We start from the raw sequence: 115343 nt of genomic DNA, 5'->3' as shown, positions 1-115343 counted from the left end.
ATCAGGCTCGACCTGGTGGAGATGCTCCGCGAGGAGGGCTACGAGGTCGTTGGGGAGGTCGGTGACGGGCAGGAAGCCGTCCGATTGGCCGACGAGCTGCGCCCGGACCTGGTGATCCTGGACGTCAAGATGCCGAAGATGGACGGTATCGAGGCCGCCTCGAACATCGCCGGTGAGCGGATCGCGCCGGTCGTCATCCTCACCGCGTTCAGCCAGCGCGACCTCGTCGAGCGGGCCCGGGACGCCGGGGCGATGGCCTACCTGGTCAAGCCGTTCGCCAAGCGCGACCTGGTGCCGGCGATCGAGCTGGCGGTGTCCCGGTTCACCGAGGTGCAGGCGCTGGAGGCCGAGGTCGCCGACCTGAACGAGCGGCTGGAAGCGCGCAAGACCATCGAGCGGGCCAAGGGCCTGCTGATGAACAACCACAACCTCTCCGAGCCGGAGTCGTTCCGCTGGTTGCAGCGCACCGCGATGGACCGGCGCACGACCATGAAGGCCGTCGCGCAGGCCGTGCTGGACAACCTGTCCTGAGCACGGGCCGCGCCCGCCGTCAGCTCGCCGGCGGCTGGTCGCGCAGGGCGCAGGACAGCCGCGCCGAGCAGGTCCGCTCGCCGTGCTCGTCGGTGATGGTGATGTCGTAGGTGGCGGTCCGCCGCCCGCGGTGCAGCGGGACCGCGACACCGGTCACCGAGCCCGAGGTCGCCGCCCGGTGGTGCGTGCAGGACAGGTCCACGCCCACCGCGACCCGCCCGTCGCCCGCGTGCAGCGCGGCGGCCACCGAGCCGACGGTCTCGGCCAGCACCGCGTTCGCGCCGCCGTGCAGCAGCCCGTAGGGCTGGCGGTTGCCGGCCACGGGCATCGTGCCGACCACACGATCGGGGTCCCATTCGGTGATCTCGATGCCCATCCGGTCGGCGAGCTGCTCCCCGGCAGCGCGCAGCACCGGGTTGGTCTGCTCGTCCTCGCTGGGCACGGTCTCGTCGCCGGTTGTGGTAGCCACCTGCTCGGTCTCCTTCGCCTCCGGTCACGCTCTGTCCGCCCCGCAGCCTAGACTCGCCGCCGTGATGGATTCCGCGGACCGACGCCTGCTGTTGATCGACGGCCACTCGATGGCCTATCGCGCGTTTTACGCCCTGCCGAAGGAGAACTTCCAGACCGGCACCGGGCAACACACCAACGCGGTCTACGGCTTCATCTCGATGCTGATCAACCTGCTCCGCGACGAGCAGCCCACGCATCTGGCGGTGGCGTTCGACGTCTCGCGCAAGACGTTCCGCAGCGAGGCGTTCAGCGACTACAAGGCCAATCGCGGCAGCACTCCGGACGAGTTCCGCGGCCAGGTCAGCCTCATCCAGGAGGTGCTGGCCGCGTTGAACATCCCGGTGCTGAGCAAGGACAACTACGAGGCCGACGACATCATCGCGACGCTGACCACCTCGGCCACCGGTGAGGGGTACCGGGTCTCGATCTGCACCGGCGACCGGGATGCGCTGCAGCTGGTCACCGACGCGGTCACCGTGCTGTATCCGACGAAGGGGGTGTCCGAGCTCACCAGGTTCACCCCGCAGGCGGTGGAGGACAAGTACGGCCTCGGCCCGGAGCAGTACCCGGATTTCGCCGCGCTGCGCGGTGACCCGTCGGACAACTTGCCCAAGATCCCCGGGGTGGGCGAGAAGACGGTCACCAAGTGGATCCAGCAGTTCGGTTCGCTGGCCGAGCTGGTGGACCGGGTGGACGAGGTGAAGGGCAAGGCGGGAGACAACCTGCGCGAGCACCTGTCCTCGGTGCTGCTGAACCGGCAGCTCACCGAGCTGGTGCGCGACGTTCCGCTGGAGACCGAGCCGGATCAGCTCGAAGTCGGTTCCTGGGACCGCGATGCGGTGCACCGGGTGTTCGACGAGTTGGAGTTCCGGGTGCTGCGCGATCGGTTGTTCAGCACGTTGGGTACCGCGGAACCGGAGGTCGACGAGGGTTTCGACATCTCCGGCGGCGTGCTCGAACCGGGCGGGTTGCGCGCCTGGCTGGCGCAGCACGCGTCCGGCGGCCGGCGGTTGGGCATGGCGTTCACCGGGCAGTGGGCTCGGGGCAGCGGTGATCTGCAGGCGCTGGCGCTGGCGACCGCGGAGGGCGCGGGCCTGTACCTGGAGACCGCCGAGCTGGCCGCCGATGACGAGCAGGCGCTGGCCGAGTGGCTGGCCGATCCGCAGCGGCCCAAGGCCGCGCACGACGTGAAGGGCCCGTTGCACGCGGTGCGCGGGAGGGGGTGGGTGCTGGCCGGGCTGACGAGCGACACCGCGCTGGCCGCGTACTTGGTGCGGCCGGGGCAGCGTTCGTTCGACCTGCCCGACCTGGTGGTGCGCTACCTGCAGCGGGAGCTGCGCGCCGAGGACGACGCCGGCGACGGCCAGCTGTCGCTGCTGGAGGACGAGTCGCAGGCGCGGGAGAAGGCGGCGGCCACTGAGCTGGTGCGGGCGCGCGCGGTGGCCGAGCTGGCCGATGCGTTGGACGCCGAGTTGGATGGGATCGACAGCCGGTCGCTGCTCACCGAGCTGGAGCTGCCGCTGCTGCTGGTGCTGGCCGAGCTGGAGTCGGCGGGGATCGCTGTCGACGCCGAGCAGCTGGCCGACCTGCGCAAACGCTTCGGTGAGCGGGTCGTGGACGCCGAGCGCGCCGCGCACGCGGTCATCGACAAGGAGATCAACCTCGGTTCGCCCAAGCAGCTGCAGGCGGTGCTGTTCGAGGAGCTGGGCATGCCGAAGACCAAGCGCACCAAGACCGGCTACACCACCGATGCCGAGGCGCTGCAGACGCTGTGGGAGAAGACCGAGCACCCGTTCCTGCAGCACGTGCTGGAGCACCGGGACGCGACGCGATTGAAGACCACTGTGGAGGGACTGGAGAAGTCCATTTCGGACGACGGCCGGATCCGCACCACGTTCAACCAGACGATCGCGGCCACCGGTCGGTTGTCCTCGACGGAGCCGAACCTGCAGAACATCCCGATCCGCACCGACGAGGGGCGTCGGATCCGCGAGGTGTTCGTCGTGGGCGACGGCTATTCGGAGCTGATGACGGCCGACTACAGCCAGATCGAGATGCGGATCATGGCGCACCTCTCCGGCGACGAGGGTCTCATCGAGGCGTTCCGCACAGGTGAGGACTTGCACAACTACGTCGCTTCGCGGGCGTTCTCGGTGCCGCTGGACGAGGTGGATCCGGAGCTGCGCCGCCGGGTCAAGGCGATGTCCTACGGGCTGGCCTACGGGCTGTCGGCCTACGGGCTGGCGCAGCAGCTGCGGATCTCGGCCGAGGAGGCCAAGGAGCAGATGGACGCGTATTTCTCCCGGTTCGGCGGGGTGCGCGACTACCTGCGCGAGATCGTCGACCGGGCGCGCAAGGACGGCTACACCTCGACGATCCTGGGGCGGCGGCGCTACCTGCCGGACCTGGCCAGCGACAACCGGCAGCGCCGGGAGATGGCCGAGCGGATGGCGCTCAACGCGCCGATCCAGGGCAGCGCGGCCGACATCATCAAGGTGGCGATGCTGGGCGTGCACCGGGCGCTGGCCTCCAGCGGGTTGCGGTCGCGGATGCTGCTGCAGGTGCACGACGAGTTGATCGTCGAGGTCGCCGACGGCGAGCGGGACGCGGTGGAGGAACTGGTGCGCGCGCAGATGGCGTCGGCGTACGAATTGGACGTTCCGCTGGAGGTGTCGGTCGGCTTCGGCCGGTCCTGGGACGCGGCCGCGCACTGAGGCCGGTCCGGGGCGGGACGTTTCACCGGTGTGGCGGAGTGTTTCGGCTCGGTCACGATGTGTGCGTTCGCCGCCGGTGCTGCGGGTGGCCGGTTTGGATGGTGCCGTACGTCGGCGGGCCCACCGACCGGACCGCGGCCCGGTGCGGATAACCTGCCGTACGCGCTACCGGCCGCGGAGGAGGAGCATGATCAACATCGACAGGGTGGACCACTTGGTGCTCACAGTCGCCGATGTCGATCGGGCAGCGGATTTCTACGAGAACGTCCTCGGTATGTCGCAGGTGTCCTTCCCCGGGGACCGGCGGGCGGTGAGCTTCGGTGCGCAGACCATCAAGCTGCACGCGGCCAGCGAACTCGTGGAGCCCACCGCGACGCATCCGGTGCCCGGTTCGGCGAACCTGTGCTTCATCACGCCCAATCCGATCAGCGAGGTGCAGGAGCACCTGCGCGCCAGCGATGTGCGGATCGAGGAGGGCCCGGTCAGCAGGACCGGGGCCGAGGGCCCGATCACCTCGCTGTACGTGCGGGATCCGGACGGCAACCTGATCGAGATCGGCCGCTACGACGAGCCCGAGCAGGAGCCCGCGCCCGCGGACTGACGCAGGTGCGGCCCCGCCGGGACGGATCTGGCCCGGCGGGGCGCGCGGGCCGGGTGCGGTGCGGTCCGCACCCGGCGCCGCCTACAGCGACAGCTCGGGCTTGAGCTTGCCCGGGGTCCACACCCGCTGGCGCCAGGCCGCGACGGTGCTCAGCAGCAACCCTGCGGCCAGGTAGCACAGCAGTACGGCGATAGCGCTGGTCAGCGCGCTGGAGTCCACGCCGCCGTAGAGCAGGTAGCGCAATCCGTCGACCACGTAGGTCAGCGGCAGCACCTGGTGCAGGGGATGCAGCGGCTCGGGGATCGTCTGCCACGGGAACGTTCCGCCGGCGGTGACCAGCTGCAGCACCAGCACGATCAGCGCGATGAACTTGCCGCGCGGGCCGAACGCCGCGTTGAGCGCGTGCACCACGGCCGTGAACGCGAACGAGGTCAGCGCCAAGAATCCGAGCGTGCCCCACGGGTGCGCGGGGTTCAGGCCGATGCCGTAGGCGACGACGAGGTGCAGCAGCACCGCCTGCGCGAGCCCCACGACCGCGGCGGGCAGCCAGCCGCCCAGCGCGACCCGCCACGGCGCCACGCCGGCGGCCAACGCGCGGGTGGACAGCGGGCGCATCAGCAGGAACAGCACGAATCCGCCAATCCACAGCGCCAGCCCCATGAAGAACGGGGCGAGTCCCGCGCCGTACGAGTCGGCCTCGACCTGGGCTTGGGTGTCCACGGCGACCGGATCGCCGATGGCTTCGGCGGTCGCCTCCCGGGTCTGCTCGTCGGGGTTGGGGATGTCGCCGGCACCGTCGCCGAGCTCGGTTGCCAGCGTGGTCGAGCCGTCGGCGAGCTGCCCGGATCCGTCGGCGAGTTGGCGCGTCCCGCCGGCCAGTTCGTCGGCGCCGTCGGTGAGCTGCTGGGTCCCGTCGACGGCTTCGCCGGTGCCGGACCGCAGCTGCTGCGCCCCGTCGTCGAGCTGCTGCGCACCCCCGGACAGCGCGCCTGCGCCGTCGGTGAGCCGACCGATGGCGGTGGTCATGGCCGGGGTGGCGTCGGCGAGCGTGCGGTTGCCGTCGGCGACCTGCTGCGCGCCGTCGGCGAGGGTGCGCAGCTGGCCCACTTGGCCCTGGACCGTGTCGTTGGCGTCGGTGAGCGGCGAGTTGAGCTCGTCGAGACCGTTCGCGATGCGCTGCACGGTTTCCTCGTCGGTGCCGGCGGCGCGCAGCTGGCCGATGATGTCCTGCTTGGTGCTGTCCAGGTTGTCGGCGATGTCCTGCGAGACGCCGCCGAGGTTTTCCGCGCGGGTGGCGAGTTCCTCGTTGCCCGCGGCGACCTGTTCGGCGCCGTCGGCGAGTTGCTCGGTCTGCTCGGGCAGTTGCGCCGTGGAGTCCTGCAGTTGCCGGAGTCCGCCGTGCAGCTGGTCGGCGCCGCCGGTGAGTTCGCCGGTGCCGTCGGCGAGCTGGGACGCGCCGTCGGCGAGCCGGTGCTGGCCGTCGAGCAGTTCGTGCGAACCGGCGGAGAGCTGTTCGGTGCCGTCGCGGGCCTGGCCGATGCCGTCGTCGAGCTGCCCGGCCCCGTCGGCGAGTTCGCCTGCGCCGCGGGCGGCTTCGACGGTCTTGTCGTGCACGGTGCTGAAGCCGAGCAGGAATTCGCCTGCGGCTTCGCTGCCGGAGTTCGCGGCCACGCCGTCGCGGACTTCGGCGGCGACCTGGTCGGCGATGGTGCCGGTCAGGTAGTTGTTGGCGTCGTTGGTGATCAGCTGCAGCTGAGCTTGCCGCGGGTCGAACTCGCCGGGGGAGAGCAGCGCTGCGGAGAAGTCCTCCGGTACCACGAGGGCGAAGTTGTATTCGCCGGAGGCCACGCCCTGCCGCGCCTGCTGCTCGTCGGTGCGGTTCCAGTCGAAGCTGCCGGAGTCGACGAGTTCCTGCTCGACGTCGGCGCCGGCCTGCAGCCTGCTGCCGTCGTCGCGCGGGGCTCCGGTGTCGTCGACGACGACCGCGGCGGGCACGGCGTCCAGCCGTTCGTAGGGGTCCCAGTTGGCGTAGATGTAGAGCGCGCCGTAGAGCAGCGGCACGAGGGTGATCGCCAGCAGCGCCAGTTTGGGCAGCTTGCCCGAGGTGAGCCTGCGCAGTTCGGTGGCGGCTAATCGGAAGCTGGTCATGCAGCACCTTCCGGGGAATCCGGTGTGGATCGCGGGATGTTGTCGGCGCCGATGCGCGCGACGGGGATGTCCAGCCGCTCGGCGGAGTGCGGGGCGCACAGCACGATGACGGCCAGTCCGCGCTGGGCCTGTTCGGCCGCGGCGGGGTGCCAGGCGGTGGGGTCGGTGCCGTGCCGGTCGGGGCTGTCCAGCACGAGCGCGCCGGTGGTGCGGGGCAGGCGCGCGAGGTCCACGAGCACCCGGGTGCGTTCGGGGTGCGGCAGGTGCTCGAAGCGGTCTTTGGCCCGGTCGGCGATTCCCCGCTCGTGCAGCCAGGTCCGCACGGATCGGCGTCCGGATCGGCGGCCGGCCAGGCTGAGTCCTTCGGCGATGACGTCGTGCAGCGGTACGGCGCCGTCGGGTTCGGTGACCCCGGGGGCGTCGACGACGGACACCGCGCGGCGCAGCGCCGCGGGGGACCGGTCGTCGTCGAGGTGGACGGTGCCTTCGCCGGGTCGCATCCGTCCGGACAGCACGAGGGCCAGCGCGGTGTGCCCGTCGTGCGGATCTCCGGCCACCACCAGGAGTTCGCCGCTGCGCACCTCCAGCGAGGTGGGGGCGAGCATGCGGCCGGCGGCCCTGGTGACGGCGACGTTCGAAGCGACGATGTGCACGCCGACTCCTCTGCTCTGGCCCTGCGGGTGCGGGGCCGGCCGGGGTCAGCGCAGCGCCGTGGCCGGGCGCACCTCCCATGTGGTCCACAGTGGACGGTATCCCTGCCGGGGCCAGAACACGGAGGACAGCGGGTTGGGCGGGTTGTAGTACAGGAAGCAGCCGGTGACCCCGGCGCGCGCGAACTCCGCGTGCGCCTCGGCCATCAGCCGTTGCCCCACCCCGGCCCCGCGGGCGTTCTCGCGCACCGACACGCAGTTGACGTACCCCCACGTGCCGGGGCGCAGCCGGTTGCCGCCGGTGGACAGCGGGCCGTCCACCCAGCCGCATTCGGCGACCCCGATCGCCTCGCCGCCCCGCTCCGCCAGCCAGACGGGGTCGCCGGCGTGCAGGCGCACGGTCGCGGCGGCCCGTTTGAGCCGGGCAGCGTCGGGTCGGTTCGTCGATCCGCCGACGAGGGCGGCGTAGTCGAGCTCGACGAGGCCGAGGTCGACGACGGCGTCCACGTCGGCCGGTCCGGCGCGACGCACGTTTACGGTACCAGACAGTTCCGTATCTTCGGGTGGGCTGGGCGCGCGCACCGCCAGGCAGGACAGCGGGACGAAACCGTGCTCCAGCAGCGCCCGGGTGGCCTGCACGTCCCGGCTGGGCCACACGACCGCGCAGGAGGAATCCGCCTCCGGGATGCCGCGGGCGCTGATCCATTGCCGGCACGCCGCCAGCACCGCGTCCATGCCGCGCCGCGGTTGCTCGCCCACCAGCGGGAACAGCTCCACCGCGGTGGCGGCCTGCCACAACCGCCGCACCGAACCCGGCGGGTTGTCCGAGCACAGCACGAGCCCGGCCACCGGCTCACCGGTGTCCAGCCGGGCCATCAGCGGTTCCCCGGTGGGCAGCGGGAACTCGGGCGGCAGCTCGGGATCCAGTGCCGCCAGCCGCGCGCTCTGCGCGGCGAGCAGGTCCTGCGCGGTGGTCACCATCGCCTCCCGGTGCGCTCGCGCCGCCTCACCCCTCCGGCAGCGTGCAGACGAAGATCGCCGTGCCGGGGAACAGCCGCCCGCGCAGCGGGCTCCACTGGCCCCACACCTGGGTGTGCCCCGGCGGCCACTCCGGCTCGATCAGATCGACCAGGCGCATGCCCGCCGCGTCGATCTGCCGCACGAAGTCGCCCAGCGTGCGGTGGTGCTCGACGTAGGTGGCCCGGCCGGTCCCGTCGGTCTCCACGTAGGGCGTGCGGTCGAAGTAGGACTGCGTCGCGGTGAGCCCGGCAGGTCCGGGATCGTCCGGGAAGATCCAGCGCATCGGGTGCGTCACCGCGAACACCCAGCGCCCGCCCGGACGCAGCACCCGGGCGGTCTCGCGCAGCGCCGCACCGGCATCGGCCACGAACGGGATCCCGCCGAAGGCCGAGCACGCCAGGTCGAAGGAGTCGGCGGCGAACGGCAGGCAGTCGGCGCTGGCCTGCACCAGCGGCACCGGCGTCCCGCTGCGCCGCGCCCCGTCCGCGGCGTGCCGCAGCATCCCGGCGGAGATGTCCAGGGCCACCGGGTGCGCGCCCTGGTCGGCCAGCCAGCGCGAGCAGGCGGCCGCACCGCAGCCCACCTCCAGCACCCGCGCGCCCCGCACGTCGCCGAGCAGCCGGGCGTCGCGCTCGTGCAGGCCTTCCGGGCACCACACGAACTCGTCGAGCCCGAGGAACCCGCCGTGCTCGGCCTGGTAGTCGTCGGCGTCGGCGTCCCACCAGAGCCTGCTCGCCGAGCGGGATTCGGCGGCGCCCGCCGTGCGCTTGGTCACGCGGCCGGGGCCGAGGGCCTCGGACCCGGATCCGGGTCGGGCGTCGTCGCCGGAGGCGGTCAAGGGGTTTCCTCCGCGGATGGTGGGTAACACTGGAACGTGCAGCATCGTCGCGGTCCGGAGCGGGTCCGGGTCCGGCGGGGACCCGGGTTTGCCCGGCGATCGAGAAAGCGCGTACTATACCGGCCGCGCCGTGGGTCTTTCGTCGTCCGCGCATCCGCCCTGGGGAAACCTCGGAACGGATCTCCGCGAGAAGGTCGTCCGGGTCTTCCGGACCGGCTCCGCATCGGACAGGGGAATCTCCGCCGAGCCGGCCGCGGGCCGGTGGAAAGTGCGGATGCCCGGGGCGCGACAATGCACATCCAGCGACCAAACTATCCGTACCGGAGCAACCCACCTGATGTCCACCGACACCACCACCGTCCCGACTGCAGCCGCCACCAAGCCGCAGGTCGCAGTGAACGACGTCGGGACGGAGGAGGACTTCCTCGCCGCCGTCGACCAGACCATCAAGTACTTCAACGATGGGGACATCGTTGAGGGCACCATCGTCAAGGTCGATCGCGACGAGGTGCTGCTTGACATCGGCTACAAGACCGAGGGCGTCATCCCGTCCCGCGAGCTGTCGATCAAGCACGACGTCGACCCGGCCGAGGTCGTCGAGGTCGGCGACTTCGTCGAGGCCCTCGTTCTCCAGAAGGAGGACAAGGAAGGCCGCCTGATCCTGTCCAAGAAGCGCGCCCAGTACGAGCGCGCCTGGGGCACCATCGAGGACCTCAAGGAGAAGGACGAGCCGGTCCGCGGCACCGTCATCGAGGTCGTCAAGGGCGGTCTCATCCTCGACATCGGCCTGCGCGGCTTCCTGCCCGCCTCGCTCGTCGAGATGCGGCGGGTCCGCGACCTGCAGCCCTACGTCGGGCGCGAGCTCGAAGCCAAGATCATCGAGCTGGACAAGAACCGCAACAACGTGGTCCTGTCCCGCCGCGCCTGGCTGGAGCAGACCCAGTCCGAGGTCCGCAGCGAGTTCCTCAACCAGCTGCAGAAGGGCCAGGTCCGCAAGGGCGTCGTGTCCTCCATCGTCAACTTCGGTGCGTTCGTGGACCTCGGTGGAGTCGACGGTCTGGTGCACGTCTCGGAGCTGTCCTGGAAGCACATCGACCACCCGAGCGAGGTCGTCGAGGTCGGCCAGGAAGTCACCGTCGAGGTGCTCGACGTGGACATGGACCGCGAGCGCGTCTCGCTGTCGCTGAAGGCCACCCAGGAAGACCCGTGGCGTCAGTTCGCCCGCACCCACGCGATCGGCCAGATCGTGCCGGGCAAGGTCACCAAGCTGGTTCCGTTCGGTGCGTTCGTCCGCGTCGACGAGGGCATCGAGGGCCTGGTGCACATCTCCGAGCTGGCCGAGCGCCACGTGGAGATCCCGGAGCAGGTCGTGCAGGTCGGCGACGAGGTCATGATCAAGGTCATCGACATCGACCTGGAGCGCCGCCGCATCTCGCTGTCGCTGAAGCAGGCCAACGAGGGCTTCACGCCGGAGTCCGAGTTCGACCCGACCCAGTACGGCATGGCGGCCGAGTACGACAACGAGGGCAACTACATCTACCCCGAGGGCTTCGACCCGGAGACCGCGGAGTGGCAGGAAGGCTACGAGACCCAGCGCGAGGAGTGGGAGCGGCAGTACTCCGAGGCCCACACCCGCTACGAGAAGCACATGGCCCAGATCGCCAAGGCCCGCCAGGCCGACGCGGAGGCCGCTGCTCAGGCCGCCACCGGAGGCGGATCCACCGCCTCCACCAGCTCCGAGGAGCAGGAGACCGGCGGCGGGAACTACTCGTCGGGCTCGTCGAGCAGCAGCAGCAGTGGCAGCGAGGAGGAGGACTCCGGCTCGCTGGCCAGCGACGCGCAGCTGGCCGCGCTGCGGGAGAAGCTCTCCGGCGGGGCGTGACCCCGCAGGGCTGACCCTGTCGACGGCCCCCGCACCGATCGTGGTGCGGGGCCGTCGTGCGTGTGCACCCGGATGCCGCTCCCGGGCCGTTTCGGGGCGCGGGTGCCGGGTGGCAGGATGTTCGTCGTGTTGCGGGTGGGACTCAGCGGAGGAATCGGCTCCGGCAAGTCGACGGTCGCCGAACGGCTCGTCGCCGGCGGAGCGGTCCTGGTGGACGCGGACAGGTTGGCGCGCGAGATCGTCGAGCCGGGCACGTCCGGCCTCGCCGAGCTCGTCGATCGGTTCGGCGAGCGGATCCTGGACGGCGGCGCGCTGGACCGCGCTGCGCTCGCCGAGCTCGTGTTCGGCGATGAGCAGGCACGCGCCGACCTCAACGCGATCACCCACCCGCGGATCCGGGAGCTCACCGAGCAGCGGATGGCCGACGCGCCCGGCGACGCGGTCGTGGTGCACGACATCCCGCTGCTCGTGGAAGCCGGGTACGGCGCCGACTACGACCTGGTCGTCATCGTCGACGCCCCCGAGGAGCTGCGCGTGCAGCGGCTGATCGAACGCGGGCTCACCGAATCCGACGCCCGGGCGCGCATCCGGGCTCAGGCCACGCCCGAGCAGCGACGCGAGGCCGCCGACGTGTGGATCGACAACTCCGGGTCCGTCGAGGAGGTGCGCGCCACCGTCGACGAGCTCTGGCACGAGCGGCTGGTGCCGTTCGAGGAGAACCTCCGGCTCGGCCGCCGCGCCCGGTCGGCGCGACCGCGGATCGTGCCGTCCGATCCGGACTGGCCCGCCCAGGCGCGCCGGCTCATCGGCCGGGTCGAACGTGCGGCGGGGGCCGCGGCGGTGCGCGTCGACCACATCGGATCCACCGCGGTGCCCGGACTCCCGGCCAAGGACGTCATCGACCTGCAGCTGACCGTCCGCTCCATCGCCGATGCCGACGATCTCGGTCCGGCGCTGGCGGCGGCGGGTTTCCCGGAGTACGCGGCTGCGCGCAGCGACACCCCGCACGGCTCCGCGCCGGACGCGGCCGAGTGGATCAAGCGGCTGCACCAGTCCGCCGACCCCGGACGGCCGGCCAACCTGCACGTGCGGGTGCAAGGCACCGCCGCGCAGCGGATCGCGCTGCTGTTCCCCGCCTGGTTGCGCGCCGACGAGGCGGCCCGCGCGCAGTACGCCCAGCTCAAGCAGGACGTGGCCGAGCAACACACCGACGTCGAGGACTACGCGGCGGCCAAGGAACCGTGGTTCGCCGAGGCCGTGCCCGCGGCCGAGCGCTGGGCCGCCGAGACGAACTTCCAGCCGTAGGCGTGCGCGCTGCGGTGGCGGTAGCCGCTTCGGTGGCCACTTCCCGCACGTCCCCGCCGAACGTGGTCGTCAGCGGTTGCGCCTCGCGTGCACTGCGGCGCGAGCGTCCTCGGCGACGAGATCGGCGTTGATCCCCGCGGCGGCGGTATTCCCGGACGCGGCCGCAGCACCGACCATCGCGGACAGGTCCGCGGCGTTGCCCGCGACCGACACACCGGCGATCTCGGTGCGCCCCAGGGCACCGGTTTCGACGAACTCCCCGGTGGGGTGCTCCACCCGGCTCCCGCCGAGCTGCTCGTACAGGTCGGTGCGGCCGACGAACCGCGGCGCGACCGCGACCGCGTCCACCGCGACCTCCTGCTCGTCGAGCACGACCGCGCGCAGCGCGCCGTCCGCCGCGCGCAGTCGCCGGACGGTGCCGTCGATGATCGGCACGTCCAGCGCGTCGAGCTGCTCGCGCACCTCCTCGCCGGGATCGGGCATCCGGTGCGCGAAGAGCACCACGTGTTCGCTGAGCTGCCGGAACAGCAGCGCCTGGTGCGCGCTCATCGGGCCGGTGCCCAGCACCCCGATGCGCCGGCCGCGCACTTCCCAGCCGTGGCAGTAGGGGCAGTGCAGCACATCGGATCCCCAGTGCTCGCGCACACCGGGGATGTCCGGCAGCTCGTCGGCCAGCCCGGTGGCCAGCAGCAGCCGGCGGGCGAGCAGGGTGCCGCCGCCCGCCAGGTCCACCTCGATGCGATCGCCGGCGCGTCGTGCGGCCACCGCGCGATCGCGGCGGAGCTCGGCGCCGACCTGCTCGGCTTCGCGACGACCCGCGGTGAGCAGGTCCTGCGGTGCGATGCCCTCCCGGGCCAGCAGGTTGTGCACACCGGCGGCGGGGGCGTTGCGCGGCTCGCCGGAGTCGACGACCACGACGGAACGCAGCGAGCGGCCCAGGGTGACCGCGGCGGCCAGTCCGGCCGCACCACCGCCGACCACGGCGACGTCGCAGGTGATCGGGTTCGTCATGCGGGTATCCCTCCGGAAAGCGGGCTCGTCGTGTCCTGCCTCCACGCTACGCAGGCTCTGCGCATCGGGCATACTGTCTTGCCGATGACGCAAGAATCCGCGCATGATGACGTGATCGGCCGGCGCATCCGCGGCCTGCGCTTGGCTCGCGGGTGGTCGCTGGACGCGCTGGCCGCCCGCTGCCACCTCAGCCCCTCGACGCTCAGCCGCATCGAGACGGGGCGGCGCCGGATCGCGCTCGACCAGCTCGTGCGGATCGGCCGTGCGCTGGGCACTGCGCTCGACCAGCTCGTCGAGCCCACCGAGGACGACGACGTGGTGATCCGGCCCGAGCCCGAGCACCGGCCGGGCGTGACCACGTGGCTGCTGTCCCGCGAGCGCTCCTTGCACGGGGTGACCGTGGCCAAGATGCGCATCGAGCCGGGCGCGGCGCCGGGGCCTGATCAGGCGCGGGTGCACCCGGGGCGCGAGTGGTTCACCGTGCTGTCCGGGACGGTACGGCTGCAGCTGGGGGAGCGGACCGTGCTGGTGCACCCGGGCGAGGCGGCCGAGTTCTCCACCATGACCCCGCACGTCCTGGCCGCCGACGGCACCGCGGCCGCCGAGGTGCTCACGATCTTCGACCAGGACGGCGAGCGGGCGCACCTGCGCGGTCCGGACCGTTGAGCCGCGGGCGCGTCACCAGGGGTCGAAGATCCCGCGGTGCGCGAGCCATTGCCGGACGTCGCGGTGCGCGGTGATCTCGCCGAGCGTGCGGTGGATCGTCTGCAGCGCGAAGTCCGCCTCGCGCTGCAGCAGCGCCCCGGACTCCACGGCGGCGGCGAACTGCTCGGCGCGGGCGATGCGCGCCGGGCCGTCGTCACCGATCTCCAGGCCCAGCAGCAGATCCGTGGCCGTCCACGAATGGGCGTCGGATTCGATGCGCGCGGCGGTGAACACGGTGGGCCCCGGCCGGGAATGCCTGCGCCGGGGTCGGTGGCGCAGCAGGCGCAGTCCGAGGTCCGGCAGCAGCCAGATGACCTCGGTTTCCTGCTCCGGCGCCTCGGGGGACGGGCGTTCCATCGCCAGGCCCCAGCTCTGCACCCGGCACAGGTCCAGGCGCGATACGGCACCGGAGGGCTGCCTGCACTGCGAACCGATGATGTCGACGATTTCGATCGATCGAGTTGACGTGGCAGCAATCACAGCTTCAGACAGTAGTCGCCAGCGGAGGCGATGTGATCACCACGGCGGGATTTCCCGGTAACTTTTCCGGCCACTCCCGGTATCGATCCGGCAGCCGCCGCCGACATCACCGGGATGGCGGTGGGTTCCGCTGCTCCGGCAGACGATGCTCGGTCGGTTGGTCGCGCCACGACACCTCGATGCCGTGCTCCCGCAGCCATGCCGCGGAGTCATAACCGTTGCGCGCCAAGCCGTCGGCGGCGACGTGTGCGGTGCGCAGCGCCCGCTGCGCGGCCGGTCCGTCCAGCAGCCCGGCCGCCACCGCCGCGGTGTACTCGTCGACGTCCACCAACTCCGCCGCACGCCCGCGGTGCAGTTCGATGTCCAAGTACAGGTCCCGAGTGCGCCAGACATCGCCGTCCTGCTCGATATCGGCCACATCGAGGTATTCGTCCTGGTTGGGTCGCAGGCCCGGGTGCAGCCGCCAGCGCGTGAGGCGCAGGCCGACCGCGGGCAGCAGCCAGGTTTCCAGCGCAGCGAACCGGTGGTGGTCGACCACCTCGCGCGCCACGTACAAACCGGCCGACGTCAGCCGGAACTCGTCCACGGTGCGTTCATGGCCCTTGGGGTCGGTGTTGGTCCCGGCGCGCAGGTCGAACACTTCCACCTTCGGCGGGTGCACCGGAAGGCCCATCCGCCGCGCGATCTCGTGCTGGGAGGTCACATCCGCACTCTAGCGGCGCCGACGGGATCCGTGGGGCGCGCGCCCGAGTCCTGCGGTGGACGGTGGTCGATGAGCGGTCCGCCCATGCGGAGCGGTGCCCCGTTAAAGAGCGGTGCCCCATTAAAGAGCGGGCGCAGCGTTCCCGGAGGAGCGCCGCGCCCGCGATCTAGTCAGCACTGGCGTCGCTCACCTCCGTTCTCGTCGGGATCAGGTGTTGCGGCTGCGCGATGTCATGGCCGAGCCCATCAGGCCTGCTCCGGCCAGGACCAGGACTGCTCCGCCGATGACATTGCTCAGCACGGTGGTGGCCGTGAGGGCGGTTCCGCTCATCACGAACACGGACACCACGGTCCAGGCTCCCAGCACCGGGCACGTCCAGGCGATGCCGTGCGTGTGCTGGTACGCGGCCGCGAAGGACAACGCGAGTACCGCCGCGGCCAAGCCGATGACCAGGTTGTTCAACGCCAACGACGGGGTCGCGGCGCTGAATCCGGTGATCCACGGCGACAAGGCCACGAACAACCCGGCCAGCATCGTCATCCCCACTGCTACCTGCGCGGTCGGCGTCTCCGCTGCCGCTTCGTAGCGCTGGCGGATTTCGGTGAGGTCGGGGTGCCCGGCGATCGGAGTCCTCGTTGACATGGCTACCACCTCCAGCGCGGGGTGAGACCTCCATTGTGCGACTGGGTCGCCGCGCGAGCACCCCGTACGGGCTAGTCGATATTCCCTCGTCCGGGGACATCCGGCGCCGGGAGCACGATGTCGGCGGTTGCTCGTAGGCTGGTGTCGTGGCATTCGCGACTGAGTACGAGCCCGACGAGCACGGGACCCCGGCGGGTGTGCTGGCCCACTCCGAGTTCCGGCCGGTCGGTGACATCCCGCGCTCGGCGGGCCGGTTCGAGGTGGTCAGCGACTACCAGCCCGCCGGTGACCAGCCCCAGGCCATCGAGGATCTGGAAGGGCGCATCAACCGCGGCGAGACGAACGTGGTGCTGCTCGGGGCCACCGGTACCGGCAAGTCGGCCACCACGGCCTGGCTGGTGGAGCGGGTGCAGCGGCCGACGCTCGTGCTGGAGCCGAACAAGACGCTGGCCGCGCAGATGGCCAACGAGCTGCGCGGGTTCTTCCCGAACAACGCGGTCGAGTACTTCGTCAGCTACTACGACTACTACCAGCCCGAGGCCTACGTCCCGCAGACCGATACCTACATCGAGAAGGACTCCTCGATCAACGAGGACGTGGAGCGGCTGCGCCACTCGGCCACGTCGAACCTGCTCAGCCGGCGGGACTGCGTGGTCGTGTCCTCGGTGTCCTGCATCTACGGTCTGGGTACGCCGCAGTCGTACCTGGACCGCTCCATCGAGCTGGCGGTCGGCGGCGAGATCGATCGCGACGTGTTCCTGCGCGCGCTGGTCGACGTGCAGTACACCCGCAACGACATCTCCTTCGCCCGCGGGACGTTCCGGGTGCGCGGCGACACCGTGGAGATCATCCCCGCCTACGAGGAGCTGGCGGTGCGCGCCGAGTTCTTCGGCGACGAGATCGACCGGTTGTACTACCTGCACCCGCTGACCGGGGAGATCGTCCGCGAAGTGGAGTCGTTGCGGATCTTCCCCGCCACGCACTACGTGGCCGGTCCGGAGCGCATGGAAAAGGCCATCGCCGATATCGAGGCGGAGCTCGGCGAGCAGCTGGAACACCTGGAGCAGCAGAACAAGCTGCTGGAGGCGCAGCGGCTGCGCATGCGCACCCAGTACGACGTGGAGATGATGCGCCAGGTCGGGTTCACCTCGGGCATCGAGAACTACTCGCGGCACATCGACCAGCGCGCCCCGGGATCGGCCCCGGCGACGCTGCTGGACTACTTCCCGGACGACTTCCTGCTCATCATCGATGAGTCGCACGTGACCGTTCCGCAGATCGGCGGCATGTTCGAAGGCGACGCCTCGCGCAAGCGCACCCTGGTCGAGCACGGTTTCCGGCTGCCGAGCGCCCTGGACAACCGCCCGCTGACCTGGGAGGAGTTCAGCGACCGGATCGGTCAGGCCGTGTACCTGTCCGCTACGCCCGGCCCGTACGAGATGGGTCGGGCCGGCGGCGAGTTCGTGGAGCAGGTGATCCGGCCGACCGGTCTGGTCGACCCGGAGGTGGTGGTCAAGCCCACCGAGGGCCAGATCGACGACCTGGTGCACGAGGTGCGCACGCGGGCCGACCGCGACGAGCGGGTGTTGGTCACCACGCTGACCAAGAAGATGGCCGAGGACCTCACCGACTACCTGCTCGAACTCGGCATCCGGGTGCGGTACCTGCATTCCGAAGTGGACACCCTGCGCCGGGTGGAACTGCTGCGACAGCTGCGGCTCGGCGATTACGACGTGCTGATCGGCATCAACCTGCTGCGCGAGGGGCTGGACCTGCCGGAGGTATCGCTGGTGTCCATCCTGGACGCCGACAAGGAGGGGTTCCTGCGTTCCGGGACCAGCCTCGTGCAGACGATCGGCCGCGCGGCGCGCAACGTCTCCGGCCAGGTGCACATGTACGCGGACACGGTCACCGACTCGATGCAGCATGCGATCGACGAGACGAACCGCCGGCGTGCCAAGCAGATCGCCTACAACGAGGAACGCGGCATCGATCCGCAGCCGCTGCGCAAGGAGATCGCCGACATCCTCGACCGGGTCTACACCGAGTCCGAGGACACCGAGGAGTCGGTGGAGGTCGGCGGTTCGGGCCGCAACACCTCCCGCGGCAAGAAGCCGACCGGGGAGGGCGTGGCCAGCGCGGGTGTGCTGGAGGACCGGGACATCAAGTCGATGCCGCGCGCCGAGCTGGCCGATCTGGTGCAGCAGCTCAACGACCAGATGGTCAACGCGGCCCGCGAGCTGCAGTTCGAGCTCGCGGCCCGGCTGCGCGACGAGATCCAGGACCTGAAGAAGGAACTCCGCGGCATGGACGCAGCCGGTATCGAGTAGGGATCACCGGGACCCTGGTCTCCCGGTGGCCTTCGCGGCGAATCGGTGCCGCTGCGGGCGTTCTGGTGCTCGCGCCGGCGCAGGATCCGCGCGAGTGAGAGCACGGAGGCTACTGCCGGAGACCGTCGAGCACGGCTCGGGCCACCGGGGTCGGCTGCTCGGCCCGCAGATCGAGCAGCCCTTCCTGGTGCAGCGGCGGTTGCGCCAGGAAGCGGGGCTCGCGCCCGCGGTGCGGCTGCGCGGCGTGCACCAGGAACGGGTGGCACAAGTAGACGTCGCCGAGGGTGCCGGTGGCCGACGTGACCGGGCGGTGCTCGGAAGCCGCGTCGGCCTCCTGGCACAGCGGCAGCCACTCGCGGCCCTCGTCCCCGCCGGGTTCCAGGAGCGGGGGCACGTCCAGATGCGAGCCGACCCGGATCCGCGTCGGGGCGTCGTCCGGGCCGATGTCGGAGAACAGGAACAGCATGAGCAGGGCGCGTTCGCGGGAGCGGAGGTTGAGCCTGCCCTCCCCCTGCGGGCCCGCGAAGCTCGCCTCGACGTGCCATCCGTCGTCGCCGGGTTCCGCGGTGCTGGGAAAGCGGACGGGGAACGTGCCCAGGCCGTCGCGGGGCACCCACCGTCCCGTGCCGACGAGCTGGTCGAACGCCTCGTGCAGCGTTGTGGTCGTGGCGGCTTCCTGGAACGGGGGAGTCGCGAACCCGCCCAGCCGCACGACGGGCTCGGTCCAGGTCGAGGGATCGTCCCGCGCGCACCCGGTCGCCGCCCACAGCTCGTCGGTGCAGCGCCGTCCGGCCTCGGTGGGGAACGCCCGCTCGATCTTGACGAAGCCGTCGGTGACGAACTGCTCGACCTGCTCGGCCGTGAGTGACATGCGTACCTCCCCTTCGCGGCCATCCTCGGGGAGGGCGGGCGGAAGGTGCAACGCGTTTTCGGCGCGAGTCCACATCGGACCCCATCCACGTCGGCTCCGGTCCTCTCCGCGCCGCGGCCGTCGCCGGACGGGCGGTGCTCGGGTTCGCCTGGTACGCCGGGCGCTTCCGGCGACGGCAGCGCGGAGATTCATCCGTAGCGGACGGGAAGTTCCTTGATCCCGTTCAGCCACCCGGAGCGGAGCCGCTTGGCTTCGCCGGCACGGCGAACCCCCGGGGCCATGTCGGCGACGGCGTCGAAGATCTGGCGGATCTCCATCCGGGCCAGGTTGGCGCCGATGCAGTAGTGCACTCCCTGCCCGCCGAAGGCGAGGTGCGGGTTCGGGTCGCGGGTGATGTCGAACGTGAACGGATCGGTGAAGACCTCCTCGTCGTGGTTGGCGCTGGCGTAGAACAGGCCGACCCGCTGGCCCTTCTCGATCATGCTGCCGTTGAGCTCGATGTCGTCGAGCGCGGTGCGCTGGAAGGAGATGACCGGGGTCGCCCAGCGGGTGACCTCGTCCATCATGGTGGTCGGCCGCTCGCTCTTCCACAGTTCCCACTGCTCGGGGTTGTCGAAGAAGGCGTTCATGCCGTGGGCGGTGGCGTTGCGGGTGGTCTCGTTGCCGGCTACGGCCAGGGCGATGACGAAGAAGCCGAACTCGTCGTCGGTGAGGCCTCGCCCGTCGACGTCGGCGTTGACGAGCTTGGTGACGATGTCGTCGCGCGGGTTTTCGCGCCGGTCCGCGGCCAGGCCCATCGAGTAGGTGAGCACTTCGGTCGCGGCTGCTTCGGCGTCGTTGTCCGCGCGCGCCAGGTCGGGGTCCTCGGATCCGGTCATCTGGTTGGTCCAGTCGAAGATCTTCCGCCGATCCTCGGCCGGGACGCCGAGCATGTCGCCGATCACTTCGAGCGGTAATTGCGCGGCGATCTGGTCGACGAAGTTGCCCTCGCCGTTCTCGACGGCTTCGCCGACGATCCGGCGGGCGCGCTCCCGCAGCGCACCCTCCAGAGTCTTGAGGACGCGAGGGGTGAAGCCGCGGCTGATGATCTTGCGCAGCTGGGTGTGCGCAGGGGGATCTTGGTTGATGATCACCACCTTGGTCATCTCGATGGATTCCCGGGTGGAGGTCTCCGGGTTGCGGATGATCGCCGCGTTCGCCCGGTTGCTGAACACGGCGCTGTTCTTGGAGACGGCCAGGATGTCGGCGTGCTTGGTCACGGCCCAGTAGCCGGTGCCGGACTCCTCGGACATGCCGGCGCATGCCGAGGGTTCCTGCTCGACCCAGTGGACCGGGGCGCTGCGGCGCAGGGCGGCGAACTGCTCGTGGGGTATCCCCGCGAGGTTGAGGTCGGGGTCGGTGAAGTCGAAGCCGGAGGGCAGCGAGCTAGCCATAGCCTGACCATACACAAGACGGAAAGTGTATGGAATGCCATGCTGACGTCATGCGAGCGCATGGATGGGCCGGTAGTCCGCCGGTGGACGCCACCGAAGCCCGCGCGCGGATCCTGGACGCGACCCGGCAGCGGCTGGCCGAGTTCGGCACCACCAGCACCGCCGAGATCGCCGAGCGGCTCGGGGTGACCCGGCAAACGGTGTACCGCTACTTCCCGGCGACCGAGGACCTGCTCAACGCCGCCGCGACCCAGGCCGTCGCCGAGCTCGCGGGAGACCTGGTCGAGCACGTCCGGGCACACCTCGCCGCGACCGACGGGGATGCCGGGGACGCGGCGGTCGAGGTCGTCGCCTACGTCTTCGAGAACCTCCGCGACAACCCGGCGTTGAACCGCCTGCTCGCCCCCGGTCGGATGAGTGGCACCGTCGCCAACCTGACCGCGACCTCCTCGATCGACATCGGCCGGAACCTGATCGCCGGGTTCGGCATCGATTGGGAAGCGCTGGGTTGGGACGAAGGCAGGCAGCGCGAACTGGTGGAGCACCTGCTGCGCACGCTGCAGTCGCTGGTCCTGGATCCCGGTGAGCCGCCCCGGTCGGGTGCCGAGCTGCGTGCCTACCTGCAACGCTGGCTCGCGCCCGCGTTGCGCTAGGTGTGGTGCGCCGGTGAAGATCGCGTCGAAGACCGCGGGGTCTGACCCGCGCCGTGCGATGCGAGGCTGCGCCCGCGACGCGTCGGGACCACGTGCTGCGTCATCCCACCGCGCTGCTTGAGGGTCGGCGCGCCTCGGGGCCATCACCGCGGCGGCCGGACCCAGCACCGCGTGTGCTGCCAGGCGTGGTGTTGCGCACCCGGGGTGGGTGGCTCGTTTGCCGTCGAGTACGGCGGGACGCACTGTGGCGCGGATGAGCACGGAGCTGACCGGGACGAGCCCGCCGCGGCTCCACCGTCCGTCCGGGGGGTGTACGGGTGGAAGATGATCGAACGGTGGCGATCACCACGGTGGCCGTCCTGGGTGGAGCCCTGGTGGCCATTGCGGTGGCGACCGTGGTGGTGTGGTCCAAGCAGCCGGATCACCGCCCGATCCGCCAGGCGTGGGCGGAGGCACCGCATTCGCAGCGGTGGGACTGGTCGACGCGATTGCTCTACTGCTTCTCCCTCTTCTTCGTGAGCATCCCGCTGTGGCCGCCCCTTGTCCGGGCCATCGGAGCCGGCGCGCTGGCCACCGTGCTGATCGTGGGTGGTGCGGGGTATGCGCGGGCGCGGAGCAGGGAAGGCAATCCGGTCGATGTCACCGGGCCCTGGCGGCGGGCACGCACTCATGTGCGGGCGGTGTTTCGCCGCAGTTGACGATCGCGTCGCAGGGAAGTCGGTCCTACGACGGGAGGCGGTCGCGACTACGGCGAGCCCAGCGTCGATGCGCGTGCAGGGGCCGAGACCGCGCGCCGGCGATGAGGACGCGGTCGTCATCGTCGGCCACGATCGTTCTCCGCACCGCGGATTGCCCGGAGGAGGACGGTGAGCACATCGCCGTCCACCGTGGACGGAGAGCGGACCGCTGCCGGTCCGGTGCGCCTGGTCCGACCGCCACCGGAGTCCGGTTCCGCTGATTTTTCCGCCATTTGAAAGACGCGCCGGGACGGGCAGCGGGACGTGGCCGGTCAGCCGCCCGGAGGCCGCGCCGGGACGGGGCGAGCGGTGCGCGGTGGGTGTTGTGCGGGCGCGGCAACGGGCAAGATCGGCGGTACCCGCAACTGCGGCGGGTGGGCGCCGGCCCCGGGGTATCGACCCCTGCTCTCGGGGCCGGTCCCGGGGCCCGCGGTGGCACGTGCCGCGGGCCCTGCGGGGCAGCGCTCAGCTGGTGATGTCCTTGCGGTGGAACCGCAAGCCGGCCAGCACCGTGAACGCCGTCGCGTAGGCCAGTGCGCTGAACGCACCACGCGTCATGTCCGTCCAGTCGATGTCCGGGTTGAGCAGATCCGCGTAGGCGCGGGAGAAGTGCGTCGGCAGGTAACCGCGCAGCTGTCCGAGCACCTCGATCTGGTCCAGGATCTGCGACACGATCGACACCGCCACCGTCCCGCCGACCGCGCCCAACGGCGCATCGGTGCTCACCGACAGCAGTAGCGCCAGACCGGCCACCCAGCTCAGCTGCACGGCCACGTAGCCGCAGGCCAGCGCCACCCGGATCAGCCCGGCCACGAAGTCGACCGTCTCGCCGGTGCCGGTGAGCAGGTCACCCGTGCCGTACCAGAACAGCCCGGCGCCCAGCGCCACCGACATGAGCAGCCCCATGCCGAGCAGCCCCAGCAGCGCCGCCACGGCGGCCTTCTGCCGCAGCAGGCGCAGCCGCGGTACGGGTGCGGCCAGCAGGTAGCGCAACGATCCCCAGGAGGCTTCGGACGAGACCGCGTCGCCGAACAGCAGCGCCACCGCCACCACGAGCAGGAAACCGGTGGAGGCCGTCAGCACGAACGCGGTGAAGCCCAGTCCGCTCGATGTCGCCGCATCCGCCGTGCTGCCGCCGGAACCGTCGTCGCCGACCTCGAAGGCCAGCAGCAACAGCAGCGGCAGGACCGCCAGCGCACCCAGGATCAGCCGGGTGCGACGCCGGCGCAGCTGGCGGGCCAGCTCCACCCGCAGCCGCAGCGTCCGCCCGATCCGGTAGCCCTCGACGCTGCCGTCCCGCTGGACGCGCAGGTTCCCCGCCCTGCGCGCCAGGGCCCGCTCGTCGCTCCCGGCCTGTTCGGCGGGGGTGTCCTCGGTCACGCCTGATCCTCCCCGACCAGTTGCAGGAACGCGTCCTCCAGCCGCCGACGCGGTTCGACCCGGTGCACGGCGATCCCGGCTTCGACCAGCGTGTTCACCGCGACCGGAACCGGGTGCCTGCCCAGGTCGGCGTGCACCCGGCCGGCTTCGGCCCGCACGTCGCCGACGCCTTCCAGGCTGCGCAGCGATTCGACAGCCAGCTGCGCCTCGTCGACCTGGAAGGACACCGCGCCTTCGGCGGAGACCAGCTCGGCGACCGTGCCGGAGGCGGCCGCGCGCCCGCGGTGCAGCACCACCGCGTGCGTGCAGGTCTGCTCCACTTCGGACAGCAGGTGACTGGACACGAGCACGGCGCGGCCGGATTCGGCGTAGCGGTGCAGGATCTCGCGCATCCGGTGCAGTTGCGGCGGGTCCAGCCCGTTGGCCGGTTCGTCCAGGACGAGCAGATCGGGCAGTCCCAGCATGGCCTGTGCCAGCACCAGCCGCTGCTGCATGCCCCGGCTGTAGGTGCGCACCTTGCGGCCGGCTTCCTCGTCCAGCCCGGCGATGCGCAGCACCTCGTCCAGCCCGGCTTGCGCGGGCGGGCGGCCGGTCACCGCCCAGTGCTGGCGGAGGTTGTCCACTCCGGACAGGTGCGGCAGGAATCCGGGTCCCTCCACCAGCGAACCCACCCGGGACAGCACCGGCGCGCCGGGCCGGACCCGGTGGCCGAACACCCGGATGCGACCGGTTTTGGGTCGGACCAACCCGAGCACCATGCGCAGCGCCGTCGTCTTGCCCGCGCCGTTGGGACCGAGCAGACCGACCACCTGACCGCGCTCCACCCGCAGCGAGAGGTCCTGTACGGCGGCGGTCCCGCGACCCGGGCTCGTGCCGAGTCCGGTCACGTCGAGCGGGACCTCCTCCAGCTCCGGATCGGCGCGCCCGCGCGCCCGGCGCGCGACCAGCGAGCACAACCACACCAGCAGCCAGAAGCCGCCGATCCCGGCCAGTCCCGCCAGCGCGACCACCGGCAGCACCGCCCCGCTGCCCGAACCCGGCACCGACGGGACGGTCAGTGCCGCGCCCGGTGCCGCGCCGATCCGGTGCACCGCGGGCTCTTCCGGCAGCGCGTGCGCCTGGTCGGTGCTGCTGACCGCCAGCTCGATCCGGTGGCCTGCCTCGACCGGGTGCACCACGCCCGGCAGCAGCACATCGGTCTGCACCGGGGTGCCGTCCGGCGGGAGGTCGGGGACGCGCAGCGGAGCCACCGCATCGCCGAGCAGCGTGCGCTGCCCTTCCGGGGACACGTCGTAGAGCTTGGCGAACAGCACCGCGTCGCGGGAGGCGGGCTGCCCGGGCACCGCCGCCACCGAGATGCGGGTCCGCGGTGTGCCGGCGACCACGACCTGCTCGTCCAGCGGGGCGGTGGCGAACGAGGCGACCTGGCCGGGTAGGTCGGTGGCGGTGTCCTCGGTACCGCGGCCGTCCCGCTGCACACCCGGCAGCGAGCTGGTGGCGGCCGGAACACCGCCGGGCGGGTTGATCACGCGGGTCGGTGGACCCAGCAGCGGGAAGCGCTGCGGTTCGGCCGTCGTGCCGTGCAGGCCGGGGTAGGTGGGGACGGCGACCTGGCGCGCGGGCGCGTCGTCGTCGCGGTGCGCCTGCCCGGCCACGGTGTACTCGAACCCGGTGCCCGGGTCCGGAACCGGGCCCGCGTCCAGGTGGAACGCCAGGAAGTCGGCGATCTTCCCGCGCAGCTCGGCGTCCGGCGGATCCCCGTCGTGCCCGCCGTTCCACCAGATGGTCTTGACCAGTCCGCCGGCCGCGGTGATCTGCCGCGCGTTGGCATCGGCCTGGTCGAGCCCGAACAGCGTGTCCCGCTGGCCCTGCACGAGCAGGGTCGGGGCGTCGATGTCGCCGGTGACCCGCTTCGGGGAGATGTCGTGCAGCAGGCGTTGCGTGTCCGGCCCGGCCCGACCGGTGCGGGCGAGCTCGGCATAGGCCCGGCAGACCCGGGAGGTGAAGTTGCCGCAGCTCTGCGGTGGCGGAGTCGTCGGACCGGCGTCGGCAGCGGTGCGCTCGGTGGCGTTCGGCGGTACGGACGGGCGCGAGTGGTTGCCCGCGGCGAACAGCAGGCCCGCCCACGCCTGCTTGAACACGCCGGGCTCGGCGGTGTCCGGCTGGGCGGCGTTGGGCAGCAGCGCCCGGTTCAGGTCGTTGTAGGTCATCACGGGCGCGATGGCGTCCACCCGCGGGTCGCTACCGGCCAGCAGCAGGCTCAGCGCGCCCCCGTAGGAGTCGCCGGTGACGCCGACCCGCGGGTCGCCGTCGGCATCGCGCAGCACCTCGGGCTGGCGGGCCATCCAGTCCAGCAGCTGACGGGCGTCGGCGACCTCGTACTCGGGGGAGTTCAGCGCGATGCGCCCGGTGCTGTCGCCGAACCCGCGCGCGGAGTAGGTGAGCACGGTGAAACCGCGGGCCACCAGGGAGCGGGCCTGCTCGGCCACGTCGTGCTTGTCCCCGCCGAACCCGTGCGCGAGCAGCACCGCGGGAGCCGGCGTTTCGGCCGGGGCGTGCAGCGTGACGTCGATCTGCACCCGCTCGGACCCGTCCGGCCCGTCCAGCACGTCGAGCATGGCCTCCCGGGGTGGGGCAGGGGCGGCGTGCGGCTCGTCGTCGCCGGGCCAGGCCGTCGCGGCGAGCGCGATGGCGGCGACGCACAGCAGGACGACCAGGGCGAGGCCGGTGCGGCGGCGCGGGGAGGTGGACACTCCTCCGACATTAGGGGACGACGAGGGCACCGGTTTCTTCCAGACGCGAGCGAAGGCAAGACGCTACCGACCGGAGACCAAACAGAAACTCGGCACCCGATGTGTCCGGTTCTCCGGTGCAGCCGCATCCCCGCGTGCGGGTCCGGTCATCGCCGGACCGCGTGATCATACCCACAACACGCCGCGCGGCAACCATCCCGGTTTCGCCGAGTCGGCCCGGTTCCGGCCGGTGCGGCGGTGGTCTCCGCCTCTCCCGGGGCGCCCCGCCTGGTGCGCTGCGTGCGGGATGCGCAAGAATCCGTGTCGAAATCGTGGAGGGGAGTATTCCTTCGCGGCGGTGTCGTCATCACGGAATTGTTTGCGGGACGCAGTGCGTCCGCACGTTTTCCCGGTACCGTCGGCCGGCTGATGCGCCGGTGGGAGAGACCTCCGGTGGTTGGCGCACGCCCGGAAACCGGAGGTTGTGACATTGAGCGCCGATGTGCTGCTGCTCGCACAGGCCGCAAGACCCGACCGGCTCGATGTGCCGTGGTGGGTCTGGCTCGCCACGCTGGGCGGTCTCGTCGTGCTGCTGCTGCTGGACCTGGTGATCGTCGATCGCAAACCGCACGAGGTCACCACCGGTGAAGCCGCTCGCTGGGTCGTGTTCTACGTGGTGTGCGCGATCCTGTTCGGGCTCGGTGTCTGGTTTTTCGGTGATGCGCATTTCGCGGTCGAGTACTTCACCGGTTACATCACCGAGTACTCGCTGAGCGTGGACAACTTGTTCATCTTCATGGTGATCATGTCCAGTTTCGCGGTGCCGTCGATCCACCAGCACCGCGTGCTGCTGATCGGTATCGTTCTCGCGCTGCTCATGCGAGGAGTGTTCATTTTCGCCGGGGCCGCGCTCATCGAGCGGTTCGTCTGGATCTTCTTCATCTTCGGCGGGATCCTGCTGTACACGGCCGTGAGCATGGTCCGCAAGAAGGACGAGGACGAGGAGTACAAGGAGAACGCCGTCGTGCGCTGGGTGCGCAAGGCGTTCCCGGTCACCGACGACTACCACGGCGCCAAGTCCACCGTGCGCATCGACGGCAAGCGCTTCCTCACCCCGATGTTCGTGGTGATCGTGGCCATCGGCAGCGCCGACCTGCTGTTCGCGGTGGACTCGATCCCGGCCATCTTCGGCATCACCCAGGAACCGTTCCTGGTGTTCGCCGCCAACGCCTTCGCGCTGATGGGGCTGCGCCAGCTCTACTTCTTGCTCGGCGGGCTGGTCGACAAGCTCGTCTACCTGTCGGTGGGCCTGGCGGTCATCCTCGGTTTCATCGGCGTCAAGCTGGTGCTGCACGCGCTGCACGAGTACCACCTGGTGCCCGAGTGGCTGGAGATCTCCAACTGGCTCTCGCTGGGCGTCATCGTCGTGGTCCTGGCGGTGACCACCTGGGCCAGCCTGGCCAAGTCCAAACGAGACGCCGCCGAACAGGCCTGACCCGGTCGTACAAGGGCTCGCGGGGCGGTGCCGGTAGCGGAACCGCCCCGCAAGTCCTGCTCCAACGCTCGGCTCAGTCCAGCAGGGTGTAGCTGAGGTCGGTGCACACTCGGCCCAGCGGCACGTCCAGGCCCGGGTGGCTCAGGGGGAGCAGGACGTCCGGGGAGTCGGGCAGCGCGGTGGCTGCGGGCGGATCCCACAGGCACAGCGAGGGTTTGCCGGCGTCCATCGACGATCGGTACCAGAGCCCGTCCAGTTCCGGGTAGGCCGCGCGGATCGCGCGCGACCAGGCCCGGGTGCGTTCCTTGGCTCCGTTGCTGATCGCCTGCGAGGCCCCGACGCGGGTGGGCCACAGCCCGCTGAGGTCCAGCAACCGCAGCGTGCGGCGCGGGCGGAACACGACCAGCTGCGGACTGCGCGTCCGTCGGTCCACTGTGGACGTCGCCTGGAACACCTCGGCCACGCAGGTGCGCACCGACAGCGAGAAGTAGAGCACCCCGTGCTCGCGGGTCACGGTCGGCCCGCCCTGGCTGTCCGGCAGGTGCGGGTCGAACCGGGCGTGCGGCAGCGGCCCGGCGTAGCGGAAGGTGTTCCAGTCCTGCGGGTGGTTGCCGCCGGAGGTGAACACCCGCGCCAGCCGCGTGCCGCACGGCACCGCGATCACGTCTTCGGTGCGGCGCAGCATCGCCTGCAGCACCGCGGGCGCGGGTGGCTGGGGTAGCCGGGCCATGGTGGTCCTGGGTCTCCGATTCGCCGGGCGGGGACCGGCGCGCCGCGGACCGCCGGGCGGGCGGTCGCGGTGCGCGGTGCGGTCCGGGCTCGCCCCTGGTCAGGCCGGGGTGCCGAGGGTCGAGGCGAGCTCGGCCACCGGGTGCGGATCGCCGCCGGAGAGCAGCCATTCGCGCGGGGTGGCGGGCCGGTCGCCCATCTCCAGGTCGGCTTGGGCGGTGGTCATGAAGTTCGCCAGCACCAGCGCGGGCTGGTCCGCGGGCATCGCCGCCAGCACCACGTCCAGACCGGGCAGCACGCCGTCCTCGGTGAACTGCCAGGCCGCCAGTCGCCAGCCGCCGCGATCCTTCCAGCCGAGCAGTCTTCGCTCGCCGATGCGGTGCCGGATCCGGCTCGCGTCCACCCCGATGCGGGCGGCGGCTTGGCCCACCGTCAGCGCCGTGTCCCGCAGCACGGCCTGTTCGGCGACGGCACGCGCCCGCGGGTCGGCTTCCGCTGTTTCCAGGGGGGCGAGATCGAGGCCGCTGTCGGCCAGGGCCAGGCGCTCGCGCTCGGTGAAGTGGGCCGCCGGGTCGACCTGCGGCGAGGTGAGCCGTCGTGCGGCGTCCTCGACCAGCGACAGGAACTCGGTGGCGGTGACCTTTAATCCGGCGCGGGCCAGCACGGTCTCCAGCGCAGCTGACATGGGCCCAGCGTAGCGCGTTCCGGCCGCGAAGTGTGCGCCAGCGTGCGCTTGGCGCAGATTATCACTGTTTGCAGTACGTGAAAAGCGCACCGTAATCAATGATCGGTTCAGTGCCCCGCACGCCCGCGAAGCGCAAGCCCCTGGGCGGGTGTTCGCTGCCTGCGCGCTGTCGTTCGGGCGGAGGGTTGACGTGGGCCGGGGACGCGCCGTTGACTGGGCGTACCGACTGGTCGGTCTTGATGGGAGGTGGCGTGTTGGGCAGCGTGTATGACGAGCGACCGTGGCTCGCGCTGTACGAGGAGCAGATCCCGACGTGGCTCGAACCGCGGTTCGGCAACATGCTGCAACTGTTCGCCGACACGTGCGGGCAGCACCCGGACCGGGTCGCGGTGACCTACTTCGATGCGCAGCTGACCTACCGCGAGCTCGACGAGCTCAGCGACGGCGTCGCCGCGCACCTCGCCGAGCGCGGACTGGCCGGCGGCGACCGGCTCGCGGTGTACCTGCAGAACATCCCGCAGTTCGTGATCGCCCTGCTGGCGGGGTGGAAGTGCGGAGCCATCGTCGTGCCGCTCAACCCGATGTACCGCAGCCACGAGCTGACCCGCATCCTCGGCGACGCGCAGCCCGTGGCCGCGGTCTCCTCCGAGCAGGGCTGGCACGACGTGCTGGCCGAGCTCGCCGGCCCCGCCGGGATCAGCACCGTGCTGACCACCAGCGAACTCGACCTGCAGACCCGCGATGACGAGCGGGTGCTGGGATCATCGTCGCGCAGGCCCGCGCCGGAGTGCGCCGATCTGCTCGACGTCGCCCGCGCCGGGGCCGGTTCTCCCGTGCCGCGCGCCGATCCGGACGCCGACGACATCGCGCTGCTCGTCTACACCTCCGGCACCAGCGGGGTGCCCAAGGGCGCCACGAACACGCACGGCAACCTGGTGTTCAACTCCGAGGGCTTCCGCGCGCGGACCCGGGGGGAGCAGGACGGGTCGGGCGTGTTCGCGCTGGCGCCGCTGTTCCACATCACCGGGATGGTCTGCCAGTTCGGCGCCGCACTGGCGCTGGGCGGACGGCTCGACCTGGTGCACCGGTTCGAACCGGGCGTCGTGCTGGACGCGCTCGCCGAGCACCGCCCGGCTTACATGATCGGCCCGGCGACCGCCTACATGGCGCTGATGAACCACCCGAAGGCCGACCGGGAGCACTTCGCCTCGCTGGACCTCGTCTACTCCGGCGGGGCGCCGCTGCCGTCGGCGGTGGTGGAGAGCTTCCGCGAGCGGTTCGGCCACTACGTGCACAACGGGTACGGGCTCACCGAGACCAGCGCGACCGCCACCTCCGTGCCCGCCCACCTGGAAGCCCCGGTCGACGAGGACTCCGGGACGCTCAGCGTCGGGATCCCCACCTTCAACACCGTGGTGCGCATCGTCGACGACGTCGGTGAGGACCTGCCGCAGGGCGAGGTCGGCGAGATCGTCATCGAAGGACCCCCGGTGGTGCCGGCCTATTGGAACAAGCCGGAGGAGACCGCCGCGGGCATCCGGGACGGGCGGTTGCACACCGGCGACGTCGGGTTCATGGACGCGCAGGGCTGGTTCTACGTCGTCGACCGCAAGAAGGACATGATCAACGCCTCCGGGTTCAAGGTCTGGCCGCGCGAGGTCGAGGACGTGCTCTACACGCATCCGGCCGTGCGCGAGGTCGCGGTCGTCGGCGTGCCCGACCAGTACCGCGGCGAGACCGTCAAGGCGTACGTGAGCCTGCGCGGCGAGCACAGCGCCGAGCCGGAGGAGTTCGTCGACTTCTGCAAGCAGCGGATGGCCGCCTACAAGTACCCGCGCACCGTCGAGGTGCTCGGCGAGCTGCCCAAGACCGCGACGGGCAAGATCCTGCGGCGCGAGCTCCGCGGATATCGGCCTGATCCCGCGGCAGCCGCACCCCAACACGAGGAAGGAAGCCGATGAGCAAGCGTTTTGACGGCCGGGTCGCGATCGTGACCGGAGCCAGCCGGGGTATCGGGCTCGGCATCGCCGAACAGCTCGTCGCCGAGGGCGCCAAGGTGTGCCTGACCGCCCGCAAGCCGGAACCACTGGCCGAGGCCGTGGACGTGCTCGGCGGCTCGGCCAACGCCATCGGGGTGGCGGGCAAGGCCGACGACGAGCAGCACCAGGCCGATGCGATCCAGCAGGTGCTGGACACCTTCGGCCGGGTGGACATGTTGGTCAACAACACCGGCATCAACCCCGCCTACGGTCCGCTCATCGAGCTGGACCACGGCATCGCCCGCAAGACCTTCGAGGTCAACGTGCTGGCTGCGCTGTCCTGGACCCAGCAGGTGCACAAGGCGTGGATGGCCGAGCACGGCGGTTCGGTGCTCAACGTCTCTTCGGTGGCCGGGCTGAAACCCGCACCGGGGATCGGCTACTACGGCGCCACGAAGGCGATGCTCAAGCACATGACCCAGGAACTGGCCGTGGAGCTGGGGCCGGACGTGCGGATCAACGGCATCGCACCGGCCGTGGTCAAGACCCAGTTCGCCAGCGCGCTGTACGAGGACCGCGAGGACGAGGTCGCCGCCCAGTACCCGCTCAAGCGGCTCGGTGTTCCCGGTGACATCAGCGGTGCTGCGGCGTTCCTGCTGTCCGAGGAAGCTTCCTGGATCACCGGGCAGATCCTCGTGCTCGACGGCGGCGTGACGCTGACCGGAGGGGTGTGAGGCATGCGGCCGCGGGGTGAGGTCGTCGTCGTCACCGGTGCCGCCAACGGCATCGGTGCCGCGATGAGCAGGAAGTTCTCCGAACTGGGTGCGCACCTGGTGCTCGCCGACGTCGACGAGCACGCCCTGCGCCGGGTCGCCGCGGAGACCGGTGGCATGGCCGTCGTCGGCGACGTCGCCGGAGAAGAGGGCGCGGCACGACTGGTGCGGGCCGCCCTGGACGAGCACGGGCGCATCGACCTCTTCTGCGCCAACGCCGGGATCGCCGAAGGCGGTGGGCCGGAAGCCGACGAGCTGGCGTGGGCGAAGTCCTGGGAGATCAACGTGATGGCGCACGTGCGGGCCGCCCGCGCGGTGCTGCCGCACTGGCTGGAACGCGGTAGCGGCCACTTCCTGGCCACCGTGTCGGCCGCCGGCCTGCTGACCATGCTCGGCTCGGCGCCCTACTCGGTGAGCAAGCACGCGGCGCTGGGCTTCGCCGAATGGCTGGCCGTCACCTACGCCGACCGGGGTGTGACCGTGCAGGCGCTGTGCCCGCAGGGCGTGCGCACCGACATGCTCGGCAGCAGCGGATCGGCGGGGGAGACGCTGCTCGACGCCGGGGCGCTGGAGCCGGCCCAGGTCGCCGACCTCGTGGCCGAGTCGCTGGACAGTGGGCGGTTCCTCGTCCTGCCGCATCCGGAGGTGGGCGACTACTACGCGTTGCGCGCTACCGATCCCGGGCGCTGGCAGGGCGGGATGCGCAAGCTGCAGCGCAAGATCGGCGGCTGAGCGTCCCGGTAGGACTCGCGGGCCGGACGCCCGCGCTGCGCCGAACCGGTCGGCCGATACTCTGCGTGGGGACCGTACAGGGGAGGTGCACATGGCGCGGGCGGCCAACGACCGCGGGGATGCGCGGGAGGACTCGGCACCGGCCGAGCCCGTACCGCAGCGGTTGCTGGCGATGGCCACCAGGCTGTTCGCCGAGCAGGGCTTCGAGATGACCTCGGTGCAGCAGATCGTGGACGCGGCCGGCGTCACCAAAGGGGCCATGTACCACTACTTCGGCTCCAAGGACGACTTGCTCTACGAGGTGTACGCGCGGTTGCTGCGGGAGCAGACGGCGCGGATGGAGAGTGCCGCGGACAGCCGGGCGCCGGTCCAGGAGCGGTTGCGCTCGGTCGCGGTCGACGTGGTGGCCACGACGGCGGCCAACCTGGACGACACCGTCATCTTCTTCCGTTCCATGCACCTGCTGCACCCGGACAAGCAGGCCGAGGTGCGCGCGGAGCGGCGTCGCTATCACGAGCGGGTGCGCGAGCTGATCGAGGAAGGCCAGCGCGACGGGGTGTTCCGCGCCGACCGGTCCGCCGATCTCGTCGTGGACTTCTTCTTCGGCGCGGTGCACCACTTGGGCACCTGGTTCCGCAAGGACGGTGAGCTCAGCGGTGAGCAGGTCGGCGAGCAGTTCGCCGATCTGCTGCTGGCCTCGCTGCGTCGCTGACCGCCCGAATTCCGCTGCGGACGACCGGTTCCCGGTGGCGGCCCGCGGATTTCCGCGCCGTTTCGGGTTGTGATCATTGTTCTCCCGGGGGTTGCGCCGGAGGCAGCGGAAAAGGTTCGCTGCTGCTTGCATTTTCGTGAGCGATCCACTCGGGAGCCCGCATGGCAAGCCACACCGGAACGGTCCGGACCACCCGGCTGGACCGGGTGCTGAACCTGGTCGAACGCATCGGCAACAAGCTTCCTGAGCCGTTCGTCCTGTTCGCCCTGCTTTTCGCAGTCGTCGCGGTGGTGTCCACGGTGGTCGCCGCGTTCGGCGTCGTCGTGCACATCCCCGGTGACGACGGGGTGACTCCGATCCGTGGCGCGTTCACCGCGGCGGGCCTGGAGTTCTTGTTCACCGAGATGCCCGCCAATTTCATCGGTTTCCCGCCGCTGGAAACGGTGGTCACCATCATGCTGGCGGTCGGACTGGCCGAACAGGCCGGACTGCTGACCGCGATGATCCGCTACGCCTTCGGCGGCGCGCCCCGCTGGGTGCTGCCCTACGCGGTGGGTTTCGTCGGCGTCAGCTCCAGCGTGATGGCCGATTCGGCGATGATCATCATCCCGCCACTGGCGGCGATGGTGTTCAAGGCGGCCGGACGTCATCCGGTGGCGGGGCTGCTCGGCGGGTTCGCCGCGGCCGGCGCCGGGTACTCGACGGCTCCGGTGGTCACCAGCCTGGACGCGTTGTTCTCCGGTGTCAGCAACTCGATCGCGGCCACCCTGCCCGACGCGGGCACGCCGGTGACCCCGGTGTCGAACTACTACTTCAACCTCGTGTCCTCGGTGCTGCTGGCCCTGCTGGTCGGCTTCCTCATCGACAAGATCGTCGAACCGCGGATGAACCGCAGCGGCATCTCGCGCACCGAGCAGGCCGACGCGGAATCCGGCGAGCGGGCGGCGTTCGCGATGAACCCGCAGCTGGAGCCGCTGGAGAAGCGCGGGCTCGCATGGGCCGGTCTGGCGTTCCTGGCCGCACTGGCGGCCGTGCTCGTCCTGGTGTTGTCCCCGGGATCGCCGCTGGCCAACGACGCGGGCGGTTTCCTGCCGGAATCGCCGCTGCTGGACTCGGTGACCACGCTCATCTTCCTCGGCTTCGTCATTCCGGCCATCGCCTACGGCGCCAGCACCGGCAGCGTGTCCCGCGCCGCGGACGTGCCCAAGCTGATGGGCGCCGCGCTGCGCGACCTCGCCGGGTTCATCGTGCTCGCGTTCATGCTCGGGCAGTTCATCGGCCTGTTCACCTGGACGAATCTGGGTGCGTGGCTGGCGGTTTCCGGTGCCGACCTGCTCACCGCCCTCGGCCTGGACGGGTACCCGGCGTTCCTCGGGTTCATGGTGCTGGCCTCGGTGCTGAACCTGTTCATCATCTCCGGGTCCAGCCTGTGGACCCTGATGGCCTCGGTGTTCGTGCCGATGTTCCTCGTGCTCGGCTTCGAACCGGGTTTCGCGCAGGCGGCGTTCCGCGTCGGCGATTCGGCGACCCAGGTGATGACGCCGCTGAACCCGTACATGATCATCATCCTGGGCTACCTGCGCCGCTACGAACCCGGCGCCGGGATGGGCACGCTCGTGGCCCGGATGGTGCCGTTCGTCGTGCCGTTCTGGGTGCTGTGGGCGCTGATCCTGACGGTGTTCTTCTTCGCCGACCTGCCGCTCGGGCCCGGGATGGGCATCCACCTGGACCGCTGAGCCGCGCACGGCAACGGGCCCGCGCCCTCCCGGGGAGAGCGCGGGCCCGTTTCGGCCGGATTCCTCAGAACACCACGCGGGACAGGCTCTCGGCCACGCACGCCGGCTTGTCCGAGCCCTCGATCTCGATCGTGGCGGTGATGGTCAGCTGGATGCCTTCCTTCACGTCGGTGACGTCGTCGAGCCGGGTCACCGCCCGCACCCGCGAACCGACCAGCACCGGGCTGGGGAAGCGCACCTTGTTCAGCCCGTAGTTGATGCCCATCTTCACGCCTTCGAGCTTGTAGGTCTCGGCGTTGAGCTTGGGCAGCAGGCTCAGCGTCAGGTAGCCGTGCGCCACCGGACCGCCGAACGGGCCCTGCTTCGCGCGTTCGATGTCCACGTGGATCCACTGGTGGTCCGACGTGGCGTCGGCGAACTCGTTCACCCGCTGCTGGGTGATCTCCAGCCACTCGCTGGTGCCCAGTTCCTCGCCCTTGGCGGCGACGATCTCCTCGGCGCTGCGGAAAACACGCACGCGATCCTCCTCTGCTCCAGATGATGTGCCGGTCACGCCGGCGGCAGGCCGACGAGCTCGCCGATGCGCTGCCGGTGCTGTCCCGCGGAACCGAACGACAGCTGGGAACTCTTGGCGCGGCCCAGGTACAGGTGCGCCGGGTGCTCCCAGGTCATGCCGATGCCGCCGTGCAGTTGCAGGTGCTCCTCGGCGGCCAGCACTACCAGGTCCGAGCAGTACGCCTGGGCGATCGCGGTGGCCAGTTCCGCCTCCGCGGCGCCGCCGGCGAGCTGGTCGGCGGCGCTGCGCGCGGCCGCCCGCGCGGTGCTCACCCCCGTCCACAGGTCGGCCAACCGGTGCTTGACGGCCTGGAAGGAGCCGATCGCGCGGCCGAACTGCGTGCGCTCCTTGGCGTACTCGACCGTGGTGTCCAGGCAGTGCTGCGCCAGCCCGACCTGCTCGGCGGCGAGCACGCCCGCTGCCGTGGTCACCGCGTGCCGCAGCACCTGCGCCGCACCCGTGCCGCCCGCGACCCGCTCGCCGACCGCACCGTCCAGCAGCAGGGTGCCGAAGCGCCGGGTGAGGTCCAGCGGGGTGGCGGGCTCGCGGGTCACCCCGGCGACCGAGGTGTCCACCAGGTACAGCGCCGGACCGTCCGCGTCCCGCGCCGGGACGAGCACGTAGTCGGCCACGTCCAGGTCCACCACGGCCGATGCGCTGCCGGTGAGCTCGTTGCCCGCCGCCTTGACCGACTCCGGGAACGGTGCGTGCGGTGGTGTCGCCAGCCCGGTGGCCACGGTGCCCAGCTGCGAACCGTCGGCCAACTGGGGCAGGATCTCCCGGATGCGTGCCGAGGCGTCGCAGCCCACCAGCGCCGCGGTGGTGAGCACGTTGCCCAGGAACGGGACCGGGGCGACGCTGCGGCCGAGCTCCTCGGCCACCACGGCGAGCTCCCGGGCGCCGGCGTCGGCGCCGCCCAGTTCCTCGGGCACCAGCAGCGCGGCCAGGCCCAGCTCGTCGGCCAGCGTCCGCCACAGGTCCAGGTCGTAGGGCTGGTCGCTCTCGCACCGGGCGAGGACGTCGGTCCAGTCGCACCGGTCGCGCAGCAGCCTGCGCACGTTGGTGCGCAGGTCCTCCTCGACCTCGCTGTAGAGCAGATCCGCGGAACTCATCGCGGCAACTCCTTCCACGGTGCCTGCTTGTCGGTGCGCTGTTCCTGCGGCAGGCCCAGCACCCGCTCGGCGATCACGTTGCGCAGGATCTCCGAGGTGCCGCCTTCGATCGAGTTGCCCTTGGCGCGCAGGAAGCGGTATCCGGCGTCGCGGGCGGTGAAGTCGGTGTGCTCGGGCCGCCGGAACGTCCAGTCGTCGTAGGACAGGCCCTGCTCGCCGAGCAGTTCCAGTTCGAATCCGGAGATCTCCTGGTTGAGCCGGGCGAAGGAGAGCTTGACGGCCGACCCCTCGGGGCCGGGCGTGCCCGCGGCCAGCTGTTGGCGCAGCCGATCGCCGGTCAGCCGGGTCGCTTCGGCGTCGACCCACAGCTGCAGCAGCCTGTCGTGCGCCGCGGGGGTGCGCAGCTGCGGCTCGGTGCGCCAGGTGTCGGCGACCGGGCCGATCATCCCGCCTTCGCGTTCGGTGTTGCTGCCGCCGATGGCCACCCGCTCGTTCATCAGCGTGCCCATGGCGACCTGCCAGCCCTGGCCGACCTCGCCGAGGCGCCGGCTGTCCGGGATCCGCACCTCGTTCAGGAAGACCTCGTTGAACTCGGCCTCACCGGTGATCTGGCGCAGCGGCCGCACGTCCACGCCGGGCGCGGTCATGTCGCAGATGAAGTAGGTCAGCCCCTTGTGCTTGGGCTGCTCCGGGTCGGAGCGGGCGACCAGGATCGCCCACGAGGCGCGGTGCGCCAGCGAGGTCCACACCTTCTGCCCGTCCAGCACCCACTCGTCGCCGTCGCGCACCGCGCGGGTGGACAGCGCGGCCAGGTCCGAGCCGGCGCCGGGTTCGCTGAACAGCTGGCACCAGATCTCCTCGCCCGTCCACAGTGGACGCAGGAAGCGCCGGCGCTGCTCGTCGTCGCCGAACCCGAGGATCGTCGGCGCCGCCATGCCCAGCCCGATCGTGTTCAGCCGCGGGTTGTTGTCCGGCGCGTCCGCCGCCGCGAACTCCTCCTCGACCACCTGCTGCTGCTCGCGCGGCAGGTCCAGACCGCCGAGCCCGGCGGGGAAGTGCACCCAGGCCAGGCCCGCGTCGAAGCGCGCGCGCAGGAACTCCAACCGCTCGGTGCGTTCCGGGGGATGCTCGGCGAGGAACTGCCGCACCCGGCTGCGCAGTTCCCCGTCATCGCCGGTGCTCATACCTTCGGCCCGCCCGCGACGTAGATGACCTGGCCGGACACGAAGCTGGAGCGCTCGTCGACGAAGAACGAGACGGTGTTGGCGATGTCGTCCGGCTCGCCCGCTCGCGCCACCGGGATGCTGCCGACCGCGGCCTTACTGAACTCCTCGAACGACACGCCGACCCGCTCGGCGGTGGCCTTGGTCATGTCCGTGGCGATGAACCCGGGCGCGATCGCGTTCGCGGTCACCCCGTACTTGCCCAGCTCGATGGACAGCGTCTTGGTCAGGCCCTGCAGCCCGGCCTTGGCGGTGGAGTAGTTGGCCTGCCCGCGGTTGCCCAGCGCCGAGGTGCTGGACAGGTTCACGATGCGGCCGAACTTGGCCTCGACCATGTGCTTCTGCACCGCGCGGCTCATCAGGAACGCGCCGCGCAGGTGCACGTTCATGACCGTGTCCCAGTCGTCCTCGCTCATCTTGAACAGCATGTTGTCCCGCAGGACTCCCGCGTTGTTCACCAGCACCAGCGGGGCGCCCAGCTCGGCGGATACCCGGTCCACAGCGGACTGGACCTGGTCGGGATCGCTGACGTCCGCGCCGATGGCCAGCGCCTTGCCACCGGCGGATTCGATGGCCGAAACCGTGTCCGCGCAGGACTTCTCGTCCAGGTCGATGACGGCGACCGCGTGGCCGTCGGCGGCCAGGCGGCGGGCGGTGGCGGCGCCGATCCCGCGAGCGGCACCGGTGACGATCGCGACGCTATCGGGCATAGGGGGCTCCTTGTCTCGTGTTCGGATTCCTCGGGTGCGGGCCGGGCCCGCGGTTCAGCGGTGCTTCTTGAGCTCGCGGCGGGCCAGTGACCGCAGGTGCACCTCGTCCGGCCCGTCGACGATATGCAGCGTGCGGGCGTGCGCGTACAGGTTCGCCAACGGCGTGTCCTGGCTGACCCCGGCGCCGCCGTGCGCCTGGATCGCCCGGTCGATCACCCAGGTGACCATCTCCGGCACGCCCACCTTGATCGCCTGGATCTCGGTGTGCGCCCCACGGTTGCCGACCGTGTCCATCAGCCAGGCCGTCTTGAGCACCAGCAGCCGGGCCTGCTCGATCTTGACCCGGGACTGGGCGATCCAGTTCTGCACCACGCCCTGCTCGGCCAGCGGTTTGCCGAAGGCGACCCGGTCGTTGGCGCGGCGGCACATGAGTTCCAGTGCTCGCTCGGCCATGCCGATCGCTCGCATGCAGTGGTGGATGCGGCCCGGGCCCAGCCGCGCCTGCGCGATGGCGAATCCCTCGCCCTCACCGGCGATGACGTTGTCCGCGGGCACCCGCACGTCGTCGAACACGACCTCCGCGTGCCCGCCGTGGTCGCCGTCGGTGTAGCCGAACACGTTCATGCTGCGCTTGATCTGCACCCCGGGGGTGTCCCGCGGGACGAGGACCTGGCTCTGCTGGCGGTGCCGCTCGGCGTCCGGGTCCGTCTTGCCCATCACGATGAGGATCTTGCAGCGCGGGCTCATCGCGCCGGAGGAGAACCACTTGCGGCCGTTGATGACGTAGTGGTCGCCGTCGCGGGTGATCCGGGTGCCGATGTTGGTCGCGTCCGAGGAAGCGACATCGGGTTCGGTCATGCAGAACGCGGAGCGGATCTCGCCGTCCAGCAGCGGTTTGAGCCACTCGGCGCGCTGGGCGTCCGAACCGAACAGCGACAGGACCTCCATGTTGCCGGTGTCCGGTGCCGAGCAGTTCGTGGACTCGGAGGCGAGTCGTCCCGCGCGGCCCATCAGCTCGGCCAGCGGTGCGTACTGCAGGTTCGTCAAGCCGGCGCCGTCGGCGGTGGGCAGGAACAGGTTCCACAGCCCGCGCTTGCGCGCCTCGGCCTTGAGCGCGGGCAGCATCGGCGGCTCGGCCCACTCGTCCTCGCGGTTGGCCAGCCACTCCACGAACTGCGGCTCGGCGGGGTAGACGTGCTCGTCGAGGAACGCGGTGAGTTCGCGGCTCAGCCGCTCGGTGGTCTCGTCGTGGGCGAAGTCCATCTATGCCTCCTTGAGCGTGGCCAGCCCCTGCGCGACCAGCGGTTCGACCAGGGCGCCCACGTGCTCGAAGCCCTCGCCGACGGTCTGGCCGTGCAGGTACCGGTAGTGGATGCCTTCCAGGATCACGGCGATCTTGAAGAACCCGAACGCGGTGTACCAGCCCATCGCGGACAGGTCGGTACCGCTGCGCTCGGCGTAGCGCTGCAGCAGCTCGCGGGCCGCCGGGAAGCCGTACTCGGGGCCGATTCCCTTGGCGACGGGGTTCTGCTCGATGCCGCTGAAGCCTTCCCAGTACACGGTGAGCAGCCCGAGATCGGTGAGCGGATCGCCGAGCGTGGCCATCTCCCAGTCCAGCACGGCGTTGATGCGCAGGTCGTCGCCGACCAGCACGTTGTCCAGGCGGTAGTCGCCGTGCACGATGCCGGAGGCCGTGCTGTGCGGGATGCGGGTGTCGAGCTGCTCGGCGAGTTCGTCGATGCCGGCGACGTCGCGGCTGAGTGAAGCGGCCAGCTGCTTGCTCCACCGGCGCACCTGGCGCTGCAGGAAGCCGTCCGGTTTGCCGAAGTCCGCCAGTCCCACCGATTCCGGGTCGATGGTGTGCAGGTCGGCCAGCACGTCGATCAGCTGCCAGGACAGGTCCGCGCGCTGCGCCGCGGTGAGCCGCTCGGTCTGCTCCGGGCTGCGGAACACGGTCCCGGGCACCCGGTCCATGACGTAGAACGGCGCGCCGATGGCCTCCTCGTCCTGGCACAGCAGGAAGGTGCGCGGCACCGGGACCGCGGTGTCGGCCAAGGCGGACATGACGCGGTGCTCGCGGCCCATGTCGTGCGCGGTGGCCAGCACGTGGCCCAGCGGCGGGCGGCGCACGACCCACGCGGAGGTGCCGTCGGTGACCGAGTAGGTCAGGTTGGACCTGCCGCCCTGGATCAGCTCGCCGCGCAGCGGCCCCCGGGTGGGCTCGGGCAGTTCGCGGTCCAGGTGACCGCGCAGCCGGTCGAGGTCCAGCCCGGGCAGGTCGCCGGACGGGGGCTGGTCGTTCATTGCGGCTCCTTGTCGTGCGGTGCGGCGAGCAGGTCGCCGAGCTGGTCGCGGGTGTCGGCCGGATCGGTGTGCAGCACCGTCCGCAGCCCGAGCCGCTGCGCGGCTTCGGTGTTCGGCGCGCCGTCGTCGACGAGCACGACGTCGGGGGCGGCCAGGCCGAGGCGGTCGAGGGTGTGCCGGTAGATGCGTTCGTCCGGTTTGCGCAGGCCGAGCTCGGCGGAGACGACCGCGAACTCGAACAGCCCGGACAGCTCGTCCCACGGGTAGGCGTTGCCCCAGCTGTTCGACAGCATCGCGGTGCGCACCCCGCTGTCCCGGATCCGCCGCACGAGGTCGAGCATGGCAGGTTCCAGGCGCATCTCGGCGAACATCCGCTGGATGAGTCCGTCGGGCGCCACCGGCTGGCCGTCGACGGTGCGCAGCCGGTCGGCGAGCAGCCGGTTGAACTCCTCGGCGCTGAGCTCGCCGGTTTCCAGCCGGTGCACGGGGGTGCCCGCGGGGGCGTCCCGGGAGAGCCACTCCTTCAGCGCCGCGGAGAAGGTGTCCGGGTCGATGCGCTCGCGGGCCGTCCAGGCGCGGATGGCGGAGCCGCCGGAGTTGGTGAGCACGCCGCCGTAGTCGAACACGACGGCTTGAACGGTGCCTGCTGCCGCGCTGCTCGTGCCCATGTGCAGAGACCGTACCGACTAGACGGTATGTAGTCTAGTGCCTGGTGTCCGGCTTGCGCCGCGACGACGTCGGTGCGGCGTCGTACCGTTCCTGCCATGGCGGCTCGTGAGGAAGCGCTCGACCAGCTCGACTTCTACTGGCGCTCGTGGCGCCCGCGCCTGGAGGGGATCACCGACGAGGAGTACTTCTGGGAACCGGTCCCGCAGTGCTGGAACATCCGCCGCGAATCGGACGGGTGGTCGATGGACTTCACGTTCCCGGAACCGGTCCCGCCGCCGTTCACCACGCTGGGCTGGCGGTTGGCGCACATCGCCTGCCACATCTTCGGGATGCGCGCCGATCGGCACCTCGCCGACTCCGGGTTCCGCATCGACGGGCACGACTACCCGGGTGGTGCGTCCGAGGCGCTGCAGCGGCTGGACACCGAGCACGCGCGGTGGCGGGACTGGATCGGCGAGCTCGACGAGGACGGCTGGCAGCAGCCGGTGGGCCCGGCCGAAGGGCCGTTCGCGGATCGCAGCTACCTCGCGCTGGTGCTGCACCTCAACCGCGAGCTGTTCCACCACGGTGGCGAAGTCGCCCTGCTGCGCGACCTCTACCAGGCATCGCGCGGCGGAACCCGCCTCGACAGCTGAGTTTCCGGCGCCCGGTGAACGACGTGGCCACTACGCTGCGCCGATGGAACGCGATACCGAGAACGCCGAAGGCCTCGCCGCACCCGCGGGCCGAGCCCGGGTGAACGACTACGACAGCTTCGCCGAGGCGTACTCGGCGGCGAACGAGAGCAACCTCGTCAACGCGCACTACGAGCGTCCCGCGATGCTGGCCCTCGCCGGAGACGTGGCGGGCCGTCGGATCCTGGACGCCGGGTGCGGCGCAGGAACCCTGTCCGCGGCGTTGCACGACCGCGGTGCGGTCGTCACCGGCATCGATGCCAGCACCGGGATGCTGGCGCTGGCCAGGCAGCGGCTGAGCGAGGACGTGCCCCTGCACGTGGTCGACCTGACCGACCGCCTTCCGTTTACCGCCGGTGCATTCGACGACGTGGTCGCCTCGCTCGTGCTGCACTACCTGGAAGACTGGGGGTCGGTACTGGCCGAAGTGCGGCGAGTGCTCCGGTCCGGCGGCCGACTGATCGCGTCGGTGGACCACCCAGTCGTGGCCTACACGATCCAGGAGCCGCGGCCGGACTACTTCGCGACCAGCAGCTATACGGTCGAGTGGACGATCGACGGGAAGTCCGTTCCGATGAGGTTCTGGCGCCGGTCGTTGCAGGCGATGATCGACGCCTGCACCACCGCCGGCTTCCACCTGTCCGCCCTCAGCGAGCCGCAACCCGATCCGGCCGCCCGGGACCTGTTCCCGGACGGTTTCCACGACCTCGCGACCAAGCCCTGCTTCCTGTTCCTCGTCCTCGAAGCGACGTGACGGCGCCGCACCCGCGGGCCGAGCCCGGGTGAACGACTACATCGTTTCGTCCGCTTTGAGCACGAGCCGGCCGCGCGTCTTCTCGATCGGCACCGCGGCGAGCTCGTCGTCCGGTGCGCCGGCCGATCTCGTCGTGCAGCATGGCGGAGTGAAATCAGTTTTGAAATCCGTTCTTTCGCTTCCAGGAACCACAATCATCGCCACGCGTCCCGGAACGCGACGAGCCCCTCCGGGACGGGGGTCCGGAGGGGCTCGTGGTCGGTGCCGGGGTCAGCCGCCGTTCGCGGGGTGCGGTACCTCGCGTTCGAGGGAGGCGGCCGAACCGGGCGCCGGGATCAGCGGTTGTCCTCCTTGAGCATGTCGGAGCACTTCTCGCCGATGGCCATCGTGGTGATGTTCGGGTTCACCGCGACCAGGAACGGCATCGCCGAACCGTCGGCCACCCGCAGCCCCTGCACGCCCTTGACCCGCAGTCGCGCGTCCAGCGGCTTGCTCGCGTCCTCGGCGGCGCCCATCGGCACCGAGGCCGCCGGATGGTAGACGGTGTTGTGCGTGCGCTTGATGTAGTCGGCGATCTCGTCGTCGGTGCGCACGTCCGGGCCGGGGAACAGCTCGGCGCCGGCCCACTCGGACATCGCGGGCTGGGACACGATCTCACGCGCCAGCTTGATGCCCTCGGTCATCACCCGGACGTCGTGCTCCTGGGTGAAGTACCGCGGGTCGACCTTCGGCTTGTCCCGGAAGTCCCTGCTGCGCAGCCGGACCGTGCCGGTGGAGCGCGCGCGGGTGACGTTCGGGGTCAGGCAGAAGCTGTTCTCCGAGGTCGGGTAGCCCTGCCGCACCGTGTGCATGTCGAACGGCACCGAACCGTAGTGGAACATCAGGTCCGGCCGGTCCAGTCCGGGCTGCGTGGTGGTGAACACGCCGATCTCCCACCACTGGGTGGAATCGGTGACCATCGGCTGCTTGGCGTCCCAGCTGATGACGCCTTCCGGGTGGTCCTGCAGGTTCGACCCGACGCCCGGCGAGTCCACCAGCACCTCGACCCCGGTCTCCCGCAGGTGCTCGGCCGGGCCGATCCCGGACAGCATCAGCAGTTTCGGCGTGTCGATGGCACCCGTCGACAGCACCACCTCGCGCCGGGCGCGCACCGTGCGGGTGTGGATCTGGTCGGCGGACAGGTACTGCACACCGGTGGCCTGCGTGCCGTCGAACTCGACCTTCTTGGCCCACGCGTGCGTGCGGATCTCCAGGTTCGGGCGGTCCATGATCGGGTGCAGGTAGGACACCGAGGACGAGGAGCGGATGCCGTCCTCGCGGGCGTTGATCTGGAACCAGTTCGCGCCGTGCGTGACCGTCGTGCCCGAGTTGAACTCGGTGGTGGGGATGCCGGCCTGCTCGCAGGCCTGCAGCAGGGCCGCACCGGACGGATCCGCCGGCGGGACGCTGCGGATGGTCACCGGGCCGCTACGCCCGTGGTGCTCACCGGGCCCGTCGTTGGTCTCCAGCCGCTGGTACAGCGGGAAGACGTCCTTCGAACCCCAGCCGGTGGCGCCCAGCGCCTCCCACTCGTCCAAGTCCTCGGCCGGCGCCCAGAACGCGATGCACGAGTTGTGCGAGGAGCACCCGCCCAGCACTTTGGCGCGCGCGTGGCGCATGAACGAGTTCCCGCTGTCCTGCGGCTCGATCTGGTAGTCCCAGTCGTAGCCGGACTCCAGCAGCTCCATCCACCTGTTGAGCTGCAGGATGTTGTTGTCGTCCACATCGGACGGACCTGCTTCGAGCAGGCAGACCGTGGTGTCCGGATTCTCGGAGAGCCGGGCCGCCACCGCGGCACCTGCGCTGCCACCGCCGACCACGACGTAGTCGAACTGATCAGACATGGATCGAAACTCCGTTCAGCTCAGGAGACGGTCGTTGCGGATTCGTCCTGTTCGGACTCGTCCGCGGAAGGTTTCGCCGCGTGGTCGGCCAGCACCCCGACCCGGTGGCGCAGCACGAACCAGTAGTACGCGAAACCGCCCAGCGCGGCGATCCCGACGAACAGCAGCGAGCTGTACTGCAGGTACCAGTGGTAGGGCGGCTCGGCGTTGTAGACCTCGCGCCGCGGCCAGGCGAGGTTGATGGTCATCATCAACCCCCATGCCACGGCCAGGATGTTCACCGGCAGACCGAACTTGCCGAGGCTGAACCGGCCGGGCTGCTTGGCCGAGGACCACTTGCCGCGCAGTCGCGCGACCAGCATCGGGATCGTCACCAGTAGGTAGGAGATGTAGATGAGGATGATCGCCAGGCTGGTCACGGTGGTGAAGATCTGCGGCTGGCCGACGTTGACCAGCAGCAGCGCGACGGCCAGCACGCCGATGACGATCGCGGGCACGACCGGGGTCTGGAACCGCGGGCTCACCTTGGCGAGCTTGGAGCCGCCGGGCAGCGCGTTGTCCCGGGCCATCGCGAACGCGATCCGGATCGCCGCGGTGTGCACGGCCAGCACGCACACGGTGATCGCGATGAAGATGGCGACCAGGAACAGCCTGCCCACGACCGGGCCGAGTGCTTCACCGAGCACGAACTGCAGGCCGGCCTCGCCCAGGCGCGGGTCGTCGAGGTCCCGGATGGCCATCAGGGCCAGCAGGATGATCAGCCCGCCGAGCACGGCCGAGGCGATCAGCGCGCGCAGGATCGCCTTCGGGGCGTTGCGGTGCGGGTTGATGGACTCCTCGCCCAGCGAGGCGGCGGTGTCGAACCCGTACATCACGTACGACGAGGCGATACCCGCGACGAGGAACGCGCCGAGGTAGCTGCCGCCGTAGTTGGCTTCGGTCCCCGAGGTTTCGAGCACCACGGTCGGCGGGTTCTGCACCACGAACAGCAGCGCGATGATCAGCAGCACCGCGGCGACCAGCTCCAGGAGGACCCCGGCGCTGTTGATGCGGGCCATCAGCTTCACGCCGAAGGCGTTGACCAGCGTGGTGAACAGGATCAGCACCAGCGCCAGCAGGATCCCGTTGACCGATTGGTCGGTGGTGGAGGAGCCGTCGCCGACGATCTGGAATCCGGCCCAGATCTGCGGGAGCGTGTTCTGGTAGGCCAACGCGGTGGCCGCGATCGAGACGATCGAAGCGACCAGCATCATCCACCCGGCCAGCCAGCCGACGTGCTTGCCGCCGAGCTTCTTGGCCCAGTTGTAGACGGAGCCGGCGATGGGGTAGCGCGATGCGAGCTCGGCGAAACTCAACGCCACGAGCAACTGCCCGAGGAACACGAGCGGCCAGGACCACCAGTAGGCGGGTCCGCCGAGCGAGAGCCCGAAGTAGGACAGTTGGAAAGTGCCGGTGAGCACCGAGATGTAGCTGATGCCCGCGGCGAAGGTGTGGAAACCTCCGAGGGTCCGTTTCAGCTTGTTCTGGTAACCGAACTCGGTGAGCCCGGTGTCCTGATTGGGCATGCTCATGCCCGTGAACTCCTTTCCCGAGGGGCCCGCCGCGTGATCTCCCGGCGGGTGCGCACTCCTCGGTTTCGGCGTGCTGCGCGCCCGGCCGTTCCGGGCGCGGCCTGCGAAACTCCGGATCCGGCAGCGCTTCCGGCGCGCCGTTGCCCGGGTTCGTGGCTGTTGTGCTCGTCGACCTCCGTTCTGCTCCTGGCCGGGTGCGCGGCGCGGGCGGCCGCCCGGTGGCGCGGACACCACGGTGTCCGCAGCCCGCCGCGCACCCGGTTCCGTTCAGCGCGGCGCGGCCCGGGAACCGGCGCTCGGTCCGGGCCGCGTGCGCATCACCGTCCGGAGAACCAGTGCTGCGGACCGGGTCGCAGGTTCTGGTAGACGTGCTTGGGCTCCTGGTATTCGCCGAGCCCCGCCCGGCCGAGCTCGCGCCCGATGCCGGACTGCTTGAATCCGCCCCATTCCGCCTGCGGCAGGTAGGGGTGGAAGTCGTTGATCCAGATCGTGCCGTGCCGCATCCGGTTGGCGACCCGCTGCGCCTTGGCGGGGTCGCCGGTGAACACGCCGCCGGCGAGGCCGTAGTGCGTGTCGTTGGCGATGCGCACCGCGTCGTCCTCGTCGGTGAACCGCTCGACGGTCAGCACCGGGCCGAACGACTCCTCGGTGACCGCGAACGATCCGCGCTGCACCTCGTCCAGCACGGTCGGCAGGAAGAAGTGCCCGCGGGCGTAGCGCTCGCCGTCCGGCCGGCGGCCACCGGTGCGCAGCACGGCGCCTTCGGCCACCGAGCGCTCGACGTAGTCGGTGACCTTGCGCAGGTGTCCGTCCGAGATGAGCGGTCCGGTCTCGGCATCCTCGTCGAAAGGACCGCCGAGGCGGATGGTTTCGGCACGGCGCACGATCTCGTCGACCAGCGCGTCGTGGATCTCGTCCTGCACGATCAGCCGCGCGCCCGCCGAGCAGACCTGGCCGGAGTGCAGGAAGACGGCGGTGAGCGCGTAGTCGACGGCGGTCTCGAAGTCGGCGTCGGCGAACACGATGTTCGGGTTCTTGCCGCCGAGTTCCAGGGCGACCTTCTTGACGGTCGGCGCCGCTGCCGCGGAGATCGTGCGCCCGGTGTGCAGGCCGCCGGTGAACGAGACGAGGTCGATGTCCGGGTGCTCGGCCAGCACCGAGCCGACCTCGGCGCCGGTGCCCAGCACCAGGTTGCCCACCCCGGCGGGCAGGCCCGCTTCGGCCAGCGCCCGCATCAGCAGGATCGCGGTGCTCGGGGTGAGTTCGCTGGGCTTGAGGACGAAGGTGTCACCGGCGGCGATCGCCGGGGCGACCTTCCAGGCCACCTGCAGCAGCGGGAAGTTCCACGGCGTGATCATGCCGCACACGCCGACCGGTTCGTACTGCACGCGGCTGATGGCGTCCGGGGAGCCGGTGTCGACGAGCTTCCCGGCGTCGGTGCCGGCGAGCTTGCCGAAGTAGCGGAAGCACCCGGCGATGTCGTCCATGTCGTAGCCGCTCTCCACCAGGCGCTTGCCGGTGTCCAGCGACTCGGCGCGGGCGAACTCCTCGCGGTCGCGGACGAGGATGTCGCTGACCCGCAGCAGCAGGTCACCGCGCTCCCAGGCCGAGGTGTTCGCCCAACTTCCCTCGTCAAAGGCCCGCCGGGCGGCGGCGATGGCGTGCTCGGTGTCGTCGGAGGTGGCCTCGGCGACGGTGGCCACCGGCGAGCCGTCGGCGGGGGAGGTGATGTCCCGGGTCCCGCCCGCGGTGGCGGGCACCCATGCGCCGTCGATGAACAGCGTCGCTGCGGAATTCGGCACGGCCGATCCGCTCTCAGCTTGCGGCATTGATCGTTTTCCCCGTTGCGTCGTCTGCGTTGTTCCGCGCGTGATTCTTCCGCGCGCTCCGGGCCGCGATTCGCGCCTTTCCGGCGGAATGCGCCGGTGCGGTTCCGGGGAGCGCCGGAATCTGCGGTGCCGCACTTTGCGCAGCACCCGCGCGGGGTGAAATCCGTCGCCCGGATCCATTCGTCCCCGCGTTGCGCGTGCGAGTGCGGCATTCGATTTTCCGGCACTTCGCGGAACCATTCTGGCCCACATCCGGCGAAGACCCTAACACCGATCCTGTACAGATGTACATCATCTGCGGCGGATCGGTCCGATCCCGGTCGGTGAAACGCGCTTTGAGCTGCGTAAACGTGAACCCCGTGAGGTGGGCCGCATCGCCGGCCGCGGGGCGCATGGCAAGGTGTAGCGCGTCGAGCAGGTATCCGAACCACGGTGTGCCGATGCACACGGGAGGAACGTCGAGCGCAGATGTCGTCCACCACGGAGCAGTCGCCCGCCGCCGCGGGGGGCCGGCGCAAGGATCCGGACCGCCGCGAGCGCATCGCCCGCGCAGCGATAACCGTGGTCGCCGAGCGCGGCGTCGAGAAGCTCACGCACCGTGCCGTGGCGGCTGCGGCGGGTGTTCCGCTCGGGTCGACGACCTACTACTTCGCCACGCTCGACGACCTGCTCGCCTCCGCGCTCAAGCAGGCGTCCGACGACGACGTGGCCCAGTTGCGCGCCTGGGAGGCGAAGCTGGCCGGGCGCACCGACATCGACCTCGCGGCCGAGTTCACCGAGCTGGTGCTGCACTACCTGGGGCCGGAGCGCACGCGCACCGAGGTCGAGCACCAGCTCTACATCGCCGCGCTGCACCGCCCCGCCCTGTGCCACGTGAGCCAGGAGTGGGACGCGGCGCTGGCCCAGTTGTTCGCCCAGCACACCGGGCCGGAGACCGGGCGCGTGCTGTCCGCGGTGTTCTGCGGGTTGCTGCTGCAGGGCATCGTCCGCGAATCCGCGCCCAGCCGAGACGAAATCGAAATGATATTCCGGAAGGTGCTGGATCCCGCCGAAAACGGCTGATTCGCGCGCTCCCGCTCGGGTGTCCGGATGGTCAACATCCGATGTCCGTTGCATTGCACCGAATCCGGTGAGTTGATCTGCACCGCGCTGCGGTGGAGAATGCGTGCAGCGATCCGTTGCGCCGTGCGTCCGCGACATGCCGGGTGGCTCGTCAGCCCTCTGGAGCACATCGCCGGTCGATTTTCCGGGGTACAACGGACTTGCCGCGTCGGGGCGCGGCTCGCTCCCAGCACATGATGATCAACCGAGTGGGGTGAGACCGTGGGGCACAACGAGGACCGCGAGCGCGAACTCGTGCCGCTCAAGTCGGATTTCGACACCGTCTGGTACGGATTCCGGCGTTCGCAGGTGAAGTTCTACATCCAGCAGACCGAAGCCGAGATCCAGATGCTCACCGAGGATCGGGACTCGACGTTGAGCCAGGTCCAGGACCTGACCTCGCAGCTCGAACAGGCGCGCGCCGAGGTCGAGTCGCTGCAGCAGCAGCTCGACGCCCAGGCCGCGATGCCGCTGGACGAGACCGGGTTGTCCGACCGCATGCGCCGGATGGTCCGGCTGGCCAAGGACGAGGCCGAGGAGGTGCGGGCTGCGGCGAAGTCGGCCGCCGAGCACGAGTGGGCCCGGTCCGAGCAGGCAGCCGCCGAGCTGCGCGAGCGCTACGAGCGGTTGGTCTCCGAGGCCGACGAGTGGCGCAGGCAGTCCGAGCAGCAGCGCAACGACATGATCGCACGCACCCGCGAGGACATCCAGCAGATGTCCGCCGAGGCCGAGCAGTCCCGCCGCAGGCTGGACACCGAGGCCGAGGAGCGCCGCACGCAGGTCGAGCACGACTTCGAGGTCTCCATGGCCGCCCGCCGCGAGGAGGCCGCCCGCATCCAGGCCGAGCGCGAGCAGACCAGCCGCGCCGAAGCGCAGCGCCGGGTGCGGGAGGCGACATCCGAGGCCGAGCGCCGCATCCGCAGGGCCGATGAGTACGCGGAGACGATGTCGGCGATGCGCCGGGAGGTCGCGGACCAGGTGCGCACCGCGCACCGCATCCTGGGTGCTGCTGAACCGTTCCTGTCCGCCACCGAACAGGCCGTGCCGACCGAGGATTCGGACGCCTACGTGTCCGAAACCGTGCGCGGCGGTGCGGTTCCGCGGGGGCGGGACGAGGACGTCGCGGTGCCGCGGCAGCGCGACGAGGAACCGCGGCCCGAGCCGGAGCAGCCCGAGGACCTCCCCGCCGAGGAGGCCGAGGTCGCCGGGACCGACGCGGCGGCCGGGACGCGCTGAGCGGATCGGGTGGCGGGGCGGGTTCCCGTCACCCGGCATGCCGCGCTCGCACCGGAGTGCGACGAGTGGCGCCCGGGGTGCGCGGTCGGCGGTCGCTGCGCGGGGACGTTGCGCGCGAGGCGGATTCGTCGGGCCGGGGGGAGGCCGTCCTCCTGCCCGGCCCGACGCCGGTCAGGTCTGCTGCGCACCGGCCGCGCGGCGGGCGGCCAACCGGTCGTAGCCGTTCATCAGGAACGTGTGCGTCGGGCGCTCCACGAGGCGGGTCAGCGCCCAGCCGAGCAGGACACCCGTGGTCAGCATGGCCATGACCTGCAAGAACGGTCCGGCGCCGATGTCCTGCAGCGTGCGGGACACGATGTAGCCGATCGTCTGGTGCACGAGGAACACGCCGTAGGAGATGCCGGCGAACCAGGTCACCCAGCGCCCGACGGCGTCCGGGATCACCCGGTTCCAGTCGGGCCCGTAGGCGGTGGCGGCGACCACGAGCATCCCGATGCACACGCCGACGGTGGAGCCCCAGTCAGCGACCAGGCCCTCCGGCGTCTCCTCGTAGTTGTGCAGGCTCTGCCCGAGCATGCAGGTGGCGAGCAGGGCGGCGAAGTGCGCCCAGCCGATGCGCCGGGTGGACCACATCCAGATCGCCACGCCCACGACGAACAGGTGCCAGCGGTGCGCGCCGATGCCGTCGACGATCATCCGGTACGCCTCGGGGGCGCCGCCGACCCGGATCGGCCACTGCAGGATCGGTACGATCACGGCCACCCACAGCACGACGCGGATCGCCGTCCCGTGCCCGAGTTTGGACTTGAACAGCAGTGCGGCCGCGGTGAAGCCCATCAGCTGCAGCGGGACCGTCCAGTGCGAGCCGTCGATGAAGAAGAACTCGTCCGGCTTCCAGTTCCACAGCATGGCCACGTTGGCGAGCAGATCCTGCCACGTCGGCAGGAACCAGCCTTCGATCGCGGCCAGGTGCATGATGCCGAAGATCAGCAGGACGGCGCCGACGAACGGCGGGAACAGGCGTGCCATCCGCCCCCACCAGTAGCGCAGCAAGCCGCCGCGGCCGATCGTGACGCAGGCGAAGTAGGCGGAGATGACCAGCAGCATGCTCGCGCCGACCTGGAACGGGAACCGGATCGAGCGCTCGGCCAGCTCGGGGTGCAGGAACACGCTCAGGAACGTCGAGTGATAGATCATCACCAGAATGACGCATCCGGCGCGGACCACGTCCCAACTGATCTTGCGCTTCGATTTGCCCGATTTGGTCTGCGTAGGAGTGGTGGTCTTCTCGGGCACACGCTCACGATACCAGGGCGTTTTGTCCATTTGCTGCGGCGTTGCAGGCTCGTTGATCAGTGTAAACGCCCCAATCGGCTGATATCCGGGCCGCTGTCGGCTGCGTCACGGGTTGTACTCCCCGACTGCGCGCGGCGGCGTCCAGACGGGTGAGATCGAGGAATACCGTAGCTCGCGCGCGATTTCGCTCGTACGCGTACCGGCCGATTTCGCGCAATCACCCGGCCTGGTCACGTTTTCGCCTGGGCAGGACGGTGAGACGGTCGGCGCTGGGCGCGAAAGAACCGTGCAAATGCGACCTTCCGCGTCATCACAGCGTCCCCGGGGCCGGACCCGCACAGCGGTGCGGCGCGCCGCCGATGCCCGCGCGCTCGCGGAGGCGAACAGGCGTCCGACGGCGTCCGGTTGCCGAGGTCGGTACGGAGGGGACCGCGATCACTAGACTGCGCGGGGTGGCCGAGTACCGGATCGACGAACTCGCCCGCGCGGCGGGGACGACGGCACGCAACGTGCGCGTCTACCAGGACCGCGAGCTGCTCCCGGCACCGCGGCGGTCGGGGCGCACCGCGCTGTACTCCGACGCCCACCTCGTGCGGCTGCGGCTGATCCGCAACATGCTCGAACGCGGGTACGCGTTCGCGCAGATCAAGGAGATGCTCGACGCGTGGCAGGCCGGGCGGGGGCTGGGTGATCTGCTCGGGCTGGAACAGGTGGTCGGCCGGTCCTGGGCGCAGGAAGCGCCGCGGGTCCTGGCCGCTGACGAGCTGCACGCGGCCTTCGGTGGGCAGTTCACCGGCTCCAACGTCGACCGTGCCGCCGAGCTGGGCCTGTTGGAGCGGCACGGCGCGGATTTCCTGGTGCCCAGTCCGCAGCTGCTCACCGCGGGTGCCGAGCTCGTGCGGCTGGGTGTGCCGCTGGGCGAGGTGCTGGAGCTGGCCGGTCAGCTGCAGGGCGACATCGACCACGTGGCCGGGCTGCTGGTGCGGGTGGTGCGCGAGCACGTGCTCGGCACCGCCGACGATCTCGACCGGGACGCGGACGTCGCGCAGCGGCTGCGGCCGCTGGTCACGTCGGCGCTGAACGCCGCCGCGGCCCGCTCTGCCGACCGGGTGATCCCGCAGCTGCTCGGCGACCGCATCGTCGACCTGTTCGACCGGGACGCGGGGCGCGACCCTTCCTGAGCCGAGCATCCGGCCACTGTGGACGCTTTCCCAGTGTTTGGGAACCCCGTTGCTCCGAAGGGTGGTCCGCTAGTCTCGCGCCGTGATCTCCATCAACACGTTCGCCGAAAGGCGCGCTCTCGATCTGATGCGCGTCACGTGTTGCTCGTGTCGCTGAGCTGACGCGCTCGCCTTTCTCGCCGAGCCGACCTGATCGCCGAATCCCACTCCCTTCCGGATCACCGAACCCGCGCCGCGCGGATCCGGATTGATTCGCGCTGCGCAGAAAATGCAGGTAGCTCATGCCCCGCCACCGTGTCGGACGACATCCGGCGCATTCGCGGATGTGCCGGGAAACGCAACGTCACCGAATCGCGCGATCGGTCGCGCTGCCCGTTCTGATCGCGACCACCGCGGGCGAACTGCTCGCCCGACAGCCTGCAATCCCACCTGCACGTCTCGTCGGGCCGGGGCCGCCCTCGTGGTCGGCGTGCCGGCCGGTGTGCCGTTGGCACTGCCGGCCGGGCTGAGCCGCATCGGCGAGGCGCTCATCGACGTGGACGAGGCGATCGCGCCGGCCGACCGGCTAGTCGTGCTCGACGACGGGGGCATCGGCACCGACCGGCGGATCCGGCGGGCGGACGCCCGGGAGCACCGGACGGAACTGCTGGCCGCACCGGGCGTCGATGCGGAACTCGGTGCGCCGGACGAACCCGTGCCCATGGAGAGCACCGCCGCGCGCGACCCGGGCGCGGCCGGCCCCACCCACACCACCACCCGACGAACGGAACTCACCGCCGAGCCAGGAGGCCGAGCCCGATGACCGAACGGACCATGCACCTCAACGCTTTCCTGATGAACGTCGGCCACCACGAGGCGGCCTGGCGGCTCCCGCAGTCCGACCCCGCGGCCAACGAGGACATCCGGCACTACATCGAGCTCGCGCGCATCGCCGAGCGCGGCACGTTCGATTCGGTGTTCCTGGCCGACAGCCCCGCGCTGCGCACGGACGTCGGGCAGCGGCCGGCGACGCAGCTGGAGCCGACCGTGGTGCTGGCTGCCCTGGCGGTGGCCACCGAGCGGATCGGCCTGGTCGCCACCGCGTCCACCAGCTACAACGAGCCGTACAACCTGGCGCGCCGGTTCGCCTCGCTGGACCACATCAGCGGCGGCCGCGCGGGGTGGAACATCGTCACCAACGCCACCGCCGAGGCGGCGCACAATTTCGGTTACGACGAACTCCCCTCGCACAGCGAGAGATACCGGCGCGCCGAGGAGTTCGTCGAGGTCTCGCAGCGGCTTTGGGACAGTTGGGAGGACAGCGCCGAGCTCGGCGAGAAGTCCGGTGCGTGGGCCGACACCGATCGGGTGCACGAGATCGACCACCGCGGGGAGCATTTCGCCGTGCGCGGTCCGCTAAACGTCACCCGCCCGCCCCAGGGGCATCCGCTGCTGGTGCAGGCCGGGTCCTCGGAGGACGGCAAGAACCTCGCGGCCGCGCACGCCGAGGCGGTGTTCACCGCGCAGCAGACGCTGGACGAGGGCAAGGCGTTCTACGCCGATCTCAAGGACCGCGCGCTGCGGCTGGGGCGGGATCCGGAGACGATCAAGATCCTGCCGGGGATCGTGCCGGTCATCGGCGATACCGAGCAGGAAGCGGCGCGCCGCGAGGTGGAGCTGGCCGAGCACGTGGTGCACGGCTACGCGCTGCAGCGGTTGTCGGACACGCTCGGCGTGCTGCTCACCGACAGCGATCTGGACCGCCCGCTGCCGAAGGACCTGCCCGGTGAGGACGGCATCGAGACCGCCAAGAGCCGCTACACGCTCATCGTGGACATGGCCCGGCGGGACAACCTCACGGTGCGGCAGATCATCCACCGGCTCAGCGGCGGCCGCGGGCACCGCACCATCGCCGGAACGCCGGAGCAGATCGCCGAGACGCTGCAGCACTGGTTCACCAGCGGTGCGGCCGACGGGTTCAATGTGATGCCCGCGGTCCTTCCGGAAGGTCTGGAGTCCTTCGTGGACCACGTCGTCCCGCTGCTGCGCGAGCGCGGGCTGTTCCGCGAGTCCTACAGCGGGCTGACGCTGCGCGAGCACTACGGCTTGAGCCGCCCGGCGAACCGGTTCACCCGCGACCGGCGCGCGGCCGGGACCTCAGGCTCCTGACCCGGACGCAGGCGGAAGCGAACCGGACGTCGGCGCGGCACTGGCCGACAGCCCTCCCGCCGGGTGCCGCGGGGTGCTCTCCCCCGGTCGGCCACCGGGTTACGGTGTCGCCGCGGGATCGGCCAGTTGCGAACGAGGGAGAATCGGGCGCCGGCCTATTCGAGGGCGAACCCGGTGGCGAGCAGCCGCATGGTGGTGTCGATGGCGTCGCAGAGTTCGACGTCCGGGTTCTGGAGCCATTGCTCGTAGGCGGCCAGCGCTGCGCCGAGGCAGGCGTAGGACAGCGATTGCGGGACCAACGCGGTGGGCGCGACGCGCAGGCGGTGCGCGACGAATTCGGCGACGACGCTGCGCCACTCGGCGTAGCGCAACGTCGAGTGCGCCTGCAGCGCCGGAACCTGCAGGATCAGCTCCAGGCGGCGCCGGTGTCGCGGCGCCTCGGCGGGGTCGATCCTGTTGAACTCGACGATGACCGCGCGCAGCGATTCCATCAGCGGTCGATCGCGCGGGCAGGCGCGGAACTGCGCCCGCATGAGCGCGAGTTGCTCGGTGAAGTTGCCCCACACCACGTCGTTCTTGGAGTCGAAGTAACGAAAGAACGTCCGCCGCCCGGCTCCGGCGGCGCGTGCGATCGCCTCGACGGTGGTGGCTTCGAATCCGTTCTGCTCGAAGAGTGCGAAAGCCGCCTCTTCGAGCTCGTGCCGGCTCGTCGTCGGGCGGCGACCGCGGCCGCTCGTTGCTCCGGACGTGTGGCCGGAAGATGATCTCGCCATACCGTCTTCCATTTTGGCACGGGATGTCATTAGCGTTGTGGTCGCCGTCACGCCCCGCGATGCGGAGGAGTTGAGCATCTCATGAGCGAACCCGTGCAAGGCGACGCAGCACCGGCACCGGACGAGATCGAAGAGGACCTGCTCGTCGAGGAAGTCTCGATCGACGGAATGTGCGGCGTTTACTGAGCCGCTTGAGCGGAGGAACGAGGGATCTCATGAAGACCAAAGCAGCTGTGCTCGCCGGTGCGCGCGAACCGTTCGAGATCGTGGAGCTGGATCTCGACGGCCCCCGGGAGGGCGAGGTGCTCATCCGCTACGTCGCTGCGGGGCTGTGCCATTCGGATCTGCACCTCACCAGCGGGGACTTGTCCCCGAGGTTCCCGATCGTGGGTGGCCACGAGGGCGCCGGTGTGATCGAGGAAGTCGGACCGGGCGTCACCAAGGTGCGTCCCGGCGACCACGTGGTGTGCAGCTTCATCCCGAACTGCGGCACGTGCCGGTATTGCTCGACCGGGCGGCAGAGCCTCTGCGACATGGGGGCCACCATCCTGGACGGCAGCCTGCCCGACGGGTCGTTCCGGTTCCACCGCAGCGGTGTCGATTACGGCGGAATGTGCATGTTGGGCACGTTCTCCGAGTACGCGACCATCTCGCAGCACTCGGTGGTCAAGGTCGACGACTGGCTGCCGCTGGAGACGGCGGTACTCGTGGGATGCGGTGTGCCGTCGGGGTGGGGAACTTCGGTGTACGCGGGTGATGTCCGGGCCGGGGACACCGTGGTCATCTTCGGTGCGGGCGGTCTCGGGATCAACGCGGTGCAAGGTGCCCTGCACGCGGGCGCCAAGCACGTCGTGGTCGTCGACCCGGTCGAGTTCAAGCGGTCCACAGCCGTGAAGTTCGGTGCGACCCACGCGTTCTCCGACGTCGACCAGGCGCGGGAGAAGGTCAACGAGCTGACCTGGGGGCAGGGCGCGGACAGCGCGTTGATCCTGGTCGGTGTCGTCGACGAGGCCGTCGTGTCGAGCGCGCTGTCGATGACCGGCAAGGGCGGGACCGTGGTCGTGACGGGGCTGGCAAACCCGGAGAAGCTGACCGTGCAGGTGTCCGGTGCCGAACTGACCCTGTTCGGCAAGACGATCAAGGGCACGCTGTTCGGCTCGGCGAACCCGCAGTACGACATCGTCAAGCTGCTGCGCCTCTACGACGCCGGTCAGCTCAAGCTCGACGAGCTGATCACCACCCGGTACCGCCTCGAGGAGGTCAACCAGGGCTATCAGGACCTGGAGGACGGCAAGAACATCCGCGGTGTGATCACCTTCAGCTGACTGCCGACGGCAGCATCGATTTTGCGGGAAGAGGCGATGATCACGGGCTGCGAGAGGGAATTCGATCCGGACGGCGCCTATCGGTTGAATCCGCAGGTGTCGTTGCGCCCGGAGAGCTTCGGGGCGCTGGCCTACCACTTCGGCACGCGCAAGCTGTCCTTCCTCAAGACGCCTCGGCTGGTGGCGGTCGTGCGGAGCTTGGCCGATCACGGGTCCGCCCGCGCGGCCGTCGAGGCGGGCGAGGTCCCCGAGCGGGAGAGGGACGGCTACCTGCGGGCGCTCGCCTCGCTGGCCCGCACGGACATGATCGTCCCCGTGTGACCGCGCACCACGACGTCCGTCGAAAGGCTTTCCTATGACGAGCCCTGGCGAAAGCACCGCGCCCGCGGTGACGGCCGATGCCGCACCGGAGACCGCGGGACCGCTCCCGCTGGTGGAGCAGTTCAAGTACGGCCTGGAATCCCCGATCTGCCTGACGTGGGAGTGGACCTACGCGTGCAACCTGTCGTGCGCGCACTGCCTGTCCTCGTCGGGCCGGCGGGATCCGGACGAGTTGAGCACGGACGAGATCAAGGCGGTCATCGACGAGTTGCAGCGGATGCAGGTCTTCTACGTCAACATCGGCGGAGGAGAACCGACCGTGCGCGACGACTTCTGGGATCTGGTCGACTACGCGGTGAACCACCAGGTGGGGATCAAGTTCTCCACCAACGGTTTCCGGATCACACCGGAGCGGGCCCGCTGGTTGGCGGCGACCGACTACGTGGACGTGCAGATCTCGTTGGACGGGGCCACGGCCGAGGTCAACGATGCGGTGCGCGGTCCGGGATCTTACGACACGGCGATGACCGCGATGCGCAACCTGGCTGCTGCGGGTATGCGCGGCTTCAAGATCTCGGTGGTGATGACCAGCCAGAACGTGGATCAGCTGGATGATTTCCAGGCCATCGCGGACAGCTTCGACGCGCAGCTGCGGATCACCCGGCTGCGCCCGTCCGGCCGCGGGGCCGACGTGTGGGATGAGCTGCACCCGCGCGCGGAGCAGCAGTACCAGATCTACCGCTGGCTGCTCGACAACGGTGAGAACGTGCTGACCGGGGACTCGTTCTTCCACCTCAACGCATTGGGGTCCGAGCAGCTCCCGGGGTTGAACCTGTGCGGGGCTGGTCGGGTGGTGTGCTTGATCGACCCGGTCGGCGATGTCTACGCCTGCCCGTTCGCCATCCACGACGAATTCTTCGCCGGCAACGTCCGCGAGGCCGGTTTCGGCGCGGTGTGGCGGGATTCGGAGCTGTTCGCCGAGCTGCGGCAGCCGCAGACCGGGGGCGCGTGCGTGTCGTGCTCGGCCTACGACGCGTGCCAAGGCGGATGCATGGCGGCGAAGTTCTTCACCGGTTTGCCCCTGGACGGTCCGGACCCGGAGTGCGTGAAGGGGCACGGGCAAGCCGCTCTCGCCGATGTCGACCGGCACGGCGTCCCGCGCGCGGCCCGGGACCACTCGCGGCCGAGCGCGGACGGCCAGCAGCGGGTCCTGCTGGGCTTGCCGTCGATGCGCCGTCCGGACCGCGCCTGCGACGAGAGTCCGCTGGCCGGGATGACGTGATCGCGAGGTTCCGCGCACGGCAGGCATGTTGGCAGGAAGGGGAGGTCGTCCCATGGGCGGTGGCTGGTTCGAGACCGTGGTCGAGGCGCAGCGGCGCGCGCGCAAACAGTTGCCGTACTCGGTGTACGGTGCGCTGATCGCCGGTTCGGAGAGCGGCACGACGCTGGCGGACAACCAGGCGGCCTTCGGCGAGTTGGGTTTCGCCCCGCACGTGGCCGGGTTGTCGGCCAAGCGGGAGCTGGCCACGACGGTTCTGGACCAACCCATCTCGTTCCCGGTGGTGATCTCGCCGACCGGGGTGCAGGCCGTCCACCCGGACGGGGAAGTAGCCGTGGCCAGGGCCGCGGCCAACCGCGGCACGGCGATGGGGCTCAGCGGGTTCGCCTCCAAGCCGGTCGAGGACGTGGTCGCCGCGAATCCGCAGACGTTCTTCCAGACGTATTGGGTCGGTTCCCGCGACGAGATCCTGCGGCGGATGCAGCGGGCGAAGGACGCGGGTGCGGTCGGGTTGATCGCGACCACGGACTGGTCGTTCTCGCACGGCAGGGACTGGGGCAGCCCGGCCATCCCGGAACGCATGAACCTGTCCACCATGCTCAGCTACGCGCCGCAGGCGCTGCGGCACCCGCGGTGGCTGGCGCCCTTCCTCCGGCAGCGGCGGATCCCGGACCTGACGGTGCCCAACGTGGGCGGACGAGGCGAGCAGGCACCGACCTTCTTCGGCGCGTACGGGCAATGGATGCAGACCCCGCCGCCGAGCTGGGATGACATCGCCTGGATGCGCGAGCAGTGGGACGGGCCGTTCATGCTCAAGGGCATCTGCCGCCTGGACGACGCCAAGCGGGCGGTGGACGCGGGGGTTTCGGCGATCTCGGTGTCCAACCACGGCGGCAACAACCTCGACGGCACGCCGGCCAGCATCCGGGTGCTGCCGGGCATCGCCGAAGCGGTCGGCCACCAGGTCGAGGTGCTGCTCGACGGTGGTGTCCGGCGGGGCAGCGACGTGGTCAAGGCCCTCGCGCTGGGCGCGAAGGCGGTGATGATCGGACGGGCCTACCTGTGGGGGCTGGCCGCCAACGGGCAGGCCGGGGTGGAGAACGTGCTCGACATCCTGCGCGGCGGCGTCGATTCCGCCGTGTTGGGCCTGGGCAAGTCCTCGGTCCACGAACTCGACCGCTCGGATGTGCTCGTCCCGCCCGGTTTCGAGCGCGCGCTCGGCGGCGGCACCGCGGGTGCGGCCGAATGAGCGGATCGGTGTCCCGCGATTCGGGGGATCCGCGCGTGAGCGGGGCGAGAGTAGCCCTGGTGACCGGAGCGGCCCGCGGGATCGGGGCAGCGGTGGTGCGGCAGCTGGTCCGGTCCGGCTGGCACGTGGTCGCGCTCGACCGGTGCGCCGACGATCCGCGGGTCGACTACCCGCTGGCGACGAAGCGCCAGCTGACCGAGCTCGCCGCCGAACACCCCGGTGCGGTGACCGAGGTCGTCGCAGACGTGCAAGACCGCGAGGCGCTCCGCGCGGCCGTGGCACTGGCCGAGGAACGCTTCGGTGGGCTGGACGCCGCCGTGGGGGCGGCCGGGGTCATGGCCGGCGGGAGACCGTTGTGGGAAGCGCCTGAAACCGAGTGGGATGCGCTGTTCGGCGTCGGCGTGGACGGGGTGGCGAACCTGGCCCGCGCCGCGGTCCCCGCGTTGCTGCGGCGACCGGAGCCGCGAGCGGGCCGGTTCGTGGCACTGGCCTCGGCAGCGGCGCATCGTGGCCTGTGGCGGCTGGCCTCCTACTCGGCGGCCAAGCACGCCGTGGTCGGTCTGGTCCGCGGGCTGGCGGTGGACCTGCGGGGGAGCGGCGTGTGCGCCACCGCGGTGTCACCGGGCTCGACGCGCACGGACATGCTCTCGGCCACCGCCGACGTCTACGACCTGCCCGACGTCGAGGAGTTCGCCGGCCACCAGGTCGCCGAACGGCTGCTGGAACCCGAGGAGGTCGCGGCGACCGTGTGCTTCCTGTGCTCCCCGGAAGCGTCGGCCATCACGGGCACCGTCGTGCACGCCGACGGGGGATTCACCGCATGAGCACCCGCGGCGCGCCCCGGTCCGCTGCCGCTGCGTTCCCGGGAGGGACCCGTCTGGTCCTGGACGGCTCGGTGCGCCGGACGGCGGGCGGCCGGGTGCTGCTGGGCGGGTCGCCGCTGCGGCTGCTCCGCCTCAAGACGGGCGGCGCGCACCTGCTGGACCGCTGGATCCGCGGCGAGCCGGTCGGTACCGGTGGGTCGCGGCAGGGCCTGGCCCGGCAGCTACTCACCGCCGGGCTGGTCCATCCGGAGCCGCCCGCGGGGGTGTTCGGGCCGGCGGACGTCACGCTGGTGACACCGGTCAGGAACAACGCGACCGGCCTCGCGCGGCTGCTGGCCGCCACCGGCGAGCTCACCGAGCGGATCGTCGTCGACGACGGCTCCGACGTGCCGGTGCGGCGGGCGGTGCTGCGCCACGAACGACCGGCCGGCCCGGCTGCTGCCCGGGACGCGGGTTGGCAGCGCGCGAGCACCGACCTGGTGGCCTTCCTGGATGCGGACGTGACGCCCGAACCGGGCTGGCTGCAGGAGGTGCTGCCGCAGTTCGCGGACCCGACCGTCGCCGCCGTGGCGCCCCGGGTTCGCAGCGTTCCCGCCGACACCGCCGTGGCGCGCTACGAGGCGGAACGGTCCAGCCTGGACCTCGGTCCGTGCCCCGCGATCGTGCGCCCGATGAGCCGGGTCAGCTACGTGCCCAGCGCTGCGCTGGTGGTCCGCCGCACCGCGTTGCGCGAGGTCGGGGGTTTTGACCAGCGGCTGCGGTTCGGCGAGGACGTCGACCTCGTCTGGCGATGCATCGAGGCCGGGCACACCGTCCGATATGCCCCGAACTCGGTCGTGTGGCACCAACCGCGCCCGACCCTGCGCTCCTGGCTGCGGCAACGCTTCGACTACGGCACCTCCGCGGCACCGCTGTCCACCCGGCATCCCGGCTTGCTCAGCCCCGCGAAGATGTCCCCCCACAGCGCCGCCGCCTGGGCACTGCTCGCCGCCGGTCGGCACCGGTCCGCCCTGGCCGTGGCCGCCGTGTCCGCGGCGATGCTGGCGCGCAACCTCCGCGGGCGGGGCCTCCCGGTCGCCGGATCGCTGCGCCTGGCCGGACTCGGGCACGCGGGTGCCGGGCGGCTCCTCGCGGAAGCCACCCGCCGGGCCTGGTGGCCGCTCGCCCTCGCGGCCGCTGCGGTCAGCCGGCGCGCTCGCCGGGTGGTCCTCGCCGCGCTGCTGCCCTGCCTCGTCGAGGCAGCCGGAAGGGGCCACCGGTGGCTCGTGCTGCGCGTGCTCGACGACCTGGCCTACGGCGCCGGGGTCTGGGCCGGGTGCGCCCGCGAGCGCACCGCCGCGCCGCTGCGCCCGGAGTTCACCGGAGGTGGGCTGTGCTGACCCGGTCCCTCGGTGCGCTGACCTCGCCGGAGCTCGCGCGGCGGGCACCGGTGCTGGCCGTACCGCTCGGGGCCACCGAACAGCACGGCCCGCACCTGCCCCTGGGCACCGACACCGCCATCGCCACCGCGCTGTGCCACCGGTTGGCCGCAGCGGTCGCCGATGTCCTTGTCGCCCCCGCCGTGCCCTACGGGTCCAGTGGGGAGCACGCCGGCTTTCCCGGCACCGTCTCCATCGGGCAGGAGGCGGTGGAGCTCCTGGTCGTGGAACTGGTGCGCTCCCTCGACGACGTCGCAGCAGCGGTCCTGGTCAACGCGCACGGCGGAAACCGCGCACCCCTGCACCGCGCCGAGCAACGGCTGCGTTCCGAAGGGCGACCTCTTCTCGTCTGGTCCCCGACCGGCCCCGCCGACGATAGCCACGCCGGGCACACCGAGACGTCCGTGATGCTGCACCTGCATCCTGACCAGGTGAGCCCGGAGCGGGCGGAAACCGGTGCCACGGCACCGCTTCCCGACCTCATCGAGCCGCTGCGCAACCACGGTGTCCGCGCGGTCAGCAGCAACGGCGTCCTCGGCGATCCCACGCGCGCCACGGCCGCGGCCGGCCGACGCATCCTCGACGACTGGACGGCCTCGTTGACCGCGGCGGTCGGCACCTTCCGGGCGACTCCCCTCGGCGGGTGAGCGGCCGGCCGCGCCGATGAGCGGCATGACCACCCCCGCCGGTGATCGGGGAGCCGAGCGCAGCGAGCGGCGTGGCCGGCGATGTCGGGGGAGACTGGGCCCGGCAGTTCGGGGCGACGAGGGGGTCAGGCATGAAGGCTTGGCAGTTCATGGGTACCGGCAACCCGCTGCAGTACAACGAGGTCGAGGAGCCGCACGCCGGTCCCGGGGAGGTCGTCGTCGACGTCAAGGCGTCGGGTGTGTGCCACTCGGACGTCACGACGCTCGACGACCCGGGCTGGATGTCGCTGTTCCAGCAGGGCCTTCCCCGCACCATGGGCCACGAGTCCGCCGGTGTGATCAGCGAGGTCGGTGAGGGCATGGGGCACTGGAAGGTCGGCGACCGCGTCGGTCTCGCTCCGCTGACGCCCGACGGGAGCGCGCTCGGCTACGGCAAGTGGGACGGCGGGTTCGCGCCCAAGCTCCGCGCGACCGACGCCAACCTCGTCCCCTTGCCCGACGAAGTTCCCTTCGACCTCGGTGCGATGGCGACCGACGCCGGGTTGACCGCCTACCACGCGATCATGGTGGTCGGCGGCGCGAAGGAGGGCATGAAGGTCGGCGTCATCGGCCTCGGCGGGTTGGGCTACATCGGCGCGCGCTGCGCTGCGCTGATCGGATCCGAGGTCTACGGGGCTGAGATCAATCCGGACACGCGGGAGCTGGCCGACGAGATCGGCCTGGCCGGTGTCGCCGACTCGATCGACGCGTTCCAGGACAAGGAGCTGGACCTGATCGTCGACTACGCGGGTTTCGGCACCACGACGTCGGCGGCGATCGAAACGTTGGCCGAGTTCGGCACTCTGGTCCAGGTCGGGATGGGGCGTCTGGAAGCGACCATCAGCACCTACCCGATCATCATCAACCAGCTCAGCATCAGGGGTTCGAAGTCGGGCACCAAGGAGGACTTGGCCGGCATCTACGAGCTCATGCGGACGGGCAAGCTCAACCCGCCGATGAACCGCATCACCCACGCCGACATCCCGGGCGCGATCGACAAGCTCCGTGAAGGCGGCGTGATCGGCCGTTTCATCGCGATGTACGAATGAGGGGCGGCCAGCGTCCGGGCCGGATCCGGCGCGGTGCGCTCGCCCGCGATGGGCTGCGCACCTGCCCCGCCGACGCACGAGGGCGTGAGCGGCCGCGGCCGGCGGGACGAGGGCTGCGGTGTCCCCGTCCCGCCGCCGGTCAGTTGTTGTCGAACCCGGCGCGGCGCAGCGCGTCGGCCAGGGCGCCCTGCGGTTCCTGCTTGCGCTGTCCGCCGCGGTTCTGCTTGCCGCCCCCGTTGCGTCCGGAGCCGCCCTGACCGCCGTTGCCGCCCTTGCTGCCCTTGCCGCCGCGGTCGTTGCGCCCGCGGGACTTCCCGCCGCCGTCGCGCTCGGCGCCGGAACCGGCCGTGCGGTTCGATTTCCCGCCGGCCGCCTCGTCGTCCAGGCGCAGCGTCAGCGAGATGCGCTTGCGGTCTACGTCCACGTCCAGCACCTTGACGCGCACGATGTCGCCGGACTTGACCACGTCGTGCGGATCGTTCACGAAGTTCTTGGACATCGCCGAGACGTGCACCAGGCCGTCCTGGTGCACGCCCACGTCGACGAAGGCGCCGAACGCGGCGACGTTGGTGACCACGCCCTCCAACTGCATCCCGGGGGTGAGGTCGGCCAGCTTCTCCACGCCCTCGGCGAACTCCGCGGTCCGGAACTCCGGCCGGGGGTCGCGCCCCGGTTTGTCCAATTCGGACAGGATGTCGGAGATGGTGGGCAGCCCGAACCGGTCGTCGACGAAGTCCTGTGCGCGCACACCGCCCAGGACCCCGCTGTTGCCGATCAACGTGCCGATCTCGCTGCCGGTGGTCTCCAGGATCCGGTGCACGACCGGATACGCCTCCGGGTGCACCGCCGAGGAGTCCAGCGGGTCGTCGCCGTCCGGGATGCGTAGGAAACCCGCGCACTGCTCGAAGGACTTCGGGCCCAACCGCGCGACGTCCTTGAGTGCCGAGCGCTCGCGGAACGGACCGTTGGCGTCGCGGTGCGCGACGATGTTGTCGGCCAGCCCCGCCGTGACGCCGGAAACCCGGGTCAGCAGCGGGACCGACGCGGTGTTGACGTCCACGCCGACCGCGTTGACGCAGTCCTCGACCACCGCGTCCAGCGAGTGCGAGAGCTTGCTCTCCGAGACGTCGTGCTGGTACTGGCCCACGCCGATGGACTTCGGGTCGATCTTGACCAGTTCGGCCAGCGGGTCCTGCAGGCGGCGGGCGATGGACACCGCGCCGCGCAGCGATACGTCCAGGTCCGGCAGCTCGCGGGAGGCGTACGGCGAGGCCGAGTACACCGAGGCGCCCGCTTCGGACACCGACATCTTGGTCAGCCCGAGCTCGGGGTGCTTGCCGATGAGCTCGCCGGCGAGCTTGTCCGTCTCCCGCGAGGCGGTGCCGTTGCCGATCGCCACCAGGTCCACTGCGTGCTCGGCGGCCAGCTTGGCCAGCACGTCCACCGCCTGGTCCCAGCGCCGCTGCGGTTGGTGCGGGTAGATGGTCTCGGTGGCCACCAGCTTGCCGGTGGCGTCGACCACCGCGACCTTCACCCCGGTGCGGTAGCCCGGGTCCAGGCCCATGGTCGGGCGGGTGCCCGCCGGTGCGGCCAGCAGCAGGTCGCGCAGGTTGGCGGCGAAGACCCGCACCGCCTCGTCCTCGGCGTGTTGGCGCAGCCGCAACCGCAGGTCGACGGCCAGCCGGGTCAGCACCCTGGTGCGCCAGGCCCAGCGCACCGCGGCGTTGAGCCACGCATCGGCCGGACGACCGCCGTCGGTGATCCCGAACTGCTGCGCGATCCGCCGCTCGTAGTCGGTGGGCTCGTCCTGCGGGGTGCCGTCGTCGGGCTCCAGCGCCAGTTCGAGGACTTCTTCGTTCTCCCCGCGCAGCAGCGCCAGGACCCGGTGCGAGGGCAGGGCGGTGAACGGCTCGGAGAACTCGAAGTAGTCGGCGAACTTCGCGCCCTGCTCCTGCTTGCCCTCGCGCACGCGGGAAACCATCCGCCCGCGCGCCCACATCCGCTCGCGCAGCTCGCCGATCAGGTCCGCGTCCTCGGAGAAGCGCTCCACCAGGATCGAGCGGGCGCCTTCGAGCGCGGCCGTGGTGTCGGCCACTCCGGCCTCGGCGTCGACGTACTCGGCGGCGCTGGTCTCCGGATCGTTGTCCGGTGCGGACAGCAGCAGCTCGGCCAGCGGTTCCAGCCCCGCCTCGATGGCGATCTGCGCCTTGGTGCGGCGCTTGGGCTTGTAGGGCAGGTAGATGTCTTCCAGGCGCGCCTTGGAGTCGGCGGCGTTGATCCGCGCTTCGAGCTCGTCGTCGAGCTTGCCCTGCGAACGGATCGACTCCAGCACCGTGGCGCGGCGCTCTTCGAGCTCGCGCAGGTAGCGCAGCCGCTCCTCCAGGTGGCGCAGCTGGCTGTCGTCGAGCCCGTCGGTGGCTTCCTTGCGGTAGCGGGCGATGAACGGCACGGTCGCCCCGCCGTCGAGCAGCTCGACGGCGGACCCCACCTGCCGCTCGCGCACACCGAGTTCCTCGGCGATCTTGTGGTGCACAGATGTCGTCACGTTGCTGCTCCGCCTTTTCTGCGATCTTCGCCAGATCCGGTCGAGCATTCTGCCCGACGCCGCCGCGGGCCCGGACCGGCGCATACCCCGGCGTGTCGGTGCAGCGCACAGCGTTGCCGATCGGGTACAGCGGGTTCGGTCGCCGACCCGGACCGGGTGCGGGCCCGCGTCGGGCGCTCCCGCTTCGCCCCGGGTGGACCGGGGCCGGGCCGGGTCGGCTGTGCCGGACGGGGCCGCTGGTGCGGTGCACCGGGAGCGCTGCTTCGTCCGCGCGGTTGCGGACCGGCCTGGTTTCGGATCCTCCGGGCAAGGCGGATAGACTCCGCTGCCACCTGCCTCAGACCGCAGTTTCATTACGTTCCGTGCTTATTCGGCAAGGCTGCGTGCTTCGAAGGGGTCAATCTAGGTATCCGCGTAGGTAATAACCGCGATGCACGTACACGCTCCGTGCCGGAGTGTGGGGCTCGTGAAACCCGAATCCCCCGACCAACCAGGAACCCCCGAAACCAACGATCACGTCTCCACCCCCGAGGAGACCGATGACCGCGGGCTGCGTTCCGCCGCGATGCGGACCGACCACACCCTGCGTTCGGCGGTGGACCGAGTTCGACCGACCGGCAACCGCGTCGGCGCCTGGCTCGCCCCGCTGTTCGAGCGCATTCGGCAGTGGCTGGCTCCGCTGATCCGCACGATCCAGGAGTCCTCCGCGTTCCGGAGCCTCCAGGAGAAGCTGGCCCCGCGGCTGGCCGAGGCGCGGCAGAAGCTGTCCGCCGAGGACGGCGAGGGCCGCAGCGGATCGAAGCGGCTGCGTTCGATGCAGCTGGGCGCCGCGGTCGCGGCCGTGGGTGTCGTCGGTCTCATCATCGGCGGCGTCAGCGGCCAGCAGGGTCAGGGCGACGAAACGGCCCAGGCCTCCCCGGTGCAGGCCGCCGTGCCCGGCCAGGGCGGGAACACGCCGATGGCCAGCCCCGACCCGAACGCGCCGAACCGTGGTGGCGCCCCCGAACCGCCCGCACCGCTCGGGCCGCCGGTGGAGGGCATCGACGTGTCCAACCACAACGGCGACATCGACTGGAAGCAGGTCAAGGCCGACGGCAAGGAGTTCAGCTTCGTCCTGGCCTCGGACGGCACCAGCTTCAGCAACCCCATGTACGACGAGCAGTACCACGGCGCCAAGGACGCCGGTCTGATCACGGGCGCCTACCACTTCGCCCGCCCGGACGACTCGGGCGCCGCGGAGCAGGCGAACCGCTTCCTGGACGTCGCCCAGTACCAGAACGACGGCAAGACGCTGCCGCCGGTGCTCGACCTGGAGGTCGACCCGAACAGCGGCGGTTGCTACAACAAGTCCGTCGACGAGATGCACGCCTGGACCGACGAGTTCAGCGCGACGGTCAAGGACCGCACCGGCCACGAGCCGATCATCTACGCGAACCCGTCGTTCTGGCAGCAGTGCATGGGCTCCACCGACTCCTACGGTGACCACAGCCTGTGGCTGGCCTCCTACGGCGTCGATGAGCCGCAGATTCCCAACGGCTTCAACGACTGGGACTTCTGGCAGTACAGCGAGAGCGGCTCGGTCGCCGGTATCGAGGGCGACACCGACCTGAACATCTACGACGAAGGGATCGAGCGGCTCCGCCAGCTCGCCTCCTGACCGGTTCGCACGAACCGCAGCTACCGACGGCCCGTCCGCTTCCCGCGGGCGGGCCGTCGTCGTGTTCGCGGGCCGTCCCGGACAGCGCCGGCCGGCCCGCGGGTGCCCAAGAGCGCCGTCGGCGGGAAGCCGCCGCCGCGCCCGCTATCCTCGCCGCGTCCGCTGATCATCCGACCGGAGGCGACGCATTGGGGCAGTGGGAACAGCGCATCGACCGCGCACGCGACCTGCACGGTGACGGCGAGCACGCCGCCGCCGAAGCGGAGCTGCGCGCCGTGCTGGAGGGCGCCGACGCCGCCGGATCCGCGCACGCGGCACGGCTGCTGGGCGCCCTGCGCGATGAGCAGGGCGATCCGGACGGGGCGCTGGAGCTGCACCAGCGGTGCCTGGAGTCCGGTGTGGCCGAGCACGCCCAGCACGCGGCGCTGGCGCTGGGGCCGCTGCTGTTCGACCGGGACGACCTGGAGAACGCCCAGGTCGTGCTGCGCCATGCCAGCAGGGGGCCGGATCCCGCCGCCGCGGCCAAGGCGCAGGCCCTGCTCGCCCAGGTGTTGCACGTCCGCGGGGACACCCGCGGGGCTCGGCAGGCGCGCGAACTGGCCGCGGCCAGCGGCGAACCGGCCGCGGTCGGCGTCGTGTCCGGTCTGCAGCTGCCCGAACCCGATCCGGCCGAAGACGTCGCGCCCGGCATCTACGCGCGGGCTCGGCGGTTGCTCGACGGCGACGAGCGGTCCCGGGCAGAACCGCTGCTCGGCGAGTTGCTGGACGGCGGCGACGCGGAATACGCCTCGCTGGCCGCTGCGGAACTGGCCGCGCTGCACCCCGCCGATCTCGGTGCGCTGCGCCCGCTGGCCGAGCGGATCATCGGGCACCGCCACCCCGAGCACCTCGCGCACGGGCAGGTGCTGCTCGCCTCGGCGCTGGCCGACGCGGGCGAGCACGCCGCCGCGGAGCGGGAACTCCGGCGGGCCGCGCAGGACCCGCGCCCGGACGTCCGCCTGGACGCGCTGCACCGGATGGCCGGTCAGCAGCGCAGGCTCGGCAACACCGCCGAAGCGCAACGCACGCTGGAACGCGTGGCGGCCACCCGGCACCCGCTGTTCGCCGCCCGCGCGTTGGAATCCCTGGCCGACCTGCACCGGCAGACCGGTGATCCGCACGCCGCGGCCGCGGCGCTGCGCGACCTGGTCCGCTCCACCTCCGGAACCGAGTCCGATGCGGCCGCCTACCGGTTGGGCTCGCTGCTGTTCGAACTCGGTGACTCCGCCGGTGCCGTGGAAGCCTTCCAGCACGCCAGCGAGGCCCGCGACGCCGCGCTGGCCCACCAGGCGGCGGTGGCGCTGGACACCGTGCAGGACCCCGCCGGCGGTCCGGGTGCGGAGCCCGTCGAGGCAGCTTCGCCGCCGCCCGCTCCGGAAACCCCGGCACACCGGGAAGTTCCGGCGGTGGACGACTCGGACCCCGTGGAGGAAACCGGGGACCCCGACGACGATCCCGACGCCCGACCGGCCCCGGACGGGGACGCGGCGGCCGAACCCGGTCCGGAGGCGCCGCGCGCCCACTGGGCCGCGCTGGCCGAGCAGGAGGACGAGCCGGGTGCGGCCGCGCTCGTGCTGGCGGTACTGGACGCGTTGACCGGGGACGAGGCGGCTGCCCGCGCGGAGCTGGCGCACATCCGGGACACGGCGCTCGACCCGGCCGCGCAGCAGGCCGCGCTGCGGTTGGCGCTGCTGGACGAACCCGATGCCCGGCTGCGGATGCTGCTCCCGGAGGAGGCGGGCGGCACCCCCGCCGATGAGCACGAGGACGAGTTGAGCCTGCTGCTGCGCGCCGAGCGGGATGGTGCCGACGAGCCGCCCCGCGAACTGGCCGACGGCGAGCACCCGCTGGTCCGGGCCCGGGCCGCGCTGCTGCTGGCTCCCGGGCTCGCGCACCAGGACGCGGTCGAGCTGCTGCACCGCGCGGTGCGCACCGGCCCGCCCGAGCTGCTGCCGTGGCTGCACGCCCACCTCGGCGAGGCGCTGCGCGGCACGGGCGACGCCGCGGGGGCGGTCGAGCAGCTGCGCGCCGCGCACGCCAGCGGGTTGCCCGCGGTGCAGGAAGCGGTCTTCGACCGGCTGGCCACGCTGCACCGCGACCGGGACGAACGCGCCGACCTGCTGGAGCTCTACCGCAGCACCGCCGAGTCGCAACACCCGCAGCTGGCGTCCTGGTCGGCGCACCTGCTCGCCGAACTGCTCGCCGAGAGCGGGGCGCTCGACGAGGCGCTCGACCGGTTCGACCGGCTCCGCGAGCGGGGCGGCGACCTCGGTGGGGTGGCCGCGTTCGCCGCGCACGCGCTGCGCGAGGAGCCCGCCGAGGAGGCCTTCGACGCGCTGCGCGGCGGCCCGCAGCACCGCACCGCCAGCAGGTTGTGCCTGGCCCTGGCGCACGGTTTCGAGCACCACCGGCGGATCGAGCAGGCCGGTGACGTGCTGCGCCTGGTGATCGAGTCCGGGCATCCGAGCACCACCCAGCACGGCTGGCTGCTGCTCGGCGTCCTGCACCGGGACAGTGGTGACCACGCGGGCGCGGCCGCGGCCTGGGAGCGCGCCGCGGAGGGCGCCGATCCGGAGGAGGCCGCGGTGGCCCGGTGCAGCCTGGCCGAGGTGCTGGCCGACGACGGCGAACCGGAACGCGCCGAGGCGCTGCTGGCCGAGGTCGCCGAGGGGCGCAGCGACAACGCGGGCGGCGCCGCGCACCGGCTCGGCGCGCTGCTGGAGCAGCGGGGTGACGTGTCCGCGGCGGTGGCCGCCTTCGAACGCGCCGAAGCCGTCGGTTCGCCGGCCGAAGCCGCCTACGCGGCGGGCAACATCGGCATCCTGCTGGGTGGCAGCGGGCGGATCGCCGAGGCGCGCGCCGCGTTCGAGCGGGCGATGGCCTCCGAGGTGCCCAGTGCTCGGGCGCACGCCGCGCAGGACCTCGGTGATCTGCTCGCCGGCAGCGGTGACGAGGCCGGCGCGCGGGAGGCGTATCGGCGGGCGCTGGATTGCGGCGACCCCGAGGTGACCGCTTCCGCGTCCGAACGCCTCGCGCCGGCCGATCCGCAGCAGCGCGCCGAACGGTTGCTGGCCGACGGCGACAGCGCCGGAGCACGCGCCTTGCTGGCCGAGCACTGGGAATCCGACCTGGTGGCGCAGTTCTGGTGCGCGGTGCGCACCGATCCCGCCTGCGCTTCCGGACTGCTGCGCGGGGCGGACCCGGCGGACCAGCACCGGTGCGCCGAGATCGCCGCGGAGCTGTCCGCGGAGGCGACCGGCGGTGCGCGGACAGCGCTGCTGCGGGTGGTCGCCGAGGCCGGTCCCGCGCGCAGCGCCGCGCAGGCGCGGATCGACCTCGCCGAGCAGGCGGTGCGCGACGGGCAGCACGCGATCGCCCTCGTCTGGCTGCGGCAAGCCATGTCCACCGCGGCGGGCGAGACCGCCGACCGCGCCGCGGTGCGGCTGGGTGCGCTGCTGCTGCGCTTCGGTGATGCGGACGGTGCCGACGCGGTCTGCCGCCGGGTTCCGGACGGGCGGCTGGCGGAGACCGCGGTGCTGCGCGGGAGCCTGCACGCGCTGCGCGGTGCCCCCGACGCCGCCGACGAAGCCTGGGCGGCCGCGGAAACCGCCGCGGGCTCGGCCGAGGAGTTCGGCACCCTGGTGCGCTGCCAGCTGCTCATGCTCGGCGAGACCGGGCCCGCCGCCCGCCCGCTGCTGCACCGCGCGGCCGATTCCCGGGATCCGGAGACCGCGGCCCAGGGCATGCTCGTGCTCGGTCGGTGCGCGAGCGCGCAGCGGGACCCGCGGGCCGCCGCGGACTGGTTCGCCCGGGCCGACCGGCTCGACGTGGTCGGTACCTCGGCCGCGGCCGGGCTGGAACTCGGGCACGCCCTGGTGGAGCTCGACGATCCGGCGGGTGCTCGCGCGCAGTACGAACGGCTCGGCGACGATCCGGACGTGGGGGTGCGCGCGCAGCTGGGCCTCGGCGGGTTGCGCCGCGCCGCCGATGATCCGGCCGGTGCGGTGACCGCGTTCGTCCGCGCGTGCGACAGCCGGGACCGCGAGCTGGCCGAGCTGGCCCTGGAGCGCATCCGGGAGGTGCTGCAGGAACAGCGCCGCGGTGCCGGCGTGGCCGCCGACGTGCTGCACGTGCTGCGCGAGGTCCCGGCCGACCACGGCAGCCGGGAGCAGCTCTTGGCGCTGGCCTGCGGTGAGCCGGAGCCGGTGGTCGAGCCGGCCCGGTGACCGGAATCCGGGACCAAAGACCCGGGTGCGCTCACCCGGTGCCGGAGCATGCTGGACCGGCACCGCAGGCGAGAGCAGGAGGAGGCCCGTCATGATCGAGGATCGCGTGAGCGCCCCGGCCGGGGCCGCATCACTGCTACCGGTGCTCACCGCGCTGGAGACCGCCCGCTCGGTGCGCCTGGAGGTCGACGCCCTGGAGTTCTCCGACGCCGACGAGGTCTCCCGGGTACGCCACCAGGTGGCGATGCTGCGGCACTGGTTGCAGCTCGGGCACGCCGAGGGGGTCGAGTACTCGGCACTGCTGGACGGGCTGGACGAGTTCGCCGAACGCACGGACGCGCGGCTGGCCGGCCGCTCCGGCTGACCGCGTCCGCTCACCGGGACGCGCCCGCCCGCACCCGAGCTCGGCGCACCTAGACTCCGCCGCCGACTGCGCCGCATTCGCGCGGCGGTTCCCGGGTGGAAGGGTCGGGCATGGCCGAGGCATATATCGTCGATGCGGTACGAACTCCGGTGGGCAAGCGCGGCGGGGGGCTCAGCGACCGGCATCCCGCGGACCTGTCCGCCCACGTGCTGCGCGCGCTCGTCGAGCGGACCGGGATCGACCCGCAGGACGTGGACGACGTGGTGTGGGGCTGCGTCGACACGGTCGGCGGGCAGGCGGGCAACATCGGGCGCACCGCGTGGTTGGCCGCCGGTTATCCCGAGCACGTTCCGGGGGTGACCGTCGATCGGCAGTGCGGTTCGTCGCAGCAGGCGGTGCATTTCGCCGCGCAGGCCGTGCTGTCGGGTACTTCCGACCTCGTGGTGGCCGGCGGGGTGCAGAACATGAGCGCGATCCCGATCGGCAGTGCCCTGCTGGGGTCCGAGCAGCTCGGGTTCCCGGTGGCCTACGGGCCGGGGTCCGGTTCGCAGGGCTGGCAGCAGCGCTACGGGGACCAGGAGGTCACCCAGTTCCGCGGCGCCGAGCTCATCGCGGAGAAGTGGGGGATCAGCCGCGATGAGATGGAGGATTTCGCGCTGACCAGCCACGCCCGGGCGGTGCGCGCGATCGACGAGGGTCGGTTCGACGCGGAATGCGCCCCGCTGGGCGGGGTTTCGCACGATGAGGGGCCGCGCCGGGACACCGGCAAGGAGAAGTTGGCGGGTCTGCAGCCGCTGCAGCCGGACGGCCGGATCACCGCCGGGCTGGCCAGCCAGATCTCGGACGGATCCGCGGCGCTGCTGGTGGCCTCGCAGCAGGCGGTGGACCGCTGGGGCTTGCGCCCGCGGGCCCGCGTGCAGCACATCTCGGTGCGCGGCGATGACCCGGTCTTCATGCTCTCCGCCCCGATCGCGGCGACCCGGTACGCGCTGGACCGCGCCGGGCTCACCGAAGGCGACATCGACGTGGTGGAGATCAACGAGGCGTTCGCCAGCGTCGTGCTGGCCTGGTCGCGCGAGATCGACATCGATCCGGCGCGGGTCAATCCGAACGGCGGCGCGATCGCGCTCGGCCACCCGCTGGGTGCCACCGGGGCGAAGCTGATGACCTCGATGCTGGGCGAGCTGGAGCGCACCGGAGGCAGGTACGGGCTGCAGACGATGTGCGAAGGCGGCGGCACCGCCAACGTGACGATCCTCGAACGCCTCAGCTGATCCGGAGAGGAGCCCCATGCCCGTCAACCGCGCTTATGTCGGACGCACGTTCGACGCGCCCGAACCCTACGAGGTCACCCGGAGCAAGATCCGGGAGTTCGCCGACGCCCTCGGCGATCCGAACCCCGCTTACCGGAGTCCGGATGCGGCCCGCGATCTCGGCCATTCCGATGTGGTCGCGCCGCCGACGTTCGCGATCGTGGCCACGCAGGCCACGTCGGGTGCCAATCCGATCGCCGAACCGGATTTCGGGTTGGATTTCCGGATGGTGGTGCACGGCGAGCAGCGCTTCCACCACCGCAGGCCGATCCGCGCCGGGGATGTGCTCACCGCGCGGGGCCGCATCGCGGAGATCCGGGACGCGGGCCGCAACGAGCTGGTTCGGATGGAGACCGAATTGCGCGACGGTGGCGGCGATCTGGTGTGCACCGCGGTGAACGTGATCGTGTCGCGGGGGACCGCGGCCGGGAATGCTGAGGAGTGAGCGCGGTGGCGTCCGAAGTGGACTACGACGCGGTGGAAGTCGGCGATTCGATCGGCTCGCACGAATATCCGCTGCAGCGGCTGACTCTGGTGAAGTACTGCGGGGCGTCCGGTGACTTCAACGTGATCCACTGGAACGAGCGGCTGGCCAAGCAGGCCGGGCTGCCGGACGTGATCGCGCACGGGATGCTCACCATGGCCGAGGCCGGGCGGCTGCTCACCGATTGGGCCGGCGACCCGGGGGCGGTCGTGGAGTACGGGGTGCGGTTCGCGAAACCGGTTGTGGTGCCGGACGACGACACCGGAGTGCTGGTGCAGGTCGCCGGAACCGTGCAGGACAAGCTGGAGAAGCGGCAGGTCGGCGTGCAGCTGACCGCTTCGGTCGGCGAGGCTGACGTGCTCGCCGCGGCCACCGCCACGATCCAGTTGCGCTGACCCGCGGTCGGGTGCGGGCGGCCGCGCGGCGACCGCCCGCACCGGCTACCGCCCGGGGAAGCCGGAATCCTCCTCGGGCCGCTCGCTGATCGACGCCACTTCCTGGTGCAGCTGGGCGCCTTCGTCGACTGCGGTGCCGTCCCCGGCTCGCTGCGCGTCGGCCTGCACCTCGTTCACCAGCTCGGCCGCGGTTCCGTCGGCCACCAGATCGCGGTGCAGGTCCGCGTAGGCCTGCTCGTAGAGCGCCCGGAAGTCGTCGTCGGCCAGGAAGCGGTCCTTCAGCGCTCCGCTGCCACGCATGCCGCCGGGACCGCCGCCGCGGTCGTCGCCCCCACCGGGCGGACCGTCCGGCGGGCCGCCGCCGGGAGGTGGTCCGTCGGGCATGCGGCCGGAAGGCAGCATGTCCTCCATCGCGCCGAAGGACAGGTTCAGGTCCCAGGACAGCACCGTGAACCGCTCCTGCCCGGTGTCGTACCACAGGTAGTAGTTGTTGCCGGGGCCGTCCATGGCGTCGCCGTTGGACATCAGGTTCTGCAGCGCGAGGTAGCGGGCGAAGGACTGCACGTCCACGTGCTCGTCGAGTTCGGCGGCGAACTCCGCGTCGTCGGACTCCGCGATGAAGCGCAGCAGGTTCATCACCGGCTGCAGGTCGTAGGTCCCCTCGCCGTTGAGCTGCTCGAACGCCTCCTCGTAGTCCGTGGGGTCATCCCCGAGGTAGTCCAGCGAGCCGTTCGCCCTGGCCTTGTACAGCACTCCGCCGCCGCGCTGCTCCGCCCAGGCCGCGTCCGGCGCGTCCAGCACCATCCGCGGCACGGCCGTCCCGCCGTTGACGCCGAACGAGGTGAGTCCGTGGTCCTGCGTGGTCTGGCCCGCCGCGGCCGTCATCTCCAGCGCCAGGGCCTCGTTGAGCGCGGTGTCCGACCCGCCGGCCGCCGGGCGCAGGGCGATCTCGCTGTGCCCCTGGTAGGCGCGCCCGGCGGAGAACTCCTCGAAGCTGATCAGCCACGGCAGCTTCTCCGGCTCGGCCTCGGACAGCTGCACCATGCCTGGACCGCCGCCTCCGCCCGAACCGCCGCCTCCCGGACCACCACCGCCGCCGGGACCGCTGCCCTGCTCGTCCCCGCGCAGGCTGGACAGCGTCGAGTTCCCCTTCAGCCGCAGTCCCACGTCCGGCACGCTCGTCCCGTCGATGGTGATGTCCGCGCGGATGAAGTCCTTCTCGCCCTCCTCGCGGAAAGTGCGCATCATGTCGGCGTATTCGGCCCGGTCGAAGTCCACCCGGATGTCGTGCTGCCCGCCGTCGAACCGGTCGCCGGCTCCGGCGATGTTCTCGGTGACGGTCGCCGGCGGCACCGGTTCCGCGTCGAAGTACGGCCGCACCCGGGCCTGGCCGAACACCAGCAGCAGCACGACCAGTCCCGCGCACACGACCGCGGGGGTCTTCCAGTAATGGCGCAACCGGACCGGGATGCGGTGCTTGAGCCGGGTCCTGCGCCGCGGGGCGGCATCCGGTTCACCGTGCGGGAATGCCACGTCACATGTCCGTCTGGTCGTAGCCGGTCAGCACGGTGGCCTTCTGCCCGGCGTTGATCCCGCGCAGCTGCTCGACCAGGGCGGAGGGCGCGACGCCCTTCTTCATCCGGGCCGTGTAGGCCATTTCCAGCAGCGAGCCGCCGCGCACGGTCTCGGTGCTGATCAGCTCGTACTCGTCGGTGCACCGGATGAGCACGTCGTCGATCATCCCGGTGTAGTCGTCGCCGTCCGCGGGCACCTGCACCTTCACCACCTGGCGCTGCACGTTCAGCGCGAACCAGTTGAACCGGTGCATGAGCAGGATGACCGCGCAGATCACCAGCGTGGCGATGGCCGCCAGCGTGTAGAACCGCGTGCCGCAGGCCATGCCCAGGGCCATGACCAGGAAGATGAAGCCCACATCGCGGGTTTCCTTGATGGCGTTGCGGAAGCGCACCACGGACAGCGCGCCGACGAGCGCGAACGCGCGGGCGATGTTCGAGCCCACCACGAGCATGATCAACGCGATGAGCATGCCCAGGATGATCAGCGTGTGCACGTAGCTCTGGCTGTAGGAGATGTTGCGGTGGCTGGCCCGGTAGGTCCAGGCGACGGTGAGGCTGCAGGCGAACGCCAGGGTCAGGGCCAGGACCACGTCCAGCACGCTGAAGGTCCCGGACAGGTCGGTGAATCCGAAATCGAGGTTCATGGGAGAAGACCGAGCACTTTCGCTGATCGGGGGAGCGGGGCGTCAGCCGGCGTCGCCGACCGGGTCCGCTTCGGGTAGGTGGAACACCGAGCGCGGCGCCAAGCCGTGCGCTTCCACGCTCTGGCAGTACTTGGAGATCCGCTGGATCTGCAGCCGGTGCCGCGCGGCCATGTCGGTCACCCAGTACGGGGCGCGCTCATTGGCCTTGACCTCCAGCACGGCGTAGGCCGGGTTGATGATGTAGCGGCTCTCCGACTCCGAGCGCAGGTCGAAGTCGCGGTCCCGGCCGCGCACCCGGTGGTCCAGGGTCACGCGCAGTCCCAGATCCGCGCCGGTGCCCACGTAGGGTTCCCTGCGGTACCCGGTCATCGCGATCGGGCGCAGGTCCAGGCGGGTGATCAGGTCGAGGACCTCGTCCACGAAGGACTGCTCGGCGCCCGGGTGCTCGACGCGGACGCGGCGGTCGCAGAGGTCGCGCGCCAGGTGGTACGGCAGCAGGACCCGGCGCTTCTGGGTCACCCGGTTCACGCGCTGCTTGATCTCCACCGAGACCGGCGCCTCGTCCGGGGAGTCGCCGAGTTCGCCGTAGCGGCGGATCCGCAGCTTCCGGCGGAACTTCAGCCCTTCGATCTTCTCGTAGTAGAAGCGCAGCCGCCGGGTGTCGTAGTACAGGCTCCACACGCCGTATCCGGTCGACCCCGCGTTGTGATCGGTCGTCATCCGCGCCGCGAGTTCGGCGCGCACCTCGTCGACCCGGGAGGTCGGGACCAGGTACTTCAACTCATAGCGGTTGAACGCGTGCAGTGCGCTCGGCGCGCGCAACCGGCTCCCGTGCTCGCGCACACCGTCCGGGGTGCTCGTGCTCGTCGTCTCGTCGCGCGCCGTGCGCGACCGCCGTGCCGGGAACGTGGCCGCCCCCTTTCCTCCTGGTGAACGTCTGGAGGAAACCTACGGGTGCGGCCTGGGAACGAGCGGGGCGTCGTGTGTGCACGAGCTGGGAATCCCCGGGTGAAGACCGTGCTGCGCTGCGATGATGCGGGGACGGTCGGTGCGGTGCGGTCCCGAGCACACCGTTGCCGAGCCCGAGCGCACCGCTCAGCCCCGGTGCAGCAGCTCGCGGTGCCGTCGGGGCGTGCCGAACAGCTGCTGCCCGGAGTGCGCCCGCTTGAGGTGCAGGTGCGCCTCGTGCTCCCAGGTGATCCCGAGACCGCCGTGCATCTGCACCCCTTCGGCGGCCACCGCGGAATAGGCTTCGCAGCAGGCGGATTTGGCCATCGAAGCCAGCTGCTCGGCCTGCTCGTCGCCGGTGGACACCGCCCAGTTCGCCGCCCAGCACAGCGAGTACGCGGCCTCGGTGGCCACGTGGCAGTCGGCCAGCCGGTGCTTGAGCGCCTGGAACGAGCCGATCGGGCGGCCGAACTGCTCGCGGGTCTTGGTGTAGGCGACGATCTCCGGCAGCCAGCGCCGCGCCGCACCGATCTGCTCGGTGGCCACGGCCGCGGCGGCCACGGCTCGGCAGCGCCGGAGCACCGCGGCGCCGCAGCCGGCGGAGCCGAGCAGCCGCGCGGGGGCGGCGTCCAGCCGGACTTCGCCGAGTTCGCGGGTGCGGTCCATCGGCACCGAGGCGGTGGTCCGCGCCGGTGCGGTGAGTTCGAACAGCGCGGGGCCGGTTCCGGCGGCTTCGGCCGCGACCAGCAGCACGTCCGCGCGGGCCGCGTCGAGCACGTGCACCTTGTGCCCGGTCAGCGACCATTCGCCGTCCCGCTCGGTGGCGGTGCAGTCGAAACCGCCCTCCGGCCAGTCGTTCCCGGGTTCGGACCAGGCCAGTGCCGCGATCCGCTCGCCGGAGGCGATGCCGGGCAGCAACCGCTGGCCGGCCTGCTCATCACCGGTGGCGAGCACGGCCTGCGCGGTGAGGATCGGGCTGCCCAGGAATGGGCCGGGCACGAGCTGCGCGCCCAGCGCCTCCAGCACGATCATCGACTCCAGCAACCCGTAGCCGGCCCCGTCGAACCGCTCGGGTACCGCCAGCGACGGCGCGCCCAGCTGCTCGGACAGCAGCTGCCAGGTCTGCTCGTCGAACGCGGACGAGGTGTCCTCGGGCGGCAGCACTCGCGGATGCCCGCTGCGCGCAGCCAACTTGCCCGCGATCTCCTGCAACTGGCGCTGCTCATCAGTAAAGGTGAAATCCATGGTTCCCCTCGGACACTGTTGCACAAGGCGTGCGGGGCGGTGCGGCTAGCGGAGTCCCTTCACGCCGCCTCGGTCCGCCGAGCCCCGGTCGATACGTCGCGCTGGGGCTGTCCTCCCGAGGCGGCGTCCGCGGACCCGCGGCGGTGCCGGTTGATCGGTGCGGCGGAAGCGGCTGCCGCCGCTCGAAAGCGAGCCCTGCACAAGCGGTCACGCCGCACCGATGTTGGCGTCCGGGTTGTCGGTGAGTTCGCGGGCCACCCGCCTCCGGTGCCAGTCCGGTGTGCCCCAGGACCTGCGCAGCGCTTCGGTCCGGAGCAGCCACAGGTGCAGCTCGTGCTCGGAGGTGTAGCCGATCGCGCCGTGCAGTTGCAGCGCGGTGCGCGCCGCCCGGTGCGCGGCTTCCCCGGCGACGATCTTGGCGGCCGACACGTCGAGCGCACCGGGCCGCAGCGCGGCGCCGCGCACCACCGGGCGGGCATGCTGCAGGCCCAGCAGCACGTCGGCGAGCTGGTGCTTGACGGCTTGGAACTCGCCCACCGGTTTGCCGAACTGCTCGCGCTGCCGGACGTGCTCGGTGGCCAGCTCCAGGCAGCGCGTGCCGAGTCCGAGCAGGTACGCGGCGCAGCCGAGCACGCCGAGGTCGAAGGCCCGGGCGAAGTCGTGCTGCTGCACCACCGGCGCCTGCCCGGCGTCGACCCGGAACAGCCTGCGCGCCGGGTCGGCGGCCTGGTATCGCACCGGCTCGTGCGGGGTGACCGCCCGGACCTGCTCGTCGCAGACGAGGACCACATCGCTGCGGTCGGCGTCCAGGGCCAGCGGTACGTGCTCGTGCACCGCCGCGCTGGCCACGGCGACACCGGCCGCCAGATCCGACGGCAGCGCGGAGTCGGCCGGCTGGAGCAGCGCCGGGGCGAAGGCCAGCGATTCGACCAGCGGACCGGGGGTTCCGGCCCGGCCGAACTGCTCCAGGCAGGCCGCGAGTTCCACCGGTCCCAGGCCCAGACCGCCGTCCGACTCGGCGACCAGCAGGCCGCTGACGCCCATCGCGGCGAGCTCGCGCCACAGCTCGCGCCAGCGCTCGCCGTCGCCGTGCGCCCAGTCGGTGGTCACGTCGGCCGGCCCTGCCTTGGTCAGCAGGTCGTGCAGGGCACCGGTCATGTCCTGCTGCTCGGTGTCCGGGGTGAACTTCACCGCGCCCCCTTGGGAAGTCCTAGCAGCCGTTCGGCCGCGACGTTGCGCTGCACCTCGTTGGTGCCCGCGTAGATCGGTCCGGCCAGCGCGAACAGGTGTCCGTCCTGCCAGCGCCCTGCGGCGGGCGCGTCCGGCCCGGTGAGTTCGGCCAGCGGTCCCTGCAACCGCAGGCCGAGTTCGTGCAGTTCGAGGTCCAGTTCGGACCAGAACAGCTTGTTCAGGCTGGCCTCGGCGCCGACCTGGCCGCCCTCGGCGATCTTGGTGACGGTCTCGAAGGTGGCCAGTCGGTACGCCTGCGCGTCGATCCACGCGTCGACCACCCGTTCGCCGGTGGGCGTGTCGTCCAGCGCCCCGGGTTCGCGCAGCAGGTCCCGCGCGGTGGCCAGGAACCGGCCCGGACTGCGCAGGGTGAGCCCGCGTTCGTTGCTGGCGGTGCTCATCGCGATGCGCCAGCCGTCGCCGGGTGTGCCGATCACGTCGGCGTCCGGGACGAACACCTCGTCCAGGGCCAGCTCGGCGAAGGCGGGTTTCCCGTCCAGGCGTTGGATGGGGCGCACCGTGACACCGGGTGCGTCCAGCGGGAACATGAAGTAGCTCAGCCCGCGGTGCCGCTGCTGCTCGGGATCGGTGCGGAACAGGCCGAAGGCGCGGTCGGCGAACGCCGCGCGCGAGCTCCACGTCTTGAGCCCGGACAGCAGCCAGCCGCCGTCGGTGCGGCGGGCGCTGCTGCGCAGCCCGGCCAGATCGCTCCCGGCACCCGGTTCGGACCAGGCTTGCGCCCAGATCTCGGTTCCCGCGGCGATTTCCGGCAGGATCCGTGCGCGCTGCTCGTCGGTCCCGTTCTGTAGCAGGGTGGGCGCGAGCAGGAAGAGCCCGTTCTGGCTCACCCGGCCCGGCGCCCCGGCCGCGTAGTACTCCTCTTCGAACAGCACCCACTGCAGCAGGGTGGCTTCGGCGCCGCCGTACTCGCGGGGCCAGGACACCGCGGAGAGCCCGGCCGCGTGCAGCCGCTGCTCCCACGCGCGGTGCTGCTCGAACCCTTCGGCCGTCTCCAGCGATGCGAGCGGCTCCGCGGGGACGTTGGTGCGCAGCCATTCCCGGACGTGATCGCGGAATGCGATGTCCGCATCGGACAGTGCTAGATCCACGCCGCTCACCCCTCGGAGGATTTCTTCATCGACCGCGCGTTCATCCCGCTCAGCGAGTCCTGGCCGACTTCGGCGTTGTGCGCGTGCGCGAAGTGGTGCAGGCCGAACACCGAGTCCATACCCGCGCGCATGCCCATCTGGTCCTCGGCCTGGTTGACCGCCTGCTTGGTCAGCGACAGGCCGAACCCGGGCATGGTGGCGATGCGGTCGGCGAGCTCACCGGTGGTGGCGTCGAGCTCGTCGCGGGGCACGACCCGGTTGACCATGCCCAGCTCGTGCGCGCGTTGCGCGGTCATCCGGTCGCCGGTGAACAGGAACTCCTTGGCCGCGCGCGGGCCCATCACCCAGGGGTGCGCGAAGTACTCGACGCCGGGGATGCCCATGCGCACCACCGGGTCGGCGAAGAACGCGTCGTCGCTGGCGACGATGAGGTCGCAGATCCAGGCGAGCATGAGCCCGCCGGCCACGCACGCGCCGTGCACCGAGGCGATCGCGGGTTTGGGCATCTCCCGCCACCGGCGGCACATGCCGAGGTAGACCTCCTGCTCGCGGGCGAACCGGGACTGCCCGCCGGTGTGTCGGGTGTGGTCCCACCACAGGCCCGCTCGCCGCTCGAAGCTGACGTCCGCGTCCCGGCCGGGCGAGCCGATGTCGTGGCCCGCGGAGAAGTGGTCGCCCGCGGCCCGCAGCACGACGACCTTCACCTCGTCGTCGTCGGCGGCGCGGTAGAACGCGTCGTCGAGGGCGTAGGTCATCGCCGAGTTCTGCGCGTTGCGGTACTCGGGGCGGTTGAGGGTCACGACCGCCACCTGGTCGCGGCGTTCGTAGTGGACGGGCTCGTCTGCGGCCATCTGCGCGCTCCTCGGTCGGATGTGCGGTTGCGGCTGGCGCGTTGCGCGCTGTTCGCCGATCCGGGCCCGAGGTTAGCTGAACAAGCAAATGCTTGGTAGAGTCCCGGCTCGGGAGAACTCCGGGAGGCGATGTGGACCTCACCGACAGCGCGGCCGATTCCGCGTTCCGATCCGAGGTACGTCAATGGCTCGACGACCACTTGACCGGCGAATTCGCGGCAGCGGGCGGTATCGGCGGGCCCGGTCGCGAGCACGAGGACTTCGAGCTGCGGTTGGCTTGGGACCGGTTGCTGGCCGAGCACGGCTGGACCTGCCTGAGCTGGCCGCGCGAGTACGGTGGCCGGGAGGCCACGACTGAGCAGCAGATCATCTTCCACGAGGAGTACGCGCGGGCCAACGCCCCGGTGCGGGTGGGGCACATCGGCGAGGAGCTGCTGGGGCCCACGTTGATCGCGTTCGGCACCGAGCAGCAGCGCGCCCGCTTCCTGCCCGGAATCGCCGGGGTGCGCGACCTGTGGTGCCAGGGCTATTCGGAACCGGGCGCCGGATCCGACCTGGCCGCGGTGTCCACGGCGGCCGAGCTGGACGGGGACCGCTGGGTGGTGCATGGGCAGAAGGTGTGGACCTCGCTGGCCCAGCACGCCGACTGGTGCTTCGCCGTGGTGCGCACCGAACCGGGGAGCAGCAGGCACGCGGGCCTGTCCTATCTGCTGATCCCGATGGACCAACCCGGCGTGCAGGTGCGCCCGATCGTCCAGCTGACCGGGACCTCGGAGTTCAACGAGGTCTTCTTCGACGGCGCCACCACCGCCGCGGACAACGTCGTCGGCGAACCCGGGCAGGGCTGGCGGGTGGCGATGGGCACGCTCGGTTTCGAGCGCGGCATCGGCACCGTCGACCAGCAGGTGGTGTTCCGCCGCGAGCTGGCCGCCATCACCGAGCTCGCCGAGTCCAACGGCGCCGCGCAGGATCCGGTGCTGCGCGACCGGATCGACCGCGCGCACATCGGCCTGGAGGCGCTGCGCTGCACGGTGCTGCGCATGCTGTGCGGCGACACCCCGGCCGGCCCGCAGTCCTCGGTGGTGAAACTGGTGTGGTCGTCGTTCCACCGCGGCCTGGGTGAACTGGCTCTGGACGTCGCCGGCGCCGACGGGCTCACCGCCCGAGGCGCGCCGTACGACCTGGACACCTGGCAGCGCCTGTTCCTGTTCACCCGCGCCGACACCATCTACGGGGGCTCGGACGAGATCCAGCGCAACATCGTCGCCGAGCGGATCCTCGGCTTGCCCAAGGGGAATTGATCCGGGCCACGGAGGATTCCCGCACCGCACCACCTGGAGGAGCGCATGACCGCCGCACCCCAACCACCGCCCGCCAGCGGCCTGCTGCGGGGCAAGACCGCGGTGATCACCGCGGCGGCAGGCAGCGGGATCGGCTCCGCGGCCGCGCGCCGGATGCTCGACGAGGGCGCCCGCGTGCTCATCAGCGACCACCACGAGCGCAGGCTGGAAGCCACCCGCGCCGAGCTGGCGGCGCTGCCGGGAGCCGAGGTGGCCGCGGTGCGCTGCGATGTCACCGACGAGGAGCAGGTGCATGCCCTGCTGGACACCGCGGCGGCCGAGTTCGGCGGGATCGACGTGTTCGTGAACAACGCCGGCCTCGGCGGCACCGCCTCCATCGTGGACATGACCGACGAGGAATGGGGTCGTGTGCTGGACGTCACGCTCAACGGGGCGTTCCGCTGCACCCGGGCCGCGGTGCGCCGGTTCCGGGAGCAGGGCGGTGGGGGAGCGGTGGTGAACAACGCCTCGGTGGTCGGTTGGCGCGCGCAGGCCGGGCAGGCGCACTACGCGGCGGCCAAGGCCGGAGTGATGGCGCTGACCCGGTGCGCGGCGATGGACGCGGCCGAGTTCGGCGTCCGGATCAACGCCGTGGCACCGAGCCTGGTGATGCATCCGAACCTGGCGAAGGTGACCGACGACGACATGCTGGCCGAACTGGAGTCGCGGGAGGCGTTCGGCCGCTCCGCCGAGCCGTGGGAGGTGGCCAACGTGATGGTCTTCCTGGCCAGCGATTACTCCTCCTACCTCACCGGCGAGGTGCTCTCGGCCAGCAGTCAGCATCCGTGACGACCGTGTGCAACAGGCCCGCTGGGCGGTGCCGGTGGGAGAGCCTTTCCACGCCGCCCCGGTCCTCCGAGCCAGCCATGCGCGGCGCCGGGGCCGTCCTGCCGAGGCGGCCGCTGAGAACCCCCGGCGGTGCGGGTTGATCGGTGGGGTGGAAGCGGCCGCCGCCGCTCGGAACAAGCGGTTCCCCGCTGTGCGGGCCCGCCAGGCCTGAATCGTGCCCCTCTGGGAGAATGGACCATGTGGTGACTACCAAGCGCTTGTCCGCCCGTGGTGGCGGGACTCGGGAATCCGGCGGTTCGCAGCGTCGGGCGGAACTTCTGGCGATCGCGGCGGAACTCTTCGCCACGCGCGGCTTCCTGGCCACCACGGTGCGCGAGATCGCCGACGAGGCCGGCATCCTGTCCGGCAGCCTCTACCACCACTTCGACTCCAAGGAGTCGATGGCCGATGAGATCCTGCGCGGCTTCCTGGAGCCGCAGCGCCGCGCCTACCAGCAGGTGCTGCGCGAGGCCACCGATCCGCGCACCGCCCTCGCCGAGCTGGTCCGGCAATCCTTCCGCGCGCTGCAGGACAACCACGCGGCCATCGCCATCTTCCAGAACGAGTCGAAGTACCTGGCCCAGTACGAGCGGTTCGGCTACCTGCGCAAGGCGGCCAACGAGTTCGAGCGCACCTGGACCCGGGTGCTGCAGGACGGTCAGCGCGAAGGCGTGTTCCGCGCCGACCTCGACGTCAAGCTCACCTACCGGTTCATCCGGGACATGGTCTGGACGAGCGTGCACTGGTACAACCCGAAGGGGAAGCTGGCCGCGGAGACGATCGCCGAGCAATACATCAGGATCCTGTGCGAAGGGATCGTCCAGCCGGAGTGAGCCCGGTCAGCACCCGTTCGGCCTCGGCGGCCACCTCGCCGATGAGCTCGGCGCAGGTGGGCAGTTCGTCCACCATGCCCACCACTTGGCCGGCGGGCAGCACCCCGGATTCGGGGTCGCCGTCGACCAGGGCGCGCTTGATCAGCATCGGCGTGTTGGCCGCCAGCAGCACCGTGCTCCACGGCAGGCCCTGCGCCTTGCGCATCGCCTTGCCGTCGGCGAGCAGCTGCCGCCAGGTCATCGACGTCATCGACTTGAACGCGCGGGCTTGGCGCAGCGCGTCCGGCAGTCGCCGCAGCGCCGAGCGCCCCTGCACCCGGTCGGTGAGGCCGGTGCGCAACATCCGGTGCGGTAGACCGTCCACTTCGGACGTGACCAGGGTGTCCGCGGCGCTCGCGGCGAGGTAGCGGCGCTTGACCTCGTCGGGCACCCGGCTCTCCGCGGTGAGCAGGAACCGCGTGCCCATGGCGACCCCGCTTGCGCCGTAGCACAGCGCGGCCGCCAGTCCGCGGCCGTCGAAGAACCCGCCCGCGGCGATCACCGGGATGTCCACCGCGTCGACCACCTGCGGCAGCAGCAGCGTGGTGGCCACCGAACCGGTGTGCCCGCCGCCTTCGCCGCCCTGCACGAGCACCGCGTCGGCGCCCCACTCGGCGACCTTCTCCGCGTGCCTGCGCGCGCCCACCGACGGGATCACCACCACGCCCGCGTCCTTGAGCTTGTCGATGAGCGCGCGCTGTGGGGCCAGCGCGAAGGAGGCGACGGCCACGCCCTCCTGGATGAGCAGGTCGACGCGCTCCTCGGCATCGGCGGCGTCCGCGCGCAGGTTCACGCCGAACGGCTTGTCCGTGCGCTGCTGGACCTCGGCGATCGCCTCGCGCAGCTGCGGCACGGTCATCGTCGCCGAGGCCAGAATGCCCAGACCCCCGGCCTGCGAGGTGGCCGAGACCAGGCTGGGCCCGGCGACCCAGCCCATCCCGGTCTGCACCACCGGGTAGCGGATGCCGGTCAGTGCGCACAGCCGGGTGTGCAGCGGGTCGTCCGCGGTCACGCCGGCACCTCCTCGTGACGCAGTTCCTGCGGGTCCAGCTTCCGGATCAGCTCCAGCTCCCGCTCGGTGGGCAGCCGGGTCTCGGTGACCGCATCGGTGGCCAGGTCGAAGCCGGTGCGCTCGACGACTTGCTCGGTGCTGACCCCGGGATGCACCGAGCGCAGCCGCATGCTCGCGCCGGGGCCGGTGAAGTCGAGAACCGCGAGATCGGTGACCACCACGCGGACGTCGTGGAACGGCGCACCGCAGTCGGCGGCGCGGTCGTGCCCGATCCCGGCGACCAGGTCGACCGACTCGACGAACACGCGGGTGCTGTGCTTGGCCACCCAGTAGTTCGTGGTGTGGTTGACCGAGTTGCCCGGTGCGCCGCGGACCCCGACGAGCTGGGCCTTCGGCCGGTCCCACCCGCCGATGCGCGAGATGTTCTGGTTGCCGTACCGGTCGATCTGGCTCGCGCCCATCATCACCCGGCGGCGGCCGCCCGCGAGCGTGTCCAGCACCTTGCGGTAGGGCATCCAGCCCTCCACCTCGGCGGTGGATTCCTCGCCCAGCGCCGGGGTTTCGGCAATCAGCGCGGCTTCTCCGTCGGTGAGCAGCAGTTCCGGTGCGCTCGTCGAGCGGGCCAACCGTGCGCCCAGGGACGGGATCGCCCCGAACGGCGAGGCCAGCGCCCGTCCGGCGTCGCTGAAGCTGTCCGCGCACGCGACCGCGCACACCTCGGCGCGAGTAGCAGCGGTGCTCATGCCGGGACCTCCTGGTTCTCCTGGAAGGCCGCGACCGCGGCCTGGTAAGCGTCCTCGTCCCCGGACAGGAAGCGGTTCCGGAATTCCTCCCAGGCTCCGTCGGCGGCGCTGGCCGCGTAGTGGCTCTGGAACCGCTCGTCGCGGTCGTAGTCGGGAACGCAGCTGGTGAAGTGGGCCCCGTTGGGTGCGTGCACGACGCCGTCGGCGTACATCCGGTCGATCAGCAGCGATTGCAGCGGCCCCGTGCGCAGCAGCTCGTCGGTGTCCACGACCTGCTCGCAGCTGATGTAGCTGCGCTCGGCCGCGGCGCACATCACGTCGTCGAAGTACGGGTCGGGGCCGAGGTACTGCGCGTTGCCCGACCGGTCGGCCCGGTTGAGGTGCACCAGCGCGACATCGGGTTTCAGCGCCGGCATGGCGATCAGCTCCTCGCCGTCGGAGTACGGCGAGGTGACCGTGCGCAGCTCGGGGTTGAGCGCGGGCACGTCCGAACCGAGCCCCGCCCGGGTGGGCAGGAACGGCAGCCGTGCGGCCGCGGCGCGCAGGCCGGCCAGCACCATTCCCTCGTCGTACTCGGCCACCTGCACCGTTCCCGCCTGCCGCGCGGCGCGGAAGTGCGGGTCCAGCGCGATCGAATCCAGCGAGACGAAACCGAACACGACCTCGCGGACCTTGCCCGCCGCGCACAGCAGACCCACGTCCGGTCCGCCGTAGGAGATGACGGTCAGATCGCGCAGGTCCGAGCGCAGGATCGCCCGCACCAGCGCCATCGGTTTGCGGCGCGATCCCCAGCCGCCGATGGCCAGCGTCATGCCGTCCGACAGCCCGCCGACCACCTGGTCGGCGCTCATCAGCTTGTCTTGCACGGGAATTCCTCTCTGCGGGAAAGTCTCAGGCGCGCCCGGAGCCGTCCACGAACTCCGCGCGGGCGCGGTCGGCGACGCCGGAGAGGTTGAGCTCGAAGGTGAAGCCCTGCTCGAAGCGGTAGCTGCGGTGGACGTCGACCGGATCGATGCCGTTGAGCGCTTCCTTGGCCCGGCGGATCACCACCGGGTCCTTGGCCGCGATCTCGCCGGCCAGCTCCACCGCGGTGGCGCGCAGCTGGTCGGCGGGCACGACCCGCCAGACCGACCCGAAGTGCTCCAGCTGGTGCGCGCTGACGGTGCGCCCGGTGAAGAACAGGGTGCGCATCAGGTGCTGCGGGACGAGTCGGGCCAGGTGCGTCGCCGCGCCCAGCGCTCCGCGGTCGACCTCGGGCAGGCCGAACTCGGCGTCCTCGCTGGCGATCAGCACGTCGGAGTTGCCGGCCAGTCCGATGCCGCCGCCCAGGCAGAAGCCCTGCACCGCGGTGATCACCGGGACCGGGCACTCGTAGACGGCCCGGAAGGCCGCGTAGCAGCCGTGGTTGACCTCGACGAGCTTGGTGTGCCCCGGGTCGGCGGCCAGTTCCTTGATGTCCACACCCGCGTTGAACCCGCGTCCCTCCGCGCGCAGCACGACGGCCCGCGTGGTGGGGTCGGCGCCAGCGTCGCCCACCGCGGTGGCGAGCTCCTGCCAGCCATTGGCGGGCAGCGCGTTCACCGGCGGATGGTCGACGGTGAGCACCGCGATTCCGGATTCGAGGCGTTCGACCTGCGTGCCCATGTCACCTACCGAACCTAGCACTTGTTTGGTTTCCCGGTTACGGTAGCAACACCGGGCAGTGCGATCCAGCACGAGAAATCGCCGGTTCATTCCGGAACCGGCGGGCCCACGTGGACGGGAGGACCGATGATCTGCGCCGACCGGGTGGTCGTGGTGACCGGAGCCGCGCGCGGGCTGGGCCGGGCGCACGCCCTGGAGCTCGCCGAGCAGGGAGCCGCCGTCGTGGTCAACGACGTCGGGGTGGAGCTGAGCGGGTCCGGCGGTGACGACCGGCCCGCGAAGGAGGTCGCCGAGCGCATCGAGGAGCTCGGCGGCAGCGCCGCGGTGCACGGTGCCGACGTCGGCGACTGGCAGCAGGCGCGGGAACTGGTGCAGTTCGCCGTGCAGCGGTTCGGCAGGCTCGACGCGGTGGTGAACAACGCGGGCGTGGTGCGCGACCGGATGTTCGTCAACCTCTCCGAGCAGGAGTGGGACGACGTGCTGCGCGTGCACCTCAAGGGGCACGCCGCGGTGCTGCGGCACGCCGCCGAGCACTGGCGGGACCGCGCGAAGGCCGGTGAGCAGGTGGCGGCCCGCGTGGTCAACACGACCTCGGGTGCCGGATTGTTGGGCAGCATCGGGCAGACCAACTACGCGGCCGCCAAGGCGGGCATCGCCGCGCTGACCGTCAACGCCGCCGCGGAGCTGGCCCGCTACGGGATCGCGGTGAACGCGATCGCTCCGTCAGCGCGCACCCGGATGACCGAGGACGTCTTCGCCGGGATGATGGCCGAACCCGGTGACGGCGGATTCGACGCCATGGCACCGGAGAACGTCTCCCCGCTGGTGGCCTGGCTGGTCAGCGAGCAGTCCACCGGGGTGACCGGACGCGTGTTCGAGGTCGCCGGCGGGCGGATCGCGGTGGAGACCGGGTGGCGGCACGGACCGGCGCGCGAGGCCGACCGCCGGCACGCCGCGGCGGAGATCGGGACCGTGGTGCGCGAGCTGCTGGCCGAAGCGCCGGAGCCGGAACCGGTCTACGGCGCCTGATTCGCCGCCCGTTACCCGCCGGAACGTCCGCGCGTGCCGGTTCGCACGATCTACAATCGCCTGGCCCGAAGCGCACAGGGAACCGGAGGATCGCATGACCAGCGCACCGGATCGGCACGCGTGGACCGAGGCAGGGGTGTTCGAGGTCGCCGACGGCGTGCACCGGATCCCGCTGCCCATGCCCGGCGACGGGCTGCGCGCGGTCAACGTCTACGCGCTGCGCGACGGGGACGGGATCGTGCTCATCGACTCCGGCTGGGCGCTGGACAGTGCCCGGGAGCGCCTGGAATCCGCGCTGGCGCAGCTGGGATCCGGGCTCGACCGGATTCGCCGGTTCCTCATCACGCACGCGCACCGGGACCACTACTCGCAGGCCGTGCAGCTGCGCGCGGAGTTCGGCACCCCGATCTCGTTGGGGGCCGGGGAACTGCCCTCGATGCGCAAGGCACTGGACGGTGACCACTCCGACCAGCCGGACCGGCTGTTGCGCTGGGGCGCCCGCGATCTGCTCGGCCAGCTCGCGGAGTCCTTCGGCGAGCGCAATCCGGAGCGGGACCGGTACCTGGCCGAGCCGGACGAGTGGCTGGCGCCGGACGCGCGCATCGAGCTGGAGTCGCGGACGCTGTGCGTCGTGCCGACGCCGGGGCACACCCGCGGGCACGTGGTGTTCGCCGACGAGCAGGCCGGATTGCTCTTCTCCGGTGACCACGTGCTGCCGCACATCACGCCGTCCATCGGGGCGGAGGTGGCGCGGTCGGCGGCACCGCTGGCCGAGTTCTTGGACTCGCTGCAGCTGCTGGCCGCACGACCGGACGCGCGGCTGCTGCCCGCGCACGGACCGCCTACCGGCAGCGTGCACGAGCGGGTCGCGCAGTTGCTGGACCACCACGAGGCGCGGCTGGACAGCACCGCCCAGGTGGTGCGGGACGGTGCGTCCACGGCCTACGAGGCCGCGCTGCGGCTGGGCTGGACCCGGCGCGAGCGCGCCCTGCTGGACCTCGACCTGGTCAACCAGGTGCTGGCGGTCGGCGAGACCGAAGCGCACCTGGAAGTGCTGGTGCGGCGGGGGGTGCTGCGGAGCGAGGGCGCGGGCCGGCCCGAGCGGTACCGGCCCGCGACCTGATCGGCCCCGGCTGCCCGGGCGGGCTCAGCCGTCGGAACGGCCGGAGCCCAGCAGCAGCCGCACGGTCAGTTCCAGCCGGTTGGACACATCGGAGGCCGAGGATCGCCGGGTCACCCACGCGACCAGGTTGGACAGCCACACGTCGCCGATGACGCGGGCGATGGCCTTCTCCTCCTCGGTGGGATCCTCCTCGGCCATGGCCTTGGTGAACAGCCGCTCGACCAGGGCCGCCACCGTGTCCACTTCGTTGGCCGCGGACGTGTCCGCGAACATGAACGCGCGGGTCATCGCCTCGGTCAGCTGCGGGTTGCGCTGCAGCGCGCGCGTGGTGCGCCCGAGCACGTACATGACGCGCTCGTACGAGTTCTCACCCGGGATGCGCGTGCGGTCGAGCTTGTTCTGCGCGCGCTCGAACTCCCGGGCCAGTCCGGTGACCAGCAGGTGGATCTTGGACGGGAAGTAGCGGTACAGGGTGCCGAGCGCGACGTCCGCCTTCTCGGCGACGGTCCGCATCTGCACGGCGTCGTAGCCGCCCTTGCCCGCCAGGGCGATCGTTGCGTCGATGATCCGCTTGCGGCGTTCGTTCTGGGCCGTGGAACCGGCCTCGTCGTCGTGGAGAGCCTGCAGGACGCTGCGCGAGGTGCCTTCCATCCGAGTCGGTCCCCTCAGTAATCGGTCGTGCTCCGTGTTCGTCGCCACTCGGTACCTCGGTCGACCACCCCGACGGGTTAAGGTGATCGACGTGGTCCGATCGAAACATGTTCCAGTCTACCGAGCCGGTCGACTCGAAGCGGTGTGAGGTGAATCGTGCGAATCGCGCTGCTGTCGTACCGCAGTAAGCCGCACTCCGGCGGCCAGGGCGTGTACGTCCGCCACCTCAGCCGCGGCCTCGCCGAGCTCGGCCACCACGTCGAGGTGCTTTCCGGGCAGCCGTACCCCCAGCTCGACGCTGGTGTGGCGCTGACGCCGGTGCCGAGCCTGGACCTCTACGCGGAGCCCAACCCGTTCCGCACCCCGCGCCCGCGGGAGATCCGCGACGGGATCGACCTGCTGGAAGTCGGCGGGATGTGGAGCGCGGGCTTCCCCGAGCCGCTCACGTTCAGCCTGCGCGCCGCGCGGCTGCTGCGCGCTCGCGCGCACGAGTTCGACGTGGTGCACGACAACCAGTGCCTCGGTTACGGCCTGCTGTCGGTGCAGCGCTCCGGGATGCCGCTGGTGGCCACCGTGCACCACCCGATCAGCCACGACCGCCGGGTGGACCTGGCCAACGCGCGGGGATGGCGGCGCATCGGCCTGCGGCGCTGGTACGGGTTCGTGAAGATGCAGGCCAGGGTGGCGCGGCGGATCCCGCAGCTGCTGACCGTGTCCGAATCCTCGGCCGGCGACATCAGCCGTGACTTCGCCGTCGCCCGTGACCAGCTGCAGGTCGTCCCGCTCGGTGTGGACGCCGACGTCTTCCGCCCGCCGCAACAACCCCGCGTCCCGGGCCGAATCGTGGCCATGGCCAGCGCGGACACCCCGATGAAGGGGATCGGGCCGCTGTTGGAAGCCGTGGCCAAGCTGCGCACCGAGCGCGCGGTGGAGCTGGTGCTGGTCGCCAAACCCATTCCCGGCGGACCCACCGAGCAGCTCATCGACGAACTGGCCATAGGCGATGTGGTGCGCACCGTCAGCGGGATCGGTGACGCCGAGCTCGCCGACCTTTTCGGTTCGGCCGAGGTCGCTTGTGTTCCCTCGCTGTACGAGGGCTTCTCGTTACCCACCGTGGAGGCCATGTCCTGCGCGACCCCGCTGGTGGCCAGCAGGGCCGGGGCGATCCCGGAGGTCGCCGGACCCGACGGCTTGTGCGCCGACCTGGTCACCCCCGGCGATCCCGAGGCCCTCGCGGCGGGCCTGGCCGGCCTGCTGGAGTCCCCGCGGCGCAGGCGGCAGCTCGGCGAGGCCGGCCGGCAGCGGGTGCTGGAGAAGTACAGCTGGAAGTCGGTGGCCGCGGCCACGGTCGACTGCTACGCCGAGGCCGTCGAGCGGACCTCGTACGCCCGCGCGCGCCGGTGAGCGCCGCATTTCGAGAACCCGAGGAGGACTGACGCGTTGCTGACGGTGGATTTCGACAAGCTGGGGGTGCGCCCCGGACAGCGGGTGCTGGACCTGGGCGCGGGTGCCGGGCGGCACTCCTTCGAGCTGTACCGGCGCGGGGCCGACGTGGTGGCCTACGACCAGGACGCCGCCGAGCTGGAGCAGGTCGACGAGATGTTCGCGGCGATGAAGGCCGAGGGCCACGTCCCGGACGGGGCGCAGGCGCAGGCGGTCGTCGGTGACGCGCTGGCGCTGCCGTTCCCGGACGGGCACTTCGACTGCGCGATCGCCTCCGAGATCATGGAGCACATCCCGGACGACACCGCGGCGATGGACGAGCTGGTCCGCGTGGTGCGCCCCGGCGGCCGGGTGGTGGTGACGGTGCCGCGCTACGGGCCGGAACGGGTCTGCTGGGCGCTGTCCGACGAGTACCACGAGGTCGAGGGCGGCCACGTGCGCATCTACACCGCGGGCGAACTCATCGGCAAGCTCGCCGATTCCGGGCTGCGCCCGGCGTTCCACCACCACGCGCACGCGCTGCACGCGCCGTACTGGTGGATCAAGTGCGCGGTGGGCACCGAGAACGACGGCCACCCGCTGCCGAAGCTCTACCACCGGTTCTTGGTGTGGGACCTGATGCAGCGGCCGTGGATCACCCGCACCGCCGAGCGGCTGCTCGACCCGGTGATCGGCAAGAGCCTGGCCGTGTACCTGGGCAAGCCGGGAGCCGCCAGTGCCGCGGGCTGACCTGCCGGCCCTGCCGGGCGTGCTCCGTGCCGAGGACATCGCCCGCACCGGTCGGTCCATCGCCGCGGTGCAGCAGGAATCCGGCGCGATCCCGTGGTTCCCGGGCGGGCACGTGGACCCCTGGGACCACGTCGAGTCGGCGATGGCGATGGCCGTGGCAGGCCTCGCCGACGACGCCGCTCGCGCCTACGAATGGCTGCGCACCACCCAGCGCGCCGACGGTTCTTGGCCGCTGCAGGTGCGCGACGGGGTGGTGGAGGATGCCGCCGCCGACACCAACTTCTGCGCCTACCCGGCGGTGGGCGTCTGGCACCACGTGCTGCTCACCGGGGACGACGCGTTCGCCGCGCGGATGTGGCCGATGGTGCGCGCGGCGGTGGACTTCGTGCTCACCGCGCAGCGCGAGCGGGGCGAGATCGACTGGGCGGTCAACGCGTTCGGCGATCCGGCGGGCGAGGCGCTGCTGTCCGGCTGCTCCAGCATCCACCACGGCCTGCGGTGCGCGCTGGCGCTGGCCGACCGGGTGGGTTCGCCGCAGCCGGGCTGGGAGATCGCGCTGGGCAAGCTCGCGCACGTGCTGCAGACGCACCCGGAGGCGTTCACCGAGAAGTCCCGTTATTCGATGGACTGGTATTACCCGGTGCTCGGCGGTGCGCTGCGCGGCGCGCCCGCCGAGCAGCGCATCGCGCAGCGCTGGGACGATTTCGTAGTCGACGGCCTGGGCGCGCGCTGCGTGGACGACCACCCCTGGGTCACCGGCGCCGAGACCTGCGAGCTGGTGCTGAGCCTGGACGCGATCGGCGCGGACGGCCCGGCCGCCGAGCTGCTGGCCGCCATGCAGCACCTGCGCGATCCGGACGGTTCGTACTGGACCGGGTACGTCTACGCCGACGGCAAGCGCTGGCCGGAGGAGTGCTCGACCTGGACCGCCGGAGCCGTGGTGCTCGCCGCCGACGCGCTGAGCCGGACCACCGCGGCCAACGGCATCTTCCGGGGCCGCGATCTGCCTGCGGGGATGCCGGTGACCGGTGGGCGCTGCTGCACGCTGCAGAACACCTCGCGCGGCTGACGGGTCGGCGTCAGGGCAGCGATCCCGCGCTGCCGGTGGTGCGGCGCAGCACGCGCAGCGAGCCGGTCACCGCGGTCTCGGTGAACGCGCCGGTGTCCAGCGCGCGGCAGTAGATGCGGTACGGGGCCTGGCCGCCGTCTGCGGGATCCGGGAAGACGTCGTGGATCACCAGCGCGCCGCCCGGCGCGACCCAGTGCGCCCACGCCTCGTAGTCGGCGGCCGCCGCGTCGTCGGTGTGCCCGCCGTCGATGAACAGCAGGGACAGCGGCTGCCCCCACATGCGGCCGACCTCCCGCGAGCGGCCGACGATGGCAGTGACCTCGTCCTCCAGGCCCGCCGCCGCGATCGTGGCGCGGAAGCGGCCGAGCGTGTCCAGCCGGCCCGCCGCGGGGTCGACCAGCTGCGGATCGTGGTACTCCCAGCCCGGTTGGTGCTCCTCCGACCCGCGGTGGTGGTCGACGGTCACCACCCGACCACCGGTCACCCGCGACGCGGCGGCGAGGTAGATCGTCGACTTCCCGCAGTACGTGCCGATCTCCGCGGCCACCCCGGTTCCGAGGTGCTGCAGCGCCGCCGCGTGCAGCGCGCGCCCCTCGTGCGGCGGCATGAACCCGGTCGCGGCCTCGGCGGCCGCGGCCAGCTCCGGGGGCAGCGGTGGGTGCTGGGCGTGCTCGACTGCCGGTCCCCGGGTCACTGTGTCCTCCTCGCCGTGCGATGCGCGTTCCGGCGGAAGACTACCTGCTGAACCGGACCGTTCCCGTAGAACCCGTTGCAGTAGCCGCTCAGCAGGTGTTGCCGCACTTGAGGCAGACCATGCCCGCGCCGTCTTGGCGCGGGATCGGCGCGTGATCCCCACCGAACGGGCACTCGTCCATCCGCGGGATGCGGTCCCGCGGCGGGCGGCCGGGCGCGGGGGCGCAGGTGCGCGGGGCCCGTGCCGCCCGGGCAGCCGGGCGGACATCGGAGCGGGCGCGGTCGCAGGGGAGATCCGGGCGCTGCCGGGCGCTGACGGCCGCCGAGCGCTGCGGTGTCCGTCTCGGCGGCCGGTCGTCGGGGTTCGGCACGAAGATCAAGTGTGCCGAACGGCCGGGTCCCCGGCACACCCGCCGTACGGGGGCGGTGGTTCAGCCGGGATCCACCGCGGTATCGATCCGGGCCCGCAGCGCCGCGCAGGAGCCGCCCGCGGTCCCGGTCAGTTCCGGGCACCGCGCCGCGGCATCGCCGGTCCACTGGATGCTGGTGTGCTGCGGGCTGTTCTTGCGCGCGAGGACCCGGGCCCCGCACGTCGTGCATTCCACCGGCCGCAGACCGCCGGTGAGCTGCTCCTCGCGGTCCGCGGCGGTGCGCCTGCGCACCCGGTCCCGCTCGGCGGGCCGGTCGGCGAGGTCCGGTGCCTTCGCCCAGCCGCTCACCGCGCCGCCTCTGCGGGGTCGCCGGCGTCCGCGGCCGCCTCTTGCGCGGCCGCCAGGTTCTCCTGCACTTCGCGCTCCCAGGCCTCGTTGGCGCGCGTGGTGTCCACTTCGAACTCGAAGCGCGCCACCATGTCGTCGGACACCTCGTCTGCGTCGACGTAGAACTGCTCGTACCAGCGGCGCAGCTGGTAGACCGGTCCGTCGTCCTGGCACAGCAGCGGATTGTCGATGCGCGTCTTGTTCCGCCAGATCTCCACGTCCTGCAGGAAGCCTGCCCCGGTGCCTTCGGCGAACTTGGCGGCGAGCTTGTCGGCTTGCTCGTCGGACAGGCCGGGCAGCTTCTTGGCCAAGACGCCCCACTGCAGGACGAACGAGTTGGCCGAGACGGGGTAGTGGCAGTTGATCAGGATCGTCTCGATGACCGTGCCCTTGTAGTCGTTGTACAGCCAGTCGATCATGTAGGAGGGGCCGTAGTAGGAGGCGACCGATTCCAACTTGCTGTCATCGCCCGCGTAGTTGCCGCTGGAGCCGTCGACGTCCGGCCTGCCCTTGGTGTTGAGGTATTGGGTGGCGATGTGGCCTTCGAAGACGTTCTTGAAGTACGTCGGGAACGCGAAGTGGATGTAGAAGAAGTGCGCCATGTCCACGACGTTGTCGATGATCTCGCGGCAGTTGGACCCTTCGATGAGCACGCTGTCCCACGTCCAGTTGCTCCACTCGTCGGAGTCGACCTCCGGCAGGTGCGGGATCGTGACGTCGTCCGGCGGCGGCTTGCCTTCCGGGTCGTTCCACACGAACAGCTGCTTGTTGCGCTCCAGCACCGGCCAGGCGCGGGTGCGGGCGCGCGGTGGCACGCGCCGGGTGTAGGGGATGGAGGTGCACTTGCCGTCCCCGCCCCAGCGCCAGTCGTGGAACGGGCAGGCCACCGAATCGCCCTTGACCGTGCCCTGGCTGAGATCGCCGCCCATGTGCCTGCAGTAGGCGTCGAGCACGTTGAGCCCGCCGTCCTCGCCCTGGAAGACCACGAGTTTCGTGTCGAACGCGGTCACCGCGTGCGGCTTGCCGTCCCGGAAGGTTTCGGCCAGGCCCAGGCAGTGCCAGCCGCGGGCGAACCTGGTCGGTGGAGTACCGACGTCGATCGTGCGGACCTCGTCGTGCTCGTTGGCTGCCGCCGTCATCTGGATCCCTCCGCGCTCGCGATCCTCGGGGGTGTCACCGCCCCTCGATTCTAGTGGAACATGTTATAGATTGCAGGCCCTTGTGCGCCACACCCCGTGCGAAGTACGCGATTCGCCATCGAGAACCTGTTCTTCATCTGCGCCGCACCCCGGAAGATCGAGAACGAGTTCTCGATGCCTCGCGTGCTGCACCGGAGCGCACCGCGCTGCACCAGGAGGCCGGTGTGGCCACTCGGCCGATAGCGCTGTTACAGGGGTTTACTGCGGCATACGAGGTGTGCTTTTCTCGTGATGCCTGCGGTTTCGGCAGGCTACTCCGCCTGGCCGGCAGGCGCCGGGGCCGCGAACGCGCTGCCGTTGCCGCCCACCATGGCCGAGGCATGGATAGAACAAGTTCCACCTAATTGTGGTCGCGCGGTCGATCAGGAGGTAGCCGTGGTAGCACCGAGCGTTCCGGAAGGCTTCGACTTCACCGATCCAGATTTGCTTGCCGAACGGCTTCCGCTGCACGAGTTCGCCGAACTGCGCCGCACCGCACCGGTGTGGTGGAACGCCCAACCCAACCGGTGCGCGGGCTTCGACGACGAAGGCTTGTGGGTCGCGAGCAAGCACGCCGACGTCAAGGAGATCTCCAAGCGGACCGACATCTTCTCGTCTTGGCAGAACACGGCGATCACCCGGTTCACGGCGGACATGACCCGCGACCAGATCGAGCTGCAGCGGTTCATCCTGCTCAACATCGACCCACCGCAGCACACCAAGCTCCGCAAGATCGTGCAGCGGGGGTTCACCCCGCGGGCGATCAACAGCCTGGAGGCGGCGCTGCGCGACCGCGCCGCGCAGATCGTCGCCGATGCCCGGTCCTCCGGCAGCGGTGACTTCGTCACCGACATCGCCTGCGAACTCCCGCTGCAGGCCATCGCGGAACTGATCGGCATCCCGCAGGAGCACCGCCGGGACATCTTCGACTGGTCGAACCAGATGATCGGCTACGACGACCCGGAGTACGACGTCCAGCCGGAGACGGCGGCCACGGAGATCCTCTCCTACTTCACCAACATGGCCGAAGAGCGCAGCAAGTGCCCGATGGACGACATCGCCACCAAGCTCATCCAAGCCGACGTGGACGGCAATGGGCTCTCCTCCGACGAATTCGGCTTCTTCGTGATCCTGCTGGCCGTGGCCGGCAACGAGACGACGCGCAACGCCATCACGCACGGAATGCACGCGTTCCTGGAGCACCCGGACCAGTGGGAGCTCTACAAGCAGCAGCGCCCCTCGACCACCGCCGACGAGATTGTGCGCTGGTCCACTCCGGTGATCGCCTTCCAGCGCACCGCGCTGGCCGACACCGAACTCGGCGGTGTGCACATCAGCGAGGGCGACCGGGTCGGCATGTTCTACAGCTCGGCCAACTTCGACCCGGACGTCTTCGATGAACCGGACAAGTTCGATATCACCCGTGATCCGAACCCGCACGTCGGCTTCGGCGGCACCGGCGCGCACTTCTGCCTGGGTGCCAACCTCGCGCGCCTGGAGATCGACCTCATCTTCAACGCGATCGCCGACCAGATGCCCGACATCAGCAAGGCCGCCGAACCACGCCGGCTGCGCTCCGGATGGCTCAACGGGATCAAGGAATTCCAGGTCCGGTATGCCTGAGCAGCGCGGGCCGTTCTCTGGGTAGTGCCAGGAGCGAAACCTCAGCGGTGCGCGGGCTGCGGGATCACGACAACGAGTGGCGTCCTACGCCACGTCGGGGCTGCCCTCGCCCGCACCGCTGAGAACCCGCGGCGGTGCCGGTTGATCGGTGGGGTGGAAGCGGCTTTCGCCGCTTGGGAAAAGTCCTAGCTGAGCGGGTTTTCCATGGATGCGGCGGCCACTGCTGGTGGTCGCCGCACCCGTGCGTGCGGGTTGCGGGAATACCCGTCGCACACGCAATACGGCCGCCCACCGGTGGGAACCAGTGGGCGGCCGCATTGCGTGTGTGTTCAGTCCGCCTGGCGCAGGGTGGCCATGGCGCGGTCTACCTCCCAGAAAGCCCGCATGGAGTGCAGCAGGCCGCCGCCCGCCGAGCGGTAGACGAACACACCCTCGGCGTCCATGCAGCTGCCGTCGCCGAGGAACGTGCGGATCAGGCCGACATTGGCCGATTCATCGCCCGCGGCGAAGGAATCGGCGATGTGGAACTCGATGCGCTCGGCCTGGGCGATGGCCGTGTCCCAGAACGCGGCGATGGCCGTGCGCCCGTGGTGGCCGTGCCCTTCCGGATCGAACATCGACGGTCCGACCGGGTCGGCGACGAACCCGTCCTCGGCGAACAGCGCCACCCACGCCTGCTTGTCCCCACGGGCGACCGCGCGCATCGAGGCCCGCGACAGATCGCGGGCCGGATGCGGTTCCTCGGTCGCCGACCAGAAAATTCCGTCCTCGTCGGCCATGATCTCCCTCCCGGAGCGCTCAGAACGCCGAGACGACCTCGTCGGCGAACCGTCGGATGCTGTCCTGCTTGTCGCGCAGCGGCGCGTGGAAACCGTATCCCTCCAGCATCCACGGCACCGTGATCGCGTCCGTGACGCCGATGTCGGCCTGCTCGCGGTAGCCGTCCCGTCCGAACCGGTCCACGCAGACCGCCTGGATCTCGAACGGCCCGGTGTTGCCGTATTCGCGGCGTAGTTCGCTGAGCGTGCCGATCGTGCTGCGCAGTTCGTCGATGCCCATCATGGCCGAGGCCCAGCCGTCGCCGACCCGCGCCGCGCGGCGCAGGGCGGGCTTGCTGTGCCCGCCCACGTAGATCGGCATCGCGCGATCCGGGGCCGGACTCATCTGCAGCTTGCCGAAATCGAAGTGCTCGCCATGGTATTCGACCATCCCGCCGCGCAGAATCCGGCGGATGATCTCGATGGACTCGTCGACCCGGGCGCCGCGCCGCTCGAACGGAGCGCCGCACCACTCGAACTCCTCCGGGGCCCACCCCACGCCGACGCCGAGCCCGAACCGGTCGCCGGTGAGCACGGCGACCGAGGCGAGCTGGCGGGCGAGCAGCACCGGATTGCGCGGACCGAGCTTGAGTACCGAGGTGTAGAACCGGATCCGTTCGGTGGCCGCACCCAGTGCGGCGGTCGTCACCAGCGGGTCCGCCCACGGGGTGTCCGCGTCCCACATGCGCGAACCGTCGGCGGTGTAGGGGTAATCGGCCGAGACGTGTTCGGAGTAGAACAGCGAGTCCGGCAGGGCCACCGACGAGAACCCGCACTCCTCCGCGGTGCGGGTGAGCTCGGTGAGCTCGGTGAGCGGACACATGGCCAGGGACAGCGTGAACTTCATCGTTCCTCCGGTCGATTCGAGCCCACGACCCACATGCTGAAGTACTGCGAGCCGCCGCCGTAGGCGTGTCCGAGGGCGGTGCGCGCACCGTCGACCTGGTGGTCGCCGGCCTTGCCGCTGACTTGCATCGCCGCCTCGGCGAACCGCAGCAGGCCGGAGGCGCCGATCGGGTTCGACGAGAGCACGCCGCCCGACGGGTTCACCGGAAGTCGCCCATCGGGGCCGGTCTCGCCGGCATCGGTGAGCTTCCAGCCGCCGCCCTCGGCCGTGAACCCGAGGTTCTCCAGCCACATCGGTTCGAACCAGGAGAACGGCACGTAGATCTCGGCGACGTCCACATCGGACAGTGGATCGGTGATGCCCGCTTCGCGCCAGAGCCGCGCTGCCGCGTCCCGTCCGGCCTGCGGATCGACCTGGTCCCGGCCGGCGAAGGTGGTCGGTTCGGTGCGCATGGCCGTGGCGTGGATCCAGGCCGCCGGGCGTCCGGCGGCGGTGCTCTCGTCGCCGATGACCACCGCGCACGCCCCGTCCGAGGACGGGCAGGTCTCGTCGTAGCGGATCGGGTCCCACAGCATCTGCGAGGCCAGCACCGAATCCACCGTGATGTCCGGTTGCTGCAGGTGCGCGTACGGGTTGCGCGACCCGTTCCGCCGGTCCTTGGCCGCCACCACGGCGCCGATGTGGTCGGGCGCTCCGGAACGGCGGATGTAGGACCGGACGTGCGGGGCGAAGTAGCCGCCCGCGCCCGCGCCGACCGGCATGCTGAACGGTGGCAGGATGGACAGCGCCCACATCGCGTTCGACTCGGATTGCTTCTCGAACGCCACGGCCAGCACCCGCTTGTGCGCGCCGCTCTGCACCAGGCTCGCCGCGACGTTGCCGGTGGATCCGCCGACGGAACCGGCGGTGTGCACCCGCAGCAGCGGCTTCCCGGTGGCGCCGAGGGCATCGGCCAGGTAGAGCTCCGGCATCATGACGCCCTCGAACAGGTCGGGCGCCTTGCCCAGCACGACGGCGTCGATGTCCGGCCAGTCCAACCCGGAGTCGGCCAGCGCCTCATCGACCGCCTCCCGGCACAGGCCGGCCATCGAGACGTCCTTGCGCTTGCTGGTGTGCCGGGTCTGCCCGGTGCCGACCACCGCGGCCAGCTGCTTGCCCATCAGTTCCTCCTCGCTGCGCTGTCGAGCACGCACACCAGGTTCTGCTGCAGCGCAGGGCCGCTCGTGGCGTGCGCCAGCACCCGCTCGTCCTGGCCGTCCATGACCCGGCGCGCGGCCGCGCCGATGCGGGACAGGCCCGCGGAGAACATCGGATTGCCCGCCAGCGCGCCGCCGGAGGGATTGACCCGCACGTCGGGACCGAGCCCGATCTCCTCGCGCAGCAGGATTTCCTGGTGGCTGAACGGTGCGTGCAGCTCGGCAGTGGTGACCCCGTCGGTGCCGGCCGCGTGGGCGGCGGAGCGCGTGGACGGGGATCGGTCGAGGTCTCGCGCACCGAGCTGGCCGCTCTCGATCCGGTGCTCGATCCCGCTGATCCACGCGGGGGCCGCGTGGATGTCGCGGGCCCGGTCGCCCGCGGCCAGGACCACGACCGAAGCACCGTCGGTGATCGGGGCGCAGTCGTGCTTGCGCAGCGGATCGGCCAGGTAGGGCTCGTCGAGCAGGTCGCTCGCCGACACCTCGCCGGACAGCTGCGCGCGGGGCCGGCCCGCGGCGTTCGCGCGGCTGCGGGCCACGACCTCGGCCATGTCGCGCTCGGTCCAGCGACCGCTGTCCAGGCCGGTGCGTGCCTGCAATCCGGCGATGCTCACCGAATCCGGCCACAGCGGTGCCAGCGAGTAGGGGTCGAGCTGCAGGGCCAGCGTCCGGCGCAGATCGCCGGCCGAGGACTTGCCGAAGCCGTAGACGAGCGCCGTGTCCACCTCGCCGGTCCGGATCTTCAGCCACGCCTCGTAGAGCGCCCACGCGGCGTCCATCTCCACGTGTGATTCGTTGATCGGCGGGGACGCGCCGAGAGCATCGACCGCGGCGATGAACGAGAACGCCCGCCCGGCCAGGTAATCCGAGGACCCCGAGCACCAGAAACCAATGTCCTCCTTGGTCAACCCCGTCTCGGTGAAGACCTCCTGGAGCAGGGGTACCAACATCTCGACACCGTTCGTGGTGCCCTGGGTCTCGCGCACGTTCGGTGCCTGGGCGAAACCCACTACGGCAACGTCGGTCACGGCAACTCCGTCCGGTTCACAGGTGCTGTGCGTAGCTTTCGAACGGTGCGTCCGGTTCACCGCTCGGCTCGAAGTGGTCGATGTTCTGCAGCGTGTGCTCCCACTCGTCCCGGGGCTTCCAGACCCCGCGGACCCGCATGCCCATCCGCACCTCGTCGGCATTGCAGCCCAGCACCAGGTGCAGGAACGGGATGTCGGCCCCGTCCAGCAGCACGTAGGCCGAGACGTAGGGCGGCTGGATGCGTTGGCCGAGGAACGGCACGTTGACGATGCAGAACGTGGTCACCGTCCCGGTGTCGGCGAGCTCGACCTCCTCGTCGGTCGGCACGCCGTCGGTCGGGCAGGCCCCGCGCGGTGGGATGTAGACCTTCCGGCACACCGGGCAGCGCTGGCCGACGAGCCGTCCCTCGCGCAGGGCGCGCAGGTAGCGGCTCTCCTCCGGGGATGCGGAGTGCTGGTAGCTCAGGTGCACGGGCGCGATGATGGAGCCGACCGGTTCCGACTCGGCGGACCCGTCCGCGTCCCCGTCGGGCTGCGGCGACGGCTGCTCGGTGTCGGAGGCGGGCTCGAAGCACTCGATGTCCCGGATGCCGTTCCCGCGCTCTGCCGCCCAGCGCACCCGGACCCGCATCCCGGTGCTCATCCGCTCGGGAGCCCCCGCGTCCACCGCGTGCAGCATCGGCGTGTCCGCACCGTCGAGGCGGATCAGCGCCCAGCCGAAGGGGTGGGAAAGCGGTTGCCCGGCAGCGGGTTCCGGCATCCAGCTCCAGGTGACGACCGTTCCGGTCGTGGAGACCTGGACGAAATCGTCCAGGCGCTCGGCGGTTTTCGGGTCGAACTCCGCGGGTGGTACGTGCACCCGCCCGTCGCTGCCGCGGATGCCGAGGATGCGGCCTTCGCGCAGCCCGGTGGCGAACCGGCTCAGCACCGGTCCCAGCGAGCGCGTGTAGTCGAAGCCGATGTCCAGGGGGGCGCTGAGCGGTTCCGAGATCTCGGTCACGAATCGAGTGAAACATGTTCTCGATTTCCCGGCAAGATCCGTGCAGGATGGGGCGCAGAACCCGAAGCCCACGGAGGTCCGCTGATGAAGATCGGCCTGCAGCTCGGCTACTGGGGCGCCGGCCCGCCGGAGGGGACCGCGGAGATCGTCGACGCCGCGGAAGAACGGGGTTTCGACTCCGTTTTCGCCGCCGAATCCTGGGGATCGGATGCGTTCACCCCGCTGTCCTGGTGGGGTTCGCGCACGTCCCGCGTACGGCTGGGCACGTCGGTCGCGCAGCTGTCCGCGCGATCACCCGCGTCCTGCGCGATGCACGCGCTGACCCTGGACCACCTCTCCGGCGGCCGGTGCGTGCTCGGGCTGGGGGTGTCCGGCCCGCAGGTGGTCGAGGGCTGGTACGGCGCCCCGTTCGCCAAACCCCTCGCCCGCACGCGGGAGTACGTCGCCGTGGTCCGTCAGGTGCTGGCCAGGGAAGCGCCGGTGCGCGCCGCGGGGCCGCACCACCCGCTGCCCTACGACGGGCCGGGATCCACCGGTCTGGGCAAACCGCTCAAGCCGATCACGCATCCGCTGCGCGCGGATCTGCCCATCTGGCTGGGTGCGGAGGGGCCGCGCAACGTCGCGCAGACCGCGGAGATCGCCGACGGGTGGATCGCGGTCTACTTCTCGCCGAAGGTCGCCGGCACCTACGCGGACTGGCTCGCCGAGGGATTCGCCCGCCCCGGCGCGCGCCGCACGCGGGAGGAGTTCGAAGTCGCCGCGGGCGCCCAGGTCGTCGTCACCGACGATCCCGCGGCCGAGCGTGCGCGGTTGAAACCCTCGCTGGCGCTCTACATCGGCGGGATGGGCGCGCCCGGCATGAACTTCCACGCCGAGCTGTTCCGCCGCATGGGGTACCCGGACGCGGTCGAGGACATCTCCCGGCTGTTCGCCGCGGGGGAGCGCGACCGCGCCACGGCCGCAGTTCCGGACGAGCTGGTCGACGACATCGCGATCATCGGCGACGCCGAGCACGTGCGGTCGCGGGTCGCGGAATGGGAGCGGGCGGGGGTGGACACGCTGCTCGTGGGCTGCCGGGACCCGGAGCAGGTCGCCACGATCTCGTCCGCGCTGCACCTGGGAAGCGCTGCGGACAACGAGCAGGCCCTGAGGGGTTGAGCACGACTGGAACAGGTTCTTGCGAACCGAACGAGCGAGAGGAGCGGCCCCGTGCCCGACACCGGTCTCTGGAAGATCGCCGAGCAGGATCCGGACCGCACCGCCGTCGTCGACCCGGACGGCGCGCAGGTCGATTACGCCACCCTGGCAGCCCGCGCCGACCGCTACGGGCGCGGACTGCAGAGCGCCGGGTTGCGCCCCGGCGACAGCATCGTCGTGCAGCTGCCCAACGGGATCGACCTGCTCGCGTGCTACTTCGCCGCGATGCAGACCGGTCTGTACGTGGTGACGGTGAACTGGCACCTGGTGGCCGATGAGATCGCCTACATCATCGGGGACAGCCGGGCGGCGGTGTTCATCGCGCACGAGCGGTTCGCCGATACCGCCCAGCAGGCCGCCGAGCAGGCCGGGATCGCGCCCGCCGCGCGGTTCTCGGTCGGTGAGGTGGCCGGTTTCCGCCCGCTGGACGAGCTCGGCGCCGACGAACCCGCGGGCAGGCCCGACGTGCGCACCACGGGATCGCCGATGCTGTACACGTCCGGCACGACCGGCAAGCCCAAGGGAGTGCGCCGCCCGCTGAGCGGGGGCGATCCGGACGAAGTCCCTGCCGCGGCGCGGTGGTTCTTCGGGATCTTCGGGCTGGAGCCCTTCGACGGGCACGTGCACCTGTGCGGGTCGCCGCTCTACCACACCGCCGTGCTGAACTTCGTGAGCCACTCCATCCAATTCGGACACACCGCGGTGCTGATGGACAAGTGGGAGCCGGAGGAGATGCTGCGGCTGATCGAGAAGCACCGGGTGACGCACACGCACATGGTCCCCACGCAGTTCCGCAGGCTGCTCGCTCTGGACGAGGAGGTCCGCGGGCGCTACGACGTCTCCTCGATGCGCGCGGCCATCCACGGGGCCGCGCCGTGCCCGCCCGAGGTCAAGCGCGCCATGCTCGACTGGTGGGGCCCGGTGGTGGTCGAGTACTACGCGGCCACCGAGGGCGGTGGCACCTCGATCGGCGCGGAGGAGTGGCTGCGCAAGCCGGGTTCGGTGGGCACGGCGTGGCCGGGTGCGACGGTGAAGGTCCTCGACGACGACAAGAACGAGCTGCCCGCCGGCGAGATCGGCACGGTCTACCTGCGGATGGGCGGGTCGAGCTTCGAGTACCACGGTGACGAGCGCAAGACCAGCGAATCCCGCGCGGGCGACCTGTTCACCATCGGCGACGTCGGTTACCTGGACGAGGACGGCTACCTGTTCCTGCGCGACCGCAAGAGCGACATGATCATCTCCGGCGGGGTGAACATCTACCCGGCCGAGGTGGAGAACGTGCTCGCGGTACACCCGGAGGTCGCCGATGTGGCCGTGTTCGGCGTGCCGCACGACGACTGGGGCGAGCAGGTGAAAGCCGTGGTGCAGCCCGCTCGCCCTCCCGCGGGGTCCGGGTTGGCCGAGGACCTCCTGGAATTCGCGCGCGAGCGGCTGGCCAAGTTCAAGGTCCCGCGCAGCGTCGACTTCGTGGACGAACTGCCCCGCGATCCCAACGGCAAGCTCTACAAGCGCAGGCTGCGTGACCCGTACTGGGCCGATCGGTCGGCCGATATCTGAGCCGGGAATGCCGCACCCCGAGCCGCGGCGGGCTCGGGGTGCGGCGGACTCCCGGTGTCAGCGGCCGCGGAACTCCGGGGTGCGCTTGGCGGCGAAGGCGCGCGGTCCCTCCCGGGCGTCCTCGCTGCCGAAGACCTCCATGCCGGTGCGCGCGTCCAGCGCGAACGCCTCCTCCTCGTGCATGCCCTCGGTGTCCCGGATCGTGCGCAGCATCGCGCGCACCGCCACGGGTCCGTTGGCGGCCACCAGCTCGGCCAGCTCCAGCGCCGTGTCCAGCGCCTGGCCGTCCTCGACGACGCGCCCGATCAGCCCGATCTCCTTGGCCTCGGCAGCGGTGACGTGCCGGCCGGTCAGCAGGATCTCCGCGGCCACCGCGTACGGGATCTGCCGCGGCAGCCGCACGGCCGAACCGCCCAGCGGGTAGAGGCCCCAGCGCGCTTCGGATACCCCGAACTTCGCGCTGCGCCCGGCGACGCGGATATCGGTGGCCTGCAGGATCTCGGTACCGCCCGCGACCGCGGGGCCCTCGACTGCGGCGATGAGCGGTTTGGTCAACCTGCGCCCCTTCAGCAGGGGTTCGATGACCGACAGGTCCGATCCGCCCGAGGTGTCGCCGGGGTGCGAGCTGTTCATCGCCTTGAGGTCGGCGCCGGCGCAGAACGCCCCGCCCGCTCCGGTGAGCACGCAGGCCCGGATGGACTCGTCGCCGTCGACCTGGTCCCACGCCGCGCGCATCGTGGCCAGCATCGGTCCGGACAGCGCGTTCTTGGCGTCCGGGCGGTTGAGCGTAACCACGAGCACGGCGCCGCGTTGCTCCACCAAGCAGTGCGGCTGCTCCGCGCTGTCGACCGTCGTTGTCATCCGAGACCTCCCGGGAGGGCGACTTTTCGAAGAAGGCGTGCTTTTCGGGTTCTTGCCAGGGACGATAACACGTTCTAGTTTCTCTGGTGTGGCACACAACATCGCAGATCTCTTCGAGCACGCAGTCGATCTGACCCCGGATCGCCTCGCCGTGGTCTGCGGCGAGGAGCGACTCACCTTCGCCCAGCTGGATCAGCGCGCCAACCGGCTGGCCCATCACCTGGCCGCGCACGGTATTCGGCGCGGCGCGCACATCGGCGTGTATTCCCGCAATTCCATCGAAGCCCTGGAGACGATGCTGGCCGCGTACAAGCTGCGGGCGGTACCGGTCAACGTCAACTTCCGCTATGTTCCCAACGAGCTGCGCTACATCTTCGGCAATGCCGACCTGGCTGCCCTGGTGCACGAGCGGCGCTACAGCGCGCACGTCGCCGAGGTGCTCCCCGAGCTGCCTGACCTGAAACACGTTCTCGTTGTTGAGGACGGCACGGAGGAGAACTTCGACGGCTACGGCGGGATCGCCTACGAGCAGGCGCTGGCCGGCCATTCCGGTGAGCGGGACTTCGGTCCGCGCAGCGATGACGACCTCTACCTGCTGTACACCGGCGGCACCACCGGTATGCCCAAGGGCGTCATGTGGCGGCACGAGGACGTCTGGCGGGTGCTCGGCGGCGGCATCGACTTCATGACCGGTGAGCCGATGCGCGACGAGTGGGAGCAGGCCCGCACCGGCGCCGACAGCGGCGGGCTCGTGCGATTACCCGCGGCCCCGTTCATCCACGGCGCCGCGCAGTGGGCGACGTTCGGCAACCTGTTCGCCTGCAGCCCGGTCGTGTTCGTCCCGCAGTTCGACGCGCACGACGTGTGGCGGGCCGTGCAGCAGGAGCGGGTCAACGTGCTGGCCATTGTGGGTGACGCCATGGCCCGACCGCTGATCGAGGCCTACCACGAGGGCGACTACGACGCGTCCTGCCTGGTGGCGATTTCCAGCAGCGCGGCGCTGTTCTCCCGTTCGGTGCAGCAGCAGTACCTGGCGGCGCTGCCGAACGTGGTCATCACCGACTCGGTGGGATCCTCGGAGACCGGTTTCTCCGGGATCGGCGTGATCAGCGCGGATTCGGCCGCGGCGTCGGGTCCGCGGGTCAACGCCGATTCCTCGGCCGCGGTCATCGACGAGCACGGCGAACGCGTCGCACCGGGCAGCGGCCGGATCGGCAAGCTCGCCCGCAGCGGGCACGTCCCGCTCGGCTACTACAAGGACCCGGACAAGACGGCCGAGGTCTTCGTGCAGATCGACGGCCAGCGCTACGTGATGCCCGGTGACTACGCCATGGTCGAGGAGGATTCCACGATCACGCTGCTCGGGCGCGGTTCGGTCTCGATCAACACCGGTGGGGAGAAGGTCTTCCCGGAGGAAGTGGAGAACGCGCTCAAGGCCCATCCGGACGTCTTCGACGTCCTCGTGGTCGGGGTGCCCGACGAGCGGTTCGGCCAACGCGTGGCCGCGGTCGTGCAACCCCGCCCCGGCGCGCGGCCCGGGCTGGCCGAGCTGGACGAGCACGCGCGGGGACTGGTGGCCGGCTACAAGGTGCCGCGCAGCCTGTGGGTCGTCGGGGAGATCACCCGCTCGCCCAGCGGGAAACCGGACTACACCTGGGCCCGGGAGCACACCGAGGAGCACCCGCCGGACGAGGTGCTCGACCGGGCCCGCAGCGCGGGAACGGCCTGAACGGCGACGACGTGCCGCGCTGGTGCGCGGCGGGAACGGGGAAGTGATGCGGACGAGGCTGTGCGAGGAACTGGGCATCGAACACCCGGTGGTGGCGTTCACGCCCTCCGAGCACGTGGCGGCGGCGGTCAGCAGGCAGGGCGGGCTCGGTGTGCTCGGTTGCGTGCGGTTCAACGACGCCGACGAGCTGGACTCGGTGCTGGACTGGATGGACCGCAACACCGACGGCAAGCCCTACGGGGTCGACGTGGTGATGCCGGCCAAGGTGCCCCAGGAAGTGGAGGGGCTCGACCTGGACGAGCTGATCCCGGCTGAGCACCGGGATTTCGTCTCCCGGACGCTGGACGAGCTGGGTGTGCCGGGGCTCGACGGAGAGGGCGGGGCCGCCGGGGTGCTCGGCTGGTTGCACTCGGTGGCGCGCTCGCACGTGGACGTGGCACTGCGGCACCCGGTGCGGCTGATCGCCAACGCGCTGGGCTCGCCGCCGTCCGACGTGATCGAGCGCGCGCACGACGCCGGCGTGCAGGTGGCGGCCCTGGCGGGCAAGGCCGAGCACGCGCGGCGGCACGTGGCCAACGGGGTGGACATCGTGGTGGCGCAGGGCCACGAGGCCGGCGGGCACACCGGTGAGGTCGCGACGATGGTGCTGGTCCCGGAGATCGCCGCCGAGGTCGGCGCCGAGGTGCCGGTGCTGGCCGCGGGCGGGATCGGTTCCGGACGTCAGCTCGCCGCCGCGCTCGCGCTCGGCGCGGAGGGGGCTTGGACCGGCTCGATCTGGCTGACGACCAGCGAGTACCAGAAGACCACCGGAGAGTCGGCGACCCAGCGCGCGCTGCTGTCGGCGGGCTCGTCGGACACGGTGCGCTCGCGGATCTACACCGGCAAACCCGCCCGGCTGCTCAAGACCCGGTGGACCGACGCCTGGGCGCAGCCCGGGGCACCGGAGCCGCTGCCGATGCCGCTGCAGAACATCCTGGTCGGCGAGGCGCACGAGCGGATCATGCGCTCGGCCGACCCGTCGGTGGTGTCCATGCCGGTCGGCCAGATCGTGGGGACCATGAACCGGGTGCGGTCGGTCGCCGAGGTCTTCGACGATCTGCTCGGCGAGGCCGAGCGGACCTTCCAGCGCCTGGACGGCCTGCGCTGAACCCGGCCGCCTCCCGTCCGCACCGACGCGGACGGGAGGCGTGCCGTCAGGCGGGGTCGCGGTCCAGGTACCCGGACAGCCGGGTCAGCTGCGCGGTGGCCCCGCCCAGGGCGAACTCGGTGCGCTTGGCGGCCACGAAGTAGCGGTGCAGCGGGTGGTCGAGGTCGATACCGACCCCGCCGTGCACGTGGACGGCGGTGTGCGCCACCCGGTGCCCGGCCTCGGCTGCCCAGAACTTCGCGGTGGCGATATCGGCGTCGCAGTCCAGGCCCTCGGCCAGCCGCCAGGCCGCCTGCCACAGGGTCAGCCGGACCGCCTCCACGTCGATGAACCCGTCGGCCAGGCGCTGGCCCACGGCCTGGAACGTGCCGATCGGCCGGCCGAACTGCTCGCGCTGGCCGGCGTACTCGGCGGTGAGTTCCAATGCGCGCTCGACGATGCCCAGCTGCAGCGCGCAGTGGCCGAGCAGCGCGCGGCGCACCAGGTGCGGGAGCGCTCCGTCGTCGTCGAGCACGTGGTCGCTGCCGACCCGGACGCCGGACAGCTCCAGCCACCCCTCGCTGTCGCCGTCCACGACCTGCTGCCGGTGCAGCTGGAACTGCTGCGGTGCCACGAGGAAGACCCGTGCGCGCCCGTCGTCGGCGGTGGCCGGGACCAGGACGAGATCGGCGATCCCGGCGGCGGGCACGGCGCATTTGGTGCCGTCCAGCACCCAGCCGCCGTCGGCCTGCCGCGCGCGGCACGCCGGCTGCGCGGGGTCCGGATCGCCGGGTTCGGTCAGCGCGGCGGTGAGCACGAGATCACCCGCGGCGGCCGGACGTGCCCACTTCGCGCACTGCTCGGCGGTGCCGAACCGCGCGATGGTGTCCGCGGCCGCGGCGATCGAGGTGAGGTAGGGGACCGGGGCGACGCTGCGCCCGCATTCGACGAGCACGCTGCACTGTTCGAGCACACCGAAACCACCGCCGCCGGCGTGGTCGGGCAGCGCGGCGGACAGCACGTCGGCGGCTGCGAGCTCGGCCCACAACCCGGCGTCGAACCGGTCGGTGCCCTCGTCGATCTCGCGCAGCCGGTCGTTGCCGGTGGCGTCGGTGAGGATGGTGCGGGCCAGGCCGGACAGGTCGGTCTGCGCCTCGGTGGGGGTGAAGTCCATCGCGTCCTCCAGGGGATCAGCGTCGGGCGGCGGGCAGGCCGAGTCCGACCGCGGAGATGATGTCGCGCTGCACCTCGTTCGTGCCGCCGCCGAAGGTGAGGATCAGTGCGGCCCGGTGCATCCGCTCTATGCGCCCCTGCAGCACGGCGCCGGGTGAGCCGGCGCGGATCGTGCCCGCGCTGCCGAGCACCTCCATGAGCAGCCGGTACGCCTCGGTGGCGAACTCGGTGCCGAAGACCTTGGTGGCCGAGGCGGCAGCGGGGGCGGGCTGCTGTTCGGCCGTGAAGGCGATCTTCCAGTTCATCAGCTTCAGGAAGTCCGCGCCGGCGTGCACCCGCGCCAGGTGGGTGCCCACCCATTCCTGGTCGATGACTCGGCGCCCGTCGGCCAGCCGGGTGGTGCGCGCCCAGTCGCGGACCCCGTCCAGCGCCGACCGCAGCGGGGCCGCCGAGGTCAGCGCCACCCGCTCGTGGTTGAGCTGGTTGGTGATCAGCGGCCAGCCGCCGTTCTCCTCGCCGACCAGCGCATCCGCGCCCACGAGCACGTCCTGGTAGTAGGTGGCGCTGGTGGTCGGGCCGCTGACCGTGCGCACCGGGGTCCAGGAGAAGCCCTCGGCCGAGGTGGGCACCGCCAGCACGCTGAGCCCGCGGTGCTTGCGCGCTTCGCGGTCGGTGCGGCAGGCCAGCCAGACGTAGTCGGCGTACTGGATGAGGCTGGTCCACATCTTCTGGCCGTTGATCCGGTACTGCTCGCCCTCGCGGTCGGCGGTGGTGCGCAGCGCGGCCAGGTCGGTGCCCGCGTCGGGTTCGGAATAGCCGATGGCGAAGTGGATCTCGCCCGCGGCGATGCGCGGGAGGAAGTACTCCTTCTGCGCGGCGGTGCCGTAGCGCATGATCGTCGGCGCGATGCTGTTCAGCGTCAGGAACGGCACGGGTGCACCGGCGATGGCGGCTTCATCGGTGAAGATGAGCTGGTCGAGCATGCTCCGGTTGCTGCCGCCGTACTCGGTGGGCCAGCCCAGCGCCAGCCAGCCGTCCGCACCCATGCGGCGCACCACCTGTTTGTAGGCGGTGCCGTCCCCGTAATCGCCGCCGGTGTTCAGCTCCGCGCGGAGGTCGGGGGTCATCAGGTCGTCGAAATACTCGCGCAGTTCCCGGCGGAGGCGTTCCTGCTCGGGTGTGTAGGCGATGCGCATGCACCCTCCGGTCGAGGAGTTCCGTTTCTGGAACGTGTTTCAGCAACTCTAGACCGCACATGGGTTGCGAGTCGAGTTCGGCGCCGTACAACGGCTTTCGCGGTTGGGGGGCGACCGCTGCCGAACACGTTCCTGTGCACCCGCGAACGGGCACTGCGCTGAATGGAGCAGTCACCCCTGCTTCTCCGGGTCGTTGGACCGGTCGGACGCCGGAGTCTCCCGCCGGGTCGGCCGCGCCCGCGGTGTCGCCGCGGGTGGCCGCACCGCGTTCCGGAATCGGCGCGTCCCGCCGAGATCCTGCGTCGATATAAACCGAGCAAACGCTTGATTCGGCGTTAGTAACTTGTTCTACTGTGTTCCGCGCAACAGTCCCGCAGCGGTGCGGATGATCTCGGCGAGGTGACGGTCGGTGAAAGCAGCGGTGCTCAACCAGATCGGCGACGGTGAACTGGACGTGCGTTCCGACGCCGCCACGACCGAACCGGGACCGGACGAGGTCCGCGTCCGGATCCGCGCGGCCGGGATCTGCCACAGCGATCTGTCCGCTATGGACGGAACGCTTCCTGCGCTGGCGCCGGGGATCATGGGCCACGAGGGCGCGGGCGAGATCGTCGACGTCGGTGCGCACGTGCAGGACCTGCAGCCCGGCGACCGGGTGGTGCTGTCGTTCGTGCCGCCGTGCGGCAAGTGCGTGTGCTGCCTCGGCGGGCAGCCCTATCTGTGCGAAGTGCACACCGTCGCGGCGTTCACCTCCCCGCGCTTCCTGGTCGGCGGCGAGCCCGCGTTCGGATTCGCCGGGTGCGGTGCGTTCGCCGAGGAAGTGGTGGTGCCCGCCGTCGGTGCCAACCGGATGGACCCGGACGTCCCCTTCGAGATCGGTGCGCTCATCGGCTGCGGAGTGCTCACCGGAGTCGGCTCGGTGCTCAACACCGCCGCGCTCACCCCCGGAGCCACCGTGGCGGTGTTCGGCTGCGGCGGGGTCGGCATCTCGGTCATCCAGGGCGCTCGGCTGGCCGGGGCGTCCCGGATCGTGGCCGTGGACCCCATCACCGACAAGCACGCGGACGCCCGGCGGTTCGGTGCCACGCACACCACGACCCCCGAGGGGCTGGACGAGCTCAAGGGCGAGGTGACCGGCGGGCGCGGGTTCGACTGCGCCTTCGAGGTGGTGGGCCGGTCCGCGACGATCCGGGCCGCTTACGACGCGGCGCGCCGGGGCGGCGACGTGGTCGTGGTCGGCGCCGGCGGACCGGAGGAGACGGTCGAGTTCACCGCGCAGGAGCTGTTCGTCAACGAGAAGCGGATCCTGCCGTCGTTCTACGGCTCGTGCGACCCGCGGCGGGACACCGCGCTGCTGCTCGACCTGTGGCGAGCCGGCCGGCTGGATCTGGACTCGATGATCAGCGACCGGCTGCGGCTCGACGACATCAACGACGGCCTGGCCGCGCTGAAGGCGCCGGGGGCGGGGATCCGCCGCATCGTGACCTTCTAGCGATTCCCGAGCGCCCCACCACGCGAGGAGGACTTCCCATGACGCTGACCGTGCGCAGCCACCGCGAGGCCGCTGCGCTCAAGGACGGCTTACTGCTTATCGACGGCCGATGGCGTCCCGCGGAATCGGGTGCCACCTGGACCCACCACCACCCGGCCACCGCGGAGGCCATCGGCGAATTCCCCGTCGCCGGGGCCGCGGACGTCGATGCGGCGGTGCGCGCCGCGCGGCGCGCCTTCGACGAGGGGACTTGGCCGCACGTCCGGGCGGGCGAACGGGTGCGCGTGCTGCGCGCCGTAGCCGATCTGCTGCGGGACAACGCCGACGAACTGCGCGGGCTGCAGGCGCTGGACAACGGCGTTCCGCTCTCGTTCGGCGGGGTCTACGCCGGTTCGGTCGACGTGGCCGCCGACACCTTCGAGCACCATGCCGGCTGGGTGGACAAGGCCGGCGGGGAGACGCTGCCGCCGTACCAGGGCGGTGACCACCTGGCGATGACGTTGCGCGAACCGGTCGGCGTGGTCGCCGCGGTCCTGCCGTGGAACGCGCCGTTCCTGCTGTTCGCGCAGAAACTCGCCCCGGCTCTGGCCGCCGGCTGCACCGTGGTGCTGAAACCGTCCGAGTACGCCTCGTTCAGCGTGCTGCGCATGGTGGAACTTCTGCAGGAGGCAGGGATTCCGGACGGCGTGGTCAACGTGGTGACCGGTCCGGGCGATCCCACCGGCGAAGCGCTGATCACGCACGCGCAGGTGGACAAGGTCAGCTTCACCGGCAGCCGGGACGTCGGGCGGCGGATCGTGCGCGCCTCGGCGGACACCATGAAGCGGGTTTCGCTGGAGCTGGGCGGCAAGAGTCCGGCCGTGGTCTTCC

General features: G+C 71.2%; 103 protein-coding genes (2 of these 103 cut by a window edge). 52 read left to right on the top strand and 51 right to left on the bottom strand.

The features are described 5' to 3' along the window. Positions 1–531 carry the 3' portion of an ANTAR domain-containing response regulator gene (locus IQ251_RS14045; protein WP_193929004.1) on the top strand. 81 nt of this gene lie to the left of the window's left edge, so 531 of the gene's 612 nt are visible here — the last part of the coding sequence; the start codon falls outside the window, past its left edge; the stop codon is at positions 529–531. Between the two features lie 19 nt (positions 532–550). Here IQ251_RS14045 and IQ251_RS14040 read toward each other — a convergent pair whose 3' ends face one another. Continuing rightward, positions 551–973 carry a PaaI family thioesterase gene (locus IQ251_RS14040; RefSeq protein WP_370591400.1) on the bottom strand — a complete coding sequence of 141 codons (423 nt, stop codon included), beginning with the start codon at positions 971–973 and terminating at the stop codon, positions 551–553. Between the two features lie 91 nt (positions 974–1064). Here IQ251_RS14040 and polA point away from each other — a divergent pair, with 91 nt between their 5' ends. Next, complete coding sequence (polA, locus tag IQ251_RS14035) at positions 1065–3755, top strand: DNA polymerase I (protein ID WP_193929030.1); 2691 nt, start codon at positions 1065–1067, stop codon at positions 3753–3755. A gap of 187 nt (positions 3756–3942) precedes the next feature. After that, positions 3943–4356 carry a VOC family protein gene (locus IQ251_RS14030; RefSeq protein ID WP_193929003.1) on the top strand — a complete coding sequence of 138 codons (414 nt, stop codon included), beginning with the start codon at positions 3943–3945 and terminating at the stop codon, positions 4354–4356. 81 nt (positions 4357–4437) lie between these two features. Here IQ251_RS14030 and IQ251_RS14025 read toward each other — a convergent pair whose 3' ends face one another. The 4 genes from IQ251_RS14025 to IQ251_RS14010 are packed head-to-tail and all read right to left on the bottom strand — an operon-like array spanning position 4438 to position 9012. Further along, positions 4438–6504, bottom strand: a complete 2067-nt coding sequence (locus IQ251_RS14025) for a YhgE/Pip domain-containing protein (RefSeq protein WP_193929002.1) — start codon at positions 6502–6504, stop codon at positions 4438–4440. Beyond that, positions 6501–7157, bottom strand: coding sequence for a hypothetical protein (locus IQ251_RS14020; RefSeq protein ID WP_193929001.1), 657 nt, complete (start codon positions 7155–7157; stop codon positions 6501–6503). The genes IQ251_RS14025 and IQ251_RS14020 overlap by 4 nt, the downstream gene beginning before the upstream one ends. A gap of 45 nt (positions 7158–7202) precedes the next feature. Beyond that, complete coding sequence (locus tag IQ251_RS14015) at positions 7203–8135, bottom strand: GNAT family N-acetyltransferase (RefSeq protein WP_228046810.1); 933 nt, start codon at positions 8133–8135, stop codon at positions 7203–7205. A 25-nt stretch (positions 8136–8160) separates the two neighbouring features. Beyond that, positions 8161–9012 (bottom strand): class I SAM-dependent methyltransferase, encoded by an 852-nt coding sequence (locus IQ251_RS14010; protein WP_228046808.1) that lies wholly within the window; start codon positions 9010–9012, stop codon positions 8161–8163. Between the two features lie 337 nt (positions 9013–9349). Between IQ251_RS14010 and rpsA the strand changes: the two genes are divergently transcribed. After that, positions 9350–10894 (top strand): 30S ribosomal protein S1, encoded by a 1545-nt coding sequence (gene rpsA, locus IQ251_RS14005; RefSeq protein WP_193928999.1) that lies wholly within the window; start codon positions 9350–9352, stop codon positions 10892–10894. A 126-nt stretch (positions 10895–11020) separates the two neighbouring features. Then, positions 11021–12199 (top strand): dephospho-CoA kinase, encoded by a 1179-nt coding sequence (gene coaE, locus IQ251_RS14000; RefSeq protein WP_193928998.1) that lies wholly within the window; start codon positions 11021–11023, stop codon positions 12197–12199. A 69-nt stretch (positions 12200–12268) separates the two neighbouring features. On the opposite strand, the gene IQ251_RS13995 is transcribed toward coaE, so the two are convergent. Continuing rightward, complete coding sequence (locus IQ251_RS13995) at positions 12269–13210, bottom strand: FAD-dependent oxidoreductase (protein WP_193928997.1); 942 nt, start codon at positions 13208–13210, stop codon at positions 12269–12271. Positions 13211–13294: 84 nt separating this feature from the next. Between IQ251_RS13995 and IQ251_RS13990 the strand changes: the two genes are divergently transcribed. Continuing rightward, positions 13295–13876 carry a helix-turn-helix domain-containing protein gene (locus IQ251_RS13990; RefSeq protein ID WP_193928996.1) on the top strand — a complete coding sequence of 194 codons (582 nt, stop codon included), beginning with the start codon at positions 13295–13297 and terminating at the stop codon, positions 13874–13876. Between the two features lie 12 nt (positions 13877–13888). Here IQ251_RS13990 and IQ251_RS13985 read toward each other — a convergent pair whose 3' ends face one another. The 3 genes from IQ251_RS13985 to IQ251_RS13975 all read right to left on the bottom strand — a co-directional run bounded on the left by IQ251_RS13985 (position 13889) and on the right by IQ251_RS13975 (position 15740). Continuing rightward, positions 13889–14395 carry a hypothetical protein gene (locus IQ251_RS13985; protein WP_370591396.1) on the bottom strand — a complete coding sequence of 169 codons (507 nt, stop codon included), beginning with the start codon at positions 14393–14395 and terminating at the stop codon, positions 13889–13891. Positions 14396–14501: 106 nt separating this feature from the next. After that, positions 14502–15098: a ribonuclease FAU-1 family protein gene (locus tag IQ251_RS13980; protein WP_370591395.1), complete on the bottom strand. Its 597-nt coding sequence runs from the start codon at positions 15096–15098 to the stop codon at positions 14502–14504. Positions 15099–15305: 207 nt separating this feature from the next. After that, on the bottom strand, positions 15306–15740 hold the full coding sequence (locus tag IQ251_RS13975; RefSeq protein ID WP_193928995.1) for an SPW repeat protein: 435 nt from the start codon (positions 15738–15740) through the stop codon (positions 15306–15308). Between the two features lie 146 nt (positions 15741–15886). Between IQ251_RS13975 and uvrB the strand changes: the two genes are divergently transcribed. Then, the gene (gene uvrB / locus IQ251_RS13970; RefSeq protein WP_370591394.1) at positions 15887–18070 is read left to right on the top strand and encodes an excinuclease ABC subunit UvrB; all 2184 of its coding nucleotides are present in this window, start codon (positions 15887–15889) and stop codon (positions 18068–18070) included. Between the two features lie 109 nt (positions 18071–18179). Here uvrB and IQ251_RS13965 read toward each other — a convergent pair whose 3' ends face one another. Both IQ251_RS13965 and IQ251_RS13960 read right to left on the bottom strand, forming a co-directional pair. Next, entirely contained in the window at positions 18180–18941 is a 762-nt protein-coding gene (locus IQ251_RS13965) for a phytanoyl-CoA dioxygenase family protein (protein WP_193928994.1), read from the bottom strand. A gap of 188 nt (positions 18942–19129) precedes the next feature. Beyond that, the gene (locus IQ251_RS13960; RefSeq protein ID WP_193928993.1) at positions 19130–20374 is read right to left on the bottom strand and encodes a cytochrome P450; all 1245 of its coding nucleotides are present in this window, start codon (positions 20372–20374) and stop codon (positions 19130–19132) included. Between the two features lie 50 nt (positions 20375–20424). Between IQ251_RS13960 and IQ251_RS13955 the strand changes: the two genes are divergently transcribed. Together IQ251_RS13955 and IQ251_RS13950 are read left to right on the top strand one after the other, a co-directional pair. Beyond that, the gene (locus tag IQ251_RS13955; protein WP_193928992.1) at positions 20425–21027 is read left to right on the top strand and encodes a TetR/AcrR family transcriptional regulator; all 603 of its coding nucleotides are present in this window, start codon (positions 20425–20427) and stop codon (positions 21025–21027) included. Positions 21028–21362: 335 nt separating this feature from the next. Continuing rightward, entirely contained in the window at positions 21363–21725 is a 363-nt protein-coding gene (locus tag IQ251_RS13950; protein WP_193928991.1) for a hypothetical protein, read from the top strand. Between the two features lie 504 nt (positions 21726–22229). Here the strand turns inward: IQ251_RS13950 and IQ251_RS13945 are convergent. Continuing rightward, the gene (locus IQ251_RS13945) at positions 22230–23144 is read right to left on the bottom strand and encodes an ABC transporter permease (RefSeq protein ID WP_370591393.1); all 915 of its coding nucleotides are present in this window, start codon (positions 23142–23144) and stop codon (positions 22230–22232) included. Continuing rightward, entirely contained in the window at positions 23141–25762 is a 2622-nt protein-coding gene (locus IQ251_RS13940; protein ID WP_370591399.1) for an alpha/beta fold hydrolase, read from the bottom strand. Before IQ251_RS13940 ends, IQ251_RS13945 begins: the two co-directional genes overlap by 4 nt. A gap of 604 nt (positions 25763–26366) precedes the next feature. On the opposite strand from IQ251_RS13940, the gene IQ251_RS13935 reads away from it, so the two are divergent. After that, complete coding sequence (locus IQ251_RS13935; protein WP_193928989.1) at positions 26367–27371, top strand: TerC family protein; 1005 nt, start codon at positions 26367–26369, stop codon at positions 27369–27371. Positions 27372–27444: 73 nt separating this feature from the next. On the opposite strand, the gene IQ251_RS13930 is transcribed toward IQ251_RS13935, so the two are convergent. Both IQ251_RS13930 and IQ251_RS13925 read right to left on the bottom strand, forming a co-directional pair. Beyond that, on the bottom strand, positions 27445–28101 hold the full coding sequence (locus IQ251_RS13930) for an RES family NAD+ phosphorylase (RefSeq protein ID WP_193928988.1): 657 nt from the start codon (positions 28099–28101) through the stop codon (positions 27445–27447). 99 nt (positions 28102–28200) lie between these two features. Next, positions 28201–28785, bottom strand: coding sequence for a DNA-binding protein (locus IQ251_RS13925; RefSeq protein ID WP_193928987.1), 585 nt, complete (start codon positions 28783–28785; stop codon positions 28201–28203). Positions 28786–29039: 254 nt separating this feature from the next. Between IQ251_RS13925 and IQ251_RS13920 the strand changes: the two genes are divergently transcribed. The 5 genes from IQ251_RS13920 to IQ251_RS13900 all read left to right on the top strand — a co-directional run bounded on the left by IQ251_RS13920 (position 29040) and on the right by IQ251_RS13900 (position 34717). Next, positions 29040–30746 (top strand): AMP-binding protein, encoded by a 1707-nt coding sequence (locus tag IQ251_RS13920; protein WP_228046804.1) that lies wholly within the window; start codon positions 29040–29042, stop codon positions 30744–30746. Beyond that, positions 30743–31498 (top strand): SDR family oxidoreductase, encoded by a 756-nt coding sequence (locus IQ251_RS13915; RefSeq protein ID WP_193928986.1) that lies wholly within the window; start codon positions 30743–30745, stop codon positions 31496–31498. The genes IQ251_RS13920 and IQ251_RS13915 overlap by 4 nt, the downstream gene beginning before the upstream one ends. A 3-nt stretch (positions 31499–31501) precedes the next feature. Next, a complete protein-coding gene (locus IQ251_RS13910) occupies positions 31502–32269 on the top strand; it encodes an SDR family oxidoreductase (protein WP_193928985.1) in 768 nt (255 codons plus the stop codon). A gap of 91 nt (positions 32270–32360) precedes the next feature. Further along, entirely contained in the window at positions 32361–32981 is a 621-nt protein-coding gene (locus IQ251_RS13905) for a TetR/AcrR family transcriptional regulator (protein WP_193928984.1), read from the top strand. A 161-nt stretch (positions 32982–33142) separates the two neighbouring features. Beyond that, positions 33143–34717, top strand: coding sequence for an AbgT family transporter (locus tag IQ251_RS13900; protein ID WP_193928983.1), 1575 nt, complete (start codon positions 33143–33145; stop codon positions 34715–34717). Positions 34718–34781: 64 nt separating this feature from the next. Here IQ251_RS13900 and IQ251_RS13895 read toward each other — a convergent pair whose 3' ends face one another. From IQ251_RS13895 to IQ251_RS13865, 7 genes are read right to left on the bottom strand one after another with little or no spacing between them, the layout of a single operon-like run. Then, positions 34782–35234, bottom strand: a complete 453-nt coding sequence (locus IQ251_RS13895) for a MaoC family dehydratase (protein WP_193928982.1) — start codon at positions 35232–35234, stop codon at positions 34782–34784. A gap of 32 nt (positions 35235–35266) precedes the next feature. Then, complete coding sequence (locus IQ251_RS13890; protein ID WP_193928981.1) at positions 35267–36385, bottom strand: acyl-CoA dehydrogenase family protein; 1119 nt, start codon at positions 36383–36385, stop codon at positions 35267–35269. Further along, positions 36382–37569 carry an acyl-CoA dehydrogenase family protein gene (locus IQ251_RS13885; protein WP_193928980.1) on the bottom strand — a complete coding sequence of 396 codons (1188 nt, stop codon included), beginning with the start codon at positions 37567–37569 and terminating at the stop codon, positions 36382–36384. Before IQ251_RS13885 ends, IQ251_RS13890 begins: the two co-directional genes overlap by 4 nt. After that, the gene (gene fabG, locus IQ251_RS13880) at positions 37566–38318 is read right to left on the bottom strand and encodes a 3-oxoacyl-ACP reductase FabG (protein WP_193928979.1); all 753 of its coding nucleotides are present in this window, start codon (positions 38316–38318) and stop codon (positions 37566–37568) included. The genes IQ251_RS13885 and fabG overlap by 4 nt, the downstream gene beginning before the upstream one ends. A gap of 54 nt (positions 38319–38372) precedes the next feature. Next, positions 38373–39581 (bottom strand): acyl-CoA dehydrogenase family protein, encoded by a 1209-nt coding sequence (locus IQ251_RS13875; protein ID WP_193928978.1) that lies wholly within the window; start codon positions 39579–39581, stop codon positions 38373–38375. Next, positions 39582–40622 carry a phosphotransferase family protein gene (locus IQ251_RS13870; RefSeq protein ID WP_193928977.1) on the bottom strand — a complete coding sequence of 347 codons (1041 nt, stop codon included), beginning with the start codon at positions 40620–40622 and terminating at the stop codon, positions 39582–39584. Continuing rightward, positions 40619–41290, bottom strand: coding sequence for an HAD family hydrolase (locus IQ251_RS13865; protein ID WP_193928976.1), 672 nt, complete (start codon positions 41288–41290; stop codon positions 40619–40621). Before IQ251_RS13865 ends, IQ251_RS13870 begins: the two co-directional genes overlap by 4 nt. Before the next feature lie 96 nt (positions 41291–41386). Between IQ251_RS13865 and IQ251_RS13860 the strand changes: the two genes are divergently transcribed. Both IQ251_RS13860 and IQ251_RS13855 read left to right on the top strand, forming a co-directional pair. Then, complete coding sequence (locus IQ251_RS13860) at positions 41387–41926, top strand: DinB family protein (RefSeq protein ID WP_193928975.1); 540 nt, start codon at positions 41387–41389, stop codon at positions 41924–41926. A gap of 43 nt (positions 41927–41969) precedes the next feature. After that, positions 41970–42719 carry a class I SAM-dependent methyltransferase gene (locus IQ251_RS13855; protein WP_193928974.1) on the top strand — a complete coding sequence of 250 codons (750 nt, stop codon included), beginning with the start codon at positions 41970–41972 and terminating at the stop codon, positions 42717–42719. Positions 42720–43054: 335 nt separating this feature from the next. Here IQ251_RS13855 and IQ251_RS13850 read toward each other — a convergent pair whose 3' ends face one another. The 3 genes from IQ251_RS13850 to IQ251_RS13840 form a co-directional block, all read right to left on the bottom strand. Beyond that, the gene (locus IQ251_RS13850; RefSeq protein ID WP_193928973.1) at positions 43055–44602 is read right to left on the bottom strand and encodes a GMC family oxidoreductase; all 1548 of its coding nucleotides are present in this window, start codon (positions 44600–44602) and stop codon (positions 43055–43057) included. Between the two features lie 20 nt (positions 44603–44622). Further along, positions 44623–46173: an APC family permease gene (locus IQ251_RS13845; protein WP_193928972.1), complete on the bottom strand. Its 1551-nt coding sequence runs from the start codon at positions 46171–46173 to the stop codon at positions 44623–44625. Between the two features lie 317 nt (positions 46174–46490). Continuing rightward, entirely contained in the window at positions 46491–47975 is a 1485-nt protein-coding gene (locus IQ251_RS13840) for an aldehyde dehydrogenase family protein (RefSeq protein WP_370591392.1), read from the bottom strand. 495 nt (positions 47976–48470) lie between these two features. On the opposite strand from IQ251_RS13840, the gene IQ251_RS13835 reads away from it, so the two are divergent. Then, positions 48471–49064, top strand: a complete 594-nt coding sequence (locus IQ251_RS13835; RefSeq protein ID WP_193928970.1) for a TetR/AcrR family transcriptional regulator — start codon at positions 48471–48473, stop codon at positions 49062–49064. A 261-nt stretch (positions 49065–49325) separates the two neighbouring features. Continuing rightward, entirely contained in the window at positions 49326–50339 is a 1014-nt protein-coding gene (locus tag IQ251_RS13830; protein WP_193928969.1) for a coiled-coil domain-containing protein, read from the top strand. A gap of 171 nt (positions 50340–50510) precedes the next feature. Here the strand turns inward: IQ251_RS13830 and IQ251_RS13825 are convergent, their stop codons facing one another. Beyond that, positions 50511–51635, bottom strand: a complete 1125-nt coding sequence (locus IQ251_RS13825) for an acyltransferase family protein (RefSeq protein ID WP_370591391.1) — start codon at positions 51633–51635, stop codon at positions 50511–50513. Between the two features lie 452 nt (positions 51636–52087). On the opposite strand from IQ251_RS13825, the gene IQ251_RS13820 reads away from it, so the two are divergent. From IQ251_RS13820 to IQ251_RS13810, 3 genes are all read left to right on the top strand, one after another. Next, positions 52088–52816: a MerR family transcriptional regulator gene (locus IQ251_RS13820; protein ID WP_193928967.1), complete on the top strand. Its 729-nt coding sequence runs from the start codon at positions 52088–52090 to the stop codon at positions 52814–52816. 487 nt (positions 52817–53303) lie between these two features. Beyond that, complete coding sequence (locus IQ251_RS13815; protein ID WP_193928966.1) at positions 53304–53618, top strand: hypothetical protein; 315 nt, start codon at positions 53304–53306, stop codon at positions 53616–53618. Beyond that, a complete protein-coding gene (locus IQ251_RS13810) occupies positions 53615–54964 on the top strand; it encodes an LLM class flavin-dependent oxidoreductase (protein WP_193928965.1) in 1350 nt (449 codons plus the stop codon). The genes IQ251_RS13815 and IQ251_RS13810 overlap by 4 nt, the downstream gene beginning before the upstream one ends. A gap of 155 nt (positions 54965–55119) precedes the next feature. Here IQ251_RS13810 and mftR read toward each other — a convergent pair whose 3' ends face one another. Continuing rightward, the gene (mftR, locus tag IQ251_RS13805; RefSeq protein WP_370591390.1) at positions 55120–55815 is read right to left on the bottom strand and encodes a mycofactocin system transcriptional regulator MftR; all 696 of its coding nucleotides are present in this window, start codon (positions 55813–55815) and stop codon (positions 55120–55122) included. A 3-nt stretch (positions 55816–55818) separates the two neighbouring features. Between mftR and mftA the strand changes: the two genes are divergently transcribed. The 9 genes from mftA to IQ251_RS13760 all read left to right on the top strand — a co-directional run bounded on the left by mftA (position 55819) and on the right by IQ251_RS13760 (position 63888). Beyond that, positions 55819–55923, top strand: coding sequence for a mycofactocin precursor MftA (gene mftA, locus IQ251_RS13800; RefSeq protein ID WP_193928964.1), 105 nt, complete (start codon positions 55819–55821; stop codon positions 55921–55923). A gap of 29 nt (positions 55924–55952) precedes the next feature. Further along, positions 55953–57062 (top strand): NDMA-dependent alcohol dehydrogenase, encoded by a 1110-nt coding sequence (locus IQ251_RS13795; protein WP_193928963.1) that lies wholly within the window; start codon positions 55953–55955, stop codon positions 57060–57062. Between the two features lie 36 nt (positions 57063–57098). Further along, complete coding sequence (mftB, locus tag IQ251_RS13790) at positions 57099–57383, top strand: mycofactocin biosynthesis chaperone MftB (RefSeq protein WP_193928962.1); 285 nt, start codon at positions 57099–57101, stop codon at positions 57381–57383. Between the two features lie 34 nt (positions 57384–57417). Further along, positions 57418–58665 (top strand): mycofactocin radical SAM maturase, encoded by a 1248-nt coding sequence (mftC, locus tag IQ251_RS13785; RefSeq protein WP_193928961.1) that lies wholly within the window; start codon positions 57418–57420, stop codon positions 58663–58665. Between the two features lie 52 nt (positions 58666–58717). Continuing rightward, a complete protein-coding gene (gene mftD / locus IQ251_RS13780; protein ID WP_193928960.1) occupies positions 58718–59911 on the top strand; it encodes a pre-mycofactocin synthase MftD in 1194 nt (397 codons plus the stop codon). Positions 59912–59946: 35 nt separating this feature from the next. Then, positions 59947–60735: a mycofactocin-coupled SDR family oxidoreductase gene (locus IQ251_RS13775; protein ID WP_370591389.1), complete on the top strand. Its 789-nt coding sequence runs from the start codon at positions 59947–59949 to the stop codon at positions 60733–60735. Further along, complete coding sequence (gene mftF / locus IQ251_RS13770; protein ID WP_193928958.1) at positions 60732–62114, top strand: mycofactocin biosynthesis glycosyltransferase MftF; 1383 nt, start codon at positions 60732–60734, stop codon at positions 62112–62114. The genes IQ251_RS13775 and mftF overlap by 4 nt, the downstream gene beginning before the upstream one ends. Then, on the top strand, positions 62108–62800 hold the full coding sequence (mftE, locus tag IQ251_RS13765) for a mycofactocin biosynthesis peptidyl-dipeptidase MftE (RefSeq protein ID WP_370591388.1): 693 nt from the start codon (positions 62108–62110) through the stop codon (positions 62798–62800). Before mftF ends, mftE begins: the two co-directional genes overlap by 7 nt. A gap of 131 nt (positions 62801–62931) precedes the next feature. Then, on the top strand, positions 62932–63888 hold the full coding sequence (locus IQ251_RS13760) for a zinc-binding dehydrogenase (protein WP_193928957.1): 957 nt from the start codon (positions 62932–62934) through the stop codon (positions 63886–63888). A 139-nt stretch (positions 63889–64027) separates the two neighbouring features. On the opposite strand, the gene IQ251_RS13755 is transcribed toward IQ251_RS13760, so the two are convergent. Beyond that, the gene (locus IQ251_RS13755; RefSeq protein WP_370591387.1) at positions 64028–66433 is read right to left on the bottom strand and encodes a Tex family protein; all 2406 of its coding nucleotides are present in this window, start codon (positions 66431–66433) and stop codon (positions 64028–64030) included. A gap of 466 nt (positions 66434–66899) precedes the next feature. Between IQ251_RS13755 and IQ251_RS13750 the strand changes: the two genes are divergently transcribed. The 6 genes from IQ251_RS13750 to IQ251_RS13725 all read left to right on the top strand — a co-directional run bounded on the left by IQ251_RS13750 (position 66900) and on the right by IQ251_RS13725 (position 74911). After that, positions 66900–68090 carry a GH25 family lysozyme gene (locus IQ251_RS13750; RefSeq protein WP_370591386.1) on the top strand — a complete coding sequence of 397 codons (1191 nt, stop codon included), beginning with the start codon at positions 66900–66902 and terminating at the stop codon, positions 68088–68090. 188 nt (positions 68091–68278) lie between these two features. After that, complete coding sequence (locus IQ251_RS13745) at positions 68279–72355, top strand: tetratricopeptide repeat protein (protein ID WP_193928954.1); 4077 nt, start codon at positions 68279–68281, stop codon at positions 72353–72355. A gap of 91 nt (positions 72356–72446) precedes the next feature. Beyond that, positions 72447–72719 (top strand): hypothetical protein, encoded by a 273-nt coding sequence (locus IQ251_RS13740; RefSeq protein ID WP_193928953.1) that lies wholly within the window; start codon positions 72447–72449, stop codon positions 72717–72719. A gap of 110 nt (positions 72720–72829) precedes the next feature. Further along, positions 72830–73993, top strand: a complete 1164-nt coding sequence (locus tag IQ251_RS13735; protein WP_193928952.1) for an acetyl-CoA C-acetyltransferase — start codon at positions 72830–72832, stop codon at positions 73991–73993. Positions 73994–74009: 16 nt separating this feature from the next. Further along, complete coding sequence (locus IQ251_RS13730; RefSeq protein WP_193928951.1) at positions 74010–74477, top strand: MaoC family dehydratase N-terminal domain-containing protein; 468 nt, start codon at positions 74010–74012, stop codon at positions 74475–74477. A 5-nt stretch (positions 74478–74482) separates the two neighbouring features. Continuing rightward, positions 74483–74911: a MaoC family dehydratase gene (locus IQ251_RS13725; protein ID WP_193928950.1), complete on the top strand. Its 429-nt coding sequence runs from the start codon at positions 74483–74485 to the stop codon at positions 74909–74911. A 45-nt stretch (positions 74912–74956) separates the two neighbouring features. Here IQ251_RS13725 and IQ251_RS13720 read toward each other — a convergent pair whose 3' ends face one another. The 7 genes from IQ251_RS13720 to IQ251_RS13690 form a co-directional block, all read right to left on the bottom strand. Further along, entirely contained in the window at positions 74957–76444 is a 1488-nt protein-coding gene (locus tag IQ251_RS13720; protein ID WP_370591385.1) for a CotH kinase family protein, read from the bottom strand. A 1-nt stretch (position 76445) separates the two neighbouring features. Further along, positions 76446–77132, bottom strand: a complete 687-nt coding sequence (locus IQ251_RS13715; RefSeq protein ID WP_193928949.1) for a DUF4956 domain-containing protein — start codon at positions 77130–77132, stop codon at positions 76446–76448. 42 nt (positions 77133–77174) lie between these two features. Next, complete coding sequence (locus tag IQ251_RS13710) at positions 77175–77975, bottom strand: polyphosphate polymerase domain-containing protein (RefSeq protein WP_193928948.1); 801 nt, start codon at positions 77973–77975, stop codon at positions 77175–77177. 252 nt (positions 77976–78227) lie between these two features. Then, positions 78228–79325 (bottom strand): acyl-CoA dehydrogenase family protein, encoded by a 1098-nt coding sequence (locus tag IQ251_RS13705; RefSeq protein WP_193928947.1) that lies wholly within the window; start codon positions 79323–79325, stop codon positions 78228–78230. Positions 79326–79532: 207 nt separating this feature from the next. After that, entirely contained in the window at positions 79533–80516 is a 984-nt protein-coding gene (locus IQ251_RS13700; RefSeq protein ID WP_193928946.1) for an acyl-CoA dehydrogenase family protein, read from the bottom strand. Beyond that, complete coding sequence (locus IQ251_RS13695; RefSeq protein WP_193928945.1) at positions 80513–81664, bottom strand: acyl-CoA dehydrogenase family protein; 1152 nt, start codon at positions 81662–81664, stop codon at positions 80513–80515. The genes IQ251_RS13700 and IQ251_RS13695 overlap by 4 nt, the downstream gene beginning before the upstream one ends. A 5-nt stretch (positions 81665–81669) precedes the next feature. Then, entirely contained in the window at positions 81670–82515 is an 846-nt protein-coding gene (locus tag IQ251_RS13690; RefSeq protein ID WP_193928944.1) for an enoyl-CoA hydratase, read from the bottom strand. Positions 82516–82646: 131 nt separating this feature from the next. On the opposite strand from IQ251_RS13690, the gene IQ251_RS13685 reads away from it, so the two are divergent. From IQ251_RS13685 to IQ251_RS13675, 3 genes are all read left to right on the top strand, one after another. Further along, positions 82647–83816, top strand: coding sequence for an acyl-CoA dehydrogenase family protein (locus IQ251_RS13685; protein ID WP_193928943.1), 1170 nt, complete (start codon positions 82647–82649; stop codon positions 83814–83816). A gap of 45 nt (positions 83817–83861) precedes the next feature. Next, positions 83862–84644, top strand: coding sequence for an SDR family oxidoreductase (locus IQ251_RS13680; RefSeq protein WP_193928942.1), 783 nt, complete (start codon positions 83862–83864; stop codon positions 84642–84644). Positions 84645–84886: 242 nt separating this feature from the next. Next, a complete protein-coding gene (locus tag IQ251_RS13675) occupies positions 84887–85516 on the top strand; it encodes a TetR/AcrR family transcriptional regulator (protein WP_370591384.1) in 630 nt (209 codons plus the stop codon). Here the strand turns inward: IQ251_RS13675 and IQ251_RS13670 are convergent. Genes IQ251_RS13670 through IQ251_RS13655 form a run of 4 tightly spaced genes read right to left on the bottom strand, consistent with a single transcriptional unit; the run spans position 85479 to position 88954 of the window. Next, positions 85479–86549 (bottom strand): NAD(P)H-dependent flavin oxidoreductase, encoded by a 1071-nt coding sequence (locus tag IQ251_RS13670; protein ID WP_193929020.1) that lies wholly within the window; start codon positions 86547–86549, stop codon positions 85479–85481. The two genes, IQ251_RS13675 and IQ251_RS13670, sit on opposite strands and share 38 nt — an antisense overlap. A 14-nt stretch (positions 86550–86563) precedes the next feature. Further along, positions 86564–87310 carry a CoA-transferase subunit beta gene (locus IQ251_RS13665; RefSeq protein WP_193928940.1) on the bottom strand — a complete coding sequence of 249 codons (747 nt, stop codon included), beginning with the start codon at positions 87308–87310 and terminating at the stop codon, positions 86564–86566. Beyond that, on the bottom strand, positions 87307–88176 hold the full coding sequence (locus IQ251_RS13660) for a CoA transferase subunit A (protein ID WP_193928939.1): 870 nt from the start codon (positions 88174–88176) through the stop codon (positions 87307–87309). The genes IQ251_RS13665 and IQ251_RS13660 overlap by 4 nt, the downstream gene beginning before the upstream one ends. Before the next feature lie 25 nt (positions 88177–88201). Then, a complete protein-coding gene (locus IQ251_RS13655; RefSeq protein ID WP_193928938.1) occupies positions 88202–88954 on the bottom strand; it encodes an enoyl-CoA hydratase family protein in 753 nt (250 codons plus the stop codon). A gap of 126 nt (positions 88955–89080) precedes the next feature. Between IQ251_RS13655 and IQ251_RS13650 the strand changes: the two genes are divergently transcribed. Both IQ251_RS13650 and IQ251_RS13645 read left to right on the top strand, forming a co-directional pair. Further along, positions 89081–89983, top strand: a complete 903-nt coding sequence (locus IQ251_RS13650) for an SDR family oxidoreductase (RefSeq protein ID WP_193928937.1) — start codon at positions 89081–89083, stop codon at positions 89981–89983. 94 nt (positions 89984–90077) lie between these two features. Beyond that, positions 90078–91106 (top strand): MBL fold metallo-hydrolase, encoded by a 1029-nt coding sequence (locus IQ251_RS13645; protein ID WP_193928936.1) that lies wholly within the window; start codon positions 90078–90080, stop codon positions 91104–91106. 24 nt (positions 91107–91130) lie between these two features. On the opposite strand, the gene kstR is transcribed toward IQ251_RS13645, so the two are convergent. Beyond that, entirely contained in the window at positions 91131–91757 is a 627-nt protein-coding gene (kstR, locus tag IQ251_RS13640; protein ID WP_193928935.1) for a cholesterol catabolism transcriptional regulator KstR, read from the bottom strand. A 156-nt stretch (positions 91758–91913) separates the two neighbouring features. Between kstR and IQ251_RS13635 the strand changes: the two genes are divergently transcribed. From IQ251_RS13635 to IQ251_RS13625, 3 genes are read left to right on the top strand one after another with little or no spacing between them, the layout of a single operon-like run. Next, positions 91914–93161: a glycosyltransferase family 4 protein gene (locus IQ251_RS13635; protein WP_193928934.1), complete on the top strand. Its 1248-nt coding sequence runs from the start codon at positions 91914–91916 to the stop codon at positions 93159–93161. A 45-nt stretch (positions 93162–93206) separates the two neighbouring features. Next, the gene (locus tag IQ251_RS13630; protein ID WP_370591398.1) at positions 93207–93929 is read left to right on the top strand and encodes a class I SAM-dependent methyltransferase; all 723 of its coding nucleotides are present in this window, start codon (positions 93207–93209) and stop codon (positions 93927–93929) included. Further along, positions 93916–94998, top strand: coding sequence for a prenyltransferase/squalene oxidase repeat-containing protein (locus tag IQ251_RS13625; RefSeq protein WP_193928932.1), 1083 nt, complete (start codon positions 93916–93918; stop codon positions 94996–94998). Before IQ251_RS13630 ends, IQ251_RS13625 begins: the two co-directional genes overlap by 14 nt. Before the next feature lie 10 nt (positions 94999–95008). Here the strand turns inward: IQ251_RS13625 and IQ251_RS13620 are convergent, their stop codons facing one another. The 3 genes from IQ251_RS13620 to IQ251_RS13610 form a co-directional block, all read right to left on the bottom strand. After that, positions 95009–95692, bottom strand: a complete 684-nt coding sequence (locus IQ251_RS13620) for a class I SAM-dependent methyltransferase (RefSeq protein WP_370591383.1) — start codon at positions 95690–95692, stop codon at positions 95009–95011. 430 nt (positions 95693–96122) lie between these two features. Continuing rightward, positions 96123–96410, bottom strand: coding sequence for a hypothetical protein (locus IQ251_RS13615; protein ID WP_193928930.1), 288 nt, complete (start codon positions 96408–96410; stop codon positions 96123–96125). Next, positions 96407–97588, bottom strand: coding sequence for a 3-ketosteroid-9-alpha-monooxygenase, oxygenase component (locus tag IQ251_RS13610; RefSeq protein ID WP_193928929.1), 1182 nt, complete (start codon positions 97586–97588; stop codon positions 96407–96409). Before IQ251_RS13610 ends, IQ251_RS13615 begins: the two co-directional genes overlap by 4 nt. A 435-nt stretch (positions 97589–98023) precedes the next feature. Between IQ251_RS13610 and IQ251_RS13605 the strand changes: the two genes are divergently transcribed. Continuing rightward, positions 98024–99250: a cytochrome P450 gene (locus tag IQ251_RS13605; protein WP_193928928.1), complete on the top strand. Its 1227-nt coding sequence runs from the start codon at positions 98024–98026 to the stop codon at positions 99248–99250. Positions 99251–99579: 329 nt separating this feature from the next. Here the strand turns inward: IQ251_RS13605 and IQ251_RS13600 are convergent, their stop codons facing one another. The 5 genes from IQ251_RS13600 to IQ251_RS13580 are packed head-to-tail and all read right to left on the bottom strand — an operon-like array spanning position 99580 to position 104130. Continuing rightward, the gene (locus IQ251_RS13600) at positions 99580–100029 is read right to left on the bottom strand and encodes a nuclear transport factor 2 family protein (RefSeq protein WP_193928927.1); all 450 of its coding nucleotides are present in this window, start codon (positions 100027–100029) and stop codon (positions 99580–99582) included. Between the two features lie 19 nt (positions 100030–100048). Continuing rightward, the gene (locus IQ251_RS13595) at positions 100049–100915 is read right to left on the bottom strand and encodes a TIGR03619 family F420-dependent LLM class oxidoreductase (RefSeq protein WP_193928926.1); all 867 of its coding nucleotides are present in this window, start codon (positions 100913–100915) and stop codon (positions 100049–100051) included. Continuing rightward, entirely contained in the window at positions 100912–102075 is a 1164-nt protein-coding gene (locus tag IQ251_RS13590; protein ID WP_193928925.1) for a thiolase family protein, read from the bottom strand. Before IQ251_RS13590 ends, IQ251_RS13595 begins: the two co-directional genes overlap by 4 nt. After that, on the bottom strand, positions 102075–103139 hold the full coding sequence (locus tag IQ251_RS13585; RefSeq protein WP_193928924.1) for a thiolase family protein: 1065 nt from the start codon (positions 103137–103139) through the stop codon (positions 102075–102077). Before IQ251_RS13585 ends, IQ251_RS13590 begins: the two co-directional genes overlap by 1 nt. Before the next feature lie 16 nt (positions 103140–103155). Further along, positions 103156–104130 carry a Zn-ribbon domain-containing OB-fold protein gene (locus IQ251_RS13580; protein WP_370591397.1) on the bottom strand — a complete coding sequence of 325 codons (975 nt, stop codon included), beginning with the start codon at positions 104128–104130 and terminating at the stop codon, positions 103156–103158. Between the two features lie 93 nt (positions 104131–104223). On the opposite strand from IQ251_RS13580, the gene IQ251_RS13575 reads away from it, so the two are divergent. Both IQ251_RS13575 and IQ251_RS13570 read left to right on the top strand, forming a co-directional pair. Beyond that, entirely contained in the window at positions 104224–105297 is a 1074-nt protein-coding gene (locus tag IQ251_RS13575) for an LLM class F420-dependent oxidoreductase (RefSeq protein WP_193928922.1), read from the top strand. 51 nt (positions 105298–105348) lie between these two features. Beyond that, the gene (locus tag IQ251_RS13570; RefSeq protein ID WP_193928921.1) at positions 105349–106896 is read left to right on the top strand and encodes an acyl-CoA synthetase; all 1548 of its coding nucleotides are present in this window, start codon (positions 105349–105351) and stop codon (positions 106894–106896) included. A gap of 57 nt (positions 106897–106953) precedes the next feature. Here the strand turns inward: IQ251_RS13570 and IQ251_RS13565 are convergent, their stop codons facing one another. Next, a complete protein-coding gene (locus tag IQ251_RS13565) occupies positions 106954–107757 on the bottom strand; it encodes a crotonase/enoyl-CoA hydratase family protein (protein WP_193928920.1) in 804 nt (267 codons plus the stop codon). 88 nt (positions 107758–107845) lie between these two features. Between IQ251_RS13565 and IQ251_RS13560 the strand changes: the two genes are divergently transcribed. Next, positions 107846–109486, top strand: coding sequence for an acyl-CoA synthetase (locus IQ251_RS13560; RefSeq protein WP_193928919.1), 1641 nt, complete (start codon positions 107846–107848; stop codon positions 109484–109486). A gap of 46 nt (positions 109487–109532) precedes the next feature. Beyond that, on the top strand, positions 109533–110633 hold the full coding sequence (locus tag IQ251_RS13555; protein WP_193928918.1) for an NAD(P)H-dependent flavin oxidoreductase: 1101 nt from the start codon (positions 109533–109535) through the stop codon (positions 110631–110633). A 46-nt stretch (positions 110634–110679) separates the two neighbouring features. Here the strand turns inward: IQ251_RS13555 and IQ251_RS13550 are convergent, their stop codons facing one another. Both IQ251_RS13550 and IQ251_RS13545 read right to left on the bottom strand, forming a co-directional pair. After that, complete coding sequence (locus IQ251_RS13550) at positions 110680–111786, bottom strand: acyl-CoA dehydrogenase family protein (protein ID WP_193928917.1); 1107 nt, start codon at positions 111784–111786, stop codon at positions 110680–110682. A gap of 16 nt (positions 111787–111802) precedes the next feature. Then, on the bottom strand, positions 111803–112981 hold the full coding sequence (locus IQ251_RS13545) for an acyl-CoA dehydrogenase family protein (protein WP_193928916.1): 1179 nt from the start codon (positions 112979–112981) through the stop codon (positions 111803–111805). Between the two features lie 409 nt (positions 112982–113390). Here IQ251_RS13545 and IQ251_RS13540 point away from each other — a divergent pair, with 409 nt between their 5' ends. Both IQ251_RS13540 and IQ251_RS13535 read left to right on the top strand, forming a co-directional pair. Next, positions 113391–114473: a Zn-dependent alcohol dehydrogenase gene (locus IQ251_RS13540; protein ID WP_193928915.1), complete on the top strand. Its 1083-nt coding sequence runs from the start codon at positions 113391–113393 to the stop codon at positions 114471–114473. A 38-nt stretch (positions 114474–114511) separates the two neighbouring features. Continuing rightward, positions 114512–115343 carry the 5' portion of an aldehyde dehydrogenase family protein gene (locus tag IQ251_RS13535; protein WP_193928914.1) on the top strand. Its footprint extends 677 nt past the window's final position, so 832 of the gene's 1509 nt are visible here — the first part of the coding sequence; its start codon is at positions 114512–114514; its stop codon lies beyond the right edge, outside the window.

Source organism: Saccharopolyspora montiporae (assembly GCF_015209505.1).
GTDB classification, from domain to species: Bacteria; Actinomycetota; Actinomycetes; order Mycobacteriales; family Pseudonocardiaceae; genus Saccharopolyspora; species Saccharopolyspora montiporae.
Note: the sequence above shows the minus strand (reverse complement) of the source record. Positions and strands in the feature narration are given on the sequence as shown.

Excerpts from the sequence above, each read along its gene's own strand:
- mftD (WP_193928960.1), top strand. The coding sequence starts at position 58,718 with ATGGGCGGTGGCTGGTTCGAGACCGTGGTCGAGGCGCAGCGGCGCGCG.
- IQ251_RS13715 (WP_193928949.1), bottom strand. The coding sequence starts at position 77,132 with ATGAACCTCGATTTCGGATTCACCGACCTGTCCGGGACCTTCAGCGTG.
- IQ251_RS13810 (WP_193928965.1), top strand. The coding sequence starts at position 53,615 with ATGACCGAACGGACCATGCACCTCAACGCTTTCCTGATGAACGTCGGC.
- IQ251_RS14015 (WP_228046810.1), bottom strand. The coding sequence starts at position 8,135 with ATGGTGACCACCGCGCAGGACCTGCTCGCCGCGCAGAGCGCGCGGCTG.
- IQ251_RS13885 (WP_193928980.1), bottom strand. The coding sequence starts at position 37,569 with ATGAGCACCGGCGATGACGGGGAACTGCGCAGCCGGGTGCGGCAGTTC.
- fabG (WP_193928979.1), bottom strand. The coding sequence starts at position 38,318 with ATGCCCGATAGCGTCGCGATCGTCACCGGTGCCGCTCGCGGGATCGGC.
- IQ251_RS13565 (WP_193928920.1), bottom strand. The coding sequence starts at position 107,757 with ATGACAACGACGGTCGACAGCGCGGAGCAGCCGCACTGCTTGGTGGAG.
- IQ251_RS13855 (WP_193928974.1), top strand. The coding sequence starts at position 41,970 with ATGGAACGCGATACCGAGAACGCCGAAGGCCTCGCCGCACCCGCGGGC.
- IQ251_RS13910 (WP_193928985.1), top strand. The coding sequence starts at position 31,502 with ATGCGGCCGCGGGGTGAGGTCGTCGTCGTCACCGGTGCCGCCAACGGC.
- mftC (WP_193928961.1), top strand. The coding sequence starts at position 57,418 with ATGACGAGCCCTGGCGAAAGCACCGCGCCCGCGGTGACGGCCGATGCC.
- IQ251_RS13680 (WP_193928942.1), top strand. The coding sequence starts at position 83,862 with ATGACCGCCGCACCCCAACCACCGCCCGCCAGCGGCCTGCTGCGGGGC.
- IQ251_RS13955 (WP_193928992.1), top strand. The coding sequence starts at position 20,425 with ATGCGAGCGCATGGATGGGCCGGTAGTCCGCCGGTGGACGCCACCGAA.
- IQ251_RS13595 (WP_193928926.1), bottom strand. The coding sequence starts at position 100,915 with ATGAAGTTCACGCTGTCCCTGGCCATGTGTCCGCTCACCGAGCTCACC.
- IQ251_RS13575 (WP_193928922.1), top strand. The coding sequence starts at position 104,224 with ATGAAGATCGGCCTGCAGCTCGGCTACTGGGGCGCCGGCCCGCCGGAG.
- IQ251_RS13940 (WP_370591399.1), bottom strand. The coding sequence starts at position 25,762 with ATGCTCGACGTGCTGGACGGGCCGGACGGGTCCGAGCGGGTGCAGATC.
- IQ251_RS13850 (WP_193928973.1), bottom strand. The coding sequence starts at position 44,602 with ATGTCTGATCAGTTCGACTACGTCGTGGTCGGCGGTGGCAGCGCAGGT.
- IQ251_RS13875 (WP_193928978.1), bottom strand. The coding sequence starts at position 39,581 with ATGGACTTCGCCCACGACGAGACCACCGAGCGGCTGAGCCGCGAACTC.
- IQ251_RS14030 (WP_193929003.1), top strand. The coding sequence starts at position 3,943 with ATGATCAACATCGACAGGGTGGACCACTTGGTGCTCACAGTCGCCGAT.
- mftR (WP_370591390.1), bottom strand. The coding sequence starts at position 55,815 with ATGCTCAACTCCTCCGCATCGCGGGGCGTGACGGCGACCACAACGCTA.
- IQ251_RS14025 (WP_193929002.1), bottom strand. The coding sequence starts at position 6,504 with ATGACCAGCTTCCGATTAGCCGCCACCGAACTGCGCAGGCTCACCTCG.
- IQ251_RS13905 (WP_193928984.1), top strand. The coding sequence starts at position 32,361 with ATGGCGCGGGCGGCCAACGACCGCGGGGATGCGCGGGAGGACTCGGCA.
- IQ251_RS13965 (WP_193928994.1), bottom strand. The coding sequence starts at position 18,941 with ATGTCACTCACGGCCGAGCAGGTCGAGCAGTTCGTCACCGACGGCTTC.
- IQ251_RS13925 (WP_193928987.1), bottom strand. The coding sequence starts at position 28,785 with ATGTCAGCTGCGCTGGAGACCGTGCTGGCCCGCGCCGGATTAAAGGTC.
- IQ251_RS13650 (WP_193928937.1), top strand. The coding sequence starts at position 89,081 with ATGATCTGCGCCGACCGGGTGGTCGTGGTGACCGGAGCCGCGCGCGGG.
- IQ251_RS13545 (WP_193928916.1), bottom strand. The coding sequence starts at position 112,981 with ATGCGCATCGCCTACACACCCGAGCAGGAACGCCTCCGCCGGGAACTG.
- mftA (WP_193928964.1), top strand. The coding sequence starts at position 55,819 with ATGAGCGAACCCGTGCAAGGCGACGCAGCACCGGCACCGGACGAGATC.
- IQ251_RS13915 (WP_193928986.1), top strand. The coding sequence starts at position 30,743 with ATGAGCAAGCGTTTTGACGGCCGGGTCGCGATCGTGACCGGAGCCAGC.
- IQ251_RS13735 (WP_193928952.1), top strand. The coding sequence starts at position 72,830 with ATGGCCGAGGCATATATCGTCGATGCGGTACGAACTCCGGTGGGCAAG.
- IQ251_RS13960 (WP_193928993.1), bottom strand. The coding sequence starts at position 20,374 with ATGGCTAGCTCGCTGCCCTCCGGCTTCGACTTCACCGACCCCGACCTC.
- rpsA (WP_193928999.1), top strand. The coding sequence starts at position 9,350 with ATGTCCACCGACACCACCACCGTCCCGACTGCAGCCGCCACCAAGCCG.
- IQ251_RS13665 (WP_193928940.1), bottom strand. The coding sequence starts at position 87,310 with ATGAGCACCGCTGCTACTCGCGCCGAGGTGTGCGCGGTCGCGTGCGCG.
- kstR (WP_193928935.1), bottom strand. The coding sequence starts at position 91,757 with ATGGAAGGCACCTCGCGCAGCGTCCTGCAGGCTCTCCACGACGACGAG.
- IQ251_RS13555 (WP_193928918.1), top strand. The coding sequence starts at position 109,533 with ATGCGGACGAGGCTGTGCGAGGAACTGGGCATCGAACACCCGGTGGTG.
- IQ251_RS13690 (WP_193928944.1), bottom strand. The coding sequence starts at position 82,515 with ATGGCCGCAGACGAGCCCGTCCACTACGAACGCCGCGACCAGGTGGCG.
- IQ251_RS13590 (WP_193928925.1), bottom strand. The coding sequence starts at position 102,075 with ATGGGCAAGCAGCTGGCCGCGGTGGTCGGCACCGGGCAGACCCGGCAC.
- IQ251_RS13655 (WP_193928938.1), bottom strand. The coding sequence starts at position 88,954 with ATGGGCACGCAGGTCGAACGCCTCGAATCCGGAATCGCGGTGCTCACC.
- IQ251_RS13835 (WP_193928970.1), top strand. The coding sequence starts at position 48,471 with ATGTCGTCCACCACGGAGCAGTCGCCCGCCGCCGCGGGGGGCCGGCGC.
- IQ251_RS13795 (WP_193928963.1), top strand. The coding sequence starts at position 55,953 with ATGAAGACCAAAGCAGCTGTGCTCGCCGGTGCGCGCGAACCGTTCGAG.
- mftB (WP_193928962.1), top strand. The coding sequence starts at position 57,099 with ATGATCACGGGCTGCGAGAGGGAATTCGATCCGGACGGCGCCTATCGG.
- IQ251_RS13730 (WP_193928951.1), top strand. The coding sequence starts at position 74,010 with ATGCCCGTCAACCGCGCTTATGTCGGACGCACGTTCGACGCGCCCGAA.
- IQ251_RS13990 (WP_193928996.1), top strand. The coding sequence starts at position 13,295 with ATGACGCAAGAATCCGCGCATGATGACGTGATCGGCCGGCGCATCCGC.
- IQ251_RS13845 (WP_193928972.1), bottom strand. The coding sequence starts at position 46,173 with ATGAGCATGCCCAATCAGGACACCGGGCTCACCGAGTTCGGTTACCAG.
- IQ251_RS13610 (WP_193928929.1), bottom strand. The coding sequence starts at position 97,588 with ATGACGGCGGCAGCCAACGAGCACGACGAGGTCCGCACGATCGACGTC.
- IQ251_RS13975 (WP_193928995.1), bottom strand. The coding sequence starts at position 15,740 with ATGTCAACGAGGACTCCGATCGCCGGGCACCCCGACCTCACCGAAATC.
- IQ251_RS13930 (WP_193928988.1), bottom strand. The coding sequence starts at position 28,101 with ATGGCCCGGCTACCCCAGCCACCCGCGCCCGCGGTGCTGCAGGCGATG.
- IQ251_RS13900 (WP_193928983.1), top strand. The coding sequence starts at position 33,143 with ATGGCAAGCCACACCGGAACGGTCCGGACCACCCGGCTGGACCGGGTG.
- IQ251_RS13600 (WP_193928927.1), bottom strand. The coding sequence starts at position 100,029 with ATGGCCGACGAGGACGGAATTTTCTGGTCGGCGACCGAGGAACCGCAT.
- IQ251_RS13760 (WP_193928957.1), top strand. The coding sequence starts at position 62,932 with ATGAAGGCTTGGCAGTTCATGGGTACCGGCAACCCGCTGCAGTACAAC.
- IQ251_RS13865 (WP_193928976.1), bottom strand. The coding sequence starts at position 41,290 with ATGGGCACGAGCAGCGCGGCAGCAGGCACCGTTCAAGCCGTCGTGTTC.
- IQ251_RS13890 (WP_193928981.1), bottom strand. The coding sequence starts at position 36,385 with ATGAGTTCCGCGGATCTGCTCTACAGCGAGGTCGAGGAGGACCTGCGC.
- IQ251_RS13740 (WP_193928953.1), top strand. The coding sequence starts at position 72,447 with ATGATCGAGGATCGCGTGAGCGCCCCGGCCGGGGCCGCATCACTGCTA.
- polA (WP_193929030.1), top strand. The coding sequence starts at position 1,065 with ATGGATTCCGCGGACCGACGCCTGCTGTTGATCGACGGCCACTCGATG.
- IQ251_RS13995 (WP_193928997.1), bottom strand. The coding sequence starts at position 13,210 with ATGACGAACCCGATCACCTGCGACGTCGCCGTGGTCGGCGGTGGTGCG.
- IQ251_RS13705 (WP_193928947.1), bottom strand. The coding sequence starts at position 79,325 with ATGGATTTCACCTTTACTGATGAGCAGCGCCAGTTGCAGGAGATCGCG.
- IQ251_RS13550 (WP_193928917.1), bottom strand. The coding sequence starts at position 111,786 with ATGGACTTCACCCCCACCGAGGCGCAGACCGACCTGTCCGGCCTGGCC.
- IQ251_RS13860 (WP_193928975.1), top strand. The coding sequence starts at position 41,387 with ATGGCGGCTCGTGAGGAAGCGCTCGACCAGCTCGACTTCTACTGGCGC.
- IQ251_RS13645 (WP_193928936.1), top strand. The coding sequence starts at position 90,078 with ATGACCAGCGCACCGGATCGGCACGCGTGGACCGAGGCAGGGGTGTTC.
- IQ251_RS13870 (WP_193928977.1), bottom strand. The coding sequence starts at position 40,622 with ATGAACGACCAGCCCCCGTCCGGCGACCTGCCCGGGCTGGACCTCGAC.
- mftF (WP_193928958.1), top strand. The coding sequence starts at position 60,732 with ATGAGCACCCGCGGCGCGCCCCGGTCCGCTGCCGCTGCGTTCCCGGGA.